Source organism: Bacillus sp. WC2503 (genome assembly GCF_052682895.1).
Window position 1 is genome coordinate 3541018 of record NZ_JBQYMD010000001.1, and the last position, 115343, is coordinate 3656360.

120 protein-coding genes, 1 pseudogene and 4 other annotated features (1 of these 125 running past the window's edge) are annotated in these 115343 nt (G+C 36.6%); of the genes and pseudogenes, 23 read left to right on the forward strand and 98 right to left on the reverse strand.

The features are described 5' to 3' along the window. The 18 genes from ACUN26_RS18155 to gpr form a co-directional block, all read right to left on the reverse strand. Window positions 1-1147, reverse strand: partial view of an HD family phosphohydrolase gene (locus tag ACUN26_RS18155; RefSeq protein WP_000091505.1) — the 5' portion only. 998 nt of this gene lie to the left of the window's left edge; only the first 1147 of its 2145 coding nucleotides appear in the window; the start codon lies at window positions 1145-1147; its stop codon lies beyond the left edge, outside the window. Window positions 1148-1332: 185 nt separating this feature from the next. Continuing rightward, window positions 1333-2292: a PhoH family protein gene (locus ACUN26_RS18160; protein ID WP_000840524.1), complete on the reverse strand. Its 960-nt coding sequence runs from the start codon at window positions 2290-2292 to the stop codon at window positions 1333-1335. Between the two features lie 3 nt (window positions 2293-2295). Then, window positions 2296-3495, reverse strand: coding sequence for a sporulation protein YqfD (gene yqfD, locus ACUN26_RS18165; RefSeq protein ID WP_000792486.1), 1200 nt, complete (start codon window positions 3493-3495; stop codon window positions 2296-2298). Between the two features lie 176 nt (window positions 3496-3671). After that, on the reverse strand, window positions 3672-3965 hold the full coding sequence (gene yqfC, locus ACUN26_RS18170) for a sporulation protein YqfC (protein WP_000732262.1): 294 nt from the start codon (window positions 3963-3965) through the stop codon (window positions 3672-3674). 108 nt (window positions 3966-4073) lie between these two features. Next, window positions 4074-4517 carry a GatB/YqeY domain-containing protein gene (locus tag ACUN26_RS18175; protein WP_000054576.1) on the reverse strand — a complete coding sequence of 148 codons (444 nt, stop codon included), beginning with the start codon at window positions 4515-4517 and terminating at the stop codon, window positions 4074-4076. Window positions 4518-4532: 15 nt separating this feature from the next. Then, entirely contained in the window at window positions 4533-4706 is a 174-nt protein-coding gene (gene rpsU / locus ACUN26_RS18180) for a 30S ribosomal protein S21 (RefSeq protein ID WP_000048061.1), read from the reverse strand. Window positions 4707-4993: 287 nt separating this feature from the next. After that, entirely contained in the window at window positions 4994-6346 is a 1353-nt protein-coding gene (gene mtaB, locus ACUN26_RS18185) for a tRNA (N(6)-L-threonylcarbamoyladenosine(37)-C(2))-methylthiotransferase MtaB (RefSeq protein ID WP_000108698.1), read from the reverse strand. 6 nt (window positions 6347-6352) lie between these two features. After that, window positions 6353-7102, reverse strand: a complete 750-nt coding sequence (locus ACUN26_RS18190; RefSeq protein ID WP_001190139.1) for a 16S rRNA (uracil(1498)-N(3))-methyltransferase — start codon at window positions 7100-7102, stop codon at window positions 6353-6355. Window positions 7103-7246: 144 nt separating this feature from the next. Then, window positions 7247-8185 (reverse strand): 50S ribosomal protein L11 methyltransferase, encoded by a 939-nt coding sequence (gene prmA / locus ACUN26_RS18195; protein WP_000872123.1) that lies wholly within the window; start codon window positions 8183-8185, stop codon window positions 7247-7249. A 28-nt stretch (window positions 8186-8213) separates the two neighbouring features. Then, window positions 8214-9320, reverse strand: a complete 1107-nt coding sequence (gene dnaJ, locus ACUN26_RS18200) for a chaperone protein DnaJ (RefSeq protein WP_000043957.1) — start codon at window positions 9318-9320, stop codon at window positions 8214-8216. Between the two features lie 204 nt (window positions 9321-9524). Then, window positions 9525-11360 carry a chaperone protein DnaK gene (gene dnaK / locus ACUN26_RS18205; protein ID WP_000034694.1) on the reverse strand — a complete coding sequence of 612 codons (1836 nt, stop codon included), beginning with the start codon at window positions 11358-11360 and terminating at the stop codon, window positions 9525-9527. 26 nt (window positions 11361-11386) lie between these two features. Then, window positions 11387-11953: a nucleotide exchange factor GrpE gene (grpE, locus tag ACUN26_RS18210; protein ID WP_000392715.1), complete on the reverse strand. Its 567-nt coding sequence runs from the start codon at window positions 11951-11953 to the stop codon at window positions 11387-11389. 114 nt (window positions 11954-12067) lie between these two features. Then, window positions 12068-13084, reverse strand: coding sequence for a heat-inducible transcriptional repressor HrcA (hrcA, locus tag ACUN26_RS18215; RefSeq protein WP_000954961.1), 1017 nt, complete (start codon window positions 13082-13084; stop codon window positions 12068-12070). Window positions 13085-13217: 133 nt separating this feature from the next. Beyond that, on the reverse strand, window positions 13218-14357 hold the full coding sequence (gene hemW / locus ACUN26_RS18220; RefSeq protein WP_000249447.1) for a radical SAM family heme chaperone HemW: 1140 nt from the start codon (window positions 14355-14357) through the stop codon (window positions 13218-13220). A gap of 51 nt (window positions 14358-14408) precedes the next feature. Further along, window positions 14409-14783: a winged helix-turn-helix transcriptional regulator gene (locus ACUN26_RS18225; protein WP_001293547.1), complete on the reverse strand. Its 375-nt coding sequence runs from the start codon at window positions 14781-14783 to the stop codon at window positions 14409-14411. Between the two features lie 129 nt (window positions 14784-14912). Then, window positions 14913-16736 (reverse strand): elongation factor 4, encoded by a 1824-nt coding sequence (lepA, locus tag ACUN26_RS18230; RefSeq protein ID WP_001030961.1) that lies wholly within the window; start codon window positions 16734-16736, stop codon window positions 14913-14915. A gap of 210 nt (window positions 16737-16946) precedes the next feature. Continuing rightward, window positions 16947-17312, reverse strand: coding sequence for a YqxA family protein (locus ACUN26_RS18235; protein WP_001214892.1), 366 nt, complete (start codon window positions 17310-17312; stop codon window positions 16947-16949). Next, window positions 17309-18412, reverse strand: a complete 1104-nt coding sequence (gpr, locus tag ACUN26_RS18240) for a GPR endopeptidase (protein ID WP_000662628.1) — start codon at window positions 18410-18412, stop codon at window positions 17309-17311. Before gpr ends, ACUN26_RS18235 begins: the two co-directional genes overlap by 4 nt. Window positions 18413-18593: 181 nt before the next feature. Between gpr and rpsT the strand changes: the two genes are divergently transcribed. Further along, window positions 18594-18851, forward strand: coding sequence for a 30S ribosomal protein S20 (gene rpsT, locus ACUN26_RS18245; protein WP_001274011.1), 258 nt, complete (start codon window positions 18594-18596; stop codon window positions 18849-18851). An 83-nt stretch (window positions 18852-18934) separates the two neighbouring features. Here rpsT and holA read toward each other — a convergent pair whose 3' ends face one another. Continuing rightward, window positions 18935-19945, reverse strand: coding sequence for a DNA polymerase III subunit delta (holA, locus tag ACUN26_RS18250; protein WP_001279936.1), 1011 nt, complete (start codon window positions 19943-19945; stop codon window positions 18935-18937). Window positions 19946-20293: 348 nt separating this feature from the next. Between holA and ACUN26_RS18255 the strand changes: the two genes are divergently transcribed. Next, complete coding sequence (locus tag ACUN26_RS18255) at window positions 20294-20428, forward strand: YqzM family protein (protein WP_000997609.1); 135 nt, start codon at window positions 20294-20296, stop codon at window positions 20426-20428. Between the two features lie 31 nt (window positions 20429-20459). On the opposite strand, the gene ACUN26_RS18260 is transcribed toward ACUN26_RS18255, so the two are convergent. The 3 genes from ACUN26_RS18260 to ACUN26_RS18270 all read right to left on the reverse strand — a co-directional run bounded on the left by ACUN26_RS18260 (window position 20460) and on the right by ACUN26_RS18270 (window position 24013). Further along, complete coding sequence (locus tag ACUN26_RS18260; protein WP_002093259.1) at window positions 20460-22781, reverse strand: DNA internalization-related competence protein ComEC/Rec2; 2322 nt, start codon at window positions 22779-22781, stop codon at window positions 20460-20462. Between the two features lie 14 nt (window positions 22782-22795). Then, a complete protein-coding gene (locus ACUN26_RS18265) occupies window positions 22796-23353 on the reverse strand; it encodes a ComE operon protein 2 (protein ID WP_000439778.1) in 558 nt (185 codons plus the stop codon). A 63-nt stretch (window positions 23354-23416) separates the two neighbouring features. Beyond that, entirely contained in the window at window positions 23417-24013 is a 597-nt protein-coding gene (locus ACUN26_RS18270; RefSeq protein ID WP_000989942.1) for a helix-hairpin-helix domain-containing protein, read from the reverse strand. A 77-nt stretch (window positions 24014-24090) separates the two neighbouring features. On the opposite strand from ACUN26_RS18270, the gene comER reads away from it, so the two are divergent. Next, complete coding sequence (comER, locus tag ACUN26_RS18275; protein ID WP_001020544.1) at window positions 24091-24918, forward strand: late competence protein ComER; 828 nt, start codon at window positions 24091-24093, stop codon at window positions 24916-24918. Window positions 24919-25090: 172 nt separating this feature from the next. Here comER and ACUN26_RS18280 read toward each other — a convergent pair whose 3' ends face one another. The 8 genes from ACUN26_RS18280 to ACUN26_RS18315 all read right to left on the reverse strand — a co-directional run bounded on the left by ACUN26_RS18280 (window position 25091) and on the right by ACUN26_RS18315 (window position 30223). Then, window positions 25091-25840 carry a class I SAM-dependent methyltransferase gene (locus tag ACUN26_RS18280; RefSeq protein WP_000873061.1) on the reverse strand — a complete coding sequence of 250 codons (750 nt, stop codon included), beginning with the start codon at window positions 25838-25840 and terminating at the stop codon, window positions 25091-25093. Further along, window positions 25837-26193: a ribosome silencing factor gene (gene rsfS / locus ACUN26_RS18285; RefSeq protein ID WP_000653199.1), complete on the reverse strand. Its 357-nt coding sequence runs from the start codon at window positions 26191-26193 to the stop codon at window positions 25837-25839. Before rsfS ends, ACUN26_RS18280 begins: the two co-directional genes overlap by 4 nt. Continuing rightward, a complete protein-coding gene (yqeK, locus tag ACUN26_RS18290; protein ID WP_001078254.1) occupies window positions 26190-26759 on the reverse strand; it encodes a bis(5'-nucleosyl)-tetraphosphatase (symmetrical) YqeK in 570 nt (189 codons plus the stop codon). Before yqeK ends, rsfS begins: the two co-directional genes overlap by 4 nt. Then, window positions 26749-27318: a nicotinate-nucleotide adenylyltransferase gene (locus tag ACUN26_RS18295; RefSeq protein ID WP_001226034.1), complete on the reverse strand. Its 570-nt coding sequence runs from the start codon at window positions 27316-27318 to the stop codon at window positions 26749-26751. Before ACUN26_RS18295 ends, yqeK begins: the two co-directional genes overlap by 11 nt. A gap of 138 nt (window positions 27319-27456) precedes the next feature. Beyond that, window positions 27457-27750 carry a ribosome assembly RNA-binding protein YhbY gene (yhbY, locus tag ACUN26_RS18300; RefSeq protein WP_000955228.1) on the reverse strand — a complete coding sequence of 98 codons (294 nt, stop codon included), beginning with the start codon at window positions 27748-27750 and terminating at the stop codon, window positions 27457-27459. Between the two features lie 4 nt (window positions 27751-27754). Further along, the gene (gene aroE / locus ACUN26_RS18305) at window positions 27755-28585 is read right to left on the reverse strand and encodes a shikimate dehydrogenase (protein WP_000812080.1); all 831 of its coding nucleotides are present in this window, start codon (window positions 28583-28585) and stop codon (window positions 27755-27757) included. Window positions 28586-28600: 15 nt separating this feature from the next. Beyond that, entirely contained in the window at window positions 28601-29707 is a 1107-nt protein-coding gene (gene yqeH / locus ACUN26_RS18310; RefSeq protein WP_000140804.1) for a ribosome biogenesis GTPase YqeH, read from the reverse strand. A 3-nt stretch (window positions 29708-29710) separates the two neighbouring features. After that, on the reverse strand, window positions 29711-30223 hold the full coding sequence (locus tag ACUN26_RS18315; RefSeq protein ID WP_000765312.1) for a YqeG family HAD IIIA-type phosphatase: 513 nt from the start codon (window positions 30221-30223) through the stop codon (window positions 29711-29713). A gap of 246 nt (window positions 30224-30469) precedes the next feature. On the opposite strand from ACUN26_RS18315, the gene ACUN26_RS18320 reads away from it, so the two are divergent. Next, window positions 30470-30625 carry a sporulation histidine kinase inhibitor Sda gene (locus tag ACUN26_RS18320; RefSeq protein ID WP_000850093.1) on the forward strand — a complete coding sequence of 52 codons (156 nt, stop codon included), beginning with the start codon at window positions 30470-30472 and terminating at the stop codon, window positions 30623-30625. Between the two features lie 139 nt (window positions 30626-30764). On the opposite strand, the gene ACUN26_RS18325 is transcribed toward ACUN26_RS18320, so the two are convergent. Continuing rightward, on the reverse strand, window positions 30765-31553 hold the full coding sequence (locus ACUN26_RS18325; protein ID WP_001254986.1) for a phosphatidylserine decarboxylase: 789 nt from the start codon (window positions 31551-31553) through the stop codon (window positions 30765-30767). Window positions 31554-31847: 294 nt separating this feature from the next. Continuing rightward, a complete protein-coding gene (gene sigK, locus ACUN26_RS18330; RefSeq protein ID WP_000051382.1) occupies window positions 31848-32561 on the reverse strand; it encodes an RNA polymerase sporulation sigma factor SigK in 714 nt (237 codons plus the stop codon). Between the two features lie 260 nt (window positions 32562-32821). On the opposite strand from sigK, the gene ACUN26_RS18335 reads away from it, so the two are divergent. Then, window positions 32822-33052 (forward strand): hypothetical protein, encoded by a 231-nt coding sequence (locus ACUN26_RS18335; protein WP_000667452.1) that lies wholly within the window; start codon window positions 32822-32824, stop codon window positions 33050-33052. A 43-nt stretch (window positions 33053-33095) separates the two neighbouring features. Here ACUN26_RS18335 and ACUN26_RS18340 read toward each other — a convergent pair whose 3' ends face one another. The 3 genes from ACUN26_RS18340 to ACUN26_RS18350 form a co-directional block, all read right to left on the reverse strand. Beyond that, window positions 33096-34592 (reverse strand): YcdB/YcdC domain-containing protein, encoded by a 1497-nt coding sequence (locus tag ACUN26_RS18340; RefSeq protein WP_002039625.1) that lies wholly within the window; start codon window positions 34590-34592, stop codon window positions 33096-33098. An 88-nt stretch (window positions 34593-34680) separates the two neighbouring features. Next, window positions 34681-34830 carry a 50S ribosomal protein L33 gene (gene rpmG / locus ACUN26_RS18345; protein WP_001265617.1) on the reverse strand — a complete coding sequence of 50 codons (150 nt, stop codon included), beginning with the start codon at window positions 34828-34830 and terminating at the stop codon, window positions 34681-34683. A 144-nt stretch (window positions 34831-34974) separates the two neighbouring features. Beyond that, complete coding sequence (locus ACUN26_RS18350; RefSeq protein ID WP_000931468.1) at window positions 34975-35601, reverse strand: nitroreductase family protein; 627 nt, start codon at window positions 35599-35601, stop codon at window positions 34975-34977. 351 nt (window positions 35602-35952) lie between these two features. Here ACUN26_RS18350 and ACUN26_RS18355 point away from each other — a divergent pair, with 351 nt between their 5' ends. Then, complete coding sequence (locus tag ACUN26_RS18355; RefSeq protein WP_000456209.1) at window positions 35953-36603, forward strand: GTP pyrophosphokinase; 651 nt, start codon at window positions 35953-35955, stop codon at window positions 36601-36603. A gap of 28 nt (window positions 36604-36631) precedes the next feature. Here the strand turns inward: ACUN26_RS18355 and ACUN26_RS18360 are convergent, their stop codons facing one another. Together ACUN26_RS18360 and ACUN26_RS18365 are read right to left on the reverse strand one after the other, a co-directional pair. After that, window positions 36632-37099, reverse strand: a complete 468-nt coding sequence (locus ACUN26_RS18360) for a hypothetical protein (protein ID WP_001210408.1) — start codon at window positions 37097-37099, stop codon at window positions 36632-36634. 54 nt (window positions 37100-37153) lie between these two features. Continuing rightward, on the reverse strand, window positions 37154-38539 hold the full coding sequence (locus tag ACUN26_RS18365) for an alkaline phosphatase (protein ID WP_000714919.1): 1386 nt from the start codon (window positions 38537-38539) through the stop codon (window positions 37154-37156). Between the two features lie 261 nt (window positions 38540-38800). Here ACUN26_RS18365 and ACUN26_RS18370 point away from each other — a divergent pair, with 261 nt between their 5' ends. Continuing rightward, window positions 38801-39634, forward strand: coding sequence for a GNAT family N-acetyltransferase (locus ACUN26_RS18370; protein WP_000706708.1), 834 nt, complete (start codon window positions 38801-38803; stop codon window positions 39632-39634). 15 nt (window positions 39635-39649) lie between these two features. Further along, window positions 39650-40534 carry an alpha/beta fold hydrolase gene (locus ACUN26_RS18375; protein ID WP_000808868.1) on the forward strand — a complete coding sequence of 295 codons (885 nt, stop codon included), beginning with the start codon at window positions 39650-39652 and terminating at the stop codon, window positions 40532-40534. Window positions 40535-40575: 41 nt separating this feature from the next. On the opposite strand, the gene ACUN26_RS18380 is transcribed toward ACUN26_RS18375, so the two are convergent. The 3 genes from ACUN26_RS18380 to ACUN26_RS18390 form a co-directional block, all read right to left on the reverse strand. Beyond that, window positions 40576-41076 (reverse strand): DoxX family protein, encoded by a 501-nt coding sequence (locus ACUN26_RS18380; protein WP_000236610.1) that lies wholly within the window; start codon window positions 41074-41076, stop codon window positions 40576-40578. A gap of 264 nt (window positions 41077-41340) precedes the next feature. Continuing rightward, the gene (locus ACUN26_RS18385) at window positions 41341-41877 is read right to left on the reverse strand and encodes a hypothetical protein (protein WP_000935636.1); all 537 of its coding nucleotides are present in this window, start codon (window positions 41875-41877) and stop codon (window positions 41341-41343) included. Window positions 41878-41895: 18 nt separating this feature from the next. After that, window positions 41896-42498: a histidine phosphatase family protein gene (locus tag ACUN26_RS18390; RefSeq protein WP_000779723.1), complete on the reverse strand. Its 603-nt coding sequence runs from the start codon at window positions 42496-42498 to the stop codon at window positions 41896-41898. 169 nt (window positions 42499-42667) lie between these two features. Between ACUN26_RS18390 and ACUN26_RS18395 the strand changes: the two genes are divergently transcribed. After that, window positions 42668-43006 carry a hypothetical protein gene (locus tag ACUN26_RS18395; RefSeq protein ID WP_000871278.1) on the forward strand — a complete coding sequence of 113 codons (339 nt, stop codon included), beginning with the start codon at window positions 42668-42670 and terminating at the stop codon, window positions 43004-43006. A gap of 70 nt (window positions 43007-43076) precedes the next feature. Beyond that, window positions 43077-43199 (forward strand): DUF4023 domain-containing protein, encoded by a 123-nt coding sequence (locus ACUN26_RS18400; protein WP_000071861.1) that lies wholly within the window; start codon window positions 43077-43079, stop codon window positions 43197-43199. A gap of 41 nt (window positions 43200-43240) precedes the next feature. On the opposite strand, the gene ACUN26_RS18405 is transcribed toward ACUN26_RS18400, so the two are convergent. Beyond that, window positions 43241-44479, reverse strand: a complete 1239-nt coding sequence (locus ACUN26_RS18405; RefSeq protein ID WP_000819444.1) for a TolB family protein — start codon at window positions 44477-44479, stop codon at window positions 43241-43243. A 228-nt stretch (window positions 44480-44707) separates the two neighbouring features. Between ACUN26_RS18405 and ACUN26_RS18410 the strand changes: the two genes are divergently transcribed. The 3 genes from ACUN26_RS18410 (at window position 44708) to ACUN26_RS18420 (ending at window position 50245) form a co-directional block, all read left to right on the forward strand. Then, window positions 44708-47455 carry a S8 family serine peptidase gene (locus ACUN26_RS18410; RefSeq protein WP_000754141.1) on the forward strand — a complete coding sequence of 916 codons (2748 nt, stop codon included), beginning with the start codon at window positions 44708-44710 and terminating at the stop codon, window positions 47453-47455. Between the two features lie 70 nt (window positions 47456-47525). Beyond that, window positions 47526-47755, forward strand: a binding site (T-box leader). A gap of 51 nt (window positions 47756-47806) precedes the next feature. Continuing rightward, window positions 47807-48034: a binding site (T-box leader), on the forward strand. A 161-nt stretch (window positions 48035-48195) separates the two neighbouring features. Then, entirely contained in the window at window positions 48196-49950 is a 1755-nt protein-coding gene (locus ACUN26_RS18415; RefSeq protein ID WP_000162268.1) for an aromatic amino acid hydroxylase, read from the forward strand. Then, the gene (locus tag ACUN26_RS18420) at window positions 49931-50245 is read left to right on the forward strand and encodes a 4a-hydroxytetrahydrobiopterin dehydratase (RefSeq protein ID WP_000979552.1); all 315 of its coding nucleotides are present in this window, start codon (window positions 49931-49933) and stop codon (window positions 50243-50245) included. Before ACUN26_RS18415 ends, ACUN26_RS18420 begins: the two co-directional genes overlap by 20 nt. 16 nt (window positions 50246-50261) lie before the next feature. Here ACUN26_RS18420 and ACUN26_RS18425 read toward each other — a convergent pair whose 3' ends face one another. Beyond that, window positions 50262-51119 carry a VOC family protein gene (locus ACUN26_RS18425; RefSeq protein ID WP_000009834.1) on the reverse strand — a complete coding sequence of 286 codons (858 nt, stop codon included), beginning with the start codon at window positions 51117-51119 and terminating at the stop codon, window positions 50262-50264. Between the two features lie 22 nt (window positions 51120-51141). Then, window positions 51142-51546: a DoxX family protein gene (locus ACUN26_RS18430; RefSeq protein WP_001071553.1), complete on the reverse strand. Its 405-nt coding sequence runs from the start codon at window positions 51544-51546 to the stop codon at window positions 51142-51144. Between the two features lie 156 nt (window positions 51547-51702). Here ACUN26_RS18430 and ACUN26_RS18435 point away from each other — a divergent pair, with 156 nt between their 5' ends. Then, on the forward strand, window positions 51703-52248 hold the full coding sequence (locus ACUN26_RS18435) for a helix-turn-helix domain-containing protein (RefSeq protein WP_001020691.1): 546 nt from the start codon (window positions 51703-51705) through the stop codon (window positions 52246-52248). Window positions 52249-52286: 38 nt separating this feature from the next. Here ACUN26_RS18435 and ACUN26_RS18440 read toward each other — a convergent pair whose 3' ends face one another. From ACUN26_RS18440 to ACUN26_RS18500, 13 genes are all read right to left on the reverse strand, one after another. Further along, window positions 52287-52664 (reverse strand): MaoC/PaaZ C-terminal domain-containing protein, encoded by a 378-nt coding sequence (locus ACUN26_RS18440; protein ID WP_000025016.1) that lies wholly within the window; start codon window positions 52662-52664, stop codon window positions 52287-52289. A gap of 124 nt (window positions 52665-52788) precedes the next feature. After that, window positions 52789-53247, reverse strand: a complete 459-nt coding sequence (locus ACUN26_RS18445; protein WP_000276121.1) for a GNAT family N-acetyltransferase — start codon at window positions 53245-53247, stop codon at window positions 52789-52791. Window positions 53248-53303: 56 nt separating this feature from the next. Next, window positions 53304-53810: a GNAT family N-acetyltransferase gene (locus tag ACUN26_RS18450; protein WP_000469138.1), complete on the reverse strand. Its 507-nt coding sequence runs from the start codon at window positions 53808-53810 to the stop codon at window positions 53304-53306. A 308-nt stretch (window positions 53811-54118) separates the two neighbouring features. After that, complete coding sequence (locus tag ACUN26_RS18455) at window positions 54119-54514, reverse strand: hypothetical protein (RefSeq protein WP_002093253.1); 396 nt, start codon at window positions 54512-54514, stop codon at window positions 54119-54121. Then, window positions 54481-55299: an ABC transporter ATP-binding protein gene (locus ACUN26_RS18460; RefSeq protein ID WP_000626364.1), complete on the reverse strand. Its 819-nt coding sequence runs from the start codon at window positions 55297-55299 to the stop codon at window positions 54481-54483. Before ACUN26_RS18460 ends, ACUN26_RS18455 begins: the two co-directional genes overlap by 34 nt. Then, complete coding sequence (locus ACUN26_RS18465) at window positions 55286-56314, reverse strand: FecCD family ABC transporter permease (protein ID WP_000445395.1); 1029 nt, start codon at window positions 56312-56314, stop codon at window positions 55286-55288. The genes ACUN26_RS18460 and ACUN26_RS18465 overlap by 14 nt, the downstream gene beginning before the upstream one ends. A 5-nt stretch (window positions 56315-56319) precedes the next feature. Further along, the gene (locus ACUN26_RS18470; RefSeq protein WP_000748483.1) at window positions 56320-57267 is read right to left on the reverse strand and encodes an ABC transporter substrate-binding protein; all 948 of its coding nucleotides are present in this window, start codon (window positions 57265-57267) and stop codon (window positions 56320-56322) included. 158 nt (window positions 57268-57425) lie between these two features. Next, window positions 57426-57653 carry a YrhC family protein gene (locus tag ACUN26_RS18475; RefSeq protein ID WP_033657341.1) on the reverse strand — a complete coding sequence of 76 codons (228 nt, stop codon included), beginning with the start codon at window positions 57651-57653 and terminating at the stop codon, window positions 57426-57428. Window positions 57654-57776: 123 nt separating this feature from the next. Next, window positions 57777-60383, reverse strand: coding sequence for a bifunctional acetaldehyde-CoA/alcohol dehydrogenase (gene adhE, locus ACUN26_RS18480; RefSeq protein WP_000260456.1), 2607 nt, complete (start codon window positions 60381-60383; stop codon window positions 57777-57779). A gap of 260 nt (window positions 60384-60643) precedes the next feature. After that, complete coding sequence (locus tag ACUN26_RS18485; protein ID WP_001201921.1) at window positions 60644-61777, reverse strand: bifunctional cystathionine gamma-lyase/homocysteine desulfhydrase; 1134 nt, start codon at window positions 61775-61777, stop codon at window positions 60644-60646. A gap of 3 nt (window positions 61778-61780) precedes the next feature. Then, window positions 61781-62704 (reverse strand): O-acetylserine dependent cystathionine beta-synthase, encoded by a 924-nt coding sequence (locus ACUN26_RS18490; RefSeq protein WP_001103866.1) that lies wholly within the window; start codon window positions 62702-62704, stop codon window positions 61781-61783. Window positions 62705-62786: 82 nt separating this feature from the next. After that, window positions 62787-63482 carry a 5'-methylthioadenosine/S-adenosylhomocysteine nucleosidase gene (gene mtnN / locus ACUN26_RS18495; RefSeq protein WP_001217043.1) on the reverse strand — a complete coding sequence of 232 codons (696 nt, stop codon included), beginning with the start codon at window positions 63480-63482 and terminating at the stop codon, window positions 62787-62789. Window positions 63483-63496: 14 nt separating this feature from the next. Further along, on the reverse strand, window positions 63497-64135 hold the full coding sequence (locus ACUN26_RS18500; protein ID WP_000536326.1) for a class I SAM-dependent DNA methyltransferase: 639 nt from the start codon (window positions 64133-64135) through the stop codon (window positions 63497-63499). A gap of 136 nt (window positions 64136-64271) precedes the next feature. On the opposite strand from ACUN26_RS18500, the gene ACUN26_RS18505 reads away from it, so the two are divergent. Then, a complete protein-coding gene (locus ACUN26_RS18505) occupies window positions 64272-64487 on the forward strand; it encodes a YrzA family protein (RefSeq protein ID WP_000010978.1) in 216 nt (71 codons plus the stop codon). A 34-nt stretch (window positions 64488-64521) separates the two neighbouring features. Here ACUN26_RS18505 and ACUN26_RS18510 read toward each other — a convergent pair whose 3' ends face one another. From ACUN26_RS18510 to alaS, 12 genes are all read right to left on the reverse strand, one after another. Further along, on the reverse strand, window positions 64522-65172 hold the full coding sequence (locus tag ACUN26_RS18510) for a YrrS family protein (protein ID WP_000897105.1): 651 nt from the start codon (window positions 65170-65172) through the stop codon (window positions 64522-64524). 116 nt (window positions 65173-65288) lie between these two features. Then, complete coding sequence (locus ACUN26_RS18515; RefSeq protein WP_000702462.1) at window positions 65289-67043, reverse strand: peptidoglycan D,D-transpeptidase FtsI family protein; 1755 nt, start codon at window positions 67041-67043, stop codon at window positions 65289-65291. A gap of 91 nt (window positions 67044-67134) precedes the next feature. Beyond that, a complete protein-coding gene (greA, locus tag ACUN26_RS18520; RefSeq protein ID WP_000102593.1) occupies window positions 67135-67611 on the reverse strand; it encodes a transcription elongation factor GreA in 477 nt (158 codons plus the stop codon). Window positions 67612-67885: 274 nt separating this feature from the next. After that, window positions 67886-68524 carry a uridine kinase gene (udk, locus tag ACUN26_RS18525; RefSeq protein WP_000537080.1) on the reverse strand — a complete coding sequence of 213 codons (639 nt, stop codon included), beginning with the start codon at window positions 68522-68524 and terminating at the stop codon, window positions 67886-67888. 17 nt (window positions 68525-68541) lie between these two features. Continuing rightward, window positions 68542-69822 carry a peptidase U32 family protein gene (locus tag ACUN26_RS18530; protein WP_000217963.1) on the reverse strand — a complete coding sequence of 427 codons (1281 nt, stop codon included), beginning with the start codon at window positions 69820-69822 and terminating at the stop codon, window positions 68542-68544. Between the two features lie 18 nt (window positions 69823-69840). Further along, a complete protein-coding gene (locus tag ACUN26_RS18535) occupies window positions 69841-70770 on the reverse strand; it encodes a peptidase U32 family protein (protein WP_000742797.1) in 930 nt (309 codons plus the stop codon). 7 nt (window positions 70771-70777) lie between these two features. Beyond that, a complete protein-coding gene (locus ACUN26_RS18540; RefSeq protein WP_000389100.1) occupies window positions 70778-71419 on the reverse strand; it encodes an O-methyltransferase in 642 nt (213 codons plus the stop codon). A 203-nt stretch (window positions 71420-71622) separates the two neighbouring features. After that, window positions 71623-72693 carry an endolytic transglycosylase MltG gene (mltG, locus tag ACUN26_RS18545; RefSeq protein WP_000572128.1) on the reverse strand — a complete coding sequence of 357 codons (1071 nt, stop codon included), beginning with the start codon at window positions 72691-72693 and terminating at the stop codon, window positions 71623-71625. Between the two features lie 218 nt (window positions 72694-72911). Beyond that, window positions 72912-73190: a DUF1292 domain-containing protein gene (locus ACUN26_RS18550; protein WP_000392249.1), complete on the reverse strand. Its 279-nt coding sequence runs from the start codon at window positions 73188-73190 to the stop codon at window positions 72912-72914. A gap of 12 nt (window positions 73191-73202) precedes the next feature. Then, a complete protein-coding gene (gene ruvX, locus ACUN26_RS18555) occupies window positions 73203-73616 on the reverse strand; it encodes a Holliday junction resolvase RuvX (protein ID WP_001221202.1) in 414 nt (137 codons plus the stop codon). Window positions 73617-73619: 3 nt separating this feature from the next. Beyond that, window positions 73620-73886 carry an IreB family regulatory phosphoprotein gene (locus ACUN26_RS18560; protein WP_000348591.1) on the reverse strand — a complete coding sequence of 89 codons (267 nt, stop codon included), beginning with the start codon at window positions 73884-73886 and terminating at the stop codon, window positions 73620-73622. 76 nt (window positions 73887-73962) lie between these two features. Further along, window positions 73963-76605 carry an alanine--tRNA ligase gene (alaS, locus tag ACUN26_RS18565; RefSeq protein WP_000811807.1) on the reverse strand — a complete coding sequence of 881 codons (2643 nt, stop codon included), beginning with the start codon at window positions 76603-76605 and terminating at the stop codon, window positions 73963-73965. Between the two features lie 40 nt (window positions 76606-76645). Beyond that, window positions 76646-76864 (reverse strand) — a binding site (T-box leader). A gap of 237 nt (window positions 76865-77101) precedes the next feature. Here alaS and ACUN26_RS18570 point away from each other — a divergent pair. After that, on the forward strand, window positions 77102-77446 hold the full coding sequence (locus tag ACUN26_RS18570; protein ID WP_000209540.1) for a PH domain-containing protein: 345 nt from the start codon (window positions 77102-77104) through the stop codon (window positions 77444-77446). Between the two features lie 42 nt (window positions 77447-77488). Here the strand turns inward: ACUN26_RS18570 and ACUN26_RS18575 are convergent, their stop codons facing one another. Then, window positions 77489-78556 (reverse strand): AI-2E family transporter, encoded by a 1068-nt coding sequence (locus ACUN26_RS18575; protein ID WP_000793112.1) that lies wholly within the window; start codon window positions 78554-78556, stop codon window positions 77489-77491. Window positions 78557-78732: 176 nt separating this feature from the next. On the opposite strand from ACUN26_RS18575, the gene ACUN26_RS18580 reads away from it, so the two are divergent. Then, window positions 78733-78945 (forward strand): hypothetical protein, encoded by a 213-nt coding sequence (locus ACUN26_RS18580; RefSeq protein ID WP_000242555.1) that lies wholly within the window; start codon window positions 78733-78735, stop codon window positions 78943-78945. A 35-nt stretch (window positions 78946-78980) separates the two neighbouring features. Here the strand turns inward: ACUN26_RS18580 and ACUN26_RS18585 are convergent, their stop codons facing one another. The 7 genes from ACUN26_RS18585 to cymR form a co-directional block, all read right to left on the reverse strand. Next, window positions 78981-79109, reverse strand: a complete 129-nt coding sequence (locus ACUN26_RS18585) for a YrzQ family protein (protein WP_001053553.1) — start codon at window positions 79107-79109, stop codon at window positions 78981-78983. An 18-nt stretch (window positions 79110-79127) separates the two neighbouring features. Then, window positions 79128-79316, reverse strand: coding sequence for a hypothetical protein (locus ACUN26_RS18590; protein WP_000469281.1), 189 nt, complete (start codon window positions 79314-79316; stop codon window positions 79128-79130). A gap of 127 nt (window positions 79317-79443) precedes the next feature. Beyond that, a complete protein-coding gene (recD2, locus tag ACUN26_RS18595; protein ID WP_000528060.1) occupies window positions 79444-81780 on the reverse strand; it encodes an SF1B family DNA helicase RecD2 in 2337 nt (778 codons plus the stop codon). A 107-nt stretch (window positions 81781-81887) separates the two neighbouring features. Next, window positions 81888-82547: a tetratricopeptide repeat protein gene (locus ACUN26_RS18600; protein WP_000066402.1), complete on the reverse strand. Its 660-nt coding sequence runs from the start codon at window positions 82545-82547 to the stop codon at window positions 81888-81890. 110 nt (window positions 82548-82657) lie between these two features. Continuing rightward, the gene (gene mnmA, locus ACUN26_RS18605; protein ID WP_001038014.1) at window positions 82658-83773 is read right to left on the reverse strand and encodes a tRNA 2-thiouridine(34) synthase MnmA; all 1116 of its coding nucleotides are present in this window, start codon (window positions 83771-83773) and stop codon (window positions 82658-82660) included. 16 nt (window positions 83774-83789) lie between these two features. Next, window positions 83790-84935, reverse strand: coding sequence for a cysteine desulfurase family protein (locus ACUN26_RS18610; RefSeq protein WP_000439899.1), 1146 nt, complete (start codon window positions 84933-84935; stop codon window positions 83790-83792). Between the two features lie 35 nt (window positions 84936-84970). Next, window positions 84971-85387, reverse strand: a complete 417-nt coding sequence (cymR, locus tag ACUN26_RS18615; RefSeq protein WP_000704116.1) for a cysteine metabolism transcriptional regulator CymR — start codon at window positions 85385-85387, stop codon at window positions 84971-84973. Window positions 85388-85783: 396 nt separating this feature from the next. Here cymR and ACUN26_RS18620 point away from each other — a divergent pair, with 396 nt between their 5' ends. Continuing rightward, window positions 85784-87070, forward strand: a complete 1287-nt coding sequence (locus tag ACUN26_RS18620) for a replication-associated recombination protein A (protein ID WP_000812907.1) — start codon at window positions 85784-85786, stop codon at window positions 87068-87070. 37 nt (window positions 87071-87107) lie between these two features. Next, a complete protein-coding gene (locus ACUN26_RS18625) occupies window positions 87108-87749 on the forward strand; it encodes an RsfA family transcriptional regulator (RefSeq protein WP_000857728.1) in 642 nt (213 codons plus the stop codon). A gap of 480 nt (window positions 87750-88229) precedes the next feature. Here ACUN26_RS18625 and ACUN26_RS18630 read toward each other — a convergent pair whose 3' ends face one another. From ACUN26_RS18630 to ACUN26_RS18690, 13 genes and pseudogenes are all read right to left on the reverse strand, one after another. Then, complete coding sequence (locus ACUN26_RS18630) at window positions 88230-88997, reverse strand: tRNA threonylcarbamoyladenosine dehydratase (protein WP_000903173.1); 768 nt, start codon at window positions 88995-88997, stop codon at window positions 88230-88232. 500 nt (window positions 88998-89497) lie between these two features. Next, a complete protein-coding gene (gene aspS, locus ACUN26_RS18635) occupies window positions 89498-91273 on the reverse strand; it encodes an aspartate--tRNA ligase (RefSeq protein ID WP_000840918.1) in 1776 nt (591 codons plus the stop codon). Between the two features lie 12 nt (window positions 91274-91285). Next, the gene (gene hisS / locus ACUN26_RS18640; RefSeq protein WP_033657340.1) at window positions 91286-92557 is read right to left on the reverse strand and encodes a histidine--tRNA ligase; all 1272 of its coding nucleotides are present in this window, start codon (window positions 92555-92557) and stop codon (window positions 91286-91288) included. Window positions 92558-92626: 69 nt separating this feature from the next. Beyond that, window positions 92627-92857, reverse strand: a binding site (T-box leader). A 54-nt stretch (window positions 92858-92911) separates the two neighbouring features. Further along, on the reverse strand, window positions 92912-93088 hold the full coding sequence (locus ACUN26_RS18645) for a hypothetical protein (protein ID WP_001242605.1): 177 nt from the start codon (window positions 93086-93088) through the stop codon (window positions 92912-92914). A gap of 85 nt (window positions 93089-93173) precedes the next feature. Continuing rightward, window positions 93174-93365 carry a hypothetical protein gene (locus ACUN26_RS18650; RefSeq protein ID WP_001104578.1) on the reverse strand — a complete coding sequence of 64 codons (192 nt, stop codon included), beginning with the start codon at window positions 93363-93365 and terminating at the stop codon, window positions 93174-93176. Window positions 93366-93444: 79 nt separating this feature from the next. Beyond that, window positions 93445-93777 (reverse strand): annotated as a pseudogene (locus ACUN26_RS18655) (YrdB family protein). A gap of 265 nt (window positions 93778-94042) precedes the next feature. Then, window positions 94043-94483 carry a D-tyrosyl-tRNA(Tyr) deacylase gene (locus tag ACUN26_RS18660; RefSeq protein ID WP_001266954.1) on the reverse strand — a complete coding sequence of 147 codons (441 nt, stop codon included), beginning with the start codon at window positions 94481-94483 and terminating at the stop codon, window positions 94043-94045. A 17-nt stretch (window positions 94484-94500) separates the two neighbouring features. Further along, on the reverse strand, window positions 94501-96684 hold the full coding sequence (gene relA, locus ACUN26_RS18665) for a GTP diphosphokinase (RefSeq protein WP_001262805.1): 2184 nt from the start codon (window positions 96682-96684) through the stop codon (window positions 94501-94503). 210 nt (window positions 96685-96894) lie between these two features. Continuing rightward, a complete protein-coding gene (locus ACUN26_RS18670) occupies window positions 96895-97407 on the reverse strand; it encodes an adenine phosphoribosyltransferase (protein WP_000346217.1) in 513 nt (170 codons plus the stop codon). Between the two features lie 65 nt (window positions 97408-97472). Continuing rightward, entirely contained in the window at window positions 97473-99794 is a 2322-nt protein-coding gene (recJ, locus tag ACUN26_RS18675) for a single-stranded-DNA-specific exonuclease RecJ (RefSeq protein WP_000941246.1), read from the reverse strand. Window positions 99795-99895: 101 nt separating this feature from the next. Then, the gene (locus ACUN26_RS18680; protein WP_000409731.1) at window positions 99896-100789 is read right to left on the reverse strand and encodes a cation diffusion facilitator family transporter; all 894 of its coding nucleotides are present in this window, start codon (window positions 100787-100789) and stop codon (window positions 99896-99898) included. Window positions 100790-100953: 164 nt separating this feature from the next. Further along, complete coding sequence (gene secDF / locus ACUN26_RS18685) at window positions 100954-103218, reverse strand: protein translocase subunit SecDF (protein WP_001119095.1); 2265 nt, start codon at window positions 103216-103218, stop codon at window positions 100954-100956. Window positions 103219-103500: 282 nt separating this feature from the next. Next, on the reverse strand, window positions 103501-103785 hold the full coding sequence (locus tag ACUN26_RS18690) for a post-transcriptional regulator (RefSeq protein WP_000890217.1): 285 nt from the start codon (window positions 103783-103785) through the stop codon (window positions 103501-103503). A gap of 185 nt (window positions 103786-103970) precedes the next feature. On the opposite strand from ACUN26_RS18690, the gene spoVB reads away from it, so the two are divergent. Next, window positions 103971-105530, forward strand: a complete 1560-nt coding sequence (gene spoVB / locus ACUN26_RS18695; protein ID WP_000198279.1) for a stage V sporulation protein B — start codon at window positions 103971-103973, stop codon at window positions 105528-105530. Window positions 105531-105586: 56 nt separating this feature from the next. On the opposite strand, the gene ACUN26_RS18700 is transcribed toward spoVB, so the two are convergent. After that, entirely contained in the window at window positions 105587-106243 is a 657-nt protein-coding gene (locus ACUN26_RS18700; protein ID WP_000455378.1) for a DUF421 domain-containing protein, read from the reverse strand. Between the two features lie 103 nt (window positions 106244-106346). Here ACUN26_RS18700 and ACUN26_RS18705 point away from each other — a divergent pair, with 103 nt between their 5' ends. Continuing rightward, on the forward strand, window positions 106347-106730 hold the full coding sequence (locus tag ACUN26_RS18705) for a TIGR04086 family membrane protein (protein ID WP_000349137.1): 384 nt from the start codon (window positions 106347-106349) through the stop codon (window positions 106728-106730). Between the two features lie 37 nt (window positions 106731-106767). On the opposite strand, the gene yajC is transcribed toward ACUN26_RS18705, so the two are convergent. The 6 genes from yajC to ruvA are packed head-to-tail and all read right to left on the reverse strand — an operon-like array spanning window position 106768 to window position 111101. Continuing rightward, window positions 106768-107028, reverse strand: a complete 261-nt coding sequence (gene yajC / locus ACUN26_RS18710; RefSeq protein WP_000991114.1) for a preprotein translocase subunit YajC — start codon at window positions 107026-107028, stop codon at window positions 106768-106770. 27 nt (window positions 107029-107055) lie between these two features. Continuing rightward, window positions 107056-108195, reverse strand: a complete 1140-nt coding sequence (gene tgt, locus ACUN26_RS18715; protein ID WP_000125368.1) for a tRNA guanosine(34) transglycosylase Tgt — start codon at window positions 108193-108195, stop codon at window positions 107056-107058. A 12-nt stretch (window positions 108196-108207) separates the two neighbouring features. Beyond that, window positions 108208-109260, reverse strand: coding sequence for a tRNA preQ1(34) S-adenosylmethionine ribosyltransferase-isomerase QueA (gene queA, locus ACUN26_RS18720; RefSeq protein WP_000354013.1), 1053 nt, complete (start codon window positions 109258-109260; stop codon window positions 108208-108210). Between the two features lie 19 nt (window positions 109261-109279). Beyond that, the gene (locus tag ACUN26_RS18725) at window positions 109280-109480 is read right to left on the reverse strand and encodes a DUF2905 domain-containing protein (protein ID WP_000136158.1); all 201 of its coding nucleotides are present in this window, start codon (window positions 109478-109480) and stop codon (window positions 109280-109282) included. After that, complete coding sequence (gene ruvB, locus ACUN26_RS18730; RefSeq protein WP_000344470.1) at window positions 109477-110478, reverse strand: Holliday junction branch migration DNA helicase RuvB; 1002 nt, start codon at window positions 110476-110478, stop codon at window positions 109477-109479. Before ruvB ends, ACUN26_RS18725 begins: the two co-directional genes overlap by 4 nt. Before the next feature lie 5 nt (window positions 110479-110483). After that, window positions 110484-111101, reverse strand: a complete 618-nt coding sequence (gene ruvA, locus ACUN26_RS18735) for a Holliday junction DNA helicase RuvA (protein WP_000464514.1) — start codon at window positions 111099-111101, stop codon at window positions 110484-110486. 188 nt (window positions 111102-111289) lie between these two features. Between ruvA and ACUN26_RS18740 the strand changes: the two genes are divergently transcribed. Beyond that, the gene (locus ACUN26_RS18740; protein WP_000823618.1) at window positions 111290-112234 is read left to right on the forward strand and encodes an iron-hydroxamate ABC transporter substrate-binding protein; all 945 of its coding nucleotides are present in this window, start codon (window positions 111290-111292) and stop codon (window positions 112232-112234) included. A gap of 11 nt (window positions 112235-112245) precedes the next feature. Here the strand turns inward: ACUN26_RS18740 and ACUN26_RS18745 are convergent, their stop codons facing one another. Beyond that, a complete protein-coding gene (locus ACUN26_RS18745) occupies window positions 112246-112776 on the reverse strand; it encodes a BofC C-terminal domain-containing protein (protein WP_000871206.1) in 531 nt (176 codons plus the stop codon). Window positions 112777-113209: 433 nt separating this feature from the next. On the opposite strand from ACUN26_RS18745, the gene ACUN26_RS18750 reads away from it, so the two are divergent. Beyond that, window positions 113210-113653: a hypothetical protein gene (locus ACUN26_RS18750; protein WP_002039655.1), complete on the forward strand. Its 444-nt coding sequence runs from the start codon at window positions 113210-113212 to the stop codon at window positions 113651-113653. Window positions 113654-113686: 33 nt separating this feature from the next. Here ACUN26_RS18750 and ACUN26_RS18755 read toward each other — a convergent pair whose 3' ends face one another. Then, window positions 113687-114334: a YhcN/YlaJ family sporulation lipoprotein gene (locus ACUN26_RS18755; RefSeq protein WP_001093525.1), complete on the reverse strand. Its 648-nt coding sequence runs from the start codon at window positions 114332-114334 to the stop codon at window positions 113687-113689. Window positions 114335-115343 lie beyond the last annotated feature (1009 nt).

Below are 115343 nucleotides of genomic sequence, written 5' to 3' on the forward strand. Positions count from 1 at the left end.
TGCTCGTTACTCCTTCATTAAACATAATGCTTCCGCATACAGAAAAAATCATGCTTGTTAAAAAAACAAATCGATCACCAATCATTAGTTTTACAAGTATTGTTCCCATTGCAACTGGAACGACATACGCGATCCCTGCATATTCAAGCTTTTGGAACAAGCTAATGATTTTCATTAAAACGATCGTGATCGACAAAATGGTAATGTACGCTAAAATATACGGTCTATCTTCCCTTTTCCGTTGTAAAAATACTTCAAATTGCTTATGCATAAAGTACAATAGCACACCAATGAGTACCGCTAATCCAACATAGGGTTGAAAACTGTTCCCTTTTTCTAACAGACCAACTAATTTCAACTGATTGTACATATCACTTGAAATCGTTTCACCTTCTCTAACAAGGACTTGCCCTTGAAGAATATAAACAGGTGGAACTAAATCTTCTTCCGCTTTTCTCTTCTCTTTTGTTAAGGTCGGATCATAAAAATAGTTTGCAGAAATCGCATATTTCCCTAACGCCTTAATAGATTCCTTTAAACCATTATCAACATTAACACTATTCATCTCACTTACATATCGTTCCTTCGCATCCTTCAATTCGTCCATTTTAATATGCTCAGTCATGATACTATTAATAGCTGTAACTGCTGCATCTTTTGCTAATACTAATTGGTTCGAATCTGCATTAATTAAGTTTAGTAAGTTTAAATCAGATAATTCTTTCGTTAAATCAGTAGGCAATTTTTTTTTCAACTTGTCCACTTTTTCAGCATCAGTAATCTTTTTTTGCTCATCCGGCCCAACCGCTTTAATCTCTTGTATCACTTCATCTACTTTAGCAAAGACGTCATTCACAATATCCACTTTATTTTGTTTATACTCACTTTTATATGTATATTGATCTTCAACTTTTGTAGCGGCTTCTTTTTTCTTTTTGTCCGTTGTAACTTTATCTTCAATTTTAATAGGAGAATGGATTGTTTTTTTCGCAATAGAATATGTTGTAACATCTAATTGCTCTGGTTTTACATTATTCATAAGTGCAAAAAACAGCACTGCTCCTAATAAAACGTAAGAAATCCAACTTAGTTTTTTCGAATGTTGTAAATTACGAAACCACTTAGAAATTTCTTGAGATCTTGACATGATTTCAATACCTTCTCCTCTCCAGAAATAAAGTGAAACTATTTATAGCTTTCGTTTCTTCTAACAAGCGACACTTTTAGAATCATACGTCATTTATCGCTTATACTCTTCTTCTTTCATGATAGTAAAAAAATTGCTATTCGCCAACCTTATCATACAAAAAGAAATGATCCTGACAAATAGGATCATTCCATTTTATCATACGCCTCAATAATACGTTGCACTAACGGATGTCTCACAACGTCGCTTTGCTCTAATGTAATGAACGAAAGTCCTGATACACCAGATAAAACATTTGTAGCAATAGAAAGACCTGATTTTGCCCCTTTTGGCAAATCTACCTGCGAAGGATCCCCTGTTATAACCATTTTAGAACTAAAACCTAATCTTGTTAAAAACATTTTTATTTGGACACCAGTTGTATTTTGCGCTTCATCTAAAATAACAAATGAATCATCAAGCGTACGCCCTCTCATATAAGCAAGAGGCGCGATTTCAATTACACCTCGCTCCATCATACGCTGCGTATATTCTTGTCCAAGAATATCGTGCAGTGCATCATACAATGGACGTAAATATGGATCTACCTTCTCTTTTAAATCCCCTGGTAAAAAACCTAAACTCTCTCCAGCTTCTACAGCAGGCCTTGTTAGAATAATTTTCTTTACATACCCTTGTTTTAACGCTCTTACAGCCATTACTACAGCTAAGTACGTTTTTCCAGTTCCAGCAGGTCCTATCCCAAATACAATATCATTCTTCTTCATCGCATGAATATATCGTCTTTGTCCCATTGTTTTTACACGAATAGATTTACCCTTTGCCGTTTTAAAAATTTCTTCTTCATATAACTCTTCAAATTGAGCAATTTTCCCTTGTTTTGCGAGCTGAATTGCATACGCAACATCTCTTTCTGTAATGGATACACTTTTACGAATAACAACAAGTAATTGCTGTAAGATTTTTTCTACGAGTGTCACGTTTTCATCTGCCCCAGACACATGAACTGTTTCACCTCTAGTTACGATAGATACATTAAGTTCTCGTTCCATTACTTTTAAATGAGCATCATTGACTCCAAAAAGAGCGATTGCTTCGTTAGTATTTTCCAATTGTTGGTTCATTTCTACTAATTGTTCTGCCATTACTCAGTCTCCTTGAATATCGGATTCGGATATCGGTTGTGACTCTGCAATATTTTCAATTACAGTATAATGCAATGTAACTTTTAGTTGATCCGCCTCAACCTCTTTACTCAAAATCTTATCACTTACAATCATAGCATGTTCATCCAATTTTTTCTTTAGTTCTTTTTCAGCCATCTCTTTCGCTACTTTCAATGCCTGTTTTTCTGTGTATTCTCGATTCGCTTCTTCCTCTTCTCGTACAATATCTTTTTCATATGCAATCGGTAATGTAAAACCAAATAATTTCACATCATGTTTTACATGTTCAGTACGAGAGCGTTTATACTTATCATGTTGAAATCCCCATATTTTTATTTTTGCACTCCCAAACTTAAGAAAGTATTCATTATACGCATTACCAGTATACACTTGAAATTGTGTTTTCAGCGGCACACTCACCTCGGATGTATACCAAGTTTCTCCATATACAATACCTTTCGCCGAAACAACTGACGGGTTTTCCTCATTACCATATATACCTGATACAAGAAGTTGTCCTTTTTCAACATGGTCATTTTTCATAACGACTGGTTTTCCAACCTCTACAAACGTTTTTGTAATAATTGCTTCTTTTTTTGCCACTAAATTTTGTGGATGCTGTTCCTTTTCTTTTTTCGGCTCGTTTTTTTCCACAATTTTAAAATGATAGGTGGTCCCTCTTACTTCCAGCCCCGCCCAAGTAATCGCATTAATATTGTCCGTCAAATGGCGTTGCACATCTTCTACACTAGGCATTTGAAACTGTAGTTTTCCTTTCTTAATACCCATTTTATCCAATTCTTTCATCAATATATATTCTGTTTCAGGTTTCGCTCCTGTAATCTCAATTTTCCAAACCATATTTGACATTGCAATCATACCAAAAAAGAAAATTAAAAAACCGATTAAAAACCCACTATTTTTAATTAAACGCTTATTCCAAAAAGGAAAACCGTAGCGTCCAATGAAATATAATTTGCATTCATTTTTTCTATAAATTGGTTTTAATTTTTTCACATCGCGTAACAACATACAAAAAACTAACGTTTCATCAGCAATCTTCTTAACATCCCAAACTAATAATTTTCTACGTACGCATTCATTAACGAACCGTTCCGCTCCTCTACCTTCAATTCGTACTTTTACATATCCAAGCCACTTTATAAACCATTTATTTTTCATCTACTACCTCCACTACCTTTCCCAAAAGTAGACATACTACTTTTCACTTTAATTAGCAAAATAGCTCGTACGAAAATGATATAAAGAGTTTTACTGCCCATAAATAGCGAGATAACTGAATAGTAAGGTCGAATCACGAGAATAAAGAAGAAAAACTTCACATACGGAAGTTTCCCTCACTCTTTTTGCTTTTCACTTTCTAAAAACATCACTTGCTCAATGATCCCTTCAAGCAAAAGCTCCTCTGGAAGGATTGTTTTAATAACGAAGGATTGCCCCTTAATTAATAATTGACCATGTTTTAGCAACAATCTTACTTCTTTATCTGAAAACACTAATAAACCTTGATGATTTTCTATATAGATATGCACTTGCCCAACAAGCGTGATCCGAGGTAGATCCATTAGCACATCCACTGGCAGGTCTATTTGCTTCGTTAACCAATTCTTCATTTGTTCTAATTTTTTCATCTTAAAAGACCTCCTCTCATCCCATATGTATGAAAAAAGAGCTTGTAATATCACGTCCAAACTGAAAAAAAGCATAAAAAAACGTCTCATACGAAATGAGACGTTTTTTTATGCTAATAGCTGGATAACCAGCTTATTCACAAGTGATCCGTCTGTTTTACCTTTTACTTTCGGCATAACAGCAGTCATCACCTTACCCATATCTGCTTTTGATGTCGCACCAACTTCAGAAATAACTTGCTTGATTACATCAATCAGGTCTTCTTCAGTTAATTGCTCCGGCAAATATGCGCTTAAAATCTGAATTTCACTTTGCAGTTTATCAACAAGGTCTTCACGACCAGCTTTTTTAAATTCAAGGAGGGAGTCCTTATACTGTTTTACTTCACGAGCTAAAACTGTTAATTCCTCTTCTTCTGTAAGAGTATGTTGCAGTTTAATACCTTCATTTTGTAAAGCAGCCTTAACCATACGAATAACGGTTAATTTTTCTTTTTGTTTATTCTTCATCGCTTGTTTCATATCATCGTTTAAACGACCGAGAAGACTCATAACTTACACCCTCTCTTAGAATTTACGCTTTCTTGCCGCTTCAGATTTCTTCTTACGTTTTACACTTGGTTTTTCATAAAACTCGCGCTTTCTTGCTTCAGCAAGTGTACCAGTTTTAGAAACCGATCTTTTAAAACGGCGAAGTGCATCCTCCAAAGACTCGTTTTTACGAACGACTGTTTTTGACATTCTCTTTCCCTCCCTCCGAAACATCACACTTACATACTAACTTCAGCATGCAAAAAGAAACACTTCTTCAGCATGTCTTTTACGATTATAATACATTTTATCACTTCAGGTCAACTATTTGACCGAATAAAAGAGGAATAGATGCTCTTCCTTTTTTAAAGCTATGCAAATAGCTATCATCCTTTTCCACTGAAAACAACTATATTTTTATCATTGTACCTTTTCAACACTTAACTTTTCCATGAAAAAAGAAAGCATGCAAACCGTTTCCGTTTGCATGCTTTTTTTTACGCGCTCGCTGATTCTTTTTTCACATCATCTTCAATAACACGAACAAATTGCGCTTCGTTATATGGATAACCAGCTTTCGTAATTTTCACTTTCACTAGCTTACCAATTAATTCTTCTGACCCTTCAAAGACAATTTTCAAATAGTTATCTGTATAACCTACATATAACCCTTCACGATCGCCATCTTTAAATTGCTCTTCCGGGATAATTTCAAGTACTTCTCCTTCAAACTGTGAAGCATACTCTTTCGCTAATTGATTAGATAGTTCAATTAGACGGTGAACACGATCATTCTTCACATCTTCAGGAACTTGATCTTCCATACGCGCTGCAGGTGTTCCCGTACGTTTTGAATAAGGGAATACGTGTAACTCAGAGAAGCGATTCTCTTTAATGAAATTGTACGTTTCCATAAATTCTTCTTCTGTTTCACCTGGGAAGCCAACAATTACGTCTGATGTAATCGCAAGACCTGGTAACGCTTCTTTCAAACGATCTAAACGCTCTTGGAAAAATTCCATTGTATACTTACGACGCATACGTTTTAATACAGTATTAGATCCTGATTGCAACGGAATGTGCAAGTGGCGTACAACTACTTCAGATTTGTCTAACACTTCAATTACTTCATCTGAAATTTGACTCGCTTCAATAGAAGAAATACGAAGACGTTTTAATCCACCTACTTCTGCTTCCATATCACGAAGTAATCCAGCTAAGTTATAATCTTTAATATCTTCACCGTATCCACCTGTATGAATACCAGTTAATACGATTTCTTTATAGCCTGCATCCACTAATTGCTGCGCTTGTTTAATAACTTCTTTTCCATCACGAGAACGCATTAAACCACGCGCCCAAGGAATAATACAGAACGTACAGAAGTTATTACAACCTTCTTGTATTTTTAATGAAGCACGTGTACGATCCGTGAAATATGGTACATCAAGTTCTTCGTATACACGTGTTTTCATAATGTTACGGACAGCATTAATTGGTTGACGCTCTTTACGGAATTCTTCGATGTATCCTAACATCTTTTCACGATCTTGTGTACCAACTACAATATCTACACCTGGAATTGCCATAATTTCAGCTGGAGATGTTTGCGCATAACATCCCGTTACACAAATAACCGCATCTGGATTTTGACGCACAGCACGTCTAATTACTTGACGGCTTTTTTTATCTCCAGTATTTGTTACTGTACATGTATTAATAACATATACATCAGATTTCTTTTCATATTCAGTTCTTTCATAACCACCTTGTTTAAACAATTGCCAAATAGCTTCTGTTTCATAGTGGTTTACTTTACAACCTAACGTGTGGAACGCAACAGTTGACATTGATCATCACCCCATCAATTCAAAATGATAAGAAGCAGCACTTAACGCATAAAGCGGTGCCGTTTCCGTTCTTAAAATCCTTGGTCCTAAACTACATAGTACAAATTTATGTTCACGAAGCGCCGTAATCTCTTCCTCAGCTAAACCGCCTTCTGGGCCAAATACAATTAATAGCTTTTGACCTGGTTTCATTGTCGTTAAAGCTTTCGCAAAATTAGATTTCTCGCCTTGTTTTGCTTCTTCTTCATACGCAACAAGACAAACATCATACTCACCACTCATTGAAAGCAATTGCTTAAACGATGCTGGAGCATGTACTTCTGGAACTTCACTTCTATGCGATTGTTCCGCAGCTTCTTTCACAATTTTTCTTAAACGCTCAACTTTTTTATCAGCTTTTTTCGCATCCCATTTTACGATAGAGCGAGATGCTTGAAATGGTAAAAATGCGGCTGCCCCAAGCTCGGTTCCTTTTTGAAAAATTAACTCTAGCTTGTCTCCTTTTGGCAGTCCACTTGCAATCGTCACGAACACAGGAAGTTCACTTGATGCCTCTACCCATTCTACAATAGCTGTCTCAACAAATTCACTGGTAATTTCATCAATTGAACATACTGCTGTTTTTCCGTTTACACAGCAATAAATGTGATCACCAGCTGACATACGCATTACTCTCGCAATGTGATGTACATCATCACCTACAATGCGAATCTTTGCTTCACTTACATGTTTTTCTTCTACAAAATAACGTTGCATATAATCACCTTAGTAGAGTTTCGTTCCTTTCGTAAGTCAACACTTACGAAAAGAACGAAACGTTATCATTTTTCATATAACAAACGGCAAGTCCCTCACCTTATAGTGAGAGACTCCCCTTTTCATTATAAACTAAAATCTATATTACGCATTTCGTGCAATAATTGCTACCCAATCATCCATTCGTAATACTTCTTCAATTGTAAATCCAGCTTTTTCTAACGCCTCAGAAATTACTTTTTCTTTCGCTGCAATAATACCAGATGTAATGAATAATCCACCTGATTTTACAACTCGTGCTGCATCTTCAGGGAATAGAAGAATAATTTCTGCTAATAAATTCGCTACGATTAAATCAACAGGTCCTTCAATACCTTCTAAAAGACTATTTTGTCCAACAGATACGATATCATCTGTTTTATTTAAACGTACATTCATTTCCGCACTTTCCACTGCAACTGGATCTAAATCGTATGCTTGAACAGAAGACGCACCTAATTTTGCCGCTGCAATACTAAGTACACCTGAACCCGTTCCTACATCAATGACAGTATCACCTGATTGAACTGTTTTTTCTAAAGCACGAATACACATCGTTGTTGTTGGATGAGTTCCTGTACCAAACGCCATACCCGGGTCTAATTCAATGATTTTTTCATCCAGAGAAGATGGTGTGTATTCTTCCCATGTCGGTACGATTGTGAATGTATCAGAAATTTGTACTGGATGGTAATACTTTTTCCAAGCAGTAGCCCAATCTTCTTCATTGACTTCGTTAATGGTAATATTTCCAGTACCAATTTCAATGTCGTAAGATGGAAGCACATCAATAGATGATTTTACACCCGCAATCGTTTCCTGTAAAGAATCCGTTTGTGGGAAATATGCTTTTACTAATACACCCTCTGCCGGGTATTCATCTGGGTTCAATGCATAAATTTCACCATATTGTTGCTCGCGCTCTTTCGTCAACTCTGCTGGATCCTCAATTGCAACTCCACTAGCACCAGCTTCATGTAAAATATGAGAGACAGCTTCTACTGCTTCTTCTGTTGTATGAATACTAACTTCTGACCATTTCACAATTTACCAACTCCATTTTTTATTTCCATTATTCCCCTTTGAAAGCACGTTTAAGCTTTCCGAATAAACTATCATCCTGCTCTTCTTGCCCTGCAAATTCACGTAATAAATCTTTTTGATGTGAATTTAATTTTGTTGGTACAACAACACGAACGACTACATATTGATCTCCTTGACCGTATCCACGTACGTTTGGAGCACCTTTTCCTTTTAAGCGGAATTCTGTTCCTGTTTGTGTTCCTGCTGGAATTTTCAGCTTCACTTTCCCATGAACAGTAGGAACTTCTACTTCAGCACCAAGTGCCATTTGCGCAAATGTTAATGGCATTTCGCAAATAATATGATCACCTTCACGCTCGAAGAATTCATGATTTCTTACATGAACAACTACATATAAATCTCCTGCCGGTCCACCATTTACGCCCGCTTCACCTTTTCCAGATACACGAATTTGTTGGCCATTATCAATACCAGCTGGAATCTTAACGTTAATTTTTTTACGCTTACGTACTTTACCTGAACCGTGACATGTCGTACATTTTTCTTTAATCATTTGACCAGTTCCTGAACAATGACCACAAGCTTGACGGTTTACAATACGACCAAACGGTGTATTTTGTTCTACACTTACTTGACCTGATCCTGAACAATGTTTACATGTTTCTTTTGAAGTTCCTGGTTTTGCCCCGCTACCTTTACAAGTATCACATGGATCTTCTACTGGAATTTCAACGTTTAACTCTTTACCAAAAATAGCTTCTTCAAAGTCTAAAGTGACTTGATATTGTAAGTCAGCACCTTGGCGCGGAGCATTTGGATCTCGACGTCTGCCGCCACCGCCGCCAAAGAACGAACTAAAGATATCTTCAAAACCAAAGCCACCGCCGAAGTCTCCTCCGCCACCGAAGCCTTGAGTTGCACCAGCATGACCAAATTGATCGTACTGCGCACGCTTTTGATCATCGCTCAACACTTCGTATGCCTCTTGTACTTCTTTAAACTTTTCAATTGCATTTTCTTCTTTACTTACGTCTGGATGGTATTTTTTAGCCAAACGACGATACGCTTTTTTAATTTCATCTTTTGAAGCGCCCTGGCTAAGCCCAAGGACCTCATAATAGTCTCGTTTACTCATAAATTTGCAACCCCCGAATCTTTCACATAAACGTAATTTTAACACCGAAAGAAAGTGCTTTGCAACAAAGTTTCCTCACTTACAGTATGCAAGCTAAAAAACTTAAGATCCTCACACATTTCTCCTCATTTATGAAAAAAGCCAAAGCCAAGGCACGCTTGACTTTGACTTTTTGTCATCTTACTTATTATGTTTGTACTTAAATTACTTGTCTTCTTTTACTTCTTCAAATTCAGCGTCTACTACATTATCTTTTTTCGCGCCAGCGTCTTGTGCTCCTTGTGCACCTTCTGCTTGCCCTGCAGCTGCTTGAGCTTGCTCGTATAATTTAACGCTTAATTGTTGTACGATTTCTTGTAAAGCATCTTTTTTCGCACGGATTTCATCAAGATCGTTTTTCTCAATTGCCGCTTGCAACGCTTCTTTCGCTTCTGTCGCTTTTGCAACCTCAGCCGCATCTACTTTACCTTCTAAATCTTTTACAACTTTATCTGTTTGGAATACAAGTTGGTCAGCTTCATTACGAAGTTCAACTTCTTCCTTACGTTTTTGGTCAGCGTCAGCATTTGCTTCTGCTTCTTGTACCATACGATCTACTTCTTCATCAGAAAGACCTGAAGATGATTGAATTGTAATAGCTTGCTCTTTGCTTGTTCCTAAGTCTTTTGCACGTACGTTAACGATACCGTTCGCATCAATATCGAATGTTACTTCGATTTGTGGAATACCACGTGGTGCTGGTGGAAGATCCGTTAATTGGAAACGACCTAATGTTTTGTTGTCAGCTGACATTGGACGCTCACCTTGTAGTACATGAATGTCTACTGCCGGTTGGTTATCAGCAGCTGTTGAGAATACTTGTGACTTACTTGTTGGAATTGTAGTGTTACGCTCGATTAATTTCGTGAACACACCACCCATAGTTTCAATACCTAAAGAAAGTGGAGTTACGTCTAATAATAGTACGCCTTCTACATCACCAGTAAGTACGCCACCTTGAACCGCAGCACCTAATGCTACAACTTCATCAGGGTTTACGCCTTTGTATGGCTCTTTACCAGTTTCACGTTTAATAGCTTCTTGAACAGCTGGGATACGAGTAGATCCACCAACAAGGATAACTTTATCTAATTCACTTGGAGCAAAGCCAGCGTCTTTTAATGCACGACGAGTCGGCTCTAATGTTCTTTCAACAAGACCTGCTGAAAGCTCTTCGAATTTTGCTCTTGTTAACGTTAATTCTAAGTGTAATGGGCCAGCAGCTCCAGCACTAATGAATGGTAATGAAATTTGTGTTTGTGTTACACCTGAAAGATCTTTTTTCGCTTTTTCAGCTGCATCTTTCAAACGTTGAAGTGCCATTTTATCTTGGCTTAAATCAATGTTATTTTCTTTTTTGAATTCAGCTACTAAGTGATCGATGATAACTTGGTCAAAGTCATCTCCACCAAGGCGGTTGTCACCAGCAGTTGAAATAACTTCGAATGTGCCGTCTGCTAACTCAAGGATAGATACGTCAAATGTACCGCCACCTAAGTCATATACTAAGATTTTTTGCTCTTCATCTTGTTTTTCTAAACCGTAAGCAAGTGCTGCTGCTGTTGGTTCGTTAATGATACGCTCAACTTCTAAACCAGCGATACGACCAGCATCTTTCGTTGCTTGACGCTCTGCATCGTTGAAGTATGCAGGTACTGTAATAACAGCTTTCGTTACTGTTTCACCTAAGTATGCTTCAGCAGAAGCTTTTAAGTTTTGTAAAATGATTGCAGAAATTTCTTGAGGTGTAAAATCTTTACCTTCAACTTCTACTTTGTAGTCTGTACCCATATGACGTTTAACAGACATGATTGTATTTGGGTTTGTAATTGCTTGACGCTTCGCAACTTCCCCAACTTGACGCTCTTCATTTTTGAAAGCTACAACAGAAGGTGTTGTACGGTTTCCTTCTGGATTTGGGATAACCTTTGGTTCTCCACCTTCCATAACAGCTACACAAGAGTTTGTTGTACCTAAGTCAATACCGATAATTTTACTCATGGCGAATCCTCCTACTTTTATGTAAATTATTGATTTACTTTTACCATTGATGGGCGAATCACACGGTCTTTTAGTTTATAACCTTTTTGGAATTCTTCAACTACCGCGTTTGATTCAAATTCACTGTCTTCCACTTGCATAATAGCTTGGTGTTCATTCGGATCAAACTGTTTACCAACAGCTTCAATCGCTTCCACACCTTCTTTAGTCAACGCTTCTAGCAATTGACGATGCACCATTTCCATACCTTGTAACAAGGATTTCGTTTGCTCGTCAGTCGCTTCCACTTGCATCGCTCTTTCAAAATTATCAAGAGCTGGCAAAATATCTGAAACTAGACTTTGTGCTCTATATTTGTCAGCAGCCTGTTTATCCATTTGGACACGGCGCTTATAATTTTCAAAATCAGCTTGTAGACGTAATGTGCGACCTTCCGTTTCCGTTAGTTTCGCTTGTAACTCATCTACTTTTTCTTGTAAAAGAGCAGCCTCACTTTTTTCTTCTACAGTTTTTTCACTGTTTTCTGGCGTGACAGCTTCTTCAACTTGCGCTTCTTTCACTTCTTCTACCACTTGTTCGTTACGCTCTTCCACAATTTTCACCTCCTTAAAAGGTATTAGGTATCATGCTTAGCATGATTACCTAAGCATTATATATTACACACAGCAATGAAAATTTCATCACTTGAGCGAATGTATTACTCTCATTTACTTTTTAAGTCCGTCTGTAAACTGTCTTGTAAATAACTGCAGTAAACTAATTACACGAGAGTATTGCATTCTCGTCGGACCTAAAATTGCAATTGTTCCAAGTTGCTCTTCTCCAATCGAATACGTTGCAGAAATCAAACTGCAATCCTCCATTGCCGTAGAAGAATTTTCTCTACCAATTTTCACTTGAATTCCGACTTGTTTATGACGCAAAATGTCATAAAACGCAGCCTCATTATCAATCATCGTCAGCAAAGATCTTACTTTATGAATGTCATGGAACTCCGGTTGCGAAAGCATATTCGCTTTCCCTCCAAAGTATATCTTTTCCGATAACGGAACTTGAAATGTACCATCTAACATTTTTATCGCACTATCGTAATTATGAACATACCCACGTAAAACTGTAACAATCTCTTTAAAGATTTTATTATGAAGTTCTGCCATCGGTACACCAGATAGCTTTTCATTTAAAATGTTAACCATTTTTTCTAAATCTGATAAATCAACAGATTCCGGAACGGTAATCGTTTTACTTTGTACATGCCCTGTATCCGTTACAATAATAGCGACTGCTGTTTGACGATCAAGCGGCACAATTTGTACGTTTTTAAGTTTATTTGTGCTTAACTTAGGCCCTAGAACAATCGCCGTATAGCTCGTAAGCTCTGATAAAATTTGAGCAGATTGCTGTGCAACTTTTTCTGCTTCAAAAATTCTTTCAGCAAATAAATCTTTAATTTGTACAATTTCATCGTTCGGTAAGTTTTGCGGCGCTAAAAGATGGTCTACATAAAATCGGTATCCTTTCTCAGAAGGAACCCGTCCAGAAGAACTATGTGTTTTTTCAATAAAACCTAATTCTTCTAAATCAGCCATTTCATTTCGAATAGTAGCTGAACTAAATGTGATTTCTTCTTTTTTAGCCAACGTTCTAGACCCAACGGGCTGCGCTGATCCAATAAAGTCATCAATAATTGTTTGTAAAATTAAGAGCTGACGTTCCGTAAGCATCTCATCATCACCTCTGTTAGCACTCTTTGTCTTCGAGTGCTAAATCTATTAATAACTTACCAAAATTGACATTCAATTGTCAACGGAAACGTCACGAAATAATGAATTTTTTTCACGTTTATGAAACATTTAATTAGTCAATCAAAAATGACTGGAACACTTCATTCCCTAATAATTTCCCTTTTCGTGTTAAACGCACATATCCATCTCTTTCTTCAAGCAACCCTTGTTCTTGATTGCCTTGTAACTGCTTCGCGAAAACTTGATCCATCTCTATATTGAATTTCTTTTGGAATGCTATTTTAGAAACACCTTTTGTTTTTCGAAGTCCTAAAAACAACTCTTCTTCCATTTTTTCCTTCTCAGTCACTTCATGAACATCTAAATAAGGAAATCCTGTTTCATCAATTTTATTAAAATATTGCTTCAGCGGACCTACATTTTGAATACGTTCCCCATTTACATAACTATGCGCTCCAGCTCCAAATCCATAGTACTCTTCATTATTCCAGTATGTGAGATTATGTCTACTTTCATTATCACCTTTTGAGAAATTACTAATTTCATACTGGCTATAACCGTGTTTCTCCATTTCATCCATTACCATTTCATACATTTTCGCTTCATGGTCTTCACCCGGAAGACGCAATTTCCCTTTATTCATTAAGTTATAAAACACTGTTTTGGGTTCCACAATTAATGAATATGCCGAGAAATGTTGTACACCAAGCGTAAAGGCAATGTCTAATGTTTCCTTCACATCTTCTATCGTTTGTCCTGGCAAAGCATAAATAATATCTACATTAATATTTTTAAAGCCTACTTCTTGAGCTTCTCGAATCGCTAGGAATGCATCTTCCCTCGTATGCTTGCGCCCGATTTTCTCCAGCAGTTCATCACGGAACGTTTGCACACCAAAACTAATTCGATTCACTCCACCTTCTAGCAGTACATTCAACTTCTCTTTCGGCAGATCTCCTGGATTCGCTTCAAATGTCAATTCACAATTCGGAGCAAACGGACGCAAATGACGATTAATAATCTCGAGTAATTTTTTTGTCTGTTCCATATTTAATGCTGTCGGCGTTCCTCCACCAACAAAAATCGTTTTCATACTATCAAACGGTACTTTTTGAACCGTATTTATTATTTCTTTCTCTAAGTACTCTAAATATTGATCTACCGGTTGGCGTTCAATAAACACTTTATTAAAATCACAATAGTGACAAATATGCTGACAAAACGGAATATGAATATATGCAGCTTGTACCAAATATAACTCCTACCTTTCTAAAAAGAAAACCTCCGCACTCCGGAGGGTTCTCTACTTCTCTAACGTATTACGGATTTGTTCCATTCGCATTTTTCCCCAATCATACATCATTTCAACGATTGGTAAAAGTGACATGCCTAGTTCCGTCATATAATACTCAACACGAGGAGGAATTTCGGGATATACTGTTCGATCAACAATCCCATCTTCCATTAACTCTTTTAATTGGTTCGACAAAACTTTATGAGAAATGCTTGGGAATAACCGTTGTAATTCGCTAAAACGATGAGGCCCTTCCACACCAAGATGCCACAGTATCACAACTTTCCACTTTCCACTAATAATAGAAAGCGTCAATTCCTTTTCACAATTAAAATTACCATTTTGTAGTTTCTCTTGAATATCTTTTCGAATATTTTCGGACATTAATAATCTCCTAACTCTGTATGAACTAAAAAGCTCTCTCACTATTGTAAATGAGAGATACTAAGATGTCTAAAAAGTAATGATACAGAAAAAAAGAAGCCGCATAAACGACTCCTTCTTTATTTTATATTAGTTGTCATCCATTTTCAGTACAGCCATGAATGCCTCTTGCGGTACTTCTACAGAACCAACAGACTTCATACGTTTTTTACCTTCTTTTTGCTTATCAAGAAGTTTACGCTTACGAGAAATGTCACCACCGTAACATTTTGCAAGTACGTTTTTACGCATCGCCTTAATTGTAGAACGTGCTACAACCTTGTTTCCAATAGTAGCTTGAATTGGCACTTCGAACTGTTGTCTTGGAATCAATTCTTTTAATTTCTCTACGATTACTTTACCACGGTCATACGCTGAATCACGGTGCACAATGAATGATAAAGCATCCACTTGTTCATTATTTAAAAGAATATCCATTTTCACAAGTTTAGACGGTTTATAACCAATTAACTCGTAGTCAAATGATGCATATCCTTTCGTATTTGATTTCAATTGATCGAAGAAGTCATATACGATTTCTGATAACGGGATTTCATATGTTAATGTAACACGCGTTTCATCTAAATATTGCATATCAATAAACGTTCCACGTTTACCTTGGCAAATTTCCATTACAGCTCCAACATAGTCATTCGGAACCATAATTGAAGCTTTAACAAACGGCTCTTCTACACGATCGATAGACTGTGGATCTGGCATATTAGATGGATTATCAACAATAACATCTTCACCGTTTGTTAAATAAACTTTATAAATAACGCTTGGCGCTGTTGTAATTAAGTCAATCTTAAATTCACGTTCAATACGTTCTTGAATGATTTCCATGTGAAGTAAACCTAAGAATCCACAACGGAAACCAAATCCTAGCGCTTGAGATGTTTCTGGTTCAAACTCAAGAGCAGAATCGTTTAACTCTAATTTTTCTAACGCATCACGTAAATCGTTATAACGAGCAGAATCAATTGGATACAGCCCACAGAATACCATCGGGTTTAATTTACGGTAACCTGGTAACGCCTCTGCAGCCGGACGTTTCGCATGTGTAATCGTATCACCAACACGTGTATCACCTACGTTTTTAATAGATGCTGCTAAGAAACCTACATCACCTACAGTTAACTCATCACGCTGCGTTGTTTTCGGTGTAAATACACCTACTTCTGTTACTTCAAACTCTTTACCAGTTGCCATCATACGTACTTTATCGCCAACTTTTACCGTTCCGTTTACAACACGGATATATGCAATTACACCACGATATGGATCATATAAGGAATCGAAAATCATACATTGTAACGGCTCTTCTGAATCACCCGTCGGAGCTGGTACTTTTTCAACGATTTGTTCTAAAATGTCCTCAATACCAATGCCTGCTTTTGCCGAAGCAAGTACAGCTTCCGATGCATCTAAACCAATTACATCTTCTACCTCTTGACGTACGCGTTCTGGATCCGCACTTGGTAAATCGATTTTATTAATAACTGGTAAGATTTCTAAATTATTATCAAGCGCTAAATATACGTTTGCTAATGTTTGCGCCTCAATCCCTTGCGCTGCATCAACAACAAGAATTGCACCTTCACAAGCCGCTAAACTACGAGATACTTCGTACGTAAAATCGACGTGTCCTGGCGTATCGATCAAGTGAAGAATATACTCTTCACCGTCTTTCGCTTTATACGTTAATTGTACTGCATTTAATTTAATTGTAATACCGCGCTCACGCTCTAAATCCATAGAGTCAAGCAACTGAGCTTTCATTTCGCGCTGTGTTAACGCGTTTGTTTTCTCCAAAATACGGTCTGCCAACGTTGATTTCCCGTGGTCAATGTGAGCAATGATGGAGAAGTTACGAATTTTGGACTGTCTTTTTGCTCTTTCTTCTTTATTCATCTATGTTCTCAACTCCTAATAGTCTCGCCAATATACACTAGCACTGATTATATCAATAGAGCAGCAAAGATTCAATGAAAACTCGTGCTGCTTACAAGACAAATCATTCTATCTATATCTTATGCGAACAAACCATAAGAGACAAACCTTTTTCAAATTAAAAAACGGCTGTCGTACAAAACGATAAGACAACCGTTCTTCCTGCTACTCTTAGCTAAAAATCTCTTTCACTTTCCCAACAACTATATCCGTTCCAAACTTTGTTATTTCATAAGCAACACTTGCTATCGCCATACCAATTCCTTCTACGACATTAAAACTTCTTAAACTTTCTAATTGTTTTTGTTTCTCAATAGTTGAAAACGAACTTCCCAAAATTTCTGATTCAGCACTCGCACCCTCTGTCCCTGTCATATGAGCTATTTGTTCATACGACAGCTGCTGATAACCTTTCATACTTTTCAAACCATGATTAGCAAGCGCAACTCCTGCTATCATCATAAGTAAACATAAAACTGCACTACATATACACAGAAGTGCAAAACGACTTAAACTATCATCGTCTCTCCCCCTCAATGTGTATATGCTCCCGTATTATCTTGGTCAATTTGATGATGCAGCGCTGCATTTAACCCACTCGCTATTACATTTGCCATATCCTCTATAAAAGCATCTACTTCTTTTGGGGTCACCATTAAATTATGACCGAGAGGAGACAGTACTTCATAGATCAATTTTCTTTTTTCTTCTTCTTCCAACGTACCAATAGCACCTAAAAACATATTCCTACTTTTTTCATCCGGCATATCTTCTTCTGTTAATTTTTTCTTTTCTCCGAATGAAAATCCCGCTGGTAATAAAGACCGTGACGGCTTATGTCCCTCTTTCATCTCTCTTCCAAAGTGCTTCAAAATAAAATCGATCGTATCACTCGTAATAGAAACTGCGTCTACTACAGTTGGAACACCAATCGCAATAACAGGGATTCCTAATGTTTCTTTACTTAGCTCCTTACGTTTATTCCCAACACCAGATCCAGGATGAATCCCTGTATCCGAAATTTGTATCGTACTATTTACACGTTCAATAGAGCGTGCAGCTAACGCATCAATTGCAATTACAAAGTCTGGCTTCGTCTTCTCAATGATTCCATAAATAACATCGCTCGTTTCAATTCCTGTAATTCCCATTACTCCCGGACGAATTGCACTAACAGGCCTAAAACCTTCTTCTATACTTTCAGGCTGCAATTGAAACAAATGTCTCGTTACCAATACGTTTTCTACAACTATCGGTCCAAGTGCATCCGGTGTTACATTCCAATTCCCAAGACCAACAATTAAACAGCTCGCTTCTTTTGTAACGCCAACCTCTTCTAAGAAATAAGAAAATTCTTTCGCAAAAATACGCTCTACCTTTTGTTGCAGTTCCGTATCTTGTTGACGTATACCTTGCACTTCAAGCGTTAAATAATTTCCAGGTTTTTTACCCATCGATTCAGATGCAACTTCATCAATTGTGACTTTTGTAATTGTAATACCCTCTTCTTCCCTCTCTTTTACAATAACTCCTTGTACCCCTTCTTGTTCTTCTTGGCGTTCTTGCAACATTTGATGCGCTTCTACAGCAAGGTCAGTTCTAACACTATATTTACTTAAATCTAATGGTTCTTTCATCGTATCTCCTCCGTAATTCATAGTAAATATCGTTAGATTTCCCAAAGTTATATAAGGTCATTCTTTCCTTTACGTGAAATTTCATTGATATACTATTGCAATTCTCTTCACCGTTTGATAGAATATCACTTGTTCTATGTTAAGAATCGAGTCATTCGATTGCACCAGGGAGGTGAAAAGTATGGCAAACATCAAATCTGCTATCAAACGCGCTAAACTTAGCGAAGAGCGTCGTGCACATAACGCTTCTATCAAGTCTGACATGCGTTCTGCTGTTAAAACTGTAGAAGCTTTAGTTACTAATAACGATCTTGAAAATGCTAAAGAAGCTTTCAAAACTGCTTCTAAAAAACTTGACAAAGCAGCTCGTAAAGGTCTTATCCACCAAAACGCTGCAGCTCGTCAAAAATCTCGCTTAGCGAAACAAGTAAACGCGTAAGGCGTTTAAAAAACGATCCATTTGGATCGTTTTTTTATATACAAAAAAGTTCACGTAACAAGTACATGAACTTTTTTGTATCACTACATATGATTTAGCCGCAGCAGGAAAAACTCAAGCACAAGTTTCTTATCCATTTTCCCCGTCTTCATACTATAATCAGCTTCCGCTAATTCTATAATAACTTTTTTTAATTCTTCAAAAGAGAAAAACTTCGTTTGATTCATCGCCAACTTTACACGATACGGATGTACACCAATATGAGACGCGATTTGATTTTGTCCGTAACCACGTTGTTGCAACTCTTTCACTTGATGCAGCAAGCGGAATTGACTCACTAATAACGCAAGCAATTTAATCGGTTCTTCCTGCTGCGTAAATAATCCATCTAAAATTTGCATTGCACCCGCAATATCCTTTTTCACTACTTTTTCTGTCAAAGCAAATACATTTTGCTCCACAGACTTCGGCACAAGCTCTGTAACAAGTTTTGGTGTAATCTCTCCGCCCATACCAACGTATAACGTTAACTTGTCCATTTCCTTCGCCAACATCGTTACATTACTTCCCACAAGCTCTAATAACAAACTAACAGCTGCATTATCAATATGCACATGTACTTCATCAGCACGAGCACCAATCCATTTCTGAACATCTTGCACTTGCATCGCATTCGCTTCTACTACATCCGCTGTTTTCTTTAATAGTTTTGTAATTTTTTTTCGTTCATCGAGTTTTTCGTAAGGCGCAACAAAAACAAGAATAGAAAATGGAGAAGGTTCACCAATATATTCTTCTAAAATTTTTATATTTTGTTCTAACTTTTCTTTTTGTGAAGTTAAAAAAAGTGGTGATTTCATTAATAGTACTTTCCGTTCCCCAAAAAAAGGAAGTGTACGCGCATCCTCAACCACATCTTCTAAATAGGATTCTTCCAAATCGTATGTCACAACATTAAATTCTCGATCTTCCTCTTCAAGTGCTTCTGTTGTAATAAGCTTTATCGTTTCATTTATAAAAAACGCTTCCGTTCCATACAGTAAATATAACGGAGCAAACTGCTTCTTATTAATTTTTTTATGTATATCACTCATACTTTTTTCCTACTCCCTAACTTGGCAATATATATTTATACTAATGCCCTAGCTTTTGTTTTACAAGTACAAAGGAACAGGCTTTACAACCCGCCCCTTTATTTATATTAAACGCCACGCAATAAGTCCCGGGTTTCTTATTGGTGTGCGGTAATCACCTTCCCTTTATTATTCACAATAAAAATCCGAGTATAAGTGCCAACTCTTAACATGCTTGGAAACGAAAAACTCATGTCACTTAACGAACTAGAAAGTAGTAAAAATACTCGGTTCCTCTTCATATGGAAATTGTAGATTTTTTTCTGACAATATTTTATACTAAAGTGGAATGTTGGGGAGGGATTCTAAATGAATGATTTTGAACAAAATGTTCAAAGTAAACGCAATGACGCTATTGATTCAGGGGTAGGATTTATCGTCTCATTTGGTTTTTTCGCAACACTTTTCATTATTGCAACTGTTATTAAATTCATCGGTTCTTAAAGGCTGCCATTTCATGGCAGTCTTCTCTTTTTCATCTATTATGTATTTCATCATATGTGATTTTACTTTTAAAGGTTCCGGTTTCCCCTTTAAAAACATAGGAAATAGCACCTTGTTTATCCGTTCGCCATACTTCAGTACCCATCTTCTCAAAACGCTCTATCACCTCCTTATCCGGATGTCCATACCTATTCCGTTCTCCCACAGAAACAATCGCTATACTAGGCTGTATAAGCCTCAAAAAAGGTGCTGTAGATGACGTTTTACTCCCATGATGCGCAACTTTTAAAACATCCGCCCGTAAATATGGATATGTCGATGCTAAAAGTTCCTCTCCCTCTTCTTCTAAATCACCTGTAAACAGCCATGTTAATCCTCCTAATTTGGCCCACATTACAATTGAAGAGTTATTTTCACTTTTTTCTTTCCCTTTCGGAGCTAGTATAAAAAATTCCGCTCCATTTATACTCCAACACTCCCCTTCTTCCACTATACTTATTTTCACTTCTTTTTCTAATGCCTTTTTCTTTAACACCTTTTCTAATACTGTCTCTTGTTTCTTTTGACCAAATACAACTTCTTTTACAGTTATATACGATAATAAATCTGATGCGGCACCTATATGATCCGCATCTCCATGCGTTATGATTAATTTATCAATTGTTTTCACACCTTCCTTTTGCAAAAAAGGAACAAGAATATCGTGACCAACAGAAAATTCATGCTTTTTCCGTTGCCATTCTTCTTTATTTATCCGAAGTGTTCCACCTGTATCAATAAGATAAACCCCTTTATCATATGGAAGTCGAATTAATATTGCATCACCTTGTCCAACATCAATAAATGTCACACTCCCACTCTCGCGAAAATACGGGTATACATAATGACACGTGCTAATAAAAAGAAATCCACTCATGACTATGAATACAATTTTTTTCGGCAGCCCTCTTTCCAAGACGATCAATATACTAACAATCATCACACAATATACAACTATAAGAAGTATAGATGTTTGCCCGAAAACAAGGCGGGGAAACGGTAAGCTTTCACAATAACTTAGTAAATTATTAGAAATAATTAAACCTACTGACAGTATATTTGCAAGTCCTTTTGCGAGAAATGGGATAATTGGTATAAATACCAGAATAATAATACTACATGGTAATACAAGTATAGATAAAAATGGAACGTATATGAGGTTGAGGAAAATACTATATGGAGAAAAATAACCAAAATGATATAACAAAATCGGGGTACTAACGAGCTGCGAGATAATAGAAATATAAATAGCATTTCGAATTATTCCATTACTATGCCTTAGTAGTATCGGAGCAGATAAAATTAAAGCGAAACTACCTACAAATGAAAATTGAAATCCTATATTAAAAACAAGATATGGGTCGTATATAAGCATACATATAGCCGTTATACTTAAGGCATCTAAACTAGATAAGCGAACAGAACAAATGAAAGCAACCAACAATAAAACACCTGTTATAGAAGCTCTTATAACAGACGGTGATGCGCCTGCTATAATCATGTACACTGGAATACAAACAATTAGAAATACTGTCGCCATCTCCTTCGTCACACCAATTCTCAGTAAAACAAAGTAAACTATCACCATTAACAGAACAATATGCGACCCTGAAATCGCCAATAAATGCACAAGACCAAATTGCTGATACTGTTCTTCAACTTCAAACGTCATTTGTTGTCGGTCACCAAATAATAATGCATTCATAAAAGCACCTGATTGCTCTGGAAACATTTCTGTAACTTTAGAGATTATGTGCTGCCTATAAAAAAGAATCCATTGCACAAATGATAATGATGTTTTTTGGCACTCAGAAATATATGTAGCATGGAATATAAAATGAATATTTTGTTTATATAAATAATCTCGGTAATCAAAACCATGAAAATTCCGAGCAGTTTGCGGTTCTTTCCTCTCACCTTTGAATACACAGGATACTCCCGCATATAATTGTTGTAATTGTTTCTTTTCCAAGGCTGATTTCATTTTGTAACTTAACTGCACTGTATTTTTATTCTGATCTTCAAATTGAAAAGATAGGCGATCCCCATTAATAAGAGGTGTATTTTGTATCACCCCTCTTGTAGCTTCATAGGGCTCCCCTAGAGGCTTATTTTGTCCTTGAACATACGAAGTGTACATAGCACCACTAAAACACGCTATCATACAAAAAATGAAGGTTTTACGCGAAGTACGATATAAACAGAAGAAAACATATAAAACGAAACAACAAGCAATCCATAAAAATGACAAGGAAAAGGCGATTGCAATCCCCATTATAAAAGAGATTGCAATATAGCCCCATTGTTCATGCAACTTATACTCACTCCTTATAGCATCATTTTTGCTTTCGTGAATACATGTTGTAATTCTTCCATTGATAAATTATCTTTTTCGAAAGACGCAAATAATTCTGTTAACTCCGTATAACGTTTTTGCTCCTCTAATGCAGCAATATCATATTCTAGTGGAACATGCTTCACTGTTACATTCGCTTGTTCAAATAACTCTATGGCGTATGGATGATTTTTATAATCCTGCGCATAATAAACCGCTGTAATACCACTTTGAATAATTGCCTTACAACATTGTAAACAAGGGAAATGCGTAACGTAAATTTCTGCTTCTTCTGTTTTCGCACCAAACTTGGCACATTGTAATAAAGCATTCATTTCTGCATGAATTGTACGAACACAATGATTATCAATGACATAGCATCCATCATCGATACAATGCACCCCACCTTTAATTGAACCATTATAGCCGCCAGCAATAATCCGCTTGTCACGAACGATTGTTGCCCCTACTGCAAGTCTTGTACATGTACTACGTAAAGATAACAAATGACTTTGCGTCATAAAATATTGATCCCACGAAATTCGTTCCATATTTTTCACCTTCTTTTTTGTCTACTTGTAGTGTAGCGAATGAAGAAAAACTTCGTCAATCTTTTACGGAATAATAATTTGATCTTTTATTTTTTCCAAAGACTTCACACCAATCCCATCAATCTCTAATAAATCTTCTATTTTCTGAAACGGACCATGTTCCTCTCGATATTTCAAAATACTTTCCGCTTTTCGAGAGCCAATGCCTGTGATTTTTTCAAGTTGCTCTTTAGAAGCTGCATTTATTTGAACTTTCCCTTCCCCCTTTGAAGAGGTAGCCACATCTTGCACTTGCTCATTTTTATTGGGTACATAAAGAATCATTTGGTCTTGTACAATTTGTGCTAAATTCACCTTCTTTATATCTGCCTCGGGCAAAAAACCACCCGCCTTTTCAACCGCATCCTTGAATCGATCCCCTTCTTTCATTTCATACACCCCCTCTTTAACAACGGCCCCTTTCATGTCAATTAGTATTTTTTTCTGTTCCTTTGCACCTAATATTTTCGGTTTACTTTTTTTCTCTACATCTTTCGCCTGAACATCCGTTGCAATGACCAATCGCTCTGTATGCTGGTTTGTTTTCCAGAAAAAAAGAAAAAGTACAGTTACAATAATAGCTACTAACCCCAACCATTTTTTCGGAAAATCCCACATCATTTTACACCTCTAATCATAAATTTATAACATCATTCATATTGTTTAGGAGAAAGCTGTTACGAAGGAGGGATGAAACATTGAACATAGGAATTATAGGGACAGGAAACATGGGGAACATACTAATCGATGCATTTTTAGAGACCCGTGCTGTCAAACCTTCGTGCCTTACAATCATTAATCGGACACCTGCCAAAGCATATCATATAAAAGAAAAATACCCTTCTATTCATATAGCCAAAACAATCCCAGAAGTACTCGAACAATCACAACTTATTTTTATTTGCGTTAAACCAAAAGATATATACCCTATCCTACAAAAATATGCTGAACATTTTTCTGATGAAAAGTGCTTAGTTTCTATCACAAGTCCAATATCTCCATCACAATTAGAGACACTTGTACCTTGCCACGTCGCACGTATCATTCCGAGCATTACAAACCGCGCCCTATCTGGCGCATCATTATTTACATTTGGAAGTAAATGCTCTGAAGAGTGGCAACAAAAACTACTTCGGCTATTCAAAAAAATTTCTACTCCACTTGTAATAGAAGAAGATATAACGCGCGTTTCATCTGATATAGCAAGCTGCGGCCCTGCATTCTTTAGTTATTTATTACAATGTTTCATTAACGCTGCTGTAGATAAAACAAATATTACACATGAAGAAGCTACTACTTTAGTAAGTGAAATGGTCGTTGGAATGGGGAAATTACTTGAAAAAGAGATTTTCACATTACCTACCTTACAAGAAAAGGTATGTGTCAAAGGCGGCGTTACAGGAGAAGGTATTCTAGTTTTAGAAGAACATGTTGGAGATATGTTTCATAAATTAATCGAACGGACACACGAGAAGTTTGATGAAGATTTAAAATGCGTTGATCAGCAATTCAATAAACACACATAATAAATACGCCATCGCCATTCCAAATCCTTTTTATTAATACGTATCTTTTTTATGCTACATTTTCACTAAAACTAGCATTTTTGTACTTTACATGTATCATCTTTTTAATATTCTAGAAATGAAATCAAATCTTTTCTAAAAAACAAAAGCAACCTTATCGGTTGCTTTTGTTTTATCCATTCTTCTTCGCCATAAAAAAGATGCGCTCTGTTTGTTCTGTCACTTCAATTCGTTCAAAGTCTCCTGTGACGCGAAGCACTGTAAATCCAGCCTCTTCAAGCCATTTCGTTAATTCTTCAACCGAATATGCTCGTTGCACGTGACATTCATCAAAACGATGATATACATCTTCTTCTGGATCTTGTACAAAGAATGTCAAATCATGTTCCACACTATTGGATTCTTCTCCAGGGAAACAGTTCCAAATAAGTGATATTTCCTCGCCATTCACTGTATATGTTTCATTTTGAAATACGTGATGTATTTTATATAAAGAGTGTACGTCGAATAAAAACAAGCCATCTTGACGTAAATGATGGAAGACTCTTCTAAACGTTTCTTGCACTCCATCTTCTTGCAATACATAGTTTAACGAATCACAAAAGATTGTTACACAATCAAATTCACCAGGAACATCAAGTTCTCTCATATCTTGTTGGTAAAAAGGAAGAAAATAACCTTCTCCTCCTAATTTCTGCTGTGCGACAGTTAACATTTCTTCTGAAAGATCTACACCAGTTAAATCATAACCTTTTCGCATAAGCGGTAGTGTTACGTTACCAGTTCCACATGCTACATCAAGAATTTTTGCCTCTTTCATGCCCGCATGCTGCAAACTTTCCTCTGTGAACTCTACCCATTTATCATACGGGACATCATTCATCAGTTCGTCATACAGTAATGCAAATTGTTCGTATTTCATTGATCTAACTCTTCAGTAATATCTTCACGTGGTACATCGCCCCATAGACGCTCTAAATTGTAGTGATCACGCTCATCTTTATGGAATACATGAGCAACCACATCACCAAGGTCTACTAATACCCAACGAGCCTCATCAAAACCTTCCATACGTTGTACATTAATTTCGAATTCATGCGCCTTCGCTTTAATTTCACGCGCAATTGCTTGCACCTGTTTATCAGAGTTTCCGTGACAAATAATGAAATAGTCTGCAATTGGTGAAATCCCTTGCATATTTAGTACAACCATATCTTCTGCTCTCTTATCATCAGCTGCTTTTGCTGCTAATACTAATAAATCTTTATCTTTCATTTAATAATTTCCTCCTTGATAACTGCATTGTATGTTTGGAATGTTAATGGATAAATCGTTTGATCTTTTTCCATTAAAAATTGAATTGTTCGCTTTAAAGCAAACAGTAACGCTTGATTTATATCTTTATATGCGAGTTTTCTCGCTTCTTCTACACCAGGAAACTTACGCCCCGGCTCAATGTAATCTGCTACATAAATCACTTTATCTAACATCGTCATTTTCTCATGACCACTTGTATGGTATGTAATAGCTTGCAAAATTTCAGAATCCGTAATGCCTACTTCTTTTTCTACTAAGTATGCCCCAACAGGTGCATGCCATAACTCTTTGTTATAGTGAAGTAGATCCTTCGGCAAACCTTCCCTCTTAATAATCTCTTCCATTTCTGAAATCGCTCTACATTTTGCATAATCATGAAAGATAGCAGCTGTTTCTGCCTTTTTCTCATCTACATCATATAAACGAGCCAGTTCAATCGCTGTTTCCATTACACCTATTGTGTGTACATAACGCTTTTCATGCATTTGTTGTTTCACAATATGAAGTGCTTCCTCACGATTCATACAACCCATTCCTCTCGATATATACCTGTACTTTTTCCGGAAGTAAATATTTGCACGTTTTCTTCTCCATATACCTCTCACGTAACAAAGAAGAAGAAACTGCAAACTCTGGAATTTCCACTTTTACAATATTATAAGGCGTATGCAATGTATAACCTGGTCTCGTAACTCCAACGAAAGTTACAAGTGTAAGTAACTTTTCAATGTTATACCACTTTGGCAAATACTCAACCATATCTCCACCAATAATAAAGTGGAACTGCACATCCGGATACTTTTCCGTTAATTGTAACATAGTGTCATACGTATAAGATGGGCCTTCTCTGTTTAGCTCTTCTAAACAAATTGAAAAGTATGCTTCTTCCTCAGTCGCAAGCTCTAACATCTTTAAACGACTTTCTACACTTGTAATATTCCGCCCTTGTTTATGTGGCGGAATTTGATTTGGCAGGAACCATACTTCTTCCAAGTCCAAAGCGTGATATACTTCATTTGCAATTAGCAAATGCCCATAATGAGGCGGATCAAATGTACCGCCAATGATGCCAATTTTCCTCAAAAGAAACGCCCCTTCCTTTTACATACAGCAACTCTCTTCCTATCAATTCGAAGAGAGTTCACTGTTAATAAAAGTTCAATTGGTTTCGCTCTCTACATCATTAAGCACTAGCAATAAAAGTACCGCATGCTAATCTTTTTATCGAGGAAGCTTAATTTGTTTATTTTCTCTTGATTCTTTATATAAAACAATTGTGCTTCCAATTACTTGAACGATTTCAGCACGTGCACCTTGTGCAAGTTCTTCTGCAACTTCACGACGATCGAATTCACAATTTTGTAGCACGCTCACTTTAAATAATTCACGAACCTCTAATGCTTCTCCAATTTGTTTCACCATATTTTCATTTACGCCGCCTTTTCCAACCTGAAAAATTGGTGTTAAATGATGTGCCTGTGCACGTAAAAATCTTTTTTGTTTTCCTGTTAACATATAATTAGCCTCCAAGCTTTCTCATTACTAATTGTTTCATTCTATCAATATTTGGCACGCGTCCTGTCCACATTTCAAATGCAAGTGCCCCTTGATAAACAAACATATCAATACCATTTTGAATGATTGCACCTTGCTCTTTTGCCTCACATAAAATTTTCGTTTCAAATGGATTATAAATTATATCTGATACAATTGTTGCTTCTTTTAACGAACAAATTTGTAATGGCGTATGTTCGACATGCGGATGCATACCTCTTGTTGTCGTCTGAATGATAATATCATAATTCCCTTGTTCTTCTGTCGCTTTTTCTAACGATAAAGCAACAGAATGAACATCAGCCGCACATGCAGCAATAAGTTCTTTCGCCTTATCGACTGTACGATTTGCTACATCAATTTCTTTCACACCTACATCAGCAAGAGAAAAATAAATAGCTCGGCTAGCACCACCAGCGCCAAGTAATAAAATACGTTTCTCTTGAAGTGGTTCACTACTAATTGACTGTAAGGCTCGGACAAAACCGATTCCATCTGTATTGTAGCCAATTAATTTTCCATCCTTATGAACCACTGTATTTACTGCACCAATTTGCCTTGCTAGTGGGTCAATCTCATCCAAATAATCCATAATAGCAACTTTGTGCGGAGTTGTTACATTAAATCCTGAAATACCTAACGCTTTTAAACCTCTTACTGCTTCCCCTAGCCCTTCTTCTACAAGAAACGCATGATAATGGGCATCCATATTCAAGTGTTCAAATGCATCGTTATGCATAACGGGCGATAATGAATGTCCAATTGGATTTCCGATTACACCATATAATTGTTTCATAAATCCCTCTCCATATTAAATTAAAGATTTACGCAATGAAACACTTACTCCTTTTGGTACGTGAGCAACAATTTTTGCTCCTGATTCGTTTACAGTAACCCATCCTAATCCAGAGAATACAACGTCCGTTTTCGGTTCACGAATATTAAACTCGTATTTCACCAGCTCAGGCATATTTTCTAATTCTTCTGGTGTTGGCGGGCTTAGTAAATCTCCGGCATGATTTTTATACAATTCATCTGCTTTCTCAAGCTTTGTACGATGAATTGTTAAACGATTTGAGAAGTGACAAGTAAACGCACGACGACCACCACTTACATAATCAAAGCGTGCCAATCCACTAAAGAATAATGTTTGTTCCTCATTTAATTGGAATACCATCGGCTTAATTTCTTTTGTTGGTGTAATAAGCTTTAAGCTTTCCTTTCCAACATAATGAGCCATTTGATGGTGGTTAATAATACCTGGCGTATCATATAAAGAAGATTCTTCGTCTAATGGAATATCAATTAAGTCAAGTGTTGTTCCTGGGAAATGAGATGTTGTAATTACATTTTCAGTCTCATCACTAAATTCTTTAATCATACGATTAATAAATGTAGATTTTCCTACATTCGTACATCCAACAACGTAAACATCTTTGCCGTCGCGATAATACTCAATAGCATCCGCTAATTCAGCAATCCCTTGTCCCTTCGCTGCACTAATTAAAAAGACATCCTCTGGCTTTAATCCTAACTGCTTTGCACTATAGCGCATCCAATGCTTTACTTTATCATGTTTTACTGACTTAGGAATTAAATCCACCTTATTTCCTACAAGTAATACTTTATTATTTCCTACAAAACGATGTAAGCCAGGTAACCAGCTACCATTAAAATCAAAAATATCTACAATCTTGACTACTAATGCATCTGACCTTCCAATTCCATTTAGAATGCGTAGGAAGTCATCATCTGTTAGCGATACATCTTGAATTTCATTGTAATGTTTCAAGCGAAAACAGCGTTGACAAATCACTTGCTCTTTTTCTAAAGATGAGGCAGGCGCATACCCAACTTCATTTTTATTTTCTGTTTGAATTTCTACACCGCAACCAATACATTTAATTGTTTCAGTCAAACTTTATTCCTCCCAGTTAATTAAACCTTTTTTCTTCATATTTTTCATAATTCTTCGTTCAATTTTCCGATTAAAGCGAGTCACCAATCCATCAGTTTGCGCTACTGGCACAACTAAGATTGTATGAAGTCCTACACGATTTCCACCAAGCACATCTGTAAGCAACTGATCCCCAATTACTACAACTTCATCCGGCTGCAGGTGCATCTCTTGTATCGCACGCTTAAATGCACGAACAAATGGTTTACGTGCACTATGAATAAATGGAATATTTAATGGATCAGCAAAGTCTTTCACACGTTGCTCATTATTATTCGAAACGACCGTTACTTGAATGCCTTGCTCTTTCATTTTTAAAAACCACTCTTCAAGTTGCGGCGTTGCATTTGGACGATCCCATTCAATTAACGTGTTATCTAAATCAGTAATAACTCCTTTAATTCCACGTTTTTTCAAATCTTCTGGTTGAACATGATATACATTTTTCACATATTCATTTGGTAAAAATAATTTCAATTTCTTTCACCTCTTTGAGGATTTTTCATAAAATTTTTCGACAACATTTTTCGATATACAACCTGTGGATAAAATTGTACACACTTTCCACATTAATTTTTCAGTCAATTTGGAATTTACTAACAATCTATACACAATTTATCCACTGTGGTATGTGGATAACCACTTGTTTGTGACTGTCATATTTTTTTGGTACATTAAATGCAACAACGAATCAATCCTTATATTATTAGGAGGTGACTCACCTTGAAAACAAAACATATGGAACAGTTATCTACTGAGTTACTCACTGAGTCTTATTATAAAGCAAAAGAACTAAAATTAAATCCCGACTTCATTTTACTTATAAAACAAGAAATTATTAGACGCTCATTAGAGGACAAGCTTGCCAAATCTTCTTGAGTACATATAGATTACTAATAACCTGTAAAAAGAGCCATCCTACGATGGCTCTCGAATAAACAAGTACTCCCATCTAGGGGGATTTCATCATTAAGCATCTTTGTCCATAACTCTTATTTACGATTATAAAATCTTCTCTTTACTTGTGAGTTAATCGAGTAGCAATTTTTTCACCGAGACGAAGTTCTTGTCCGCTCTTCAAATTCTGCACTACTTCTATCATATCTTTTTCAAACAATAATACAACTGTTGAACCAAATGTAAAGTATGCCATTTCTTCACCTTTTTGAACAGTACTTCTTTCATGCAAAAGCTCAATACTATTAACAAACATAGCCCCTACTTTTACAAGTGCCATATGTTCGCCGTCACTATTCACTTCTGTAACAGAACGATAATTTTTTGACAGTGGTTCTTTACCGTATTCCATACCAGCTGCATTTACCGGATATGATTTTCTACCGAGTACAAATCTTTCAGTCACAGCCCCAGAAAGTGGACTATGAATGCGATGATAATGACTTGGACTCAAATAAATGACCATGTATGTACCGCCTGCATATCGCTTTGCACGTTCTTCATTACCTAGCATATCCACAATTGAATAACGCTTACCTTTAATATCAAATGTTTTTGTATCCTCAATAGGACCGTGGTCAGCAAAAACACCATCAACAGGGCTAACGATACTCGATGTATCTGTATCAATACTACGCTTCCCTTCTTTTAGCCTACGCGTAAATAAGTCATGCAATGTTCTATATTCCTTCAAACCCTTTTCCATCTCATCTTGATTAATTTGAAAAACTTTCGCATATGATGGAATTATGATGGAGCTCAAACGAGATTGTGCAAATTTACGTAATATATAAGAAGTAAAGCGACCATTTGTAAGTTCTATCATAAGTCGATATAATGTACGTCGCAAATTGCGAAACCTCCTAACCAGTCTATAACTTTAGTTTTCCCTTATTTTCTTTCTATATCATATGTAAAACTGGTTCTTATTCCCACATATCATATAGAACTGTTCATTATGCAAATCGAAAACTAAGTTAAGTATGGTATTATTCTTAAATTGTTTAGCACCCTCTAATATTACAGATAGAATCCGTCATTTTCAACAGTGAACATGTATTTCTTCTTAATACAACTCGTTTTCTTTCCTTATTTACAAAAAGAAAAGCAGCCCATTTTAAAATTTGGCTGCTTGCAATGCACATTATTCTTTCGCTTTTTTCTCTTTCTCTGCTCTTACAAATTCATGGAACATTTTCATTAACGCACGCTTTTCAATTCTTGATACGTAGCTCCTTGAAATACCAAGTGCCTTCGCAATCTCCCGCTGCGTTTTCTCCTTATCAAGCCCAAGTCCAAAGCGCTTTACGATAACTTCTTTCTCTCGTTCGTCTAAAATATCGATATACTCTTTAATCTTTTCTAACTCCATACTAAGCTGAATCATATCAATTACATCTTCAGACTCAGATTTTAATATATCAATAAGCGATATTTCATTCCCCTCTTTATCTTGCCCGATCGGATCATGAAGTGAAACGTCTTTTTTCGTTTTCTTTAGTACACGTAAATGCATCAAAATTTCGTTTTCAATACAGCGTGCTGCATACGTCGCAAGCTTTGTTCCTTTCCCTGCTGAATAACTCTCAATTGCTTTAATGAGCCCAATTGTACCAATTGAAATTAAATCTTCTGCATCTTCTCCTGTGTTTTCAAATTTTTTAACGATATGAGCTACAAGCCGTAAATTATGTTCAATTAAAAGATTTCTCGCTTGAGCATCACCTTGCTCCATTAACTCTAAGTACTTTCTCTCATCATCTGATGATAACGGCTGCGGGAACGCATTGTTCTTCACATAAGAAACAAAGACAAACACTTCTCGAACCATATATCCAATTGCGGCGAATAGACTCAAACCTTTCACCTCCGCCAAAATAGTGGTCTTTATTATGTGTATGTGGGCGTGAGGTTGTTTGTGTCTGTACGATATCATTCCAATATGTTTTTACGCATAATATTTGTCTCAAAAAGCTTTGCTACATATACTTAAACAAAAGATTGGAGAGTGGAATATGAAACATTTCATTACCCTCTTGTTCATAAGTAGCTGGTAAGAGATGAACTCCTTGTACGCTCTTGCAAGCTACTTGTACTACAAGGAGGGATTATACAAATATGAAATTTGAAAGAACACGTGCTTATACAAGGCACCAACGTCAGCGTACGATGCGCCGAAAGATGATTATCGTAAAACATGCATGGGGACATACACCTAAAACAGCTGGTATTTTTGCAAAAGGAAAAATTCACTGTTCCTGTGGAATGTGCACAACAAAGTGGAGAACAGAAGGACCACCTGCTAGTGTACAAAAGTGGTTATACAAAATCGATATATACGAAGAATAAATCGTTATTTCTAAAAAAAGGTCTTCTCTCGAAGACCTTTTCCTTATTCACTCCAAATTTTCTCCCCAGTATGCGCATCAATATAACGAATTTCTCGACTACAATCGAAGGATTCTTTATGATTTTCATCCGTTGTTTGTTTATACAGTAGTACGTAGTTCGTTTCCTCTACATCATTTTCTAAAAACCATTCTAAATTCACTCGCATGGCCCCTCTGTATATTTCTAGCGCTTTTTCTTTTGTTATTTTTATTGTTGTTTCATATGTAAGTAATTCTTTTATAAATTTGCTAGACTCTCCGGAGTAGTGCATCACAGCACCATTTTCTGCATTGATATTGACTCTAAATTGGTTATACTCTGCTGGAATACCATTCACATATACGGAAAAGGTAAACCTTTCAATCCCATCTTCTGCTTCTTCACGTTCTTCCCAAAGGCGTAGATATTGTGTGACATCTGGAATAACTTGTTCCAAAAATTGAAGTGCTTTTTGTATGCATTCCTCTCTAGACAGTATTTGCTTTACTTCATTATCGTCTGTCAGTTTTATAAAACCAGTTAATTCATTGGTAGATTTATCAATCATAATGCCAACAAAATTATTATATTTTAACATCGGTAAATGCTTTTTAAAAAATTCATTCATTAAATATGGATTCTTTTCTTCTTTCTGTTTCTGTAATTCCTCTTTCGGAACAAATTTCATCCTTATTTCATAATCATTTTCCTTCTCAGCAACTTTTGTAAAATTTTCTTTATCCCAATCAAACAAATCGAATATATCATCTTGTCGAATACCTTTTTTCGGGTTTTCAACAGCTACAGTTAGAGGCAATTTATAATGATCTGTTCCAAACAAATCTTTACCTGTACTTGCATCAATAAACGCATGACTAGGTTCTGGTTCATATACGAGATGATACCCTTTTACTTCCTCACCATTTTCATATTTACATGAGGAATGTGTTAAATCTACAAATACAAGTCTCATATCTTGTCTAGCTTTCAGATTTTCTAAAACGACGTTCTCCTCAACAATTTCACTTGGCCATAACGGTTTTTTCTCAATAGCTTTTTGTCCATTATAACGAAAATGTACAACATTGCCTGAAGGATGAACTCGCACAACACACCCTGCATTCCGTAATGGGTAGCCATTCACTTCTTGCATATAATTTACTTCTTTCCACCCACGCCTGTCATCCTTAACCGTTATATATGTATAAAACTCATATCCTTCTTTTGTATATTTTTTTAAGAATGCATTTGCAATCTCTCTTGCTTTATTCTCATCTATCGCTTCCTTACCACTCGAAAAATAAATTTCATCATCTATACTAAATTCAATTAAATTACCAGTATGTCTATTCAACGTAATTTGTATCGTTCTCTCCTCATCCTCTTTATGCTCCCACCATACTAGATGATATGGGTCATCCACACCTTCTTGATCATCTACAACAAGCCTATATTCATCTGGAATGTCAATCATATGAGCCACTTGCTCTTTTCTTTCTTTATCTTTTTGATTCATCATACCTCTCCCTGCGTTACAATTTAAGGTAATTATAACAAACAAATCCAAAACTTATTAATAAAAAAAGACTAGAGAAATCTCTAGTCTTTTACTTCGTTTCACGATGTAACGTTACTCGCTTTAATCGTGGACAATATTTTTTTAGTTCGATGCGCTCGGGATTGTTTCGTTTATTTTTTTTAGAAATGTAATTACGATCACCGCACTCCGTACAAGCTAATGTAATATTTACACGCATATGTAATTCTCCTCTCTTTCAAAGATTGCAACTAAAACGTAATGATTACGATTTATATATTATATAACTTCATTCTATTTGTCAATCACACAACAAAAGGATTCTAAATAGAACCCTTTTGTTTTTAGTAATCTATCATTTTGATTAAAACGATTCGTATGTAACGAACTCGCTAATTGGCTTTCGATATCCTCTAGGACGAATTTTAGTGGTATCACTTTTCCCTATCGTAACCATTAAAACAGGTACTATATGCCCTGGCATATTCAACTCATTTTGTACTGCTTTTTCATCAAAACCAATCATTGGACACGTATCATAGCCGTAATATTTAGCAGCGTACATAAAAGTCATTGCGCTTAACGAAGCATTTCTAATCGCTTCCTCTTCCATGAAGCGCTCTCCTTTTCTTTCATATAACCCTTTCGTTTGCCTAATTGTATCTTCATATTCACATTCATCAATCATTTTTAAAACCTTCATACCAAAATAAATATTTTCAACATTTTGATACGCTCTCTTATCACCACAAACAAGCACTACAGCAGATGCACTCGCTACTTTATATTGTCCGAAAGCTAATTCTTTTAATTTTTCTTTTCGCTCTTGATCACGAATTACGACATAATGTGCATGTTGCAAATTATAACAAGAGGGGGAAAGCTTTGTTAACTCAAATATTTTTTTAAAATCCTCATCAGGGATTTCTATGCCTTGTATAAATTTCATTGCGGAACGCCTAGCAGTTGCCAATTCTTCAAAGTTCAACATATATCCTCCTTAATAACTATAAATTTAAATATACATTAATTTATACAAATGAATAAATCAAATTAAAACACTTTAAATTACAGATAATAATTATGATTTACAAAAAAAAAGACAAAAAGCTGAAACAATTAGTTCATACGAAATTCACATGAATCTATTACTATAGAAGTTGTACATAGTGAATTTATTAACAATCACGTTTACTCATATAGAATCTCACTCGAAAGGAGTTGAAAGTATGAAAACTAAATATCGTTTTATGATCTCATCATTTGCTGCTTGCGCTTATATGATTTGGTATTTAGTATAAATAACAACCTCACTTGTAAATAGGAAAAGGTGTGTATATAAATGGAATATAATCAATCAACAGTTAACTACTGGAAAGCTTTTGTATTACCGTATACATTTGCTTTAGAAGAGTTAAAAACAAAATTTGAAATTATGAACCGGGAAGCTCAATTTTTAGAGGATTACAACCCGTTTGAACATATAAAAACTAGACTAAAACAACCTGAAAGTATTATAAAAAAGCTAGAGCGAAAAAACTTATTGCCAACAATTGAAAATGCTCAAACAAATTTGCAAGATATCATTGGTATTCGTATTACATGTTGCTTCGTAGAAGACATCTATCATTTAAAAGAAGTAATTCAAAAGCGTGAGGATATGGAAGTCATAGAAGTAAAAGATTATATCGCTAACCCAAAAGGAAACGGATATAAAAGTTTACACATGATTATTAAGTATCCCTTATCACTAAATTCTGGTACAAAAGATGTATTTGCAGAAATTCAGTTACGTACACTTGCAATGGACTTTTGGGCAAGTTTAGAACATAAACTTTATTATAAATATGAAGGAAATATACCTGAATATTTAAAAGATGAACTACATGATGCAGCAATGAAAGCTGAAGATCTTGATAATAAAATGGCAACCATTCGCCAAGATATTGATGACATTGAAGCATGCTCAAATCAAATTCTGTTACCACTATAAAAAAGGTTCTCTTCAAGGAGAACCTTTTTTATTTCTTCTCTATCGTGCGGACCTCTTCGATCTTCCAGGTCTCATCTTCTTTTCCAAGCGCATACTGTACTTTCTTTTGAATAGCAATTTCCCCATCTAATTCTTTTTCCTTTGTTTCAACAATGATATATCCTGCTTTACTAGCTTTCATATCTATATGTTCCAATTCAATTTTTTTATTTCCTTTTTGAAAAGCTGCTTCTTTTTGTGTTTTTAAGTCTTCGGCACTAGGTAGCTTCTTTGAAAATAACTCCATATGTTCAGCAAATTTTCGTTCATTCGTCGTCCGTACAAATGCCTCAATAACATCTTGAATAGACTGTTCTTCCTCTTTCGTTATCTGTACTTTTTCTTCAATTTTTTTCGTAGTAGGTTTTTGTTCTATATTATTCTCTTGAGGTTGACATCCAACTAGCAATAATACAAAGAATAGAAGAAAACTTAAATTCCGTAAAAAAAATCTCATCTGTCCATCTCCTAAAAAGAAAAGTGAGGCATTTTGCCTCACTTTCGTTCATAATTAGCGTCTTCCTTTATTCGGGTCGCCACCACCAACAATATCAAAGACACGTTTCGCTATATTTGTATTCTCTTGAACACCGGAGAATAAGTATTTACCTGGTCCAAATGCATATACGTTTACATCTTCACCTGTATGTCCACCTGTTGTCCACCCTGTAACCGAACGCTTATTGAAGATATCTTCAATCGCATTATCAATCTTCGTTACATCTTTTGATGGAGCTATATCATTTACAGCTTTAATTTCTTCTGGTGTTAATTGTAAATCGATATATTTTTTCAATGTTTCTTCTACATTTGCACCTTTTGCAATCTCATTTGCCATAAAGTCTGGTGTACGTTTTGCAGCTTTAATTGGATCTACTTTAAAGTTGTACTCACCATTCGCACCTAGAGATAATCCACCTGTAGCGTGGTCTGCGGTTGCAACGACTAACGTATTTTTATCTTTTTTCGCAAACTCAATCGCTGCTTTAAATGCTTTTTCAAAGTCCTCCATTTCACTCATTGCACCGACAATATCATTATCATGCCCAGCCCAGTCGATTTGACTTCCTTCAACCATTAAGAAGAAACCATCTTTGTTTTTGTTTAAACGTTCAATTGCTGCATTCGTCATTTCTTCTAGTGAAGGTGTTTTCTCATTGCGATCAATCATTTTATCTAAACCGCCTGGTGCAAATAAACCAAGGATTTGATCATTTTTATCATTTAACAATTGATCTCGATCTGTTACGTAGCTATAACCAGATTTCTTAAACTCTTCTGTAAGATTACGATCTTTTCTAACAAAGTTCTTTACACCGCCGCCAAGCATAACATCAACTTTATGCTTCCCTTTAATTTTTTCATCAAAATAATCATTTGCAATTGCGTCCATATTTTTACGGCTAATATCATGAGCACCGAAAGCAGCTGGTGTTGCATGTGTAATTTCAGAAGTCGCAACAAGTCCCGTTGATTTCCCTTTTTCTTTCGCTTGTTCAAGAACAGTTTTCACTTCTGCTTTATCATTATCAACCGCAATTGCCGCATTATATGTTTTAATCCCTGCTGACATAGCTGTTGCCGCTGATGCAGAGTCTGTAATATTTTCATGTTCATCTTCCGGATATGTTTTTTGTGTTCCTACAAGATGCTTATCAAATTCTGTAGATTCCATCTCGAATGTTTTTGGATTATCCTTCATATAACGATGAGCCGTCATATATGAAGGACCCATGCCATCTCCAATTAACACAATAACATTTTTAATCTTTGCATTGTTTCCGCTCTCATCTGCATTAACCTCACTAGAACGTGTAAAATTCCATGTTGCTACCGAAGTAACTGCTAACGACGCCACAACTGCAAATGGCCATGCTTTTTTTACAAACTTTTTCACTTTCTTGTCCCCCTAATTAGGTTATTCATTTCCCACTATCAAATTTAATAGAAGACTGTTAAGGGAAAATTAGTTATATGTAAATTTTTTGTTAACTTATGTAAATATAAGTTATAATTTGTATAAGTTTGTCTTTTCATATCAAGCATCGTTCCCTTTACAATCTAAATATAAACAAGTTGGATTCCCTTTAACGTAAACCTCTTATTTTACATTTCGAATCTATTTTTATGAAAACAAATAGAAATGTGGTGTACTTTTATGAAAATAGTAAAGCTAAATGAATCTTTCATTGTTGAATTACTCAATCTTTGCAAATCTGTTGGATGGTTACAAGATGAAATCTTTATGAAAAAACAATTCAAAATGTACCTCTCTATTGGCACACTTGTAGGTTATATTCATGAAAATAAACTCATTGCAACTGGAGGTGTATTTCCCTTTACAAGTAGCTTTTCTTCCATTGGCATGTTAATCGTTCATCCTCATTTTCAAGGACGAGGAATTGGACGTATGTTACTAGATAGCTGTTTGAAACACGCTCACTCAAAACAACCAATTGCACTTATTGCAACAAAAGCTGGCGAGCCCTTATACACATCATGCGGATTTCAAACAGTAACGACGATACATCGTTTTGAAAAACAAACTACTAAGACGAATACCGTTCAAACACAACAAGTGAAAGAAAAAGACCTTATCTCTATTACCTCTCTCGATGAAATTGTAACTGGTGCCAATCGCTCTCTACTCTACTCATTATTATTACCAAGAGCTGTACACTCTTTTAAAATTGAGAGAAATAACTGTATAGAAGCTTTTTCCTTCTGTATACAGAAAGGGAATATTTTATGTATCAATCCACTTATCGCAAAACAAGAGGAAGATGCTATTCGATTATTAAAAAAGATTTGTGAGTGTTGGCATGGTATCGTACGAATTGATGTCCCGCATTCACAATTTACATTTCGTAACTTTCTTCAAACAGACAATTTCCAAGAAACGCTCCTTTCACCTCTTATGATAAAAAATGGTAGCCAACTTCCTGGAAATCGTAATATGCTATTTGCTGTGATAGATACAGCATTATGTTAGAAAGGAGACAACTAATTGAAGCAGTTTAGCTATTTTATGGTAGGTTGTCTTACTCTTACACTATTAGTAGGATGTAGTGCAGCAGAAAAGCCAGTAGAACAAGTAAAACAAGTTAAAAATACAATTACAGCAAAACTAGCTACCGAGGAAAAAATGGTAGAAATAGACGGTCAAACGATTTACTTTAAAAAAATCGGTAATGAAAAACCACCTTTACTTATGATCCATGGATTTGGAGGATCATCAGATGGTTTCCAAAAGATTTATTCCGATTTAGCAAAAGATCATACGATTATTTCTGTAGATGCTTTAGGATTCGGGCGTTCATCTAAGCCGATGGATTTTTATTATTCTTTCCCAACTCATGCAAATTTGTATTATAAGTTAATGAAAAAACTAGGGTATGATTCATTCGCAATATTAGGGCATTCGATGGGTGGAGAAATTTCTCTTAATTTAACATATTTATACCCTGAAGCGGTTACCCACCTTATTTTAACTGACGCTACAGGTGGCCCTCATACATTCGTTCATAAACAAGGATCACCAAAGCCACAGTTGTCGACTGATTTAAGTGCCGTTTCTTCAATTGCAGATTATGATGAGAGCAAAGTGAAATTCAAGCGTAATGATGAAGAGCATTATAATAAAATGAAGTTATGGCCTAGACGACTTAAAATCAATGCAAATGAAATGAAACAACCAACTTTAATTATATGGGGAAGAAATGATAGTAGCGTTTCTTGGAAAGAAGGAGAAACGTATCACCAATTCTTAACAAACAGCACTTTACATATTATTGAAAAAGGTTATCACGCACCATTTCGCCAAGAACCACAAGAATTTGTAGGGTATGTAAAAGACTTCTTTAACAATAATCCGATCCAATTTGAAAAATAACATAAACGGGTATCTCATTTTGAGATACCCGTTTTCATATATTAAGCAGCTTGCTTTTGACGTTTTTGAGTTTTTGATCCCAATACTTTCGGGATAATGAAACCATCCATTCCAAATTTCCCAGCGTTCATACCGGAAACAAGAACAAACATAGATAAGATAACCATCTCAGGGTTCACACCGATTGACCCACTAAACATATAGGAAAAGTTCATTACAAGGCCAAAAAAGACCGCTGTTTTTGTTAAACAGCCTACAATTAAACCAATTCCAACTAAAATTTCTCCCCATGTTACAAGTGTATTAAACAAATCTACATTTGGAATTGCAAATTCTTGTAAAAATGATGCCCACCAAGATTGAACAGCCGGTTGTGCTCCTTTAGATTTTTCAATTGCACCTTGTAAATAACCCGTTGCATCGAATCCTTTTCCTTGTAGTTTACCAATTCCAGCCATTAACCATGTGTAACCAAGATATACTCGAATTACTGCTAATACAAAAGAAACTGCTTTGTTTTCTCTTAAAAATTGAATAACCATATCTTCCTCCTAAAGGTGTAATTAAGTCAGTTACAGATAATATAATAACATTAGTTACTTATTTTTCAAACGTTAATTATGAATAATTCGTGTCATACATATTAAACATTAAAAACTAACGTTTATATAGTAACTTTTATTACCTATAAAAACTTGAACATATCATACCACAGGTGATAATCATTTTCATTGAAAAAATTGTAAAAAAAATGTGTGCTAAATGTGAAACGTGTTTATTCTATATTTAAATAAACACGTCTCGCACTACTTATATAATCGAAAAGTATCGGTCTCTTCATCAATTAATCTCGCTTCTTGAAAGGCTTCTTCTAACGTTTTGTCATGGTTAATAACACTGTAAAATAAGCGTATTGTAAACATAAGCGCTGCATTCCCATCTACGCAATCTATCGACCCAATATACGATTTCGCGCCACTATATAAAAATGATTCTGCTAATTTCCCCTCCCCTAACGTGCACCCACTATTTACAATATGTGTATTATGCAATTTTGCATATTTATAAATTTCTTTCGCTCCAAAGTTCCCTCTCGGTTCATCTTGTTCGTAAATATCTTCACCTAACTCTTCCATGACAAACTTTCCTTCCTCACCATGAAAGCAAAAAACAACATAATTGATATCGTTATATAAGTTCTTTCCAGAAAGAATTTCCACGAAATCATTCGGCCTACCAATCCAATATGTCACAACTCTTGCCCCAAAATATTCAAGCGATGCTCGGATTGATTGTGCCTCTAAATCAGAATTAAAGCCAACTACTAGTGCAACATTCAACATACACCCTCCATCCTATAATTAGATCTCCTCAATCAAACTATTAAGGGATACATCCATTTTATATATACCCGTTTCTTTCAAAAAATCAGATCTAGTTAAAACGACTTTCTGTAAATATTGCCGATACGCTGTAATTGTCCCGTCGTGAGATACAATGCAAATTCTTTCCGCCCCCAGCTCATAACACCAAAGAAGAAATTCATCTACTATTTGCTGAAAACGATTCTCTGAAATAGTATTTATACCTTCCGTCCATAACTGCTTATTTGTACTTTTCGCAATCGAAAAATGTGGAAATAAATTTGTTATTATTCCTTGATCTACTATGTGATCACATGGTAATGTTTTCGCTCCTTCTCGATAAGGAAAAATACGTGGGGATGCATATGGATGAACGATTTTTTGACAAGCTACTTTCTCACTCCATATCGCCGCCGTTTGTAAAGTTCTAAGTGTAGGGCTAGCGATTAATATATCTGTTTTCTGTAATGGTACATTGAATTGAATGAATCCAGCCTGATTCCTTCCCTCATCCGTTAATGATGGATTCAACATTTGTAAACTTGCCGGCAAATCCTTTGTATGTTCTCCTTCACCGTGCCGAACAAAGACGAGTTTCATACCCATCCTCCTCTCTCCATGAAATCCTTCAACATAATTTCTTCCCTATCTCATTCATTATTCCTGCTATAAAAAAACAATATGTAAAAAGTATTTGACATAAATAACAGGAAAATATTACAATTGCATATGTAAAATACTTTTTACAAGGAAGAGGGGAATTATAAATATGAAATGGATAACCATCTTAATTGGAATGATTATATGGGGATATATAAACGGATTTTTTAGTAGTGATAAAACTGCTAATCCTTGGATTACAGATGATGAACGAGAAACAAAAATTAAACAGAAAGCAATTATTGCAAGCTGGTCCGGTGTTTTTATGTTTTGTACCATTAACCTCTTAAACAAATGGTTAGGTGTAGAAACAAACAATACATCACCTTACTTACCATCTTCTATCGCAACTATTTTAAAAGAAAATATAGAGTTACAAATTTTATTTATGCTATTTATTACGTATGGCATCTTTTACATATACTACCGAAGAAAATTAAGCGCTTAACTTTTTATCTCATGATTATCCTCCTAAATGGTTATAGTAATTAGGACGAAATGAAAGGAGCGATAGAAAAATGAGTAACTCGAATGATTTTTTAGATACACTGCATGAAAAACAAGCAAAAGATGAACAAAATAGAAAACGTCAGGGGAACGGAAACCCAGCGAAAAAGAAGCCAAATAAAACACATAAATAACAATAAAAAACCTGCCTAAAATTATCTTTTAGGCAGGTTTTTTATTCTTCTTTCACCGAGATAACATTTTCCCAATTCCATTTCTCATAATACCACTCTGGTACATCTATATTTTCAATCCACTTCATTTCATGCTTTCCATCTTTATGAGCAAGCCATACATCCGCTTTCTTACGGTCTGAACGTATCCATATTAATTGATTACTCTTATTCATGAAGAGCGGATGATAATCTCCTTGCCTATGAGGTGGCTTTGTGATTCGATGTTGTTCGTCGCTTGTACTATCGATTTCATATAAAGATGGTAGTGGTCTTTTTTCTGGTGGAGTTTCTATCCCCGCCTCTTTTGCTCGTGAAACGATAATTACGTTATCATTCTTCCATGTAAAATCCCAATCGACATATCCTTTCGGTGTAAATGTGTTCTGTTGAAGTGCTGGCAATTCTTTTACTTTTAAATGTTTATTCTCTAACGCAACTCTCCCGCTTCCTTCAATATAGGCCAATATATTGTTGGCTGGCGCCCATTTGAACCATTGTGTGTTTAATAACATTTGATCTACCTTTTCAAAACGACTACCATCTGCACGAACTAAGCAAAGCGTATTGCTATCAGCTGACCATGAAGCTGTCGGTACTGCTAAAAATGAAATCCACTTTTGATCTGGCGACCACCGAAAGCCACTTGCAACTAATGCTAGGAAATCATCATGTTCATTTGGTAATGCATACAAATGCTTCATTTTATGAGGATTCATATGTGCATCTTTTTGTACTTCATATAGCTGGGCTCCTGTCCACCCTGTTGGAAGTAAATGTGCTTCAGATGATACAAAAAACTTCTTTCCATCAGGATACCATGCATAATCTCCTACACCTGCCGATACATTTTCAAAATCTGTATTCTTTTTTTCTACATCAAATGTATTTAATGTACCTGTAAATATAAATGCAATTATATTTTCTGTTGGTGACCATTGATAATTCGATGCTTCTGAGTGAAACGGCGTAACTTTCTTTCCATCTTTCAGCCGATATAACTCAAGACTACCTTCTTTCTTTCCTTTTACATATGCCAGCCACTCTCCATCATGAGACCACTTTGGCCCTGTTATATACTCTCCTTTTGTAAGTTGTTTCTCTTTCCCCTCAACTTTAATCCAGAGGTCATGATGACGAATAAAAGCAATTTTCGCTTCATTATTTTCTGCGCTACTATTAATGATTGAACATAAAAATAAGACTAACATTGTACCAACGCTTACTATGAACCGTTTCATAATACCCCTCCATTTCCCTCATAGCATTCCTCAATGTCCACCTACAATATGTAAAAAATACCTATTCGACATAATCAGAAAAAATTTCCCAAGAAATTTTAAATTCATAGAGGATTGGTATGAATTATGTCGAAAATATAGTTTATCTAACATCCGATTATGTAATTTGAGATAAATTTGTAAGATTAATTTTCGGAATATTAGCACTTTTTATCAGGGGGCGTTTCTATGAAAAAAACTACATCTACACTACTGAGTATGGCGCTCGTCTTTTCCAGTTTTGGAGCTTTAAGCGCCCATGCTGAATCACTGCAAAAAGAGAAGCAATTTAGTCCACAGTTAAAAGCAAACATTACACAATGGGGAGAAAATAAAATTGCGCAAAATGTTGAAACAAAAACATCAAAAGAAATATCTGTCATTGTAGAATTGCAACATGCTCCACTCGCTTCACAAAGTAACATTCAACATGCTCCAGATTTACAAAATAATAATGCCCAGTCTTATCATGCGCAACTAAAAAAAGCACAAGAAGATACTACTAAGAAAATAAAAGAAAAAGCACCGAAAGCAACGATAAAAGAAACGTATAGTACGTTATTTTCTGGGTTTTCTATCTCTATTCCAGGGGATCAAATTACCGCTCTAGCTTCTTTACCTGAAGTAAAAGCAATTTATCCAAACTTAACATACAAATTACATGAAACGTCAAAAAGTCCGGCTAATCAAGAAACACCAAATATTGGAGGACCGACAGTTGGTGCGCCTGAAGCTTGGAATTCAAAAGATCCGACTGGCAAACCACTTGATGGAAAAGGAATGAAAGTCGCTATTATCGATTCAGGTGTAGACTATACACACCCTGATTTAAAAGCAAATTATATCGGCGGCTATGATACAGTCGATGAAGATAATGATCCGATGGACGGAAACGTACACGGTACTCATGTTGCTGGAATTATCGCTGGTAATGGAAAAATAAAAGGGATTGCTCCAAATGCCTCTATACTTGCTTACCGTGTCATGAATGATGGGGGTACTGGTACAACCGAAGATATTATTCAAGGTATTGAGCATGCTATTCAAGATGGTGCCGATGTTTTAAATCTATCTCTTGGTCAAGATTTAAATGTACCCGATCAACCTGTAACAATGACGCTAGAACGTGCGGCGAAACTTGGTGTTACTGCGGTCGTATCAAATGGAAATGATGGACCCAAACCTTGGTCTGTAGATGCACCTGGGAATGCAAGTAGTGTCATCTCTGTTGGAGCATCTACAGTTTCTATTCCATTTCCAACATTCCAAGTAGCTGGTTCCAATAAATCTTACCAAGGATTACCGTTATCAAAATCGGATTTCCAAGTAGGAAACGATGCCCAGCTTGTATATGTTGGATACGGTAATCCAAGTGATTACGCTAAACAAGATGTAAAAGGTAAGTTCGCGCTTGTCTTACAAGGGACTTCGAGCACGTTAGTAAAAGCAGAACAAGCAAAACAAGCTGGCGCTCTCGGCGTGCTACTAATTTCTAACGAAAAAGAAATTAATATTATGCCAGAATATTTTGGTCGTGAAGAAGTAGCTCTTCCTGTTATGCAGCTATCCAATACGAATGGCGAAGAGTTGAAAAGTTTAATTACAAAACGAAAGAAAAATATAAAAATTGGACAACCAAAACAAACAGAACTTATTGGTAATTTTAGTTCAAGGGGACCATCACAAGGAAGTTGGCTTATAAAGCCTGATGTTGTTGCACCTGGCGTACAAATTACAAGTACAGTACCAAGAGGTGGCTATGAATCTCACAATGGGACAAGTATGGCTGCGCCGCAAGTAGCTGGAGCCGTTGCTCTATTACGTCAAATGCATCCTGATTGGACGACAGAACAATTAAAATCATCTCTTGCCAATACAGCCGAAACATTAAAAGACGTAAATGAAAACACATATCCTGTTATGACACAAGGATCGGGCTTAATTAATATTCCAAAAGCAGTAAAAGCGGACGCATTAGTTACACCAAACAATGTAAGTTTCGGTCTAATTAAACCAAATAGCGGAAAAGTAAAATTAACACAAAATATTACATTACAAAATCTTTCTAGCAAAAAGAAAAACTTTTCAATTCGCATTGAACTATTAGATACAAAAACGAAAGTTCAAACTTCTTTCGCTTCTTCTGTGAGCGTAAAACCGAATAGTAACATAGAAAAACCTTTTACCATTACTGTGGATAGTTCTTTGCCACAAGGTGTATATACAGGGAATGTATATGTAAAAGAACAAGGTAAGACAGAAGAAATACGTATTCCATTTACATTTAGCATTGATCCAAAAGAATACAAACGTATTGATGGCCTTGAAATTGTTAATTCTACTTTCAGTCCAAATAATGACCAAATACTAGATGACAACCTTATCAATTACTATTTAGTTACACCCGTTGAGGATGTAACGTTTCACGCTAATTTAATTACGAAAGACCGAGTAACCTATCAAGGTATCGTTTATCAAGGTAAAAATGAAACACCAGGTTATAAATCTTTCAAATGGAATGGTACAAAAGTTGGTGGATCCCCTCTGCCTGACGGCTTATACCAAATTGAAGCTGTTGCTTCTAATTCTGGTGGAGAAACGAAACAAACAGGGGCTGTGTTTGTCGACCGCACTGCACCTAAATTAACACACGAAGTTGATCAAGAAAATCTCATAATTAGAGGGAAAGTAACTGATATACTGTTAGATTGGATGACAGAATCCGGATGGGTTGCTCCAGGGCATCCTGTCACGATACAGTATGAAATTAACGGGAATGGTACATGGGAAAATGCATTCCTGAACCATTGGGAGAAAAACTACGAAATTTATTTCGATCGTAGTCAATTACAGCAAGGAAAGAATACAATTCACATTGTAGCAACTGATGCCGCTGGAAATACATCTAATTTGAATGTTGATTTAGAAGTGAAATAATTAAATTATTGTTGACAATCTTTTAAAAATAGTTTTATAATACGAAACATAGTTTAGTTGAACGAATTATATATCGGCTTTGAAGGAATACTAGTAGCGACTTATATCCCTGTCTTAGAGAACTGATGGTTGGTGTAAATCAGTACATATACAAGCGTGAATTACAATTCTGGAGCTTCTTTCCCGTAGTGCACATAGTGCATGAAGAGGAAGACGGATCTTTCCGTTATCTTAAAGTGAGTGGTAAACAATTTTTATGTTTACAATTAGGGTGGTACCGCGATTTTTATCGTCCCTATCGGATTTTCCGATAGGGGCTTTTTTGCGTCCTTCCCTTTTATACAACTTCATATATACGCATTGAAAGAATCGCAGTAGTATATTATATCCCTGTTACAGAGAGCTAGTGGTCGGTGGAAATTAGCACATATATAAGTACGAATTACAATTCTGGAGCTTCTTTTTCGTAGTGCTTTTATGCATGAAGGAAAAGACGGAGTTTTTCCGTTATCATGAATTGAGATGTAAGTGTATTTTCACTTACAAATAGGGTGGTACCGCGATTCTTTCGCCCCTATCGGATGTTCCGATAGGGGCTTTTTCTATTTCTCAAAGAAACAAATGTTAAATAATTCCGAATCTTATGATAAAATTTTATAAGCGCTTACAATTTGAAAGGGGGTGATATAAGCTATACGAAACTCATATTCAATTTTATAGAAAACAAGGAGGATGTCTAAATGACAAAGAAAATAGAAATCCCATCGCATTTAAAACCATTCGTATCCACACAACATTATGATCAATACACACCGGTGAATCACGCTGTGTGGCGTTACATTATGAGACAAAATCATAGCTTCTTAAAAGACGTTGCCCATCCAGCCTATGTGAATGGACTACAATCATCTGGTATTAATATAGATGCAATTCCAAAGGTAGAAGAAATGAATGAATGCTTAGCACCAAGCGGCTGGGGAGCTGTAACAATTGATGGCCTTATTCCTGGCGTCGCATTTTTCGATTTTCAGGGGAACGGATTACTACCAATTGCAACAGATATTCGTAAAGTAGAAAATATCGAGTACACACCAGCTCCAGATATTGTACACGAAGCAGCAGGACACGCACCGATTTTACTTGATCCTACATATGCAAAATATGTGAAACGTTTTGGACAAATTGGTGCAAAAGCTTTCTCTACAAAAGAAGAACATGATGCATTTGAAGCTGTTCGTACATTAACGATTGTCAAAGAAAGCCCTACTTCTACTCCTGATGAAGTTAAGGCTGCTGAAAATGCTGTAATTGAAAAACAAAACTTAGTTTCTGGTTTATCAGAAGCTGAACAAATTTCACGTCTTTTCTGGTGGACAGTGGAGTACGGATTAATTGGAAATATTGACGATCCAAAAATTTACGGTGCTGGTCTTCTTTCCTCTGTCGGCGAAAGCAAACATTGCTTAACAGATGCTGTAGAAAAAGTTCCTTTCTCAATTGAAGCTTGCACAGGGACAACTTATGATGTGACAAAAATGCAACCACAGCTATTTGTTTGTCAATCATTTGAAGAGTTAACTGAGGCGCTTGAGACGTTCTCTGAAACGATGGCATTCAAAACAGGTGGCACAGAAGGATTAGAAAAAGCAATTCACTCCGAAAATCATGCCACAACTGAGTTAAGTAGCGGATTACAAATTACGGGCACATTTACAGAAACAATTAAAAATGATGCCGGCGAAGTCATTTACATGCGAACAAGCTCTCCAACTGCATTAGCAATTCATAATAAGCAGTTGGCAAATCATTCTACCTCTGTACACAGTGATGGATTCGGGACACCGATCGGATTACTAAATGGTAATATCGCACTAGAAGATTGTACAGAAGAAAAGTTACATTCATTAGGCATTACAATTGGAAACAGCGCAGATTTTACTTTTGCAAGTGACATTCATGTAAAAGGAACAGTAACTGATATTGTAAAGAATGATAATAAAATTGCCCTTATCTCGTTTATAGATTGTACAGTTACTTATAAAGATCGTTTACTATTTGATGCTTCATGGGGCGCATTTGATATGGCTGTTGGCTCACAAATCACTTCAGTATTCCCAGGTGCCGCAGATGCAGCAGCATTTTTCCCAATGGATGAAGAAGTTCAAGAAATTCCTGCTCCACTTGTACTGAATGAACTTGAACGTATGTATCAAACAGTTCGAGATATTCGAAGTGAGGGGATTTTACACGACGCGCATATCGATCAATTAGTAGCAATTCAAGAAGTATTAAATACATTTTATGCGAAAGAATGGCTGCTTCGCCTTGAAATATTAGAATTACTTTTAGAGCATAACAAAGGGCATGAAACATCTGCAGCATTACTACATCAACTTTCTACTTTCACAACTGACGAAGCTGTAACACGCCTTATTAACAATGGTCTTACGTTACTTCCAGTAAAGGGTGTGAGAAATGATGCTAAGATTAACTGAAGAAGAAGTTCGCGAGGAGTTATTGAAGGTAGATAAATGGATGGTAAAAGATGAGAAATGGATTGAACGAAAATATATGTTTTCCGACTACTTAAAAGGAGTCGAATTTGTCTCTGAAGCCGCCAAACTATCAGAAGAACATAATCACCATCCATTTATCCTTATCCAGTATAAAGCAGTTATTATTACTTTGTCATCTTGGAATGCAAAAGGTTTAACGAAACTAGATTTTGAGCTTGCAAAACAATTTGATGAACTATTTTTACAAAACGAAAATGCAATTATAAGAAAATAAAAAAAGAGAAGCCTTTTTAGGCTTCTCTTTTTATTTTGAAATGGATACAATGTCCAAATGGATCCTCGACTTGTAATATTCCATCTTTGTACGTAGCAATTTTGCCAATATTTTTTAAGCTTTCACATACTTGCTCTTTTTGTTTTTCATCCGCTAGTACAATTGTGAAATATTTCAAACCAACAGAACCTGGCATTTGCGGTGGTACCCCTTCACCTTGCCACGTATTTAAACCGATATGATGATGATAACCACCTGCTGATACGAACAACGCTCCATTACGAGCTGGGATCGTTATTTCAAAACCAAGACCATCAACATAGAAACGTTTCGCTTCCTCTAAATCAGCTACATGGAAATGAATATGCCCCATCACAGTACCATCTGGAAATCCATTCCATGTACTTCCTTGCTGTAATAATTCTTCACCAGCTAACGGGTTACTAACAAATGGGAGTTCTCCATTCTCATCACGCCAAACTTCTTTTTGTCGATCATGATAAATTTCAATCCCGTTTCCATCTGGATCAGCTAAATAAAGAGCTTCACTAAAGTAATGATCGGCTCCACCATGTAGTGGATATACCATCTCTACAAGATGACGAAGAACATTCGCTAAATCCTGCCTACTTGGTAATAAAATTGCGTAATGATATAACCCTGTTCTTGCTCTTTGCTTCGGAAAAGCTTCTTTCTTTTCTTCAATGATAAGAAGTGGTTCATCATTTTCATTCCCAAATGTAACGACTGCTTCTTCTTCTTTTAGCACCTTCATACTTAGTACTTCCGTATAAAACTCTAGTGATTTCTTTACATTAGATACGTATAAATGAACAACATCAAGTGTTGTATCGGGATGAAGTTGAAAACTCATCTTGTTAGCCCCCCCATTTAAATTAGTTCTTCTTTGACATTTTTTCTTTTAAGAAATTATCTACAAAACCATCAGCTTTTGCAACAAATAAGTATGCACCCATTGCTAATAATGCAAGTTCTAATTCGAAACCAGGATTTTTTCCATCTCCCAATAAACCAGCTGACCATTTCACTTTTACGATTGCCCCAACCATAACAAGTGCAAATAATAATCCAATATATCTTACACCTAAACCTAGAATTAATAATAGGCCTCCAACTAATTCAAATGTTGCTACACCGTATGCCAGTCCTCCTGGTAAACCAATGCTTGTAAACCATCCTGCAATATTGTCAATTCCTGATTGGAATTTTGTTAAACCGTGCATAAAGAACGTTACCCCTAACACGATACGAATAATTAAGTTACCAATATGTTGATTCATTTCTTTCTCTCCTTTATAGTTTTCTTATACAAAACTTTTATTCACATTACAAAACATACACTAATTTTTTTTATTCGTCAATTCATTTTCATTGGGAAAAAATATATTTTTTTTGCTATGATACAAATAGTTGTTTACAAAAAGGAGCTTGATTTTATGAATATTGGTTCTGCAATACGTGAAATTCGTCAACGTAGAGGCATAACAATTGCACAAATTTGTGAAGGAACAGGTCTTTCTAAAGGCTTTATGAGTCAGGTTGAAAATAATAAAACATCACCATCTATCTCAACGTTAGAAACGATCTCAAATTTTTTAAACGTTCCCCTTCCCTATTTATTGTTAGAACAAAAAGATCGATTGAAAATTGTTAAAAAAGAAGAACGAAAATACAGTGTATACGGCAAAGATGAGCAAAGAATTGAACATGTTGCGGAGCAAGGTGGCCTTCGCCTGAATCTCGTAGAAATTCCTGCCGGGTTTCCGAAAGAAAACTCACCAAATGCCCATGAAGGTGAAGAGTGTCATCTTGTATTACGCGGAAAGCTAGAAGTTCAACATGGTGAAGATATTGCAATTGTAGAAGAAGGTGATTCTTTCTCTTGGAATGCATGCGTTCCACATATTGTTCGTAATGTAGGAAAAGAATCCGCACTATTACTTATCTCTAGTCATGCGGAGAATCGAAAACGCGTTTACTAATCAATAAAAAAGAAGCCTGCTTCAAACAGGCTTCTTTTTTATTCTCGTATAATCCCGTAACTTGTCCCAACTAGCACCGTCTTTTCATGTTGATTGCGATAAACTGATTCGATTGAAACTTTTTTATACCCTTCCATTTGCTCTATATTTGTTAAAGTTAATTCACAAGTAATCGTATCCCCTGTAAAAACTGGTCTAATAAACTCACTTACTAATTCTCTTGCTATGTAATGTAACTCTTCGCCTACTTTCGTTCCAATGCTAGCAGTCAATAAACCATGAACCATTAATCGGCCATTCTCATCATATTCCATATGATGTCTCCCTTTATCACCTGTAATATTTGCAAATTCGAAAACTTCTTCCTCAGTAAATCTTCTTTCATATTTAAATACTTCCCCAACTTTTATACTCATTTTTATCCCCCTAATAATAAACTGAATTTTCTTTCATTTTATCATAAAATGAGTCTTAATTCATTTTCTATTACAAAAAATAATTAGAAATACTTATAACTGTATTTCTTTACTTTTCACCCATTTACCGATGACCATCTCTTTTTGCGATTTGGTATCCATAATACGCACATGTACCATTTCTGGATAACTCTCTAACTTCAAATCCACAACTTCTATAAAAATCAAAATTGTTCGCAGATGTATGTGCAAACCAATCACCATGGGGAAGCTTTTGTAAACAAAGAGCTACAAGTTTCTTACCCAATCCTTTCCCCCTATACTCACACTTCACAACCAAATTTACTATGTTAGCAACCATCATTTGATCAGAAATCACTCTAACCATCGCAACCATTTCTTCTTCATCCCAAATTGTGAAAGCCCATGTTGAATTTTCAAATGCAAGCGTAAATTTTTCAATTTGCCAAGAAGGGATATTATCATTACTCCAACCGGCATCTTCAAATAAAGTTTTAATTGCATATGCTGGTACTCCATTCGTTCCTTCACGGATAATAAGCCCATTATGGTAAATATACATGTAATCCCCCCTTTATTTTTATATACCATTCTTCAAAAGATGCAATTTACCTTTTTTCATCCAACTCGCTTAATCGAATAAACAAGAACATCCATCCCCTGAAATGAAGTTGTTTTCTCATAACTAAGCCCTGTTTTTCTAGCAACAAATATTGAGGCGGGATGGTTCGGATTAATAAGAGAAATTAATTTATTCATTTGTAATGCTTGGAAACCGTAGTCTCGAAATGCCGCAGCTGCTTCTTTCGCATACCCTTTTCCCCAATACTGAGGAAGTAACCAATAACCAATTTCAATTTCCTCTTTTCCATCTATCTTCTGCTTTACTAGTCCCGCATGACCAATTCGTATTCCCGTTTCCCTTTCAATCATTACAAATAAACCGAGACCATTTTTATAATTAGGAATTACCCACTCCTCCAAGCTTTTTTTGCATTGCATATATGTTTTTAACGTTCCATTTCCAATATAGCGCATTACCTTCTCGTTTCCCCATAGTGAAGCGTAGAACTGTAAATCATCCATTGTATATTTGCGAACTTGTAAACGATCTGTATGAAACATTTCTGCACTCCTTCCCACTAATGTGTTCTTTATTTCACGACCATATTTTACATATATAATAAGTATTACTACCTATTATAAATGAACGAAACAAAAAATGCAGAATGTTCATTCTTTTACCCGATAAAAAAAGCAGTAGACAAATATTGTCTACTGCATCCATATCATAACTAGTACAAAGAAAACTACAATTGAGGGGGGTGTAGGATTTTCAAATATACTAGATACTTATCCCGTTCTAACGGGCGGTAAACTTTTCAATTATTTGAAAGTGAAAAGTTTACCGCACATAAGAACTTTTGCGGTCATTAAGAGAGCACTGTTAAGTAATCAAACACACGCTGTGCTTTTTCTCCACCCATTCGCGCATGTTGAAGAAGGGAAATACCATGTGGGCCAGATGCACGTAATGCTTCTGGTTGTGCTACTAAAATAGCTTGTACAACTTCTAACTCTCCAAGCATAGCTGCAGCAAAAATATCCATGCGAGCACCCTTTTCCAGTAAATAAAGAGCAATATCTTTACGACCTACATGTGCCGATGCTCCTAAGGCACTTTCCCAATCTGATCCGCCCCAATTGTAAGAGGCATGAAGTAAGCTGGGCGATTCAACCAACAGTTCCTGTACTTTTTTTAAATTTCCGTGAGCTGCCATAACAAATTCTCTTACTAACTCAGTGGTAATACGCTCTTCTGTATGCATCGCTCTTCTCCTTTTTTAGAAATTCGTTTCGGTGTAAAAAATGGTTTGTCACTTCCTTGAAAAATATCCACTTCTATACCAAATACATATTGAAACATTTCATGACATAATACTTCTTCTGGTACACCGTCATACTGAATCTCCCCTCGCTTTAATACGAGTAAACGATCACTATATTGAGTAGCTTGGTTAATGTCATGTAAAACCATTACAATTGTCATACCAAACTCCTCATTTAATCGTTTCACAAGTTCCATTACTTCCAACTGATGAACGATATCTAAAAAAGTTGTTGGCTCATCTAATAATAAAACATTCGTGCGTTGTGCTAGCGTCATTGCAATCCAAGCACGCTGCCTTTCTCCTCCTGATAAAGATTGTAAAAGACGATATTCATACCCTTCAAGATTTGTAACAGACAATGCCCAATTAACAATTTCTTCATCTTCTTTATTTAAGCGAACACTCCATGATTTATGGGGGCCTCTTCCAAATTCAATTAATTCTTTCACTGTTAAATCTAATTGATGATCATGCATTTGTGGTAACATCGCTAATTGCTTCGCTACATCGGCACTCTTCATCGTATGAATATTTTTCCCATCTAAAATGATTTCCCCTTCGCTTTGTTTAAGTAGCCTTGCCATTAAACGAAGCAAAGTAGATTTCCCCGATCCATTCGGTCCAATTAAACTAACAACTTCTCCAGCTTTAATATGTACATTCGTATTTTGCATTTGAAATCTTTCAGAATGTGCGTAAAACACTTTTTCAACGGAAATCACGTTGTTTTCCTCCTCTATGAATTAAATATAAGAAGAACGGACCACCTAAGAAGGATAATAAAATACCAACAGGCAATTCGATTGGATCGAACCAACTTCGAGCTATCGCATCCGCAAAAACAAGTAATACCCCGCCGCCAAGGCATGATAGAGGCAGCAAATATTTATAATCATTTCCAACTAATAAACGTAGCATATGCGGTACAACAAGACCGACAAACCCAATAAGTCCAGAAACACTAACTGCTATTCCAGCTAATAATGTACTTACTACGATTAAATAAAAACGACTTTTTTCCACGTTATGTCCTAATAACTTTGCCATTTCATCTCCAAGCATTAATACTCGAATATGCTTAATACCAAAGAAGGCTAATATAATAGCAAATATCGCATAATAAATAATCATATTTAAATGTGCCCAGCTTACACCACCAATGCCACCAGCTAACCACGGTAAAACAGATTGTACTTTGTCACTATGTAATAACATTAATGCTGACGTTGCTGCACCAATCAATGCATTAATCGACACACCTACTAAGACAATTCTTGAAGGTGGTGCCCCTTTTTGCCATGATAAAGCATAGATGACCATTGCTGTGATGAAAGCTCCTAAAAACGCCCCTAGCGGTAAAAAAGCCATGTGCTGAGGAAATAAAATCATAATTATAATTGCTACAAGACCCGCTCCAGATGAAACCCCGATAATACCAGGGTCTGCAAGAGGGTTTCTCATAACCCCTTGCAATAATGCACCTGATGTCGCTAAACACGTTCCTACTATAAATCCAACGAGCACCCTTGGTATACGAAGATCCCATACAATTCGATGAACTATCGAACCTTCATCTTGCATCCCTGTTAGGATGTCTCGTAAAGAAAAGGATAAACTTCCCGCGAAAAGACCGTAAAAAAGACCTAGAATCGTTAATACGACTAAAATAACTGCTATTCCCCATCTTTTTTTCGCAAAAGGATGTTCCTTTTCTCTTACTACTTCATTACTCTCCATACTTATCATTTCCTTACATCTTGTATACTTTTATACATAAAGTCCATAGCTTCTGTTACTTTTGTTCCAGGATTTGATCCAAATAAGTCTGGTGGTAAAATAACTACACGATTTTGTTTTACTGCATCTAAATTTTTCCACGCTTCATTTTTCATCATTTCGCCTTCAAATGCTTTTTTCACGCTATTCGGGTCTCCGTGTGTAATTAAATAAATTACATCTGGATTCGCCTCAATAATACGTTCTACACTTAGCTGTGCATATTGCGGATATTCTTTCATTTCTGGAAAACCAGCTGCAATATTTTTTCCGCCCGTTTTCTCTAAAATGTCACCTGACAGAGATGTTGGTAATGCTGCTAAATAAGTTCCTGGTGCTCCATACACTAGCAATGCTTTCACATCACTCTTTTTCTCATATTTCTTCATTTGATCATTCATTTTTTGATTCAGTTCTTTTGCTTTATCTTCTTTCTTCATTACTGCTCCGTATATTTCAATATTCTTTTGAATATCTTGTACAGAATTTGCAGTAGAAATGACTACTTTCGTCCCTTGACCTTCAACCGTTGGAACATTCTTTTGGAATCCATTGTTAGCAACAAGTACATCTGGCTTTAAGCTAGCAATTTGCTCAAAATTCGGCTGATGTGCATTCCCAATTACTTGCGCTTTCTTTAACTCCTCCGGAAGAGTTAATTTCGTATCTGGACGACCTATAATCTTTCCGTCTAAAGCATGAATAATATCCATATCACCCATACTTAATGTTGCAAAGCTCTCTGGTGTTTTATCGAATGTTACCTTTCTGCCCGATAGGTCGGTAATTTCGATTTTTTCTTTTCCTTTTTCTGTTTTGGTTGCAGACGCTTTGTCGTTTCCCTTTGCATTGCAACCTATTAATAAGAAAAAAACAGATAAAATCGCTGTAAATAGCGTAATAGACTTTTTCATTCTTCCACCTCTAATTGATAATGATAATCATTAACTACTATTCTACTTTAATTGATAAGGATTATCATTGTCAACAAAAACGCATACATTTTCTTCAAAAAAAAACAAAAAGCGCTACAAAAAGATCCTTTCTTTTTGTAGCGCTCTATTTAATACTATTACTCACATTCATTTTCCTCCAACTGGTCACGCATCACTTTTACACGCTGAAAGAAAAAGAACGATAAACTTAAAAATATAACGATGCTCCCCATCATAACAAAAAATTGTATCGTTTCTTTTGCTCCATTCGGAATCAATAAGCCAACCATTAACAATGTGCTTACAGCGAGAAGGATCTGTCCGAACCGAGTATAATCTTCTATTTTCCCTTGTAATTCTTTCATCATATTCTCACTCCTCCATTTCACTGTATCATATTCTATGAAACTGAAAGACAAGTAAATGCAGCCATTCGGGGAGATGTTTTCCAAAAGAAAAAGAGCCGCTTAATTGCGACTCTTTCCTATCTATTCCACACCTTTATATGCTTCCATATAAATTTCTTTCAACTCTGAAATGAGCGGTAATTTCGGATTGGCTGTTGTACATTGGTCTTCAAAAGCCCGTTCTGCTAATACTCCAACAACCTCTTCAAATTTCTCTTTATCGACTCCTTGCCCCATAATACTCATATTAATATTCAAGCTTTTTCCAAGCTCAATAATTGCTTGGACAAGTGATTCCACCCCTTCTGCTGCCGAACTTGCTGGAAGCCCGAGCATTCTCGCTATATGTGCATATCTTTCATCTGCCACAAAGTACTCATATTTTGGGAACAATGCGTGTTTTCTTGGCTTAATAGCATTATAGCGGACTACGTGCGGCATTAGAATGGCATTTGCGCGTCCGTGCGGAATATGGAATTCTGGTCCAATCTTATGTGCTAAGCTGTGATTAATACCGAGGAAAGCATTTGCAAATGCCATCCCTGCAATTGCAGAAGCGTTATGCATTTTTTCTCTTGCTTCTTCATCATTTCCATCTTTATATGCTCTCGGTAAATATTTGAATACGAGATCAATAGCTTTTAATGCTAATCCATCTGTATAGTCATTTGCCATAACAGACACATACGCCTCAATTGCATGTGTTAAAACATCCATACCAGTATCTGCTGTTACATGTGGTGGTACTGTCATTACAAATTGCGGATCAACAATCGCTACATCTGGTGTTAATTCATAATCTGCAAGCGGATACTTTATATTATTTTTCTTATCTGTAATAACCGCAAATGGTGTCACTTCTGACCCTGTTCCTGATGTTGTTGGAATGGCAACAAACTGCGCTTTATTTCCTAATTCCGGATATTTACATGTACGTTTTCTTATATCTAAAAATTTCTGTTTAATGCCATAGAATGATGTTTCTGGATGCTCATAGAATAACCACATCCCTTTTGCCGCATCCATAGCTGAACCGCCACCAAGTGCAATAATTACATCAGGCTTAAAGCTTCTCATCATTTCCGCACCTTTAAAAACAGTTTCATCTGACGGATCTGGCTCGACCTCAAAGAACACTTCAACTTTCACATCATTTGCATGCTTACGTAAATAGTGCGTAACTGTGTCTACATAGCCGTGCTCAACCATTCCTGGATCCGTTACAATAAATGCGCGTGAAATGTTAGGCATATTTGCTAAATACGCCGTAGCATGTTTTTCAAAATAAATTTTTGGTGGCAACTTGAACCACTGCATATTCTTTTTTCTATTTGCCAGCCTTTTTATATTTAATAAATGAGTCGCTGTTACGTTTTGAGAAACTGAGTTTTTCCCGTATGAACCACAACCAAGTGTAAGCGATGGAATAAACCCATTATATATGTCACCTATTCCGCCTTGTGATGAAGGTGCATTTACAATAAGACGGCAAGCTTTCATACGTAAACCAAATTGTTTTTGTACTTCTTTATTTGTAGAATGAATGACTGCTGAATGCCCTAAACCTCCAAGATTCAACATTTCTTCGCAATATGTAAATCCTTCTTCTAATGAATTCGCTTTTACACAAGCTAATACTGGGCTCAGTTTCTCACGAGATAGTGGATACGCTGCCCCAATTCCTTTAATTTCAGCTACAAGTATTTTTGTATGTTCAGGCACAGTCATCCCAACTAATTCGGCAATATACTGTGCAGATTTCCCTACAATATCACTATTTACTGCACATGTATTTTCATTTATAACGAGCTTTTCTAATTTCTTTCTCTCTTCCTCTGTTACAAAGTAACAATTATTTGCAATCATTTCTGTTTTAACATCATCATAAATTTCTTTATCGATAATGATTGCCTGTTCCGATGCACAAATCATACCGTTATCAAATGTTTTCGATAAAATTAAATCATTAGCAGCTCGTTTTACATGTGCTGATTTCTCTATATAACACGGTACATTACCAGGACCTACACCTAGTGCTGGTTTACCAGTAGAATAAGCCGATTTCACCATACCAGCGCCTCCAGTTGCTAGAACGAGTGCGACACCATCATGGTTCATTAATTGTTTCGTCGCTTCGACAGATGGTCTTTCAATCCATTGAATACAATGCTTTGGCGCACCCGCCTTCACCGCTGCATCATATACTGTTTTGGCCGCTGCAACGGAACAATTTTGTGCAGAAGGATGAAATGCGAAAATAATTGGATTTCTCGTTTTTATCGCGATTAATGCTTTAAACATTGTTGTTGACGTTGGATTCGTTACTGGCGTTACTCCAGCTACTACACCGACTGGTTCCGCAATTTCTATTATTTCTTCATGAGGATCTTCATGAATAACTCCTACCGTTTTATCTTGCTTTATACTATGCCAAATATATTCAGTGGCAAAAATATTTTTTATGCATTTGTCTTCATAGACACCACGGCCTGTTTCTTCAACAGCCAATTTTGCAAGCGACATATGTTGATCAACACCTGCTAGTGCCATTTCATGAACAATGTTGTCAATCTGTTCTTGTGTAAAACTTTCTAATGCTTGTAAAGCTTCTTGACCGTTATTTACTAACGTATCAATCATCTCTTTTACCTCTTGCATTTCATTTACAACTTTCTCTTTGACTACCATGTAAATTTCCTCCTATTCTGTTATCACGGTCTTTATAAGTCCCTATAGGTCATAATAAGTCCCGATTAGCGAAAAAAAATAGAGTTACCGTCCTACATGAATCCCATTGTTTGTGAAATATTTCACAAGTTTATTCGTGAATAACATTTCATGAATTCAATATACATGAAATCATTTCATTTGTGTATGTCTAATTTGTGAAATATTTCACAAATAAACATAATAAAAATGCACTGCTCCACATTAGCAGTGCATTTTTATTATGCTAGCGCTTGTGCTAAATCTTCAATTAAATCTTCACCATCTTCAATTCCGACAGAGATACGAATTAATGTATCTGTAATTCCTAATTCTTTACGACGATCTGCTGGGATTGATGCATGTGTCATTTGAGATGGGATAGAAATTAAACTTTCGACTGCTCCTAGGCTTTCAGCAAGTGTAAAGTATTGCAGTTTCTCAAGTACTTTATTTAATGTTTCCTCACTATCTACATCAAATGAGATGATAGCACCAAATCCGTTTGCTTGTTCTGTTGCTAATTCATGGTTTTGATGTGATTCAAGGCCTGGATAATATACTTTATTTACTTTTGGATGATTATTTAAGAATTCAGCAATTGCGCGTGAATTCGTTTCATGTTCTTCCATACGAATTCCTAACGTTTTTAAACCGCGAAGTAGTAAGAAGCTATCTTGTGGTCCAAGAATACCTCCCGTTGAGTTTTGTACAAAGTGAAGGTCTTCTGCTAGTTGTGGGCTATTTACCACTACTAGACCTGCAACTACGTCACTATGACCTCCTAAATATTTCGTTGCACTATGAAGTACAATGTCTGCTCCTAAAGAAATCGGCGACTGCCAATATGGCGTCATGAATGTATTATCAATAATTGTTAATAAATCTTTCTCTTTAGCAAGAGTAGATATTTTCTTAATATCAGTAATTTTTAGTAGTGGATTCGTTGGTGTTTCCACATAGATCGCTTTCGTATTTGGACGAATTGCTTCTACAACTTCCTCTAAGTTTGTTGTATCTACAAATGTATGCTCAATACCGAAGCGGTTTAATACTTTCGTAATAACACGATACGTTCCCCCATAAACATCATCTGTTAAAATAACGTGATCACCTTTTGAGAACAACATAATTGTTGCTGTAATAGCAGCCATTCCCGAACCAAATGCAAATCCAGCATGACCGTTTTCTAATACGGCAATCATTTCTTCTAAAGCTGCTCGTGTTGGGTTGCCTGTACGTGAATATTCATATCCTTGATGCTTACCAACTGCTTCTTGTTTATACGTACTTGTTTGATAAATCGGTACGTTTACAGATCCAGTTGAAGGTTCTCCTATGCGAATACCATGAATTAACTTTGTCTTTGCTCTCATTTTTTATTCCCATCCTTTGTATATGTCTTTACTTAAATAGCGCTCACTACTATCAGGAAAAATCGTTACAATATTTGTACCTGGTGTTGCTTTCTCTGCCTCCAGTAAACTTGCATGAAATGCTGCTCCTGAAGAGCTCCCAACTAAAAGTCCTTCTTTTTGCGCTAATTCTTTTACTCGTAAAAATGCATTTCGATCAGAAATCGTATGAATTTCATCAAAATAAGATGTTTTCAAAAATGGTGGAATAAATTCAAGACCAATTCCTTCTGTTTCATGTGAACCAGCTTTACCACCATTTAAAATAGATCCTTCTGGTTCTACAATAACTGTTTTAATATCTATATTTTTTTCTTTCAAATAAGATGCAGTTCCCATGAATGTACCGCCGGTTCCTGCTCCAGCAACAAATATGTTAATCTCTCCATTCAATGCATTCCAAAGTTCAGGACCTAATGTTTTGAAATAAGCACGTGGGTTTGCTTCATTCGCAAACTGACTTGGAGAGTATGAATTCGGTATTTCATTTACTAACTCTTTTGCTTTTGCAATTGCTCCGGTCATTCCTTGCTCAGTCGGTGTATGCACGACTGTTGCGCCTAGCGCTTTCATTAATTCTTGTTTCTCAATACTAAATTTCTCTGGTACACAAACAATAACGCGTAAATCATGTTCTAACGCTGCAAGTGCCAGTCCAATACCAGTATTTCCAGCAGTCGGTTCAATAATTGTTCCACCCTGCGTGACAAGCCCTTTTTCTAGCGCGTCTTCGATTAATTCTCTTCCTAAACGATCCTTAACGCTTCCGCCTGGGTTATAAAATTCAAGCTTCGCAAATAAACGGACCCCTTCTGGAAGTGAAAACCGAGTAATTTCTACAATTGGTGTATGACCAATTAACTCATGAACTCCACGATATACATTCATCGTGTTCTCCCCCTTATTTGCCAATAAAGAAAAGGCAACTGTATGTATTTTCTTTATATGAGACAGTTGCCTTTTTGTTACATTACTTTAACTCTTCTAGTACTTTTACGATAAAGTTTGTAGAATGAAGGGCTGCTTGATCTAAAAATTGATCAAATGAAACATTTGATTCTTTACCAGCAATATCAGAAAGTGCGCGGATGATAACAAATGGAACTTCGTATTGGTGGCACACTTGTGCAACAGCTGCCGCTTCCATTTCTACTGCATAAAGATTTTCAAATTTATCACGAATTGCTGCAACGCGGTTCGGATCACTCATAAATGCATCCCCTGTTGCAATCATACCTTTTACAACTTGAATATTCTCTTCAGCTTGCATACATTTCTCAGCTAATGCAACTAATGCCTCATCAGCTTTAAATCCAGGTGGCATTCCTGGTACTTGACCATATTCATAGTTAAATGCTGTTACATCTACGTCATGGTGACGAACTTCTGTTGAAATAACTACATCTCCAACATTTAGAGAATGATGGAATCCACCAGCTGAACCAGTATTAATTACTTTTTCAGGCTTATATTTTTCTAATAAAATTGTCGTTGACATCGCTGCATTTACTTTACCAATACCAGACTTTAACAAGATTACTTCATGTCCTGCTAATAGTCCTTTCGTAAATTCACAACCCGCAACCGTTTCTGTTTTTGCTTGTTCTAATTTGTCACGTAAAATACGTACTTCTTCTTCCATTGCTCCAATTACAGCAATTCTCAATCTAATCCCTCTTTCTATTGCTTAGTTGCCTCCATTACCCAAACGAAATGATTTAATCTCGTAAACGTTACATGGAAGCCATTGTTTTCAAATATAGTCTGCATGATCGGAATACGTGTATAGTATTCCGTTTGCAAATCGTTTGCTAACTGGTGAAAACCTCTTTGTTTTGCTGTTTCAACAGTTTTATCATATGCATCTTGATCTGCAAATATCGTATCAGCAAACACTATTTTACCACCTTTGTTTAGCAATTGACTATACTTCGCAACAGCTACATTTTTTTCATCATCTGTTAAATGATGAAATGCATAGGTGCTTACAATGGTATCAACTGAATTCGGAACTTCAAACGAAAGAAAATCACCTTCTGTAATAGAAAATTCCTTTGGCAATTTCTCTTTTGCAATCATGCGCATTTCACGCGACGGTTCTATACCGTAAACTGTACGACCGGCAAGTAATAATTTATTTGTTAAATTGCCAGTACCAACACCAAATTCTAATACGTTACCAAATGACTTGTTAACTACATCCTCTAAAATGTCCTCATAATGGGCGAAAACTTCTTTATATTGTATATCTTCGCCTTGTACGAATGAGTCGTACGTATGAGCCCACTCATCAAATAAACCATTAAATTCTGTGCCCATAAAAATTCCCCTTTTTCTTATCGGTTTTATCAGTATGATATTCCCTCTTTCTAAAAATGTCAATTGAAATGCACGTGGTATTTCCTTCTTTTCTTTGTTACACTGTAGTTGATTACATAGGAGAGGGGGCATCTTCATGTCATTTACCTTTGAAATGTTAGAAGATAAAATAGAATTTTTTGAAGCGGGAGACTTAGCTTCCTTAGAAAGAAAAATTAGTGAACAAATTGATAATAATAAAGCACTTATGCTTGAAGTTCATCACATCTCGCATCAAATGGTTATGGATCCCGAAAGCAAAAGACCGTATTACAGCGCGGTTGTTCATTTTAAATTAAAGAAATTATGCTAACTAAAAAAGAGAAGCTCCTAGGAGCTTCTCTTTTTTAGTTTAGAGTTTGAACAAGCACTGGTTTCCAGCCCTCATTTTCTACCCAATCAATATTTACATAATATTTTTTACCTGATTGCTTATCTTGTACGTTGCCGTAAGCTTTATTCTTACCGTTATTTCCGATTCTATGAATAACTAATTGCTCTACCGGAACGTCGATTGCAGCGGAAATCGCTTGATTCATCTCATTCCAATCTGCTGTACCTTTGTTAAACGTCATCGCAGGTGTTGCACCTTGCTCTGTACCTACTGGCTTCCAAGAAGGTTTCGTATAAGCATCTGTTGCCTTTGGCTGTGTTTTTTCAGCTGCCACTTTCTCATTAGCTTTCGCTTCTTCTTCAGCTTTTTGCTTTTCTTCTTCAGCCTTTTGCTTCTCTTCTTCTTCCTTCTTCTTAGCCTCTGCCTTCTCTTGTTCGTCCTTCTTCGTCTCTTCTTTACCTTTAGCTTTCTCAGCTTTATTTTCTTTTGTTGTTTGCTGAGCTACCTTTTTATCATTAGAAGACGCTTGCTCTTTTGTGTCAGGAACGAACAATTGATATGCTACAATAGCTACTGCCACTAATACAATAGCGATTGCAATATTTAAAACACCGTTTTGACGACGTTTTTGTTGTTTCTGTTGGAATCTAGATCCTCCTGCCATTCTTCAAACCTCCATGCAGTTTTTCATACTTGCTATTGTAACATTAAATCTAGAAAGGTTGAACATTTACAATAATATTTTCATGAAATGAAAACATTTCACTATGAATTGCAAGATTACTTTTCATTCTCTAATCGATGGATTTCTTCTACGATATCTTTGAAAATGGATGTGACTTTATTTACACTGCTGTCCGTTTCTATATCAACGACAACTAAAGCATATCTTGGATTTTCATATGGAAAATAACCTGCAAACCAGCGATTGACCTTCATCCCTTTTCCTGTTTGTGCTGTCCCAGATTTTCCAGCGACACTTAGTGGCAACGACCTGAATGCTGCTCCTGTTCCTTTCTCTGTTGTTACAACGCCTCTTAATAACTCTTGTAATGTTTTTACTGTTTCATAAGAAAGCTGTTTTCCATTTAATTTATGGTTTTCAAATGTAAAAAAGTCACTTCCATTTTTATACACTATTTTTTTAACAGCTTTCACTTCCATTTTTTCTCCATTCCTAGCAATCGTCGCCATCATATTAGCGATTGCTAGAGGTGATATACGTACATCTTTCTGTCCAATTGCTGTTTGCGCTACCGCTTTTTTACTAGTCTTATTTTCCTCACTCCCCCAGATAATAGCACTCTTCTCCTCTGGCATTTGCTCGAAACGCGATGTATGAAATACCGAACCGTTCCAACCAACCTTTCCAACTGCTCCTAAAGCCGCTACGTACGTTTCTAACACCATCTTATCCTTTTGTATTAGCTCGTTACCTAACTGTGAGAATGCCCTGTTACAGCTTCTAGCAAAGCTCCCTTTAAAACTAAGTGTTCCCATCAAAACTTGTGGGTCGTTTTCACCATATAAATCTTTATTACAATTAAATGTGCGATTCAATACATTTATATTTTGATCAATCGCTGCCGTTGCAACTACTGTTTTAAAAACAGAACCAGGAAAATGCGGTGTTAACATTTGATTTTCAAGTGTAGCTTTATATAATCTTTCGTTTTTAACCTGTAAAGATGGTTTGCTAACCATCGCTAGTATTTCATTTGTTTTTACATCAAGTAATACTAATCCCCCCTTCTTTATTTCACTTTTTTCAATTGTCTCTTCAGCTTTTTGCTGCAACTCTTTATGTAAAGTAGTTTGAATTGTAACTGGATAAAATGGATTTCCTGGCGAAGTGTATTTCGCCTGTTTTCCAAAAATCGGTTCTCCTTGCCGGTCCACTTGATACAATACTTTTGCCTCTCCATCAGTTAATAAAAATTCATCAAAAGATTGCTGTAATCCAGAAATACCAATTGGCGTTTGTTTTGAAATTTTTTCTACTTCTCCATATCGCTTTTGGAATTCTCGTTCATTCTCCCCCACTTCACCCACTAAATGATTTGTCCCTCCAGTTTGTTTTAATCGAACTTCAGCCGCTACAATGCCCAATACATTTAATTGATTAATCTTCTCCATCTGCTCTCGTACTAAAGGAAATGGCTCATTTCCTCTTTGGAGTATAAATGCATTTTTTTTATCTTTCATTTGTATTTTGATCTCTTGTCTCGACACACCAATGATATGCGCAATTTTCTTTAACATGTCATTTTTTATTTGTAAAAAAGGAAAAATAATTAAAACTGGGTATTTCTCTTCACCAATTTCTTTATCATTCCGATCTGTAAAATGTCCTCTTCCATTATCTACTGTAAGTGATTGTGTTCGTTGCGTAACGCTTCTTTCGATTAAATTAATATTTCGATCAGTAAAAGATTCAGTATCTATAATCTGTATTTGGAGTAAACGACAAAGTAATAAAAACATCACACATATAAAACAAATTAAAACAACTGTAATTCTCCGTCTTATTTTCATAAAAAAACACCTCGTCTATTATAGTTTGGACGAGGTGTTTAACCTTTTATACAAATAAAAAAACCACTCGTTTTTACACGAGTGATTTTTATTATTTAACAGAGATAATCTCTACTTGCATTTCTCCGCCTGGTGTTTGAATTGCTACCTTCTCACCAATTTGCTTACCTAATAAGCTCTTTGCGATTGGAGAATCGTTAGAAATTCTTCCTTCGAATGGGTCAGCTTCCGCGCTACCTACGATTGTGTAAGCTTCTTCATCTCCATTTGGTAATTCTTTAAATGTTACTGTTTTACCTAATGTAACGACAGTAGATTCTTCGCCATTATCTTCGATGATAACTGCGTTACGAATCATGTTTTCTAATTGTGTAATACGTCCTTCTACGAACGCTTGCTCATCTTTCGCTGCATCGTACTCAGAGTTCTCAGAAAGATCGCCGAAGCTACGCGCGATTTTAATACGCTCTACTACTTCTTTACGTCTTACTGTTTTTAATTGCTCAACTTCGTTCTCTAATTTTTGCTTACCCTCTTGCGTCATAGGGTATGTTTTTTCTGTTGACATATTTTCCACTCCTTTTATATACCAATCCCCTGAAAAAAGAGGAGTTCCATATGAAAACTCCTCCGCTTCCATTGTTAGCGGAGGTTTCTAGTACCCTTGCACTAGCGGAGTTGTCACATACAACCCCGTATTTCCAATTCTTCTTTTAAAGAAGATATGTATGGAAAGTTGATATAAATATGCCCTCACCTATATATAGATGAGGTTGCATGCTTCATTGTATTCGATAGGAAGGGAAAAAATCCCTTCCTATCGTATATCTTTTACTATGCTATTACAAATTTACTTTTTGTTCAAGAATTGTTGCAATTTTTGTCACCATAATATCAATTGCAACATGGTTTTGTCCACCTTCAGGGATAATAATATCCGCAAATTTCTTAGAAGGCTCAATAAATTGATTGTGCATTGGACGCACAACAGTTACGTATTGATCAATAACTGAATCCATCGTACGACCGCGCTCTTTAATATCACGCTGCATGCGGCGCAGGATACGAAGATCTGCATCTGTATCAACGAATAACTTAATGTCCATCAACTCACAAAGACGTGGGTCTTCTAAAATAAGAATTCCTTCTAAAATGATTACATCTTTCGGCTCAACTGGAATAATTTCTTCTGAACGCGTATGCAATGTATAGTCATATACAGGCTTATCAATTTGCTCATATGCAAGCAACTGCTGCAAATGTTCAATTAACAGATCATTATCAAACGCAAGCGGATGATCATAATTTGTTTTTAAACGCTCTTCCATCGGTAAATGGCTTTGATCTTTGTAATAATAATCTTGCTCCAAGATTAAAATGGAATGACCTTTAAAATGGTCAAAAATCGCTTTCGTTACACTTGTTTTTCCTGATCCTGAACCACCAGCGATTCCAATTACAACAGGCTTATTCGTCCCCATTCGACTACCACTCTTTCTTATTGAAGTATGTTTTTGCGCATCATATTATTCACATACACTGGTTGATCCACTTTGAATTTTACGATTTGCAACGGATGTCTCGCTGCATCTAATTCGTTTCCATCCTCATCCCAAATTTTCTCCACCGTCTGCGTAAAGTTTTCTATTTCTGGTCCAAAGAACTCCACTTCATGTCCTGGTTTGAAGTGATTACGTTGCTCAAGCGTTACGATGCCCGTTTCTTCATTATAATCTAACACTAAACCAGCAAAATCATACGTTGTTTTCTTACTATGATTTCCAAACATTTGCTCTTGATGTCCTGGAACCCCTTCAAAGAATGCAGGAGCTGTATCACGATTTGCACATTTATCAAGCTCATCTAACCATTGTTGTTTAAACTCAAAGTTATCCGGATCCGCACAATACGCATCAATTACTTTGCGATATACAGTTGCTACAGTCGCTACGTAATGGATAGATTTCATACGTCCTTCAACTTTTAAGCTATCAATTCCAATTTCAATCATTTTCGGAATTGACAAGATTAAATTTAAATCTTTTGGACTCATCGCAAAGTGAGCATCTTCTTTTTGGAATAAAGGAAGCTCTTTTGCATCTTTATGTTGTGATACCGTTTGAACTAAGTCATAGTCCCAGCGACAAGATTGACAACAACCACCACGGTTAGAGTCACGCGCTGTCATATGGTTACTTAATGTACATCTTCCTGAATATGCGATACACATTGCACCATGGACGAATGCTTCAATTTCAATGTCCACTTTGTCTTTAATTTCTTTCATTTCTTCATAGCTTGCTTCACGAGCTAATACAAGACGATGTAAACCTTCTTCTTTCCAATACTGTGCTGCTTTCCAGTTGGATAGCGATTGTTGTGTACTTAAATGCACCTCAACAGAAGGCGCTACACGTTTACACGTCTCAATAATAAGCGGATCTGCAACGATAATTCCCGTTACACCAGCCTTTTCAATCCCTTTTAAATATTCCTCTAGCCCGTCCATATTTTCATTATGTGCGAAAATATTTGTTGTTACGTATATTTTCGCTCCATATTTCTTTGCAAATTCAACGCCTTCTGCCATATCTTCTAGCGTAAAGTTACCTGCATTAGAACGAAGACCAAATTCTTGTCCACCTAAATATACAGCATCTGCCCCATAATGGATAGCTACTTTTAATTTTTCTAAGTTACCCGCAGGGATTAACAGTTCAGGTTTCTTCACAATAACGCGCTTGCCATCGATCACTCGTGAAATTTCTTGTACAGTCATTTCCTACACCCTCCTCGTTTAGTAAACCGTTTCTTTAAAGAAGAATCCTGTATCTAATGGACGATTTACTGGTTGCATTTCTTCTATTTCTTTATATAGATCATCTTTCACGTCATAATACGCATCACGATCTTCCACACACAAATCAATCGCTTGACGATATTTCTTCGTTACTTCAATAATGTATTCAGAGCTTTTTAGTACACCATCGATTTTTAAGCTATCAACTTCAGCCTCAATTAGTTCCTCTAATTCATCGATGAAACAAATATCATTCGGACTCATAATGTGAGTACCATTTTCATCTTCATAAATTGGATATTTATTGTTACGCTCTGGGTCATACAAGAACATATTCTCTTCATATTTTTTCTTTTCAATGTCAAGATTACGTCCTTGATACTCAAAGTAGTTTCCTACTAACGAACGCTTCGATTGGAACATACAAGTCATACCGTGAATTTGCACTTCAAGTTCCACTTCAGCATTTTCTTTTAAATCAACAATTTCATCTAAGCTAAGCTCACGAGCTAATACAGCACGCTTCGCTCCTCTTTGACCCCAGTAGTTACAAGTGAACCAATTTGTTGCTGTCGTTTCTGTATTCCAGTGCAGTTGCATATTTGGTGCTACTTCACGAACAGCCATTAATACCGCTGGATCTCCGAAGACAATTGCATCTACATGTACTTCGTTTAAAAATGCAACGTAATCTGTTAATTCTTCTACTTTATCATTATGGAACATAGCATTCATTGCTACGTATACTTTCACACCATTTTCATGTGCAATTTTAACAGATTTTTTTACATCTTCACGTGAAAATTCCCCTGCTAAACGTAAACCAAACTTTTGTTCACCGATCATTACTGCATCTGCTCCTGCTTTCGCAAGAGGTTCGATATCCGCCACCGCTCTTGGCGTTACTAACAATTCAGGTTTCTTCATACCTTGGTCATCCTCTCTTTTTACTAACAGCTACTCCATCTCCAATTGGGAAAATCGTTGTATCATATCCTTCATGGTTCATAAGCCATTCATTGTACGTCTTAATACGACGGATTAAACCACGTGTACGTCTATTTTCAATTTTCTCTTTTGTCGTTACAAGACCATGGTACATAACATTATCTGAAATAATTACGCCACCAGGGTTTAATAACGGTTCATATAAGTCAAAAAAGCGACGATATTGTCCTTTTGCTGCATCAATAAAAATAACGTCAAATGTTCCGTGTTCTTTTACTTGTTCACCCGTCTCTAACGCATCACCGTATATAACTGAAATACGTTCTTTTACTGGGGAACGTTCTATATATTCAAGTGCTTTTTCATATCGTTCACGATTGCGCTCAACTGTCACAATGCGTGAATTTGGAATAGCTTGCATCATACGAATACTAGAATAGCCAATTGCTGTACCAAGCTCTAAAATGCTTTTCGGTCCAATTAAACGTAAAAATTGCAGCATAAATTCCATTCCAAGTCGATCCATAATCGGCACATGATTTTCTGTTGCATATTCTTCCATTTCAAGAATTAATTTATCTTTTGGATCAATAAATGATAATAGGTACTCGTTAACTGCATCCTCCATAAATGGTCCTCCTTATTTACATGGAGAAGTGCCTCTATGACGTCTTTTCACACATAGAATGCAATAAAAATACAAGCCAGCTTTACCCTTAGCTTGTACGTCCCGTTTTGATATTAAAAACGATTCTTCTGCCAGTTTTTAACCCGATATATTTTACCACAAAAAAGAGGGATGTGCGACCTTTTTCGCTATCCCTCCCCATTTCACTGTTTTTTCGTAATATATTTTTGCTTTAATGCATTATGCTCTTCTAATGTTTTCGCATAGTACACTTCACCACTTGGTGCAGCTAAGAAATAATAATAATCTGTTTGCGCAGGTTCTAACGCAGCTTCCACTGAATGTTTACCAGAGTTCGCAATCGGTCCAACTGGTAATCCTTTTACAACATACGTATTATACGGTGAATTCACCTTTAAATCCTCGTATAATACACGTTGCTTATGCTTTCCAAGCGCGTATAATACCGTTGGATCTGTTTGAAGGGGCATACCTTTTGCTAAGCGATTATAAAAAACACTAGAAATCTTTTGGCGATCTGTAAAACCAGTCGCCTCTTCTTCAATCAGTGAAGACAATGTTAAAAGCTGATGAACATCCCAGTTCTTCGCTTTCATTTTCGCCTCGTTTTGAACAATGATTGCATTTGTTTTCTCAAGCATTGGAATTACGATTTCTTCTAACGTTGTATCTTTCTTATAGAACGAATACGTCGCAGGATATAAATACCCTTCTAATGGATATTTAATATTACTATCAAAGATTTTATCCGTTAATAACTTTGGATACTTTTGCTGCATTTTTTGAATAAATGCTTTATCGTTCAATTGACGCGTAACATCATCTTTATTCCACTTTAATTCACTCGCAACCGTTTCTGCAATTTCAGTTACTTGCGCTCCTTCTTTTATCGTCACTTTATACAGAGCTGGACGATGTACATTACCAGATGACATTTGTTCAATGACATCTGAGGCACTCATTGAAGGATTTAATAAATATGTACCAGCTTGTAAGTTTTTTGATTTAGCCTTTGTATAAAAGCTAAAAACTGTACCGTTTTTCACAGCACCCTTTTCTTCTAAAATTTCACCAATTTTACTAGTAGATGATCCTTTCGGAATTTCTACTTCAATCTCTTTTTTATTCCCGCTATCAACTGGTCCTAATGCCGATGAAATATACGCATAGACTGAACCACAAACTAAAAGCAGTGCAATAATCGAAAATAAAAAAATGCGTCTACGCTTCTTTTTCACTTGATTCTCTATCAAAACTCTTCCTCCTTATTCAATTGTAGGCCATATGTACGTCTTTCTATACAACACGATGAAAAATCACAATAAACTTACCTATCATTTTTTGACAGATATTTTATTTTTCTACAATCCGTCTCATTATACTACAAAGGATTACACAGTTTCGACAAAAAATCTTTCATTTTACATATAAAAAAAGATGGACTATATATCGTCCATCTTCTCAGTACTTATTATTCAGCTTCTTGCTCATCAGCTAGAGTGTTGAACATTTCTTGTACCATTTCCCACTCTTCTTCAGATTCGATTGGAAGTAAAGTTCCGCCCTCTTCTTCATTTTGCTCATAAGCCATTGCATCATAAATTTGGTCTCCATCTTCGTCTACTTCACCGATTGGAGAGAAGACTACATATGATTTTTTGCCAAATTTTTCAGCATCAAAAGTGAAAACAATCTCACATAAATGTTCGTTACCTTTTTCGTCTACAATTGTAATTTGATTTTCTTCCATTTTGGTCACCTCTTATTTACTATCTAAAAATCCTTGTAAGATTACGACTGCAGCCATCTTATCGATTACTTGCTTTCGCTTCTTACGACTTACATCAGCTGAAATGAGTAGACGCTCCGCCGCCATCGTCGACAAACGCTCGTCCCACATTACAACGTCTAATTGTAACAGCTCTCGTAGGTTTTCTGCAAATTGCTGGCACGCTTCACCACGTGGGCCAATTGTACCATTCATATTTTTAGGTAAACCTACTACTATTTTGTCCACATTGTACTGCTTTACTAACTCAGAAATACGGTCAAAACCAAAGTGACCTCGTTCTTCGTTAATCTTGATTGTTTCCAATCCTTGTGCTGTCCAGCCCATTTCGTCGCTCATTGCAACTCCGACTGTTTTTGTACCCACATCTAAACCTAATATCCGCATAAACTACTCCTCACGATGATGTTTCAAGTAAGACTTCACAAGCTCTTCAATTATCTCATCACGTTCAAGTTTGCGAACGATGCTTCGTGCATCTTTATGGCGAGGTATGTATGCTGGATCTCCACTTAATAAATAACCGACGATTTGGTTAATCGGATTATAGCCTTTTTCTTGAAGTGCATCATACACAGTTAAAAGTACATCATTTACATGGACACTCTGTTTTTCATCTTGAATGCTAAACTTCATTGTTTTATCAAAACCGTCCATTTCAAGCACCTCACTTATATAGTAAGTATAGGGAGAAGAACTTCTCCTCTCCCTACCATTGTACACTACTATCTCTTTATTTTGAAACAGATTTAACGTACTCTTGTACAAATGCTAAAGCTTCTTCAACTTGTGCTGGGTTTTTACCGCCCGCTTGAGCCATATCAGGACGGCCACCACCGCCACCGCCACAACGAGAAGCTACTTCTTTCACAAGTTTACCAGCATGGTAACCTTGGCTAATTAAATCTTTCGTTACGCCAGCTAAAATGTTTACTTTATCGTCATTTACAGACACTAATACAACAACTGCAGACTCTAATTTATTTTTAAGGTCATCCATCATCGTACGTAAGTTGTTCATATCTGCAACATTTACTTTCGCTGCTAATACGTTTACGCCATCAACTGTCATTACTGAATCAGTTAAGTTTCCAGCTTCGATATTGCTTAATTTTGCAGCAAGAGATTCATTTTCTTTTTGAAGTTGTTTCACTTCAGCAAATAAGCCATCAACTCTCGTTAAAATATCTTTCGGATTTGTTTTCATTTTTCCTGCTGCTTCTTTTAATAAACCTACTTGATCGTTCATTAATTCGTATGCAGACTTACCAGTTACCGCCTCAATACGACGAGTTCCTGCACCGATACCAGACTCAGCAACGATTTTGAAAATACCGATAGAAGCTGTGTTATCAACGTGACAACCACCGCAAAGCTCTAAGCTGTAATCGCCTACTTGTACAACGCGTACAACATCACCGTATTTTTCACCGAATAATGCCATTGCACCCATTTCTTTCGCTTCTTCGATTGATTTTTGAGAAATCTCAACGTTAATACTTTCCCAAATTTTCTCGTTTACGATACGCTCAATTTTTTCTAATTCGTCAGCTTGTACTTGACCGAAGTGAGAGAAGTCAAAGCGTAAACGTTCAGAAGTTACAAGAGAACCTGCTTGGTTAACATGCGTTCCAAGTACATCTTTTAACGCTTGGTGTAGTAAGTGAGTTGCTGTATGGTTTTTCACAACGCTACTACGGTTTTTCGTATCGATAACAGCTTTTACAGCCGCACCTTTCGTTAATGTACCTTCTTCCACAACTACTTTGTGTAAGTTTTGACCATTTGGTGCTTTTTGTACATCTTTTACAACAACTTTCACGCCATCAGCAAGAAGGTAACCACGGTCTGCAATTTGTCCGCCGCTCTCAGCATAGAATGGTGTTACATCAAGCATTAACTGTCCTTCTTCACCTGCTTGTAAGCTATCTGTATACTCACCGTTTTTCACAAGTGCAACAATGTTACTTTCTGTTGCAACTGTACCGTAACCAACGAATTCGCTCGCTACTTTAACTTCACCAAGTACACCGCCTTGAACTTGCATAGAATCAACGTCTTGACGAGCAGCACGTGCACGCTCACGTTGTTTTTCCATTTCAGCTTCAAAACCTTTATGGTCAACTGTCATACCAGCTTCTTCTGCATATTCTTCTGTTAATTCAATTGGGAAACCGTACGTGTCGTATAAACGGAACGCATCTACGCCAGAAATAACAGTTGTTTTTTCTTCTTTCGCTTTTGCAATAACTTCAGCTAAAATTGCTTCACCATCATGAAGTGTTTCGTGGAAGCGTTCTTCTTCATTTTTCACAACTTTTGCGATGAAATCTTTCTTTTCCAGTACTTCTGGATAGAAGTCTTTCATTACTTCTCCAACAACCGGTACTAATTCAAACATGAATGGACGGTTGATGTTTAATTTCTTAGAATAACGAACAGCACGGCGTAATAAACGACGTAATACATAACCACGGCCTTCGTTAGATGGAAGAGCACCATCACCAACAGCGAATGTTACTGTACGAATATGGTCAGCAATGACTTTAAACGCCATATCTTTTTCTAAGTCTCCATTACGATACTTCTCACCAGAAATTGATTCTGTTGCACCAATCATTGGCATGAATAGATCCGTATCAAAGTTCGTAGGTACATCTTGAACGATAGATGTCATACGCTCTAGACCCATCCCTGTATCAATGTTCTTCTTAGGAAGTGGTGTATATGAACCGTCTGGATTATGGTTAAATTGAGAGAATACAAGGTTCCATACTTCTAAGTAACGCTCGTTTTCTCCGCCCGGATATAATTCTGGGTCACTAAAGTCATTACCGTAAGCTTCCCCGCGATCATAGAAAATCTCTGTATTCGGTCCACTTGGTCCTTCACCGATATCCCAGAAGTTTTCTTCTAAGCGGATGATGCGCTCTTTTGGAACACCCATTTTCTCATTCCAAATTGTAAATGCTTCTTCATCTTCCGGATGGATTGTAACTGATAGTAATTCTTTATCGAATCCAATCCACTTGTCGCTCGTTAAAAATTCCCAAGCCCAAGTAATTGCTTCTTCTTTGAAGTAATCACCGATCGAGAAGTTCCCTAACATTTCAAAGAATGTATGGTGACGAGCTGTTTTCCCTACGTTTTCAATATCGTTTGTACGAATTGATTTTTGAGCATTTGTAATACGTGGATTTTGCGGGATTACGCGTCCATCAAAATATTTTTTTAATGTTGCTACACCACTGTTAATCCATAGAAGAGATGGATCTTCATGTGGGACTAGTGATGCACTAGGTTCTACTGCATGTCCTTTTTCTTGGAAAAAGTCTAAAAACATTTGACGAATTTGTGCGCCTGTTAGTTGTTTCATTGTATTTTCCTCCTTAAATATAAAAAACTCCCGCCCCTATAAAAGGGACGAGAGTTAACTCGCGATACCACCCTAATTATGAATTGATTATTATAACAATCAATTCATCACCTCATGGTGCCGTAACGTGGCAAGACGGCAGTGATTAGCTGCTCTCAGGATTAGCTTTCTGTTACCCTTCATTTAAAGCTCCTTTCAGCCAGTGGAAGCTTCTCTCTACAAATGGACTGTAACGTACTTGTTCCGTCATTGATTTAATGTATTATATGACTAAATATAATAGAATTCTCTTAAGTTTGTCAATGTAGATAATCATTTATATTGTATCAATTGTTTATTACTCATAGTTATTCTACTATTCATTCTTAACAGCCTTTCAATATATTATGCATTTATTACTAAATAGGAATCTCCTCACAAAAAATACTTTATGCAAATTTCTAAATATTACATTATTTGTTATAATTAAATTATTAACAATAAAGGAGCGATTACAATGACAACTTTATTGAATCAAGCTAGAGAAATGTTAACAACTGATGAAAAAATTCTTTTTTATGCAGCATGTTCATTAGACATATTTATTTATCGTTCCGTCGCAAGGCCAGGCCTATTGATTTTAACGGACAAAAGGCTATTCTTTTATGGACCAGATGTAAGTAAGAATCCAACATTTGAAGAGTACGCTTTCGCAAAAATTTCTAATCTAAAAGAACAAAAGCACCTTTTCAGCAATCAAATTGTATTTATGTATGATACGGAATGGAAAAGAATAAAACATATTCAAACAACTGATGTGAGCTCTTTTGTTCAAAAAATAAAAAATCAGCTCCCTAAATAATCATATGATTAGCCCTCTATTTTTTAAATAGAGGGCTTCATTTTAAACATCTTCTCTTTTCCAAAGAGGCCTCACATGAACAATCACTGTACGAATAACTGCTAAAATCGGAACCGATATTAGCAATCCTACAATCCCGGCTATCTCTCCTCCAACTAGTAAGGCAAGCATAATAATAACGGGGTGCATACGAAGCGACTTACCAACGATGTAAGGCGATAAAATGTTACTTTCCAAAAATTGCAAAATAGCAATTGTAATCCCCGCCTTAATGAGTAAACTCGTTGATACCGTTGCCGCAATCATCAACGTGGGAATCGCCCCTAAAATAGGACCAAAGTATGGGATTATATCCGTTACCCCAATAATAATGCCGAGCAGCAATGGATACTTCATACCGATAAACCAAAAAGAAAGAACAGATACTCCCCCTAATACTAAGCAAACAAATAACTGTCCTCGAATATAACTTCCGAGTGATTTATCAATTTCTTTCGCAAGCATTTGACCCGTACTACGCCACTTACTCGGAACTAGTTTCCAAAAGATATGATAAAACTCACCGTAATCTTTTAATATGTAAAATACAATGAACGGAATCAAGAAAATAATGAGCAATGAATCCAGTACACCACGGGCTGTGCTCATAACTTTATTTAAAAGCGTTTGTATCTTCATTTCTACACCAACGAAAATTTGCTTTACCTTTTCATGAATAAATGATGGGAAATTCGCTGTTTGTTCTGTAACGCCATCCATCCAAGAATCATACATTTTTGTGAACTGCGGAAATTGTTCATTAATTTCTTGTAACTGTTTAATAACAACTGGCGTTCCTTTATAAATCCCATAGCCAATCCCGCCAAAGAACAGGATGTAAATGAGCAAAATAGCGAGTGTGCGCGGCATCCCTTCCTTATGAATTTTTTCAATTAAAGGATGCAATAAATACGCAATAAAACAAGCGATAAGAAACGGTGTAATCGCCACTTTACATACAAAAATAATCGGCGCCCATAGTGGCTTGATCTTTAAGAAGACAAGCAAACAAAGAAATACAAGTAACAATAATCCTAAACGGTATATCCAAATGATTTTAAGATTCTTCACACGAAAAACCTCCTCCACCTTTATTTTGAAAATAAATAGGGTAGGTTATGTGCAAAACTTTTAAAATCTTTTCATACAGACCATACTGTTTTGTAAAGACGTACATATACATAACATAACAAGGACAACCATCCCTGAGAATGCAGCATGAAACAATATAATCAGGAGGACTCATAATGGTTTTATTTATGCTCGTATTATCAGCACTTTTTATGATTCTTGAATGGGTTTGTATCGGATTTGGTATTTGGAAAGGTTTCTTTATTCGTTCCTCACGAAAAGAGAGGGCGAAGCAATTATTTCATTACGGAATGCTTGGTGTTGGGTGTTACGGTCTATCTTATCTCTTCTCTGAAATTGGACTTTTATATTTGCATACGAGCGCATAAAAAAACTCCCTTATCATGAAGGGAGTTTTTTACGTTTATAAATAAGATTTAATCATCTTACGTGCTTTTTTCATATTGCGTTTTGAAAATACATCTTGCTTGCGAGCATATTGATATGCTGCAGCTCCAACACCTAATGCGATTAATGAATTGCGTAGATTCAAAGTAAATCCCCCTTTTCGTTATCCGATCGTTCTTTCGTTCTCATCAAATAAATCATCAAGAGAGCTTAATGAACCATCTTCCTCTACTTGATGCGTATGGATTTTCCCCTTTGAAACCGATAATTCGATATAACAATTCCAGCAATAAAATTGGTTGACACCTATTTTTCCGATGTCTTTCCCTTTGCAATTTGGACAAATAAACATATGGCTTTCATCTCCTTACAGTCTCCCAGATTCTATTCGCCATTATGTCCAAACCCCATTCATTTATACATTGCTGGAGCCTTTCAACGTTATACGTTTGAAAGTTTCACTATATAATTTCACCTCGTTACATGAAATCATACGGTGAAATGTTTTCCACGTCCATTTCCTCGCCATTAACCGTTACCATCTGCACCTCTCCTTGTGATTCTTGCAAACGACTAGCTAAAGTCGTTTGACGCATTGCATCGTCAAGGCGATTTACACCGGATTGAAAAGCCGCTTCCTCCCCACAAATAATAAGGAATTTCTTACTTCTTGTAATGCCCGTGTAAATTAAATTACGACGTAACATACGGTAGTAGCTCTTTACAATCGGCATAATAACTATTGGAAATTCACTACCTTGTGATTTATGAATCGAGCAGCAATATGCATGGGTAATTTGATTTAAATCCGGCTTTGTATACGTTACTTCGATTCCATCAAATGAAACGATAATCATGTCCTGTTGCTCAACATTTTCTTTTGCATAAAACACCGAAACAATTTCTCCAATATCACCATTAAATACTTGGCTTTCCGGCTGATTGACTAATTGAAGTACTTTATCACCTCTTCGATACACAACGTCACCGTAGGCAATTTCTTTACTTTTTTCTTTTTTCGGATTAAACACTTCTTGAAGAGCTTCATTTAACACATTAATACCTGCTGGTCCGCGGTACATAGGTGCCAACACTTGGACATCTCTTGCGCTAAACCCTTTCGTCTTCGCGTTTTCACATACTTTTTTTACAACTTCAACAATTTGAGCCCCTGCACAGCTGATAAATGAACGATCTTTTTTATTTTGAGCTAAATCCGGTGGAAGTGTTCCGTCTTTTATCGCATGGGCAAGCTGAATAACAGACGAACCTTCCGCCTGACGATAAATTTCTGTAAGTTTTACCGTTGGAATGGTTCCTGCATTTAATAAATCTTTTAACACTTGTCCAGGTCCTACAGATGGCAACTGATCTTCATCACCTACAACGATAACTTGAATATTTGTCGGAAGTGACTTGAATAGCTGATTTGCAAGCCAAATATCTACCATCGAAAACTCATCAATAATGAGTAACTTCCCTTGAACTGGATCGGTTTCATTACGCTGGAAAGACCCTTCTGGCGTCCAACCAAGCAGACGATGAATTGTACAAGCAGGGAGCCCGGTAGATTCACTCATTCGCTTCGCTGCTCTTCCTGTTGGAGCCGTTAATAATATTGGAAATGGATTATCATCACTGTATTCATTCGGATTTAATGATACCCCATGCAAGGACGCGTACATTTCAACAATTCCTTTAATAACTGTTGTTTTCCCCGTTCCTGGTCCACCTGTCAATAACATCATCGGCTTATGAAGTGCCGTTTGAATTGCTTCTTGCTGAAACGGTGCATACTGCACCTTCAGCTGTTCTTCAATTTCACCTAATGTTTTTAACATTTCTGCTTCAGGAAATGAAGGGGTTTCCTCTTGATTCATAAGCCTACGAATAGACTTTACAACACCTTTTTCAGAGTAAAATAACGATGCTAAGTACACTCGTTCTTCTTCAATGATGACTTTCCCTTCACTTTGCATCATTTCAACACAGCCTATAATGTCTTCCTCAGTCACTCTACCTTCTTGATTATTTAAAAGTGACATCGTTTCTCTTACAAGTTGATCTTTCCCCATATAAACGTGACCGAGCTGCAGTGAAACATTCTCTAACGTATAAAAACATCCCGCACGTACACGGTCATCATGATTACCCGATATACCTAACGCACGTCCTATATCATCTGCTCGTCCAAAACCAATCCCGTCCACTTCTTCAATAAGTTGATATGGATTATTACGAATCACTTCTAATGTCATTTCTTTATATTGCTGATAAATTTTAATAGAAAGCTTCGTTCCAAAACCGTAACCATTTAAAAAGCTCATTACTTTCTCTAACCCTTGATGCTCCACAATTGTCTCATATATTTCCTGTGCTTTTTGTTTGTTAACAACACCATTTAACGCATCAGGATCATCCATAATTTTAGAAATGGCATGCTCACCAAGGTGATCTACGATTTTTTCAGCCGTACGCTTTCCAATCCCTTTAAATAAATCGCTCGCTAAATATTGCACCATACCTGCTTTTGTTTGCGGCAATTCTTTCTTAAACGTTTCAACTAAATATTGTTTCCCATACTTCGGGTGGTCTTTAAAATGACCTGTTAATGTAAACACTTCATCTTCATGCATACGGGGAAAATGACCGTTTATCATTACTTTTTTTTCGTCGTATGTTTCATTCGTTTCAATGATTTTCATACTGACAACGGAATAGAGGTTTTCTTCGTTGTGGAAAATGGTATGAAGAACTTGCGCTTTTATAAATTTTTTCTCTTCCTCAAACAAATCCATGGCATGTTGATTTCCCATCTTTCCTCTCCTTCCCGAGTTCTTTTCACCTTAATGAGCAGTACATCCCCCACCTCTTTCACAATCTTTAGATGAGGGGTAACTGCGCATTAAACTATTATTTCACTTTATTCAGCTTCTTGCTCTAATAAACGAATACCATTACCAGCTAAAAAGTGGTCTGGCTGAATTTCAGTTGCTTTCTTAAATAAAGTAAGAGCTTTCTCGTTATTTTCTTCAAATACGTACGCAACACCTAAATTATAATACGCATCTGCATGCTCTTCATCCATTTCTAATACCTTTTCAAAATAAGGTTTTGCCTCTTGAATATGTTCTAGTCGCGCGAAGCAAAGTCCGCATTGGAAAACAGCTTCTACATCGTCTTCATCTAATTCCGTCGCTCTTTGTAAAAATGGTAATGCAAGACGATCATTTCCAAGTTGCACATGTGTAATACCTAACATAAATGTTACATCAGCTGACTGTAAGCCCGATTGCATTGCTTGTTCAAATACAGATTTTGCCTCTGCAAATTGCTCTTGACCGTAATATACGTTTCCTAAGCCATAATAAGCAGCCGCAGATTTATCATCTAACTCTAATGCACGCTTATAAAATAAAATTGCTCGTTCACTATCACCTAATACATCTAATAAATTCGCAAAGTTAATATATCCAAGCGCATCTTTCGGATTTTCTTCGATTGCTTCTGTAAAATTTTTAGCTGCTTCTTCCCAGTTTCCTTCTTGCATATATTGAATACCTGTTTCAAGTTTGTTTGACATGTCCTTCACCTCTACAACAAATTATAACAAAGAATGTATTTTCCAAGCGAACGAAAATTCGCTTTATATAAAAGAAACCTCTAACCGCTAATCGGCAGAGGCTTCTCGTTTTATCCTAAATAATCTAATTTCTTACCACTATGATATACTTCATCAATTGTAGCGCCGCCTAAGCACTCATCTCCATCATAGAAAACAACTGCTTGGCCTGGCGTAATCGCACGAATTGGCTCATCACAAAGAATACGAACTGTATTTTCATCAACAATTTGAACCGTTACTTTATTATCTGCTTGACGATAGCGGAATTTCGCTGTGCATTTAAATTCTGTTTCTTTTGCTTTGTTACTTACCCATCCTACATTCGTAGCGATAACTTCATCACCATATAGAAGTTCATTATGGAATCCTTGATCAACATATAAAATGTTGTCTTTTAAGTTTTTCCCAACAGCGAACCATGGATCACCGTTACCACCAATACCAAGGCCATGACGTTGTCCAATTGTATAGTACATTAAACCGTCATGTTTTCCTTTCACTTCACCAGATAACGTTTGCATCACACCTGGTTGCGCTGGTAAATAGTTACTTAAGAAATCTTTAAAGTTACGCTCGCCAATGAAGCAAATACCAGTACTATCTTTCTTCGCCGCTGTCGCTAAACCAGCTTCTGTCGCCATTTCGCGAATTTGCGGTTTCTTTAATTCACCTAATGGGAACATTGTTTTTGATAATTGCTCTTGGCTTAATTGATTTAAGAAATACGTTTGGTCTTTATTGTCATCAACGCCGCGAAGCATTTTATATTCGCCGTCCATATAAGCAACACGTGCATAATGGCCTGTCGCTACATAATCAGCACCAAGCGCAATTGCATGCTCTAAAAATGCTTTAAATTTAATTTCTTTGTTACACATTACATCTGGGTTTGGTGTACGACCAGCTCGGTACTCATCTAAGAAGTACGTAAATACTTTGTCCCAGTATTGTTTTTCAAAGTTTACTGCATAATACGGAATACCGATTTGGTTACACACTTCAATTACATCATTGTAATCTTCTGTTGCTGTGCAGACACCATTCTCATCTGTATCATCCCAGTTTTTCATAAAAATTCCGATCACATCATAACCTTGCTCTTTTAATAAAAGAGCTGCTACAGATGAATCGACGCCACCGGACATCCCGATGACAACGCGTGTTTCATGAGGTAGTTTGTTCATCATGTCACCTCCCATGCTAATTTTGTGTTAATCGCTTCACGATTTTCACTGTTTCGTACGCCGCTTTTTCAATTTGCTCTTTCGTATTTCCAAGACCGAAACTAAAGCGTACGGATGAACGTATTTGATCGGAGTCTTTTCCGAACATCGCCACTAATACATGTGATGGATCAATCGAACCAGCTGTACAAGCAGAACCACTTGATACTGCAATGCCAGCTAAGTCTAAGTTCACAAGAAATGGTTCAATGTTCATTCCTGTAAAACTGATATTCAACACATGTGGTAAGCGATATTCCAAGTTTCCGTTTACCTCGAAAGTAATGCCTTCATTTTTGAAGACAGATACCATTATATCTTTAAACTCTTCATATTGGGCATTTTTTTGCTCACGAGTTTTTTCAGCTAAAAGAATTGCATGTTGAAGTCCGACAATACTAGGTACATTTTCAGTACCAGCACGGCGTTTTCTTTCTTGCTCTCCGCCTATTAATAACGGTTCAAATTTCAAATTTGCACTAGCGTATAAGAACCCTACGCCTTTTGGCCCGTTAATTTTGTGCGCTGAAATTGATAATAAATCAATCCCAAACTCTTTCACATTTATTTCTACTAAACCATAAGCTTGTACCGCATCTGTATGGAAATAAGCTTGATGCTCTTTTAGCAGTTTTCCTATTTCCGCAATCGATTGCATCGTCCCTACTTCATTATTCCCAAACATAATAGATACAAGAATTGTCTCTTCTGTTAATGCCTTTTGTATGTCAGAAAGTTGAACACGCCCCGTTTCATCGACAGGTAAATATGTCACTTCAAACCCTTCACGCTCAAGCAATTCACACGTATGCAAAATCGCATGATGTTCAATTTCCGTCGTTATAATGTGGTTACCTTTATGACGGTTTGCGCGTGCTACACCTATAAGCGCTAAATTATCAGCTTCTGTACCACCGCTCGTGAATATAATTTCATTCGGGTTCGCATGGATGCTTTTTGCACACACGCGTCTCGCCTCATCTACTGCATGGCGCGCTTGACGTCCATAAAAGTGAATACTAGACGGGTTTCCGAATGTTTCTGTCATATATGGAATCATCTTTTCGACCACTTCTGGGTGAGTCGGAGATGTCGCAGCATGATCTAAGTAAATGCGTTCCATTAAATCTCCTTCTTTCCAAATCGTTTCACAAGGAATTAAATGTAAAACATATAGCCCCCGTGATTTTCTTCCTCATAACGCACTAAATCTTCTAAAGTTGTACTATCTAACACTTCTTGCACCGCATCTCGAACACGCATCCATAATTGGCGCTGTGCTGGTTCTTCTTCTTCTATCATTTCTACAACACTAATTGGACCCTCTAGTACACGGATTACATCCCCAGCTGTAATGTTAGCCGGTTGATCAGATAATACATATCCGCCATATGCACCACGCGTACTCTTTACAAGACGAGCGTTACGAAGTGGTGAAATTAATTGTTCTAAGTAATGTTCCGATAAGTCATGTGCTTGTGCGATTGATTTTAATGAAATCGGACCTTCACCAAACTTTTTTGCAAGATCGATCATAATTGTTAAGCCGTAGCGGCCTTTTGTTGAAATCTTCATCTATTTTGCACCTCTTTTCAAATTTTCACTTCTATTGGTTATATCTTATTTATCCCGCTATTTGCGGGCAGTAAAACTCCCACCTCAAAATCCGGCTGGAGCAAAGAAGTTAGGTAGGGGATAAACAAAACCCCCACTGATTAAAGTTTCACTTTATAAAAGAACACAATTTAAAATCCTATGAAATTATAGCATAATATAGTATTATAAGAAATTTCAACTTGTGTATCAAAATGATAACATAAAATCACATTGAAAAACTCGGGAATTATTAAAATTGAAAGAAAAATGAAAATATTTATATTCATCTTTCCCATAAAACAGCATCCTATTTCAAATTCCACTAAAAAAAATGATACGATAGAATGAGATTATATAGTAAGGGAGACGGTAAAAATGAAACAACCACTCGCACATCGAATGCGCCCTACAAATATTCAAGAAATTATTGGACAACAGCATTTAGTTGGTGAAGGAAAGATTTTACGGCGAATGGTCCAAGCAAATCATTTTCAATCTATGATTTTATACGGTCCTCCAGGTACAGGAAAAACATCAATAGCTAGCGCAATTGCGGGAAGTACTGGAACACCGTTTCGCCTATTAAATGCTGTTACTCACAATAAAAAAGATATGGAAGTTGTCGTACAAGAAGCGAAGATGCATCAACACCTCGTTTTAATTTTAGATGAAGTTCACAGGTTAGATAAGGCGAAACAAGACTTTCTATTACCTCATTTAGAAAGTGGACTCCTTACTTTAATCGGTGCAACGACGAGTAATCCATTCCATGCGATAAACTCTGCTATCCGAAGCAGATGTCAAATCTTCGAGTTACACGCACTAACAGAAGATGATATTTTAATTGGTTTAAAACGAGCTCTTGAAGATAAAGAAAAAGGGCTTGGGGAATATGATGTAACTGTTACGGATGGAGCATTACATCACTTTGCAAATGCATCAGGCGGAGATATGCGTTCAGCTTATAATGCACTTGAATTAGCTGTTTTATCTAGCTTTACAACTGACGACAAAGCTGCGGAAATCACGCTAGAAATCGCAGAAGAATGCTTACAAAAAAAGAGTTTCGTTCATGACAAAGGTGGAGATGCTCATTATGACGTATTATCGGCATTTCAAAAATCAGTGCGCGGAAGTGATGTAAATGCAGCACTTCATTATTTAGCACGCCTTATTGAAGCAGGTGATTTACAAAGTATCGGTAGACGCCTTCTTATTATGGCATATGAAGATATCGGACTTGCTAGCCCGCAAGCTGGACCGCGCACACTTGCAGCGATCGAGTCAGCTGAACGAGTTGGATTCCCAGAGGCACGCATACCACTTGCAAATGCCGTTATCGAGCTATGCTTATCACCAAAATCAAATTCAGCTTATAAAGCACTTGATGCTGCATTGCACGATTTACGTAACGGTCAAACAGGTGACATTCCAGGTCATTTAAAAGACAGTCACTATAAAGGCGCTGAATCGTTAGGTCGAGGCATTGGATACTTATATCCACATGACCATCCAAATGGCTGGGTACACCAACAATACTTACCTGATAAAATAAAAAACAAGCAATATTATAAACCGAAAACAACAGGGAAATTTGAGCAAGCACTTTCTACTGTTTATGAAAGATTACAAAGTTCGAATAAAACGAAAAATAAAGGGTAACATAAACGAAAACGTCACCATTACGGAGGCTTCGCTTATGAAAACACGTCAAGATGCATGGACAAGAGAAGACGATCTCCTTTTAGCAGAAACTGTTTTACGACATATTCGTAGCGGCAGTACACAAATCAAAGCATTCGATGAAGTTGGCGATGCTTTGAACCGCACTTCAGCAGCTTGCGGTTTTAGATGGAATGCTGAAGTACGAGCGAATTACGAAGATGCGGTACAGATTGCAAAAAAACAACGTAAAGAATTAAAACGTTCTGAAGCTAAAATAGAAAAAGAGCAGTTTACACAAACTCGGCAGCTCGTAATCGATGCCGAGTTTTCAGAAAATATCACGCCAAGTCAACAGGAACTTACAATGCAAAATGTCATCTCATTTTTGCAAAACATGGAACATAATAACCCTTCAACCGCAAAGTTGCAAACTGAAAATGAGGTATTACAAGATCAGCTTACTTCCTTGCAAAAAACGAATCATGAACTTCAAGCAAAATTAGCGGTACTCACAAAAAAACAACAAGCAATCGAAGAAGATTATGCAATGCTTGTTAGAATTATGGATCGTGCTCGAAAACTTGTTTCAGTTGAAGAACAAGAAGAACAGATTGCTCCCATTTTCAAAACCGATCAAAACGGGAATTTAGATATTATTTATTCTGCAGAGAATTAAAAACAGGGATGTCACTTTTTTGATTAAGTGACATCCTTGTTTGTTTTCGGTGAACCGTATATAGATATATCGGTAAATGAAATTATATCAACGATTTTTCGAATATATCTATCGTAACTTGCAATATATCAACGATTTTTCAAATATATCTATCACAACTTGCAATATATCAACGATTCGAAAAAAAATATCGATTTAACGACAAAAATTGACAATAACATTTCTCCCTGTCATACAAGGAAACTCCCAAAATATATTGGATAATTTTTACTGTAATGTCATTATAACTCTTGGCCTTCTCGTCCTGACTTTAGCTCTTTTCACCATTAACAGTCTAAAAAATACATCCGCCTATAAATCAGATAAATATGATCATTACTTATTAACCTTACTTACATTTGAACTAGTAGTGATGCAAATATCAATAATTCTTTAAAACATAGAAAAAGCATATATCCGAAATGGATATATGCTTTCCTTTTATTCTTGCCCTACACGCTTCACTTCTACGTTTTTAATACGCTCACGTACAACGTGACTTGCCATAATTAAGCCTGCCACAGATGGTACGAATGCATTTGAAGAAGGTGGTAATTTCGCCTTACGAATTTTTGCATTTTCGTCTGGTACGATTTCTTTACGTACTTCTTCACGAATTACGATTGGGTTTTCGTCAGAGAAGACAACTTTTACACCTTTTTTAATACCCTCTTTACGAAGCTTCGTACGAATTACTTTCGCAATCGGATCTGTATGTGTTTTAGAAATGTCCGCAATACGGAAACGAGTTGGGTCCATTTTATTTGCTGCACCCATACATGAGATAATTTTAATTTTACGACGTAAACATTGTTTAATTAAATGGATTTTGAACGTAATCGTATCAGATGCATCCACTACGAAATCTAAACCGTGTTTAAAGAACTCTTCATATGTTTCATCTGTATAAAACATTTCTAATCCAATTACTTCACATTCCGGATTAATGTCTGCAATACGCTCTTTCATTAATTCTACTTTTGAACGCCCTACAGTAGATACTAAAGCGTGAATTTGACGGTTTACGTTTGTAATATCTACAACGTCTTTATCAACTAATACGAGACGTCCTACACCAGAACGCGCTAACGCTTCAGCTGAAAATGATCCTACGCCGCCAATTCCTAAAATACCGATTGTACTATTTTTTAATATTTCAAGTCCTTCTTTACCGAAGGCTAATTCATTACGTGAAAATTGATGTAACATTCAGCTCTACACTCCTATTACAAAAATGGTCTACCATGTATTCTAGCGTTTTTCCGACTATTTGTATAGAAAAAGTTATAGAATTCCTAAAAATACATATTTCAAACAAAAACATAATATAAACCGGACTTTTATTTCTTCCTACATACACGTTTTAAAAGGAGGATTCAGAGGGCCGAGCAGATCGAGGCACGTATGCTAGGAAGAGCGCAGTGTAGCTTTACTACTCGAGCACCGGACTGGCGAAGCAACGACGAAATGCGACTGCCATCTGAACCGAACTTTTTTAAACTTCCTCTCAATATACGTTTAAAAAGGAGGATTTAGAGAACCGAGCAGATCGAGGCACGTATGCTAGGAGGAGCGCAGTGTAGCTTTACTACTCGAGCACCGAACTGGCGAAGCAACGACGAAATGCGACAGTTATCTAAACCGGACTTTTTAAACTTCCTCTCAAAAAAAGTCTAGACGGCTATAGTATAACCATCTAGACCCTATTCTTACTTCTCTTCTTTCAAGCTTAATTTTAAGTTCAGTTCTTCAAGCTGAGCTTCTGCAACTGGGCTTGGAGCTTCTGTTAATAAGCAACTTGCGCTTGCTGTTTTCGGGAATGCAATTGTATCACGAAGGTTCGTACGACCTGCAAGTAACATAACAAGACGGTCTAAACCTAATGCAATTCCGCCGTGTGGTGGTGTACCGTATTCGAATGCTTCTAATAAGAATCCGAATTGTTCTTGCGCTTCTTCTTGTGAGAATCCAAGCGCTTTAAACATTTTTTCTTGTACGTCACGCTCGTAAATACGAAGTGATCCGCCACCAAGCTCATAACCGTTTAATACAAGGTCATATGCTTGTGCACGTGCTTTTTCTGGTGCTGTTTCTAATAGCTCAACGTCTTCACGGAATGGCATTGTGAATGGGTGGTGAGCTGCGAAGTAACGATCTGCATCTTCATCGTACTCAAGAAGTGGCCAATCAGTTACCCATAGGAAGTTAAATTTACTTTCATCTATTAACTCAAGCTCTTTACCTAAACGTAAACGAAGTGCACCTAAGCTATCTGCAACAACGCTTTTCTTATCTGCTACGAATAGTAATAAATCGCCAGCAGTAGCTTCTAATGTACTCATTAACGCTTTTGCATCTTCTTCGCCGAAGAATTTCGCAATCGGTCCTTTTAAGCCGTCTTCTTCCACTTTAAGCCAAGCTAGACCTTTTGCACCGTATACTTTTACGAATTCAGTTAATGCATCAATGTCTTTACGAGAGTATTTGCTTGCGGCACCTTTTGCATTAATTGCTTTTACTTGTCCGCCGCTTTCTACAGCACTTGTAAATACTTTAAATCCACAATCTGCTGCAAATTCAGATAGGTCTGTTAGTTCCATTTCAAAGCGTGTATCTGGCTTATCAGAACCGTAGCGAGCCATTGCATCAGCATATTTCATACGAGGGAATGGTGCACTAACTTCTACACCTTTTGCATCCTTCATAACTTTCGTCATCATACGCTCCATCATATCTAAAATTTCATCTTGCGTTAAGAATGAAGCTTCGATATCGATTTGCGTGAATTCTGGTTGACGATCCGCACGTAAATCTTCGTCACGGAAACAACGTGCTACTTGATAGTAACGCTCAAATCCGCCGACCATAAGAAGTTGTTTAAATAATTGTGGTGACTGTGGTAATGCATAGAATTCACCGTCGTGTACACGGCTTGGTACTAAATAGTCACGAGCTCCTTCTGGTGTGCTCTTCGTTAAAATTGGAGTTTCAACTTCTAAGAAGTCTTCTGTATCTAGGAAGTTACGAATTGTTTTCGTTACGTCGTGACGCATTTTGAATGTATTAAACATTACAGGACGACGTAAGTCTAAGTAACGATATTTTAAACGCACATCTTCTGATGCATCTGTATCATCAGCGATAATGATTGGTGTTGTTTTCGCTGCGTTTAATACGTTTACTCTCGTTGCTTGTACTTCAATACGACCAGTTGCCATATTGTCATTAATTGCGCCTTCACCACGTTCAACAACTGTACCTTCTACGTGCAATACGTATTCACTACGAATCGTTTCTGCTACTTCTAGTGCTTCTTTTGATGTTTCTGGGTTAAATACGACTTGCACGATACCTGTACGGTCACGTAAATCGATGAAGATTAATCCACCTAAGTCACGACGTTTTTGTACCCAACCTTTTAATTGAACTGTTTGTCCAACAGCTTCTACTGTTACTTTTCCACATGCATGTGTTCTTTCAGCCACTGTAAGTTCCCCCTATATTAATTTCTCTGCTACGTATGAAGCAAATACATCTAATGCTACTTCTTCTTGTCCGCCTGTTGCCATATCTTTTAAGTTAATGATGCCTTTATCTAGCTCATCTTCCCCTAATACAGCTACAAATTTCGCATTTAAACGATCTGCTGATTTAAATTGTGCTTTCATTTTGCGATCTAAATAATCTTTTTCGACTGATAATCCAGCTTTACGAAGATCAAACGCAACTTTCGCAGCATGGTCTTTCGCTTTTTCACCAAGAGCTACAACGTAACAATCAATACTATGTTCAATTGGTAACTCAATGTTCTCAGCTTTTAGCGCCATAATTAGACGTTCAATACTCATCGCAAAACCGATACCTGGCATTTCTGGTCCACCGATTTCTTGTACAAGTCCATTATAACGGCCACCACCGCTTAATGTAGTGATAGCACCGAAACCTTCTGCCTCACTCATAATTTCAAAAACAGTGTGTTGATAGTAGTCTAAACCACGCACTAAGTTAGGATCTTTTTCAAATGGAACATCCATCATAGTTAATAGTTCTTGAACTTTATCGTAGTATACTGCTGAATCTTCGTTTAAGTATTCTGTAATAGATGGTGCTGTACCCATTAATTCATGGTTACGGTCCTTCTTACAGTCTAAAATACGAAGTGGATTCTTTTCTAAGCGAGATTGGCAATCAGAGCAGAACTCGCCGATGCGTGGCTCAAAATGAGCGATTAATGCATCGCGGTGCGCTTGACGGCTCGCTGCATCACCTAAGCTGTTTAATACAACTTTAATATTTTTTAAGCCCATGCCGCGGTAAAACTCTACAGCAAGTGCAATTACTTCTGCATCAATTGCAGGGTCGTTACTACCGATTGCTTCAATACCGAATTGTACGAATTGACGATAGCGACCTGCTTGTGGTCTTTCGTAACGGAACATTTGACCGATATAGTATAACTTTGTTGGTTGCGTTGCGTCACCGAACATTTTGTTTTCAACGTAAGAACGTACAACAGGTGCAGTACCTTCTGGACGTAATGTTAAACTGCGCTCACCACGATCTTGGAATGAATACATTTCTTTTTGTACGATATCTGTCGTATCACCAACACCACGTAAAAATAACTCAGTGTGTTCAAAAATTGGTGTGCGAATTTCTTTATAATTGTAACGACGGCAAATTTCGCGTGCTTGCCCTTCGATATACTGCCATAACTCAACAGTGCCTGGAAGAATATCTTGCGTTCCGCGTGGGATTTGAATAGACATATTCAGTTCCTCCTCAAATTGTTTTAATCTTAATAAAAATAAAAAAACTCCCGCCTCTACTGTTTGAACAGTAGGGACGAGAGTATTATACCCGTGGTGCCACCCTAATTGAAGCACGTATGCTTCCACTTTTTTAATAACGCTTAAATGTGCGTTCATCCCTACTAAGCATATATGCCGTTCAAGTTGAAACCTCTAGAGTGTCATTCAATCAGTCATCATGTAGAAATGTTTTCAGCCTAAGACATCTCCTCTCTTTCCATGTGTATCTCATTTACTCTTCTCTATCAACGGTTATATTCATATGTAAATATAAAATTACTATACGTTTGTTGAGTACGATTGTCAAGTGTTCTAAGAGCGTTCAATCTGCTTCTTAAGACGCTTTACATCTTGAAGAGAAATTCCAAACTCAGAAGCAAGCTCCATCGAAGTATTGTTTTGTTCTTTTGAAATAAAATCATGAAAATTCACGTTAAACAGTTGATTTGCACCGTTTGTAACAGAATGCCCTTTTTCATTCATACGCATACGTATATCCCTCACATTCAATATGGATGTTTTACTTTTTATTGTTCCATATTGATGAGGTAGTTATACGTATAAACGAATAACGTTATTCCATACCACTTTTATATAAATAATCCGCTCTTTGAATCATAAAGGTTGTTACAACCATTGCTGCTATTACAAATACTGCCCAAGTACTGTAACTTAGCACTGCGAAAGTAACTCCTAATGCATGTAAAAAAATAGCTAAGCTAAATCGCAATGAAAATTTCAAATCTTTAAAGATTGACCAATTCATATACTATCTCCCCTTTTCACACATACATCCGAATGTTTTTACCATTTTTTACATTATACTATATAATGGATAACCCAAGCTATTGATTCCAAATCAACATCAGCATTCGATTTATAACAATAATAGTTACCAATCCACTCGCCAGCATAGGATGCTTCAAATGATACAACGCTGCAACATCCGCTTCAAACATGATAATCTCTAACAATACATGCAATATACCTTGTACTTCTCACTCTGCATGCGGAGCTCCAAATAGCTCCCAAATGACTGCAACAACAATCGAAAAAATAATAGCAAGTGTAATTTTTATAGCCGTTATTGTTCCTACCCGAAATCCCCAGTATCCAACAATCCCAAGAACACATAACTCTAGCATAAAACGTAAAGTTATATTGAATTCTTGAAGCATGCTACACCTTCTTTTCCTTTTATTCCCCTTCGAATTAATCCTATGATAAAGTGAAACTTTAATCAGTGGGGGTTTTGTTCATCCCCCACTGATTATCAGCCCTCACCAATCGGGCTTTTACGGGCAGCCCGCCCCCTAACTTCTTTGCTTCCGCTGAATTTTGAGGTGGGGTTCTTACTGCCCACAAATAGCGGGATAAATGAACAAAACATACAACAAAGTATAAAAAAGAGAGGATTATATAATCCTCTCTTCTTAGGCCATACTATTTACTTTCTACAATTAAGGTCACCGGACCATCATTGATTAAAGAAACGTCCATCATTGCACCGAACTTCCCTGTTTCTACATGCAATCCTTGTTTACGAACTTCTTCATTAAAGAAATCGTATAAATGCTCTGCATAGTCAGGTTTCGCAGCATCCATAAAGTTTGGACGTCTTCCCTTGCGGCAATCGCCATATAATGTGAATTGCGAAATTGATAGAACTTGTCCTTCTACATCGAGTACAGAATGGTTCATCTTTCCGCTCTCATCTTCAAAGATGCGTAAGTTCGCGATTTTTTCCGCAATGTACGTTGCATCTTTTTCAGTATCTTCATGCGTAATGCCAACTAGTAATGTTAAACCGAATGGAATTTGTCCTACAATCTCACCATCTACTGTGACAGACGCCTCTTTTGATCGTTGTAAAACAACTCTCATCTTTTCTACACTCCCTATTAATGCATCATGCGTCGTACTGCATAAATTTCAGGAACACGCTTAATGCGTTCTACTACTTTTTTCAAGTGTTGTAAGTTACGAATCGAGATCGACATATTAATTGTTGCCATCTTATTACGATCACTTCTACCAGAAACAGCTGAAATGTATGTTTTCGTCTCTGTAACAGCTTGCAATACTTCATTTAATAAACCACGGCGATCATAGCCTGAAATTTCGATATCAACGTTGTATTCAATTTCTTTTTCAGGGCTACCTTCCCACTCTACTTCTAATAAGCGCTCTACAGCTTCTTCTGTATGAATATTTACACAATCACGACGGTGAATCGATACGCCCCGACCTTTCGTAATATACCCAACGATATCATCACCTGGAACTGGGTTACAGCATTTTGACAAACGAATTAATAAATTGTCAGCACCACTTACCTTTACACCAGAATCCCATTTTCGAATTTTCATCGGTTTACGAACTTCTTTAACTTCAACAATTTCTTCTTCTTCACGCTGCTTACGGAACTTGTCCGTTAGTCGCGTAACAATTTGCGACGCTGTAATTCCGCTATATCCAACTGCTGCAAACATATCTTCTTCATTTGCAAAATTAAACTTCTCGGCAACACGTTTTAAATTGTCAGGAGCTAACACTTCTTTCATCTCATACTCTAGACCACGTACTTCTTTTTCAACAAGTTCACGGCCTTTTTCAATATTTTCGTCTCTACGCTGTTTCTTAAAGAATTGACGTATTTTATTTTTCGCATGAGATGTTTGAGCAAGTTTCACCCAATCTTGGCTTGGGCCATACGAATGTTTCGATGTTAAAATTTCAATGATGTCACCCGTTTTTAATTTATAATCAAGGGTCACCATTTTCCCATTTACTTTTGCACCAATTGTTTTATTCCCGATTTCTGAATGGACACGATAAGAAAAGTCAATTGGAACAGATCCAAGTGGTAATTCCATTACATCGCCTTTCGGTGTGAAGACGAATACCATGTCAGAGAATAAATCAATTTTTAATGACTCCATAAACTCTTCTGCATTAGAAGCTTCATTTTGCCATTCTAATATTTGACGGAACCAAGTTAGTTTCTTCTCTAATGTACCTGTTGTTTCTGCGGTCTTTCCTTCTTTATACGCCCAATGTGCCGCGATACCGAATTCTGCAATTTCGTGCATTTCTTTCGTACGAATTTGCACTTCTAGCGGATCACCTTTCGGTCCAATTACCGTCGTATGAAGAGATTGATATAGATTTGCTTTCGGCATTGCAATATAATCTTTGAAACGACCTGGCATTGGCTTCCAGCAAGTATGAATAATTCCAAGCACCGCGTAACAATCTTTAATACTATTTACAACGACACGTACAGCTAGTAAATCGTAAATTTCATTAAACTGTTTATTTTGCAATGCCATTTTACGATAAATACTGTAAATATGTTTTGGTCTTCCAGAAATCTCAGGTTGAATGGAAACTTCTTTTAATTTCTCACGAATACCAGTCATTACTTCATCTAAATATTCTTCACGCTCTGCACGTTTACGCTTCATTAAATTTACAATACGATAATATTGTTGCGGATTTAAATAGCGAAGTGACGTATCCTCTAACTCCCATTTAATAGTACTAATTCCGAGTCTATGTGCTAAAGGTGCAAAGATTTCTAACGTTTCATTCGCAATGCGACGCTGCTTCTCTTGAGGCAAATGTTTCAATGTACGCATGTTATGAAGACGATCAGCTAGTTTAATTAAAATAACTCGAATATCTTGAGCCATTGCGATAAACATTTTGCGATGGTTTTCTGCTTGTTGCTGCTCATGAGATTTATATTTAATCTTTCCGAGCTTTGTAACACCATCGACAAGCATAGCGATTTCTTTATTAAATTCTCGCTCAATATCTTCTAATGTAATCTCTGTATCTTCCACTACATCATGTAAGAAACCTGCCGATACTGTAGCTGGATCCATGTGTAAATCAACTAAAATACCTGCAACTTGAATTGGGTGAATAATATATGGTTCACCCGATTTTCTATATTGTTCGCTATGTGCATCGCGTGCATATTCATAAGCACGTGCCACTAGCTCAATATCTTCAACCGCTAAATATTGACTTGCTTTCTCGAGTACCTGTTCAGCTGTTAGTACTTGCTCATTTGCCATCGAATCACCTTTTATTGAAAATTGACTTTGTATTTATTAAATAGAATAAATTATATTCTATCATTATAACCCAATGATTGTGAATTGTGAAAAGGAAAAGATTTTACTGACATTTCACCTTATTTTTTTGCTCAATTATACAAAAGTACCCGCTCCTCTCCAAGAGATTCACGGGTACTTTTTATCACCGTAGTTTTACCTATATAGTGATTAGTATTTTTCTAATACTAATACATCGTAACCATCTAACATTTTACGACCATCTAAGTAAGTAAGCTCTACTAAGAATGCAATCCCTGCTACAACTCCGCCAAGTTCTTCAACTAGCTTAATTGTTGCTTCAATTGTTCCACCTGTAGCTAATAGATCATCAGTAATTAATACGCGTTGACCTGGTTTAATTGCATCTTTATGGATTGTTAAAACATCTGTACCATATTCTTTGCCGTAGTCAACTGTAATTACTTCACGTGGTAATTTTCCTAATTTACGAACTGGCGCAAATCCTACTTCTAATGCATAAGAAACTGGGCAACCGATAATAAAACCACGAGCTTCTGGTCCTACTACAACATCGATATCTCTTTCTTTTGCATACTCAACGATTGCATCTGTTGCTGCTTTGTATGCTTTACCGTCGTTCATTAAAGGTGTAATGTCTTTAAACACAATACCTTCTTTCGGATAATCCGGTACAATTGCGATATGTTGCTTGAAATCCATATTTCTGAATCCTCCTCAGATATAAAAGGTTTGTAAATACAAATCCTTTACCCTAACTGTTCTACTTATTTATGATTACGAATCGTTTCAAACCATGTATATAGTTGCTGATATGTGCTATAAACCAATTCTTTTTCTAATTGTAAGTGGTTCATTTTCTCACGATATGTGTTCGATTCAATTAAATCACGCTTTTGTTTTTGTTCGGCCATAAAAATGACACCGTCTTTTATTGTAACAAATTCTAACTCAAAAAACACCTGTGTCATGAAATTTACTGTATCTTTTGACCAACCTTTATGGCGACATAGTTGTTCCCCATATTGTCTTAAAGAAAATGGTGATTTTTGGTTTAAGAAAGAATAGTACCATTTAAAATGTTCCCTCGTTGGGACTGTACTAAATAGATGATTGTTCTCTTGATAAAATAACGTATAGATTCTAGATGGGAATCCTACTTTAAATAAATCACGCAATTCATCTGTTCCTTTTGGCAAATCGAGTAACACGATGTATTGATCATCTAAATGAGTTACCTCTGATGCATGCACAAGATGTTCTTTATAGTCTTCTAAAGAAAACTTATTCAATACCTCTTCAGAAAAATACACCATTGTTATTTTTTCTTTCGGAAGTTCTGCTAAATTTGCTTCCACATTACGCATACTACGCCAATCAAATAATTGCCATGCCTCTACAGCAATATCTTGTACCATTAATTGTGGCTTCTTAAAATTATTCCATTCATTAATGGATGCCTCTCCTATTACAGATACCTTAGCAACTGGAGAAATTTCTTTTGCATACGCACCAAATCCGAATCCAATTGTATCCAGTGTTGCCTGTCCGTCACGAAGTGCCATTTTCAAATGTGAACCATCTGATCCGATTGCACGAATACTTTCTAATTCAGCATTTTTCACTGCAAGACGTGGTTTCGGATTTCCAACACCAAATGGCGCTAACTTTTGCATATCCTCAATTGCTGCAAGCGTTACATCTTCCACTTTACAAAATGTATCAACTGCTGTGATTGGAATAAAATCCGCTTCTGTTAAAATTGCATCCGCTTGCGCATTTAAGCGGCGACGTAACTCATCTACATCATTCATATGTAGCGTCATTCCTGCGGCCATCGGATGCCCTCCGAAGTGCGGTAATAACTCTCTACAATCCGACAAGTTTGCAAACAAATCAAATCCCGCGATACTACGTGCTGAACCCTTTGCTGTTTCTTTGACAGGATCAATGCTTAATACAATTGTTGGACGATAAAAACGTTCAACTAATTTAGAAGCGACAATTCCAATTACACCTGGATTCCAGCCTTCTTTTGCAAGCACTAACACTTTATTTTCTTCTGGCGGGAATTTATTTTCCACTTCAGCGATAGCCTCTTCTGTAATTTGCTTTACAATATCTTTTCGAAGTTTGTTCAGCTCATCAATTTCTTCAGCCAGTTCTTTCGCTTCCTCTGGGTCATCTGATAATAATAGGTGTACAGCCGGCGTAGCATCTTCTAAACGCCCAACTGCATTAATACGCGGTGCGATTGAGAATCCAATGCTTTCTTCTGTAATTTCACTTTGCGAAACGTTAGCAACTTTAAACAATGCCTTTAAACCAATATTTTTCGTCATTCGCATATGTTTTAAACCGCGCTTCACTAGCAATCTATTTTCGCCATGAAGTGATACTAAATCGGCTACCGTACCGATTACTGCAATTTCTAATAAATGTTCTGGTACACGACCTAATAGTGCATGTGCAACTTTAAACGCAACACCTACACCGGCTAAATAATGAAACGGATACACACCGCCATCTAGTTTTGGATGAATAATCGCGAGTGCTTCTGGTAATTCTGGCGGTGGCTCATGGTGATCCGTAATAATAAGATCTATTCCAAGTTCCTTCGCTACCTTCGCTTCATGTACCGCTGCGATACCAGTATCGACAGTAATAATAAGTGAGAACCCTGCACTATGCGCCCAACGAAACGCTTCTTCGTTCGGTCCATAACCTTCTGTAAAACGGTTTGGAATATAAAATTCTACCTCTGCACCTAATTCTTGCAGAGCAAGATATAAAACCGTTGTACTACTTACTCCGTCCGCATCATAATCACCAAATATTAATATTTGCTCTCCATTTTGAATCGCCTTATTTACACGTTCTACCGTTCTATCCATTCCTTCTAATAAAAACGGATCGTGAAATTCTTGATTTTCTGTATTTAAAAAATCTAAAATCTTATCTTCTGTATCTAATCCTCTACCGAGGAATAACGAAATGACAAGTGGTGATAGTTGTAACTTTTTTGCTAATTCACTCACTCGCTCTTCATTATATTCTTTTTCTTTCCAACGCGTCTTCGGTTGTAACACGAAATCACCCCTTAACCTGTTTATTATACAAGACAGATTAAGGGGTGACAATATAATGCAAACTACGATGCAATATCTATATACTAAAATGTTAATGATATTTAATTTGGAGAATACGGATTTATATGTACAAACACATTTTGTACATTATCTTGTTTCATAAGCATTTCTTTCACATGTTTTCCAATACGGTGTCCTTCTTCTACAGTAATGTATGGATCTACAGAAACTTTAATATCGACAATAACATAGTGACCATGTTCTCTCGCATATAAAGAACCGATTTTTTTCACACCATTTACTTGCAGGACAGCTTCTCTAAGCGGAATAACATCTTCCTCATGAAGTACATGATCAAGCGTTGCATGAATCGCTTCCGCCCCAATACTCCACGCCATCTTTGCAACAAGGAGTGAAACAAATAACCCCGCAACCGGATCCGCATATACAAGCCAATCTAAACCTAGCTTACCACCGATAATAGCTGCACAAATACCGATTAAAGCTGCAATTGAAGAAAATACATCCGAACGGTGCTCATATGCATTTGCAATAATTGCATCACTATTTACCCTCTTCCCTAATCGGAATTTATATTGAAACATTCCTTCTTTCACGACAATCGAAAGAATAACAGCAAAAATCGTAATTCCTTTCGGTGGTTCTAGTTCTTGCGAAAAAGCTTTTATAGACGAAATCGCTATCTCGATGCCCACAATAAATAATAATACTGCAACAATAATCGCTGAAATCGATTCCGCTTTACCATGACCGTACGGGTGATCTTCATCTGGTGGTTGCTTTGCTGCTCGCAATCCAAAAAGTACAGCTAGCGAACCAATTACATCTGATGCAGAATGCACAGCATCCGCTAATAGTGCTTTACTGTTCCCGATATAACCAATTACCGCCTTTACAATCGCTAATATAATATTACCAACGATTCCGACAATAGCACCAAACTCGGCCTGTTTAAAACGTTCATCTTTTTCCATAATTAAAATCCCTTCTTTTCTTAACCTATCTTGTTATCCCGATTTATTGTATCAAAAACAACGATAACATCACCACTTTCTTCCATCTTTCTTCTGTAAAAAGTTGCTATCTTATTGTATCCACAAACGAAAAAAGAGATGCCTCCTAATGAGGCATCACCTTTTTATACTTGTGGTTCAGATACTTCTTTCTCAACCTTCTTCTTGTTTTTGCCCTTTTTCAAACGACGGTTTTCAAGCATTAACCAAATTTGAGAAGCAACGAAAATAGAAGAGTACGTACCTACAACTAATCCAATTAATAACGCAAGCGAGAAGTTACGCAGTGATTCACTACCGAAAATAAGTAGTGCAATTACTGGGAACAACACTGTTAAAACAGTATTAATTGAACGACCAATTGTTTGACGAATACTTGAGTTTACGATTTCTTCTAAATCTTTTAAATCACGAACTCGTTTTTTCTGTTTGTATAATTCACGGTTTCTATCAAACGTAACGATTGAGTCATTGATAGAGTAACCAATAATGGTTAATACCGCAGCGATAAACGTTAAGTCTACCTCTATTCGGAAAAGACTAAATACAACAATCATAACGAAGGCATCATGTAATAATGCGATTACTGCAGATACTGCGTACGTAAGACGGAAACGAATACTTACGTATAAAACGATTACTGCAGAAGCAATCAATACTGCAATAAATGCATTTCGTGCAATCTCTTTACCGATTGTCGGTGAAACTGTACTTACATTCGGATCTGTACCGTATTTATCGTGGAAGAATGTTTTCGTTTTCGCAATTTCATCTTTTGATAGAACACCTAATGTACGAACTGCGAAACCTTTATTGTCATCTCCAGTCGGTACAATATTTTCTTCCTTCACATCGATTTTCAATTCTTTAAAATCTTTATGAACATCAGCAACAGTAACTGCTTGTTTTGATTGCAAGTCGATACGTGTACCACTTGCAAAGTCAATACCAAGATTCATTTTGAAAATCGGTAATATAATTGCCCCAGCAATTACGACTACAATTGAGAATAAGAAGAATTTATGACCGATATTTACGAAGTTAATACGATCAAATCTCGTTGGCGGATGTACTACACCTTTTGTTAATGGAATAATATCCTTTTCCTTAACACCAAAATAAGATGGTTTTTTATCGAAGTAACGGCTCTTTACAAGTAAACTTAGTAAGAAACGAGTACCGAATACGTTCGTAATGAAACCGACTAAAATACTAACAATTAAACTTGTTGCGAAACCTTTTACAGAACTATTACCGTAAGCAAATAATACACCGGCTGCTGCAATTGTTGTAATGTTCGCATCTAAAATTGTCGCTAATGAACGATGGTTACCAGCACGAAATGCTGACATCATTGACTTACCAATTTTCAGCTCTTCCTTTAACCTCTCGTACGTAATGATATTCGCATCAACTGCGATACCTACCCCGAGCACTAATGCCGCAATACCTGGCAACGTAAGAACCGCATGCATCCAGTTAAAGACAAGTAATGTAACGAAAATGTATAAACCTAACATAATAACCGCTACAAGCCCTGGTAAACGGTAGAATACAAGCATAAATAAGAAGATAATAGCAATACCGATTGCACTAGCGAAAATCGTTTGCTCTAATGCTTGTTGACCAAATTTCGCTCCAACAGATGTTGAATACATTTCTTTTAAATCAACAGGAAGTGCACCTGCATTTAATAAAGATGAAAGTTCTTTCGCACTTTCAACTGTAAAGTTTCCACCTACGATAGATACTTCAGCTTGGTTAAACACTTGGCTTACTGTTGCTGCTGATAAAAACTTCGGATTCGGTTTTGCAGATTCTGCTTTATACGAATCTTTTCCTTCTTCAAAATCAAGCCATATTACCATTAAATTCGTTGGTGGTGGCATCTTTGAAATTTTTTCAGTTACTGCACGGAATTTTTCAGCGCTTTTTAATGTAAGACCTACGCTCGCACGGCCTTGCTCATCAAATGTTTGCTTCGCTCCGCCGCCTTTTAAATCCGTACCATCCATAAGAAGATTGTCATCCACATCACGGAATGTTAATTTCGCTTGTGTTGATAACATTTCACGTGCTTTTTGCTGATCTTGTACACCAGCAAGCTGTACACGAATTCGATTTTCTCCTTCAATTTGGATGTTCGGCTCACTTACACCGAGAACATTGACACGATTTTCAAGAGCACCTACTGTACTTACAAGTGCCTCTCGGTCAATTTTATCGCCTTTTTTGGCTGGTTTTACTTCATACAGAACTTCAAAACCACCGCGAAGGTCTAGTCCTAGACTAATTCCTTTTGCTATGTCTTTTCCTGCCGCACCAATTACGCCACCGATTAATAAAACGATGAGGAAAAAGGCGGCAATTCTCGTACCACGCTTTGCCATATGTACCCTCTTTCTGCTACTAACACTTTCAATAAATCTCTTACGATTCACTGCTATACGTGTGCATACACCTAGTTAGTAGACTTCCTTTCTATAAAATACATTTGTTTTTTGCTAGTTCATCACTAGCTGTGTCGGTAAACCTTACGCAATACCTACACTTTCATTATTTATTTTTCTTCTTCACTACCTCCTTTACATATAATCTTAGACATCGTTATTTCCTCTTTATCAATACCTATCATTATACTGCAAAAGGAAGAACAAACCAATTGCAGTCAGTTATTTATTTTCATACTCATCAAATGACCAAAGTGGCGCTTGGTATGCTTCAACAGTTAAATATGTCATATATTCATTAGGTGTTATTCTTAATACATCGTTCACTAATTCATACAACCTAACATTACTGTCTATCTTTTTCCACTTTTTCACTTTAAGAAACTTCCAAATGTCATCATCTGTCACTCTGTCATAACCGAACATTTGAAACTCCTCTACTTTACTAACTAAAACGACTTGTAACTGTCCGCGGTATGATTCTACCAAATCTTCTTTTTCTAACATACGTAACATCTCCTTATAATTTCAGCACGAAAAGTCGCTTTTATTCCCGCTCTAATGGACAGCAATAACTACTTTCAAGAGCACTATCATACTTCACTCTCTTAAATGCTTGTCATTCTTGTCTCGTACGTGCATATAAATTATTGTAAATCATTCCACTGATTTTGAGAAGGTAGGAGAAGACCATGACGAGACAAAGCTTTTTAAAAGGCGCATTTATTTTAATGATTGCCGGCTTTATTACCAAAATTCTTGGATTTATTAACCGGATTGTAATGGCACGTATACTAGGAGAAGAAGGCGTTGGCCTTTATATGATGGCCGTTCCTACATTCATTTTAGCAATTACATTAACACAAATCGGTCTTCCTGTCGCAATCGCAAAATTTGTAGCAGAAGCGGAAGCGGTGAACGATAAACAAAAAATAAAAAAAATATTAACCGTATCACTAGCTGTCACTTCCTTTATTAGCATCATTTTAACAATGGGCATTATGCTCCTCACACCTATTTTAGCGAAAACATTATTAACCGATGAAAGAACGTACTATCCATTAATGGCCATTTTACCTGTCGTTCCTGTTATTGCTGTTTCTTCTGTTTTACGCGGTTATTTCCAAGGGAAACAAAATATGAAACCTAGCGCTTATGCTCAAGTGATCGAACAAGTTGTCCGCATTACAATTATCGCTGTATGTATTCGAATATTTTTACCTTATGGCGTAGAATATGCTGCAGCCGGCGCTATGTTATCAGCCGTTCTCGGCGAAGTTGCATCCTTATTATTCTTACTCACTTTATTCCAACGTGAAAAACACTTATCTATACGCTCTAGATTTTTCACTACCGTAAAGGAGAGCAAAGGTACATTTTATTCTCTTATGGATATCGCCCTTCCAACTACAGGAAGTCGTTTAATCGGTTCTGTTTCTTATTTTTTTGAACCTATCGTCGTTATGCAAAGTTTAGCGATTGCCGGAGTTGCCGCTTCTGTCGCAACCCAGCAATACGGTATATTAAACGGTTATGCATTCCCGCTCCTATCACTACCCGCCTTCATTACATACGCTCTTTCTACAGCGCTCGTTCCTTCAATTAGTGAAGCAATGGCAAAAAGGCAACATAAATTAGTGGAGCACCGTTTACAACAAGCACTTCGAATTTCATTAATTACTGGTGGGTGGTCTGTCGTTATATTATACGTATTCGCTTCCCCTGTTTTAACTCTTATGTACGGATCAGACAGCGCAACAGCATTCATTCAGCTACTTGCACCTTGCTTTTTATTTCATTATTTTCAAAGTCCACTTACATCTGTATTGCAAGCTTTAAATTTAGCACGCGCTGCTATGATGAACACATTTATTGGCGCCATCGTGAAATTAATCGTTATTTTTGTACTAGCTTCAAAGCCAGAATTTCAAATGATGGGGGTTGCTCTCGCTATTGCAGCAAATATAGTAACAGTAACATTCCTTCACTACGCTACCGTTTTAAAAAAGATTACATTTACCATTTACGCAAAAGACTATATTTTCGGCGGACTTGCCATCGGTATCGCAGGTGCCTTTGGTTTTTACCTTCATAAGTATATTATTTTCTCTCATTCTCTTGGTATACAAACATTATGGGAAATCACTTTAACAACAATGGTTTATGTCGTTCTCCTCTTCATCTTTAAACTAATTCGAAAAGAGGAGTTAAGTCGCCTCCCTATCATTCGTAAACTTTCATTTTTGAAATAAAGTAAAACTTTCATTAGCGAGACTTTTCCGGGCTTACTATTTAAAATGGTAAGCTTTTAGTTTTCTTTCAAATCAACAAAAAATTGTCCATTTTGAAAACTACAGTATAAAATTTGTGTTATATCGTTATAACCTAAGTTTTTTAGTTTTTCAATGAGCCATTCGTCTGTATGTTCAATCATTTGCAAATGATTAGATTGAATTTCTCCATCAATAATTAATGGCAGAGTAAAAATAGGCGTATCATTTTTACTCTTTTTACTTTTTTGTTTTTGAAAAACGGATAACTTCCCTGATGGTTCCAAAATAGCGTATTCCACATCCCGCACGTCTCCGACCCCTTGCTCCCTTAATTGCATCATTAAATCATCTATGTTATAGCGCTGTTTTCTCATCTTTTTTTCATCAATTTTTCCCGCATTTATAAGAATAGCAGGCTCCCCTTCTATTAAATGCCGAAATCGTTGAAACTTCAAAGAAATAACCGACAAAATGATTTGTATGCACATAAGGAAAGTCATCGGAACTAATTGATGCCAAAGTGATTTATCTGTATTTTCAATCGCTACTACAGCCATTTCACCAAGCATAATGAATACGACTAAATCTAATACACTTAGCTCTCCAATTTCACGTTTACCCATAAGACGGAAAATAATTAAGATAATAATATACAAAAGCATCGTCCGGCCAATTATCGATACCCATTCCATTTCTACATCTCCTTTTTTACTTATAGATTCCCCTATAGAAAAGAAAATAGTCTAACTTAAGCAAAAGAGAAATATGCTTGTATTAAAAAGGGGGAATGCATAAATGGATGGAACGAAAAAATTATCAACTGCAATTGGTTTCGGTATTATTACCCTACTAATTCTCGCATCTATTACTAGCATGGTTATGGCTCTATTATTAAAGTTTACGAACATGAATGAAAGTACATTAACCGTCACTATTTTGATACTAGCTCTTTTATCTATGCTTATGTCTGGGTTTATTGCTGGTAAAAAAGCACAAGGGAAAGGTTGGCTAGTTGGTTTTACAACAGGACTCACATTCGCCATACTCGTTTTTCTAGTTAACTATTTAGGCTTCTCTCAAACTTTATCGAACTCACAGTTACTTTACCAATTGGCATTAATGGGCGCGAGTACACTCGGTGGTATTTTCGGTGTAAATATGTCAAAGCAAAATAATTAAAAAAAGGCCCTGCACATTTCATGCAGGGCCTTCCTCATTAGTTTTTCACAACTTCACGAATCGCATTGCGATCGAAAGTTAAGTGTGCACCACCAGATTTAACAACGATTTTCGTTTCATCTACTGATTCGATTGTACCGTGTAAGCCACCAATTGTTATGATAGCATCACCTTTTGCTAATTCGTTTTGCATTTGAGCAACTGCTTTTTGACGCTTTTGTTGCGGGCGAATTAATAAGAAATAGAAAATCGCAAACATCGCAACGATCATAACGATATTCATCATACCTGCATTCATCTTTTGTTCCTCCTTTTAAATTATGTATTAGAAGTTTTTAGCATTCGGTTTATTAAAGCCATACTGTTCAAAGAACTCTTCGCGGAAATCACCAAGACGGTCTTCACGAATAGCTTGTCTCACCTGCTCCATTAAGTTTAACAGAAAATGAAGGTTGTGATAAGACGTTAAACGAATTCCGAACGTTTCATCACATTTCATCAAGTGACGAATGTACGCACGAGAGTAATTTTTACATGTGTAGCAATCACAATTAGGATCAAGCGGACCGAAGTCTCTTGCGAATTTCGCATTTTTTACAACTAGACGGCCTTCACTTGTCATACATGTACCATTTCGAGCGATACGAGTTGGAAGTACGCAGTCAAACATATCAACGCCGCGAATTGCCCCATCAATTAACGAGTCAGGAGAACCTACTCCCATTAAGTAACGTGGCTTATCATCTGGAAGAAGTGGTGTTGTAAACTCAAGCACACGATTCATAATATCCTTCGGTTCACCAACAGATAAACCACCTATAGCATAACCAGGGAAGTCCATTGAAACAAGGTCTTTTGCACTTTGGCGACGAAGCTCTTCAAACTCTCCGCCCTGTACGATACCGAATAAACCTTGATCTTGTGGACGTTCATGCGCTTTTAAGCAACGTTCTGCCCAGCGGCTTGTACGTTCTACAGATTTCTTCATATATTCAAAAGTAGCTGGGAACGGTGGACACTCATCAAATGCCATCATAATATCTGAACCTAATGCATTTTGGATTTCCATCGCTTTTTCTGGTGATAAGAATAATTTATCTCCATTTAAGTGGTTACGGAAGTGAACGCCTTCCTCTTCAATACGGCGGAAGTCACTTAAACTGAATACTTGGAAACCACCAGAATCCGTTAAGATTGCACGGTCCCAGTTCATAAATTTATGCAAACCACCTGCTTCACGAACAATTTCGTGACCTGGACGTAGCCATAAATGATACGTATTACTTAAAATAATGCCAGAATCCATTGCTTTTAATTCTTCTGGTGACATTGTCTTAACTGTTGCAAGTGTACCAACTGGCATGAATGTTGGTGTATCAAATGAACCGTGCGGCGTGTGTACACGACCTAAACGTGCACCCGTTTGTTTACAAGTTTTAATAAATTCATAACGAATTGCTGTCATAATTGACTCCTTTTATTTGTTTCTCATTTTAGCGTGAGATGCAACGAACATTGCGTCACCGAAGCTAAAGAAACGATATTTTTCTTTTACTGCTTCATTATAAGCATGAAGTACATTATCTCTATTTGAAAATGCACTTACAAGCATAATTAATGTTGATTTCGGCAAATGGAAGTTTGTAATTAAACCATCAATTGCTTTAAATTTATATCCTGGGTACATAAAAATATCTGTCCAACCAGAAGCTGCGCAAAGCTTACCACTATGATCGGTCGCAATCGTTTCTAACGTACGAGTTGATGTCGTACCTACAGTGATAATACGTCCACCATTCTCTTTCACACGATTTAATAATGCCGCTGTCTCTTCAGACATATGGTAATATTCTGCGTGCATATGATGCTCTTCAATCGTATCTGCAGAAACTGGTCTAAATGTTCCAAGCCCTACGTGAAGTGTAATAAATGCTAACTGAACGCCTTTTTTCTTTAACTTCTCAAGTAACTCTTCTGTAAAGTGAAGTCCCGCTGTCGGCGCTGCTGCTGAACCGATTTCTTTCGCATATACTGTTTGATAGCGATCGCGATCTTCCAGTGTCTCTTTAATATATGGAGGAAGTGGCATTTCCCCAAGTTCATCTAAAATTTCATAGAAGATGCCGTCATATGAAAATTCAAGCTGACGCCCACCTTGATCTGCAGTCCCTGTGCAAGTTGCTTTTAATTTCCCTTCACCAAAAGAAATTACAGTTCCTTCTTTTACACGTTTCGCTGGCTTAACAAGCGTTTCCCACTTATCGCCTTCCTCTTGTTTCAAAAGAAGCACTTCAATGTGCGCGCCTGTATCTTCTTTCACACCGTGCAAGCGAGCAGGCATAACTTTCGTTTCATTTAAAACTAAGCAATCCCCCTCATGTAAGTAAGAAAGAATGTCCGTAAAATGTTTATGCTCAATATCACCAGTTTCACGGTCTAACACCATTAATCTTGATGTTTCACGATCCTCTAACGGGACTTGTGCAATAAGTTCTTCTGGTAAATGAAAATCAAACAGATTAATATCCATAACTGTATCCACCTATTTCTTATTTGAATCGATTTATTATATACATAATAAAAGATAATGCAATACTTAACACAATACATGTAATGATAGGAAAATAAAAGGTAACGTTACCTTTTTTCACAAAAATATCGCCTGGAAGCCTTCCAATGAACTTCCAAGCTAAGCCAACAACAATGAGTAAGATACCTGCTGTTATAAGCAATTTCGGTATCTCCGTCATACTTTTGGCATCTCCATTCCGAAATGTTCATACGCAAGTGGCGTTACGATTCGGCCTCTTGGCGTTCGTTGTAAAAAGCCAATTTGTAATAAATACGGCTCATACACATCTTCAATTGTATGAGATTCTTCTCCAATCGTTGCCGAAACTGTCTCTAATCCAACTGGGCCACCACGGAATTTCTCAATTATACCGAGCAATAATTTATGATCAATATGATCGAGTCCTAATTTATCTACCTGCAGTAGTTCTAATGCCATTTGTGTAATTTCCATTGCAATTGTTCCGTCGCTGCGAACTTGTGCGAAGTCACGTACACGTCGTAATAAACGATTCGCAATACGAGGTGTACCACGGGCACGTCTTGCAATTTCTAGTGCGGCTAACGAATCAATTTCCACTTCGAATACTTCCGCTGTACGTTCAACAATCGCAGAAAGCTGATCCACTGTATAATACTCTAATCTTGAAAGTACACCGAAACGGTCACGGAGCGGCGCTGATAATGCTCCGGCACGTGTTGTCGCTCCAACTAATGTAAATGGAGGTAAATCTAAACGTACAGACCGTGCTGACGGTCCTTTTCCAATTACGATATCAAGGCAAAAATCTTCCATCGCAGGATATAGTACTTCTTCAATTGATCTATGCAAACGATGAATTTCATCAATAAACAATACATCTCCAGGCTGAAGTGCTGTTAATACCGCTGCTAAATCTCCTGGTCTTTCAATTGCGGGACCTGACGTCGTTCGAATGTTAACACCCATTTCATTGGCAATAATATTCGCAAGCGTCGTTTTACCAAGTCCAGGTGGTCCATATAAAAGTACGTGATCTAACGTTTCTTCACGCATTTTCGCCGCTTCAATAAACACTTCTAAATTATGTTTCGCTTTATCTTGGCCAATATACTGACGGAGCGTCTGTGGCCGTAATGAATACTCTAAATCCGCATCTTCGTATCCAGATTCCCCTGAAAGGAGACGTTCGTCCATTATACTCACCTCTTACCATTTAGTAAAAGACTAAGTGCCTTTTTAATATATTGATCCGTCGTTAATGATTCTTTTAATAACTCTGGTACAACACGAGAAACTTCCCGTTCTGCATAACCAAGTGCACGCAGTGCTTCCAGTGCTTCATCAAGTTCAACTGAGGAACCTTTCTTCTCATCAAAACTTTCAACATCTGAGAACAAATCAACAAATGCATCTGGTACAACATCTGCTAGTTTTCCTTTTAAATCTAAAATCATTTGGCGCGCTGTTTTCTTTCCGACGCCCGGGAATTTCACTAAAAACTTCTCATCTTCATGTTCAATCGCTTGAACGACCTGTCCTGTTTGACCAGAAGCTAAAATCGCAAGAGCGCCTTTTGGCCCAATGCCAGACACACCTAACAATTTTGTAAATAATAAACGCTCTTCACGTGTTTTAAACCCGTAAAGTGCCATAATATCTTCTCTCACATAATGATATGTATAGACACGGATTTCTTGCTTACTTCTTTGAAATACATACGGATTTGGTGTGAAAATTTGGTACCCAATTCCATTATGGTCAATTACGACATATTCCGGTCCTACATACTCCACGTAACCTGTAACATATTCAAACAAAATACGATCTCTCCCTCTTAAATCATGTATTCCATTTTAACATATTTAATGATAGAAAAGCGAGACTACCCCAACAAATGTTCTCCGTTTAAAACTTCTGTTATTTTCCATTGACAGAAAAGATAAAGCACCTTAATATACAGGAGTCGATAATGATTATCAATACTAATTAAAGGGGTTACATCAGGATGAAACGTAAGTTATTTATTTTATTAACTATTATGCTAGTCGTTCTTTCTATCGTTGGCTGTTCTTCTCAAAAAGAAGCGTCAAAAGCAAAAGAACAACCGAAAACAAAAGTTGTGAAACACGCTAAAGGGGAAGCTACAATTCCAGTAAATCCAAAGAGAATTGTTGACTTATCTGGATCAACAGAAGAGTTATTACTTCTTGGACACAAACCTGTTGGTACAGCAAATACATATAAAGATAAAATCCAAAATCACTTAACAGACAAGCTAGATGGCGTAAAAGCAGTTGGCTGGTACTGGGCACCTAAAGTTGATTTAGAAGCTGTTACAGCTTTAAAACCGGACTTAATTATTTTAAATAATCGTCAATTAAAAATTTATGATCAATTAGAAAAGGTTGCACCGACTGTTGTTCTAGAAACAAACTTAGAAGACTGGCGCGGTAAGTTTAAAGAAGTAGGTAAACTATTTGATGAAGAAAAGAAAGCTGACAAATGGATTGCCGACTACGATAAAAAAGCAGACTCTTTATCTAAAAAAATTAAAGAAAAAACAAAAGATGAAAACTTTATGTTTGTCGCAGTTACACCACAAAACTTCCGTGTATACGGTAGCTTCGGATACGGTGACATCATCTTTAACGACTTAAAACTTCCAGCAACAAAAGGTACAGATTTAAAACAAACGATGGCGCAAGTATCATTAGAAGGGCTTGTTGCATTCCAACCTGATCAAATGTTTATTGTAAGCTTCGGCGGCGAGGCTGATAAAGTGTACGAAGACTATAAAAATAGTGCTGTTTGGAAAGACAATAAAGCAGTAAAAAACAATCACGTATATGAAGTATCGAATGAAATCTTCAATACGAAAGCATTCAATCCAATCGGAAAAGATATGCTAATTGATGAAATCGCAAAAGAAATTTTAGCTAAAAACAAGTAAGAAAAAGCAGCTCACCATGAGCTGCTTTTTTTCTTATTTTGCACTGCATATTGCTTCATTTTTTCAATCGTCTTCACAAAACTTTCTTTTGATTTTATACGAATACCACGTTTCAATTTCGCACGCTCATAACTCTCAAGTTTTTTCATATCAATTTGAAAGAAAGAATGAATCGCATTATCACTTTTTGGTACACCCTTGAAAATTTGTAATATCCCTTCCTCTGAAACACCAAAATAGCCGCTCGTCTTCAATAACGGAGAAATATCGTCCACTTTCTTTTGCAATACAATTTGTACATCATCACGATCAACGAGTTGCCATTCTTTATATTGCTGTAAAAACTTTTCTAAATCCGCTACTTTTTCTGTAAATATTTCTTCACTTACTTCTCCATCAACATACATACGCTCTAATAAAATTGTAACTTCAGATTCTTTTTCTGTTACTTCTGGTACTGGTCCTTCCGCCCTCACACTCGTTTCATAGGCTAAACAAAACATCATCACGAAAGCTTGCACTGCAATCAGTATCCATTTCATTTCCGTTCACCTCTTTTAGGCAAAATCAAACTTTCATTAGTAGTTTTGCCGAAAGTGGAGGTTTTATCCATATAAACAACCACATTACATTTCTCTCAAAAATAAAAAAATGCAGATAAGGTTTTATCCTTATCTGCATTAGCATTTGTTTTTATATAAAATGAAAGACGCCTGCAAGCAGGCGTCTTGATGCGTTTACGGCGAGAGACCAGGCGACCACATTCGCGTGTTTAGCACTTAAGCATATCTCTCGTCTTACGTAAATTAGCTCATCGCTTTGCTAATATAACATTAATAACGTATAAGTGCAACATTTTTATAACAAATATTTTATTTTCTCTTTCACCCAAACGAACTTTATGTAAATTATAAATTGATAAATATAATATATATATTACGATTAATGTAACAGCGAAATCATAATAAACAGGAGATGGATATTGTGAAAAAAATAAAGGATGAACGTCTCATTCTGAAAACATTAAAAAACATACGTATTGCCTTTCTTTTTCAATCACTTGGTATAATTGGCATTTTAGGCTATATCGGATTCACTGAAGGAATGGATCAAATTACGAAATCTCCATTATGGTTATTATTTATCCTTACAAGTATCGTACTTAGTTATTTACAGTTAAGCGTTTCTATCGATGTAGAAGAAGGCGAAAAGGATATAAAGTTAACTCCTTATTACAAAATTATTTTACGCTCTCTTATTGTAGGAACTATTATAGCCATTATTTATATCATTTTCAGTCCAGAAAGACCTCTGTTTGAAGCACTTCTAACAGGTAGTATTTTCTTCATATGCTTTTTAATTTCTTATTCCGTTAGTTATTTTATTAAAAAACGTCGTTTACAAGATAACGATGAATAAAGAGGAAGGGCAACCCCTTCCTCTTTTGTTTTTCTATCGCACTGTACCAGTTAAACCGTAACGAATGTCTCGGAACATATTTCCTATGTCACGATTAAAATCATTTGTAACTGTACCGTTACGTAGACGCGTACTCATTGCATCGACACGAGTAAACATATCATTTCTTACAGAAACATATACGTTTCTGTTTCCAACTTCATTTGAAACCGCTTGACGAATTTCGTTCGCCATCGCCGTTTCATTTGTCGCTGTGTTACGTGGTTTTACTGCAATCGCTACGTCGTTTCCATATACAACCGTAGACACGCGGTCTACGTTATTCATACGTTTCACACGATTTGTAATTCTTTCTGCAGTTTTACCATCATTGTTAATGTATGAATTGTTCATTGTAATATTACGAGTTGGATGCGGATTAGCAATTTGCCCGTTGTAATTTACATCACGGTAATAATTATTATATCCTGTATCGTTACGACCGTTTCTATATGTTACATAATCTGTATAACGATCGTTACGCGCTACATTATCACGATACTGATGTGTATCATTATAAGATGTACGCTCGTAATTGTAGTTACGTCCATCCATCGCATTGTTATCTTTTGGTGTACCACATGCAGCTAATGCACTGGTAACTAACAAAGAAGCAGCAATCACTTTTACTTTCGTATTCAATACAAAAACCCCCTCTGTTAGAATGAACTTCTCTTCTGAAAAGCTCCCTCTTATGATGAGTAACAGAGAAGGTTTTTACACTGTTAATATTTCACTGGGAATTTTCTAACACTTGATGTAAATCTTCCGTTTTCAAAACAATTCTACATACAAAAAAGGTGGGAATAATCCCACCTTTTTTTAAACTTCTTCTTCGTCCTCTTCTTCTGCGACTGGCTCTCCAAATACATTTGGTGGATCTGGTTGATAATACATCGTCCCTGGCTGTGGTGCATATGCAGACTGCGTTGGTTGATAATATAAAGGATTAGCGTATTGTGGTCCCCCAGGCTGCGGACTATATAACCTACTCTCTCCTCCGCATCCACAATCTTCCTCACCTTGTATGAGTGGCGGCATATTGTTATCCATTGGCATCATATTTGAATTTGGCATAGACGTATACTGTGGTCCAAAAGGTGCCCCTTGCTGATATGGCATATTGTAATATGGGTTTTGTTGTTGATAATATGGATTCGGCGGCATCATCGGCTGTTGATACGGCATTTGATATGGCATCATATTCGGTGGTTGATTGTTATCCATGATCGGCATCATATTTGGCATTTGATTGTTATCCATGATCGGCATCATATTTGGCATTTGATTGTTATCCATGATCGGCATCATATTCGGCATTTGATTGTTATCCATAATCGGCATCATATTCGGCATTTGGTTATTATCCATAATCGGCATCATATTCGGCATTTGATTGTTATCCATAATCGGCATCATATTCGGCATTTGGTTATTATCCATAATCGGCATCATATTCGGCATTTGATTGTTATCCATAATCGGCATCATATTCGGCATTTGGTTATTATCCATAATCGGCATCATATTCGGCATTTGATTGTTATCCATAATCGGCATCATATTCGGCATTTGGTTATTATCCATTATTGGCATTATATTTGGTGGTTGGTTGTTATCCATTATTGGCATTATGTTTGGTGGTTGATCG

Bases quoted from the DNA above. Each gene is read 5' to 3' on its own strand.
- yajC (WP_000991114.1), bottom strand. From the start codon at position 107,028: ATGAATGCAGGTATGATGAATATCGTTATGATCGTTGCGATGTTTGCG.
- aroE (WP_000812080.1), bottom strand. From the start codon at position 28,585: ATGAAACAATTATATGGTGTAATCGGAAATCCAATTGGACATTCATTA.
- yqeK (WP_001078254.1), bottom strand. From the start codon at position 26,759: ATGAATCGTGAGGAAGCACTTCATATTGTGAAACAACAAATGCATGAA.
- tgt (WP_000125368.1), bottom strand. From the start codon at position 108,195: ATGACAGCAATTCGTTATGAATTTATTAAAACTTGTAAACAAACGGGT.
- alaS (WP_000811807.1), bottom strand. From the start codon at position 76,605: ATGAAACAACTAACAGGCGCACAAATTCGTCAAATGTTTTTAGACTTT.
- cymR (WP_000704116.1), bottom strand. From the start codon at position 85,387: ATGAAGATTTCAACAAAAGGCCGCTACGGCTTAACAATTATGATCGAT.
- ACUN26_RS18175 (WP_000054576.1), bottom strand. From the start codon at position 4,517: ATGAGTCTTCTCGGTCGTTTAAACGATGATATGAAACAAGCGATGAAG.
- ACUN26_RS18280 (WP_000873061.1), bottom strand. From the start codon at position 25,840: ATGAAATACGAACAATTTGCATTACTGTATGACGAACTGATGAATGAT.
- ACUN26_RS18190 (WP_001190139.1), bottom strand. From the start codon at position 7,102: ATGCAACGTTATTTTGTAGAAGAAAAACATGTAAGTGAAGCAAAGATT.
- rpsU (WP_000048061.1), bottom strand. From the start codon at position 4,706: ATGTCAAAAACAGTCGTTCGTAAAAACGAGTCTTTGGAGGATGCACTT.
- ACUN26_RS18510 (WP_000897105.1), bottom strand. From the start codon at position 65,172: ATGGCAGGAGGATCTAGATTCCAACAGAAACAACAAAAACGTCGTCAA.
- hrcA (WP_000954961.1), bottom strand. From the start codon at position 13,084: ATGCTTACGGAACGTCAGCTCTTAATTTTACAAACAATTATTGATGAC.
- dnaK (WP_000034694.1), bottom strand. From the start codon at position 11,360: ATGAGTAAAATTATCGGTATTGACTTAGGTACAACAAACTCTTGTGTA.
- ACUN26_RS18405 (WP_000819444.1), bottom strand. From the start codon at position 44,479: ATGAAACGGTTCATAGTAAGCGTTGGTACAATGTTAGTCTTATTTTTA.
- ACUN26_RS18450 (WP_000469138.1), bottom strand. From the start codon at position 53,810: ATGTTTCATACAGATCGTTTACAAGTTCGCAAATATACAATGGATGAT.
- ACUN26_RS18420 (WP_000979552.1), top strand. From the start codon at position 49,931: ATGATGCTAAGATTAACTGAAGAAGAAGTTCGCGAGGAGTTATTGAAG.
- ACUN26_RS18625 (WP_000857728.1), top strand. From the start codon at position 87,108: ATGAAAACACGTCAAGATGCATGGACAAGAGAAGACGATCTCCTTTTA.
- ACUN26_RS18465 (WP_000445395.1), bottom strand. From the start codon at position 56,314: ATGGAGAGTAATGAAGTAGTAAGAGAAAAGGAACATCCTTTTGCGAAA.
- gpr (WP_000662628.1), bottom strand. From the start codon at position 18,412: ATGAAAGAACCATTAGATTTAAGTAAATATAGTGTTAGAACTGACCTT.
- ACUN26_RS18255 (WP_000997609.1), top strand. From the start codon at position 20,294: ATGAATGATTTTGAACAAAATGTTCAAAGTAAACGCAATGACGCTATT.
- yhbY (WP_000955228.1), bottom strand. From the start codon at position 27,750: ATGTTAACAGGAAAACAAAAAAGATTTTTACGTGCACAGGCACATCAT.
- ACUN26_RS18590 (WP_000469281.1), bottom strand. From the start codon at position 79,316: ATGTTTATTTGTCCAAATTGCAAAGGGAAAGACATCGGAAAAATAGGT.
- spoVB (WP_000198279.1), top strand. From the start codon at position 103,971: ATGACGAGACAAAGCTTTTTAAAAGGCGCATTTATTTTAATGATTGCC.
- ACUN26_RS18580 (WP_000242555.1), top strand. From the start codon at position 78,733: ATGGTTTTATTTATGCTCGTATTATCAGCACTTTTTATGATTCTTGAA.
- ruvX (WP_001221202.1), bottom strand. From the start codon at position 73,616: ATGCGGATATTAGGTTTAGATGTGGGTACAAAAACAGTCGGAGTTGCA.
- yqfC (WP_000732262.1), bottom strand. From the start codon at position 3,965: ATGAAAAAATTAGAACAAATGAAGAATTGGTTAACGAAGCAAATAGAC.
- ACUN26_RS18560 (WP_000348591.1), bottom strand. From the start codon at position 73,886: ATGGACGGTTTTGATAAAACAATGAAGTTTAGCATTCAAGATGAAAAA.
- ACUN26_RS18390 (WP_000779723.1), bottom strand. From the start codon at position 42,498: ATGAAACTCGTCTTTGTTCGGCACGGTGAAGGAGAACATACAAAGGAT.
- lepA (WP_001030961.1), bottom strand. From the start codon at position 16,736: ATGAATAAAGAAGAAAGAGCAAAAAGACAGTCCAAAATTCGTAACTTC.
- ACUN26_RS18340 (WP_002039625.1), bottom strand. From the start codon at position 34,592: ATGATGAATCAAAAAGATAAAGAAAGAAAAGAGCAAGTGGCTCATATG.
- ACUN26_RS18500 (WP_000536326.1), bottom strand. From the start codon at position 64,135: ATGGGCACAGAATTTAATGGTTTATTTGATGAGTGGGCTCATACGTAC.
- ACUN26_RS18740 (WP_000823618.1), top strand. From the start codon at position 111,290: ATGAAACGTAAGTTATTTATTTTATTAACTATTATGCTAGTCGTTCTT.
- ACUN26_RS18385 (WP_000935636.1), bottom strand. From the start codon at position 41,877: ATGTTGAATGTTGCACTAGTAGTTGGCTTTAATTCTGATTTAGAGGCA.
- ACUN26_RS18440 (WP_000025016.1), bottom strand. From the start codon at position 52,664: ATGAGTATAAAAGTTGGGGAAGTATTTAAATATGAAAGAAGATTTACT.
- ACUN26_RS18690 (WP_000890217.1), bottom strand. From the start codon at position 103,785: ATGTTAGAAAAAGAAGATTTGGTAGAATCATACCGCGGACAGTTACAA.
- ACUN26_RS18600 (WP_000066402.1), bottom strand. From the start codon at position 82,547: ATGTCAAACAAACTTGAAACAGGTATTCAATATATGCAAGAAGGAAAC.
- ACUN26_RS18535 (WP_000742797.1), bottom strand. From the start codon at position 70,770: ATGAAGAAACCTGAATTGTTAGTAACGCCAAGAGCGGTGGCGGATATC.
- ACUN26_RS18370 (WP_000706708.1), top strand. From the start codon at position 38,801: ATGAAAATAGTAAAGCTAAATGAATCTTTCATTGTTGAATTACTCAAT.
- ACUN26_RS18265 (WP_000439778.1), bottom strand. From the start codon at position 23,353: ATGGAACGAATTTCGTGGGATCAATATTTTATGACGCAAAGTCATTTG.
- ACUN26_RS18705 (WP_000349137.1), top strand. From the start codon at position 106,347: ATGGATGGAACGAAAAAATTATCAACTGCAATTGGTTTCGGTATTATT.
- ACUN26_RS18380 (WP_000236610.1), bottom strand. From the start codon at position 41,076: ATGGTTATTCAATTTTTAAGAGAAAACAAAGCAGTTTCTTTTGTATTA.
- ACUN26_RS18455 (WP_002093253.1), bottom strand. From the start codon at position 54,514: ATGCATACAGAAGAGCGTATTACCACTGAGTTAGTAAGAGAATTTGTT.
- ACUN26_RS18475 (WP_033657341.1), bottom strand. From the start codon at position 57,653: ATGAAAGAATTACAAGGGAAAATAGAAGATTATACTCGGTTCGGACAG.
- mnmA (WP_001038014.1), bottom strand. From the start codon at position 83,773: ATGAACAAACTACCTCATGAAACACGCGTTGTCATCGGGATGTCCGGT.
- ruvB (WP_000344470.1), bottom strand. From the start codon at position 110,478: ATGGACGAACGTCTCCTTTCAGGGGAATCTGGATACGAAGATGCGGAT.
- ACUN26_RS18700 (WP_000455378.1), bottom strand. From the start codon at position 106,243: ATGGAATGGGTATCGATAATTGGCCGGACGATGCTTTTGTATATTATT.
- ACUN26_RS18445 (WP_000276121.1), bottom strand. From the start codon at position 53,247: ATGTATATTTACCATAATGGGCTTATTATCCGTGAAGGAACGAATGGA.
- ACUN26_RS18515 (WP_000702462.1), bottom strand. From the start codon at position 67,043: ATGAAAATAAGACGGAGAATTACAGTTGTTTTAATTTGTTTTATATGT.
- ACUN26_RS18400 (WP_000071861.1), top strand. From the start codon at position 43,077: ATGAGTAACTCGAATGATTTTTTAGATACACTGCATGAAAAACAAGCA.
- ACUN26_RS18350 (WP_000931468.1), bottom strand. From the start codon at position 35,601: ATGTTGAACTTTGAAGAATTGGCAACTGCTAGGCGTTCCGCAATGAAA.
- ACUN26_RS18750 (WP_002039655.1), top strand. From the start codon at position 113,210: ATGGATATTGTGAAAAAAATAAAGGATGAACGTCTCATTCTGAAAACA.
- ACUN26_RS18490 (WP_001103866.1), bottom strand. From the start codon at position 62,704: ATGAATGTATATCGTGGAGTTCATGAGTTAATTGGTCATACACCAATT.
- ACUN26_RS18660 (WP_001266954.1), bottom strand. From the start codon at position 94,483: ATGAGAGTTGTTTTACAACGATCAAAAGAGGCGTCTGTCACAGTAGAT.
- ACUN26_RS18395 (WP_000871278.1), top strand. From the start codon at position 42,668: ATGAAATGGATAACCATCTTAATTGGAATGATTATATGGGGATATATA.
- ACUN26_RS18650 (WP_001104578.1), bottom strand. From the start codon at position 93,365: ATGAATTGGTCAATCTTTAAAGATTTGAAATTTTCATTGCGATTTAGC.
- udk (WP_000537080.1), bottom strand. From the start codon at position 68,524: ATGGGGACGAATAAGCCTGTTGTAATTGGAATCGCTGGTGGTTCAGGA.
- holA (WP_001279936.1), bottom strand. From the start codon at position 19,945: ATGAGTGATATACATAAAAAAATTAATAAGAAGCAGTTTGCTCCGTTA.
- ACUN26_RS18425 (WP_000009834.1), bottom strand. From the start codon at position 51,119: ATGAGTTTTCAACTTCATCCCGATACAACACTTGATGTTGTTCATTTA.
- ACUN26_RS18530 (WP_000217963.1), bottom strand. From the start codon at position 69,822: ATGACTGTACAAGAAATTTCACGAGTGATCGATGGCAAGCGCGTTATT.
- yqfD (WP_000792486.1), bottom strand. From the start codon at position 3,495: ATGAAAAATAAATGGTTTATAAAGTGGCTTGGATATGTAAAAGTACGA.
- recD2 (WP_000528060.1), bottom strand. From the start codon at position 81,780: ATGGGAAATCAACATGCCATGGATTTGTTTGAGGAAGAGAAAAAATTT.
- ACUN26_RS18485 (WP_001201921.1), bottom strand. From the start codon at position 61,777: ATGAGAGCAAAGACAAAGTTAATTCATGGTATTCGCATAGGAGAACCT.
- ACUN26_RS18335 (WP_000667452.1), top strand. From the start codon at position 32,822: ATGAAATTTGAAAGAACACGTGCTTATACAAGGCACCAACGTCAGCGT.
- ACUN26_RS18410 (WP_000754141.1), top strand. From the start codon at position 44,708: ATGAAAAAAACTACATCTACACTACTGAGTATGGCGCTCGTCTTTTCC.
- ACUN26_RS18505 (WP_000010978.1), top strand. From the start codon at position 64,272: ATGTCATTTACCTTTGAAATGTTAGAAGATAAAATAGAATTTTTTGAA.
- ACUN26_RS18430 (WP_001071553.1), bottom strand. From the start codon at position 51,546: ATGAATCAACATATTGGTAACTTAATTATTCGTATCGTGTTAGGGGTA.
- ACUN26_RS18680 (WP_000409731.1), bottom strand. From the start codon at position 100,789: ATGGAAAAAGATGAACGTTTTAAACAGGCCGAGTTTGGTGCTATTGTC.
- ACUN26_RS18270 (WP_000989942.1), bottom strand. From the start codon at position 24,013: ATGATGTGGGATTTTCCGAAAAAATGGTTGGGGTTAGTAGCTATTATT.
- hisS (WP_033657340.1), bottom strand. From the start codon at position 92,557: ATGTCTATTCAAATCCCACGCGGAACGCAAGATATTCTTCCAGGCACT.
- relA (WP_001262805.1), bottom strand. From the start codon at position 96,684: ATGGCAAATGAGCAAGTACTAACAGCTGAACAGGTACTCGAGAAAGCA.
- ACUN26_RS18540 (WP_000389100.1), bottom strand. From the start codon at position 71,419: ATGGAGGATGCAGTTAACGAGTACCTATTATCATTTATTGATCCAAAA.
- ACUN26_RS18670 (WP_000346217.1), bottom strand. From the start codon at position 97,407: ATGGATTTCAAGCAACATATCGCAATTGTACCGGATTATCCGAAAGAA.
- mtaB (WP_000108698.1), bottom strand. From the start codon at position 6,346: ATGTCAACTGTTGCGTTCCACACGTTAGGTTGTAAAGTAAACCACTAT.
- secDF (WP_001119095.1), bottom strand. From the start codon at position 103,218: ATGGCAAAGCGTGGTACGAGAATTGCCGCCTTTTTCCTCATCGTTTTA.
- ACUN26_RS18550 (WP_000392249.1), bottom strand. From the start codon at position 73,190: ATGGAAGAAAATCAAATTACAATTGTAGACGAAAAAGGTAACGAACAT.
- ACUN26_RS18645 (WP_001242605.1), bottom strand. From the start codon at position 93,088: ATGCGTATGAATGAAAAAGGGCATTCTGTTACAAACGGTGCAAATCAA.
- ACUN26_RS18360 (WP_001210408.1), bottom strand. From the start codon at position 37,099: ATGAGATTTTTTTTACGGAATTTAAGTTTTCTTCTATTCTTTGTATTA.
- adhE (WP_000260456.1), bottom strand. From the start codon at position 60,383: ATGGTAGTCAAAGAGAAAGTTGTAAATGAAATGCAAGAGGTAAAAGAG.
- rsfS (WP_000653199.1), bottom strand. From the start codon at position 26,193: ATGAAAGATAAAGATTTATTAGTATTAGCAGCAAAAGCAGCTGATGAT.
- ACUN26_RS18570 (WP_000209540.1), top strand. From the start codon at position 77,102: ATGACAACTTTATTGAATCAAGCTAGAGAAATGTTAACAACTGATGAA.
- ACUN26_RS18435 (WP_001020691.1), top strand. From the start codon at position 51,703: ATGAATATTGGTTCTGCAATACGTGAAATTCGTCAACGTAGAGGCATA.
- ACUN26_RS18160 (WP_000840524.1), bottom strand. From the start codon at position 2,292: ATGGCAGAACAATTAGTAGAAATGAACCAACAATTGGAAAATACTAAC.
- ACUN26_RS18745 (WP_000871206.1), bottom strand. From the start codon at position 112,776: ATGAAATGGATACTGATTGCAGTGCAAGCTTTCGTGATGATGTTTTGT.
- rpsT (WP_001274011.1), top strand. From the start codon at position 18,594: ATGGCAAACATCAAATCTGCTATCAAACGCGCTAAACTTAGCGAAGAG.
- ACUN26_RS18725 (WP_000136158.1), bottom strand. From the start codon at position 109,480: ATGACGGAGATACCGAAATTGCTTATAACAGCAGGTATCTTACTCATT.
- ACUN26_RS18620 (WP_000812907.1), top strand. From the start codon at position 85,784: ATGAAACAACCACTCGCACATCGAATGCGCCCTACAAATATTCAAGAA.
- ACUN26_RS18610 (WP_000439899.1), bottom strand. From the start codon at position 84,935: ATGGAACGCATTTACTTAGATCATGCTGCGACATCTCCGACTCACCCA.
- ACUN26_RS18630 (WP_000903173.1), bottom strand. From the start codon at position 88,997: ATGTTACATCAATTTTCACGTAATGAATTAGCCTTCGGTAAAGAAGGA.
- ACUN26_RS18470 (WP_000748483.1), bottom strand. From the start codon at position 57,267: ATGAAAAAGTCTATTACGCTATTTACAGCGATTTTATCTGTTTTTTTC.
- ACUN26_RS18225 (WP_001293547.1), bottom strand. From the start codon at position 14,783: ATGTCCGAAAATATTCGAAAAGATATTCAAGAGAAACTACAAAATGGT.
- dnaJ (WP_000043957.1), bottom strand. From the start codon at position 9,320: ATGAGTAAACGAGACTATTATGAGGTCCTTGGGCTTAGCCAGGGCGCT.
- rpmG (WP_001265617.1), bottom strand. From the start codon at position 34,830: ATGCGTGTAAATATTACATTAGCTTGTACGGAGTGCGGTGATCGTAAT.
- ACUN26_RS18415 (WP_000162268.1), top strand. From the start codon at position 48,196: ATGACAAAGAAAATAGAAATCCCATCGCATTTAAAACCATTCGTATCC.
- ACUN26_RS18355 (WP_000456209.1), top strand. From the start codon at position 35,953: ATGGAATATAATCAATCAACAGTTAACTACTGGAAAGCTTTTGTATTA.
- greA (WP_000102593.1), bottom strand. From the start codon at position 67,611: ATGTCAACAGAAAAAACATACCCTATGACGCAAGAGGGTAAGCAAAAA.
- queA (WP_000354013.1), bottom strand. From the start codon at position 109,260: ATGGATATTAATCTGTTTGATTTTCATTTACCAGAAGAACTTATTGCA.